This window comes from Myceligenerans pegani (assembly GCF_014892515.1).
GTDB classification, from domain to species: Bacteria; Actinomycetota; Actinomycetes; order Actinomycetales; family Cellulomonadaceae; genus Myceligenerans; species Myceligenerans pegani.
Window position 1 is genome coordinate 271271 of record NZ_JADBGR010000107.1, and the last position, 112169, is coordinate 383439.

The following is a 112169-nucleotide window of genomic DNA, read 5'->3' on the forward strand; positions in this document are numbered from 1 at the left end:
CGGCGAACTCGGCCACCTGATCGGCGGTCCGCCACCGCTCGGCGGGGACGAACGGGTCGATGACGGTCGTCATCCCCAGCGTCGCGGCGGCGTCGAAGATCGCCTCCGGCGCGTCCGCGCCGAGCACGGGCGCGTGGCCCGACGGCGCGGTCACGTCCGCCGCGTCGAACGCGCGCCGGTAGTCCTCGGTGCGCTCGTGGAAGCCGTACGGCTCGACGTGCCGCAGCCCGGTCTCGGCCAGGCGCGCGACGGCGCCGTCCAGGTCCGCGGCGACGGCGTCGCGGACGGAGTAGAGCTGCACAGATGTCGTCGGCATGGAACCCCCTCGTTCGGCATGGACTCGACCCGGCCGCTTCGTCGCGGCCGCATCTTCGCGACGATCGTACCCAAGAATTCTTACAGTGGAAGATTCTGGATGCCGCTGATGTTCCGAGCCGACGGCCGAGCCCGCGCCCGAGCCACCGCCCGAGCGGTTCGAGCGCGCCGGTGACGAGGCGGCTGCCCGCCGTCCGACGACGTCGCGGGCCGCTCCGCCCGCGACTCGACCCAGGCCGCGCCGCTTCCCCAGCGGGCCGTCGCCGCACCCATCACGACACCCAGCGCGAGCCAGAACACGACCGCGATCCGGCCGAGGTTCGCCGGGTTGTCCATCAGGTTCATCGTCAGGAACCCGGCCAGCGAGGCGAGCCCGGCGAACCCGAGCGGAAGGCCGCGCCGCGCGAGCCCGAAGGCCGTGAGGAGGGCGCCGAGGGTGATCACCACCATCGCGGAGAACCCGAGCAGGCCTGTCTCGACCAGCCAGTTCAGCCACAGGTTGTGCACGTGGACGAACTCCACGCTGCCGTCGATGCGGGCGTTGACGACGTCGCCGGCCCGGCCGATCCCGACGCCGAGGGGATGGTCCGCGGAGATCCGGAGGGCCTCGGCCCACGCCTCGTTCCGCACGCCCAGCGATTTCCCGGCCCGCGACATCACGGCGATGGCCCCCAGCGCGAGCACGAGCACGGCGGCGGCGGCCCACCCCGCGATCCGCAGGGCCCCAGGGCTCAGCCGGGTCCGCGCCCATCGCCACGCGAGCACCAGCATCCCGGCGAGGGCCGCGACGTAGGCCGCCCGGGAGAACGTCACCAGGAGCGCCGCGTAGGCCAGGACGGTCGTCGCGACCGCGTAGATGCGCAGGTGCCGGTCGGCGATCATCGTGACCGCCAGCGTGCCGAGCGGCACCAGCAGCAGGAGGAACGCGGCCAGCAGGTTGGGATTGGCGAACGTGCCGGTCGCCCGCACGAGCACCCCGGGCTCGCAGGCGGCGTCGCGCAGCAGGCCGCTGCGGCAGAAGCCCGTCGGGACATTCTCGCTGAACTGGCCGATCGCCACCGCCCCGGCCACCGCCACGGCGACCGCCGCGAGCGTGCCGATGACGCGCACGGCTGTCGGCTCGAGCCGGACCAGGGCCGTGACCAGGAAGTACACCGCGACGAAGGACAGCAGGTGCCGGAACTCCGCGTCCGTGCCCCAGCGCAGCGTCGCCACGAGCCCGGCCAGCAGCAGCGCGGCGATCGGGATGTCGAGCCGCGTGCGGAAGTGGCCCGGCCGCGCCCCCGCCGCGACGGCCGCCACCAGGCCGGTGACGATCACGAGCCGCTGCCAGGTGATCACGCCGAGGAACGGGGTGTCGGGCAGGACGTCAGCGGTCGACTCGAAGAGCAGTGCGGCCACGCACAGCGACAGGACGATCACGGGCGCGCGTGGCCGGGGCTGCCAGGACGGGAGCTCGGCCGTAGCCATGTCCCGATCGTCCCGGGCGAGGTTGTGCACCAGGCGAACCCCGGACGACGGGATCACGACGAGGTGATGAGTGCGCGGTAATTGCCGGCGCGGGATCGCCCGGCGTTCTGGTAGGAATCGCTCATGACTTCTCGGCCACGGATCGGCGTCGTCCTCCCGCGGGACCTGCCTCCCTCGCAGATCGTCCCGTACGCGAAGACCGCGGAGCGGCTGGGCTTCGACGAGCTCTGGGTCGTGGAGGACCTGGGCTTCCGCGGCGGACTCGTGCAGGCCGCCGCCGTGCTGGGCGCGACGGAGCGCCTCCGCGTCGGCGTCGGGATCCTTCCCGCCGCGGTCCGCAACCCCGTGTTCGCCGCGATGGAGATCGCCACCCTGGAGCAGCTTCACCCCGGCCGCACGGACGTCGGGATCGGCCACGGCATGCCCGGCTGGATGCGCCAGGCGGGATGCTGGCCCGACCGGCCCCTCACCTTCCTCACCGAGTACGTCACGACGATCCGGGACCTGCTGAGCGGCGCGGAGTCCGGCGGCCTGCGGCTCGAGCCCTCGGCGGTGCCCGACGTCGTACCGCCGCTCCTGCTCGGGGTCCGCGGCCCGCGGTCGCTGGCCGCCTCCGGCCGGGTCGCCGACGGGACCGTGCTCGCGGAACCCGTCGCGCCCGAGTACGTCGCCGCGGCCCTGGACGCGATCGCGCCGCGCGGCGAGCATCACCTGGTGGCGTACAACATCGGCGCCGTCGACGACGACGAGCAGGCCGCGCTGCGCACCGCCCGCCCCGGGCTCGCGTGGATCGGCGAGCCGGACTGGGCGCCGCACGTGACGCCGCTCGACATCGCCGACGAGTTCGCGGCGCTGCGGGCGGCGAGCGCCACCCGCGAGGAGTTCGCCGAACGCCTGCCCGGCGACTGGGTCGCCCGCCTGGCCCTGGCCGGCACCCCCGCCCAGGTCCGGGAGAGGATCGACGCACTCGGCCGGGCGGGCGTGACCTCCAGCGTCTTCGTCCCGGCGGGCCCCGATCCGCTCGCGGCGCTCACCGGACTGGCGCGGGTGCTGTAGGGCCGGCGCAGCCGGGTCGGGCCCCGGTCCGGTCGGAGTCCGGCCGGTCTGCCTCTCGTTCGGTCAGACTCCGGTCCGGTCGGGCTCCGGCCGGGTTGGGCTCCGGTCCGGTCAGACTCCCGTCTTGGTCCTTGCCCGGTGCCGGCGCACCGCCGCCCGGTTGGCGCAGCGCACGGAGCAGTACTGCTGCCGCCCGTTGCGGGTGACGTCGACGACCACCGCCGTGCACGGATCCCCCGGCACCTTCCCGGCCGCGCACCTGGCGAGGCGGTGCATGCCGCGGGTGGTCAGGTGCAGGGCGGTACCCACGCTGACGACCGCGCGGAGCACCTCGGGCAGGGACTGGTCCCGGTCCCGGTAGTGGAGGTGCCAGCCCTCGCCGTCGTGGTCGGTCAGCCGCGGGTACGCGGTGGCGGCGGCCATCTGGGCGTTCAGGAGCCGCGCGCGTTCCGGTGGGTCGGGGGCGTCGACGACGGCCAGCCACTCGTCGACGACCTCCCGGGTCCGCTCGTGGTCGTCCGGCCGCACCGGGAAGGTCATCGTCATGCCGTGGTCGCGCGTCCGCGCCTCGATGCCGGCGCGGGTGCCGGGCCAGTTGTTGGCGAGCGACGCGGCGAGCAGCACCGCGTACTCGCCGTAAGGGTTGAGATGCATAAGGGCATTACAGCACGGTGGTGCCCATGACGACCCTCGAGGCCCACGACGACCGCCCGCTCCTGACCCGGTCCCACGAACACGCCTGGGTCACCGAGTCGAGCCATCGGACCTCGGAGGGCCTGGTGCGCTACGTGCGCTGTGGCCGGTGCGGCGACCGCCGCGTCGACATCCAGGTCCATCCCCAGCTGCCGCCGGAACCGCTCAGCACGGTCCGGCCGGGCTCCCGGGAGCAGCGGGGAACCATGCGATTCTTTCCGCTGTCGGGCCGATAACGGAAAGAATCGCATGGCCCTCCTGCGCCGGCTTCCGGGAGGGGTCCCGGCGCACCCCGGGCACGCTGCCCTGGTGACCCCGTCGAGCACCCGCCACGCGATCACCGACGCCCTCCAGGGCGTCTCGGGAACCCGCCTGTACCGGAACAACGCCTTTCGGATCACCGGCCTGCCACCGGACGCGTCCACGCGCCAGGTGAACCGGCGTCGCCGGGAGAGCCGCAGCGCGCACGACATCCCGCCGCCGCCCTCCCCCGGCGCGCCCCTCGAACCCTCGACGGACGCCGTGGCCCTCCGGGGCGCGTTCGAGGCGCTCGACAGCCCGGTCGCCCGTTTCGTGCACGAACTCCTGTGGCTCGCACCCCACGGCCAGGACGCCGACACCACGCGCGACGACGCGATCCGCGCGCACTGCGCCGCCGTCGAGGCGACCGACCGCGACGGCGGCGTCGACGACGCGAGCACGTGGCAGCTCTGGGAGCGCGCCCTGCGGCTCTGGCACTCGGCGCTCACCGCACCCGACACCTGGCGCCGGGCGGAGAACCGTGTCCGGGAGATCGACGACCCCCGGCTCTCCGTGGACGCCGTCCCGGAGCTCCGGAAGGCCCTCACCGAGCACATCGCCCGCGTCAGCGTGGCGCTCGCGGCCCGCGCCGCCGACGCCGGGGACGTCGGTTCGGCGGAACGACACCTGAACCTGCTGTCCGCCTCGCCGTTCCCGGCCGCCACGATCGAGCGCGCGGCGCGCGACGTGGCCGGTCCTCACGTGGACCGCGTCCACGAGGTGTGCGAGGAGGCCAGGTCCCGGGACCCCGCCGACGGGATCCGCGCCGCGAGCGACGTCCTGGAGCGGGCAGGACACCCGCTGGAACTCGTCCGCCTCCTGCTCGGCGACGACGATCCCGTCGCCCAGAAGTGCCGGGACGACGTCGCGGGGATCATCAACGCGTCCGTCGTCCAGGCGATGGACGGACCCGGGCGTGGCTCCCCTCGTGAAGGGCTCCGGCTCCTGGAGGCCGCCCGGTCGATCGTCGCCTCGAAGGAGGGCGCCGGCGTCATCGACCGGAACATCGCGGCGCTCCGCCTGGCCGGCAGCGGGAGACTGGCCGGCAGGGGGACGCCGTCGCCGGGCGGCGGGTCCGGTTGCCTGCCCGTCCTGGGCCTCGGCGCCATCGTCGCGGGTATCGTCGCCGCCGGCGTCTCGGGGAACGTTCCTGCTCTCGTCGCTCTCATCGTCGTCGCGATCATCGCTCTCACTGCGGGCTTCGCGTTCTGAACCCTCGGTCGCGAGCTTCGCGCCCCGAACCGGTCAGCCCGCCCCGATCACCAGGGTCACCGTCTGGTTCCGCCGGCGGTTCTCGGCGGTCGTGTTCGGGTGCGGCGGGCCCGCCTCGCCCGCCGTCGCGATCCCGATCGAGCTCAGCGGGAGCCCGCTCTCGTCCGCGACGACGCCCGCCGCCTCCAGGGCACGCGCGAGCCCGACCGCGGCGTTGTCCGCGTACGGCCCGCCGGGGTCCGGCAGCGTGTCGCTCGTGTGACCGACGACGGTGACCTTCAGGCCCTCGGCGTCGTCCAGCAGGGCGGCGACGTCCGCGAGCACCTCGCGGCCCGACTCGGACGTCTCGGCACCGCCCGCGAGGAACAGCGCCTCGGCGGGCACCACGGTGAACGTCCCGCTGCCCGGCCCGGCGACGGTGGTCCACCGGGGGTCGTCGAGCGCGTCGCGAAGCGCCCGCAGCCGGTCGGCGGGATCGGCTTCCGCCGGTTCGGCCGTGGCCGGCGCCCGGTCCGCGTCCAGCTCCGCCCGCAGCTCGCCGATCTCGTCACGGAGCCGGGCGGTCTCGTCGTGCAGCCCGGCGAGCTGCTCACCCGTGGCGGGCGCGCCACCGGCACGCCCCTCGGCCGTGCCGTCGGGTGCGAGCGCCCATCCGGCCGCCGCGCCTCCCCCGGCCAGCAGGAGGGCCGCCACCACGGCCCCGGTGTGCCGGCCCGTCCCCGCACGCTCTCCCGCCCACGTCTCCCGGATACGACGGCGTCCGTCGCGTGCCCCGGCGTGGCCGGGGTCGAGGCGCTCGGCGCTTTCCCAGCACGCGTCGGCCGCGACCAGGTCGCCCTGCTGGGCGTGCACGCGCGCCAGGAGGTCGAGCACCTCGACGTCGTCGCCGCGGGGGCCGCCGAGGAGGTCGAGCACCCGGCGGGCGGCGTCGTACCGCCCGGCCCGCGCGAGGACGGCGGCCTCCGCCGTCGTGCCCCGGACCGCCGTCGTACCCGGAACCGCCGGTGTCCCCGTGCGTTCCGCCGTGCTCATGGGCGGTCCCCGTCCACCGTCGACCCGTGGAACGTCCGACCGGGTCCGGTCCCCGTCCGGTCCCTGCGCCCCACTGGCGCGGCCTGGGCCGCGAACCGGCGCAGCCTCGCGTTGATGCCCTCCAGGCGGCGCAGGTCGTTCGTCGCGATCGCCGCGCGGCCGTCCGCGAGCAGTCGGCGGACCTCGGGGCGCGAGTCGGCACCGAGCAGGCTCTCGTAGTCCGAGAACTCCATCAGCGCCTGGTGCTCCTCCGGGATCGCCCGCAGTGCGATCGACCACGCCTCCTGCGTGCGACGCTCGATGACCGCCTGGTCGCCGTCGGCGATCGCGACCTCCATCTCCGTGCGGACCTTGGACAGTTCGGCCTCCAGTCCGCGTGCGCGGTAGTGGGTCACCGCCTCCTGCGCGGTCGCGACGGCCTGCCGGCCCTCCTCCGCGACCCGGGGCAGGCCCAGGAGCCGTTCTGCCTCGTCGAGCGCGGACTGCGCCTCGAGCAGTGCCGCCTGGCAGGTCGCGACCGCGTCCTGGTCCACCGCGGCCTGGTCCAGCAGCCGGTCGAGGTTCCGGGTGACGCCCTCGGAGTCGAACCGGTCGAGCCGCTCCGTCGCCTCGCGTGCGTCCAGGTCGCGGGCCTGGTCGCGCAGCTCGGCGTAGCGGTGCCCGACGTCCGCGCGCTCGGCCCGCAGGACGTCGATCCCGGGGAGCAGCGGCCGTCTGAGGTCGACCTGGATGCCGAACTCCTCGTCCAGGTACGGGACGTAGGCGGAGGCATCCACGATCTGGAAGCTCTTGGTGACGGTCAGCTCGACCTCCACCTCGGTACCCGCCGGGACGTCGCGGACGACGTCGTCGGGCCGCAGGTCGAGCCGCCCGACCACCTCGTTCCGGTCCGCCCGTGCGTGTTCGCCCGAGAGGACCGGGATCGTGATGCGCCCGGTGCCGGCCGACTTGCTGATCGTCTCCGTGGTCCGCAGGCCGTGTACCCGCCCGGTGGCCGGGAGCGTGGCCCCGCTGGCCACCAGCACCTCCACGGTGTTGTCCGCCAGCCCGACGCCGATCGTGTGCGCCTGGTGCGGCGCGTCCGGGCCCATGCCGCCCGAGCGGTGGTCGTACGTGACGGTGGCGCGGTCCGTCGGAGCCTGGGAACCGACCGGGTCACGGAGCGCGATCTCGAACGTGTGCGCGGTCGTCTCGGGTGCACGCAGCCGCATCCGGAACGTCCCGTCCGGTTCCAGGGCCACCTGCCCGGTGGTCCACGGTGGGTTCGTCGTGATGTTGTGCAGCTCGATCGTCCAGCCCGACCAGTCGGCGACGTCGTCCGACTCCGCCCGGCCGCCGATCAGGGGGTCGTCGTCCAGACCCGCGGGCGTGTGGTCGAGGTTCAGCCGCACGGTGCCGGCCGCGACCGGCTCGCTCCGCCGGATCTCCTCGGGCATGGGCTGCGTCCCGGCGTAGATCGCCGCGCCGCGCGCGACGACGGTGATCGGGTCCTGGCTGCGGTCCACGCGGATCCCGAGGCCGCGGTCGGGATCGGCGAGCATCTCGTGCACCAGCGACACCTGCGAGCTTCCGCCCACGAGCAGCACCCGGTCCACGTCCCGCGGGTCGAGCCCCGCCCCGGACAGCGCCTGGCGGCAGTGCAGCACGGAGGCCTCGACCAGCGGCCGGGCGGCGCGGTCGACGTCGTCGCGGGTCATGGTGTGAACGAGCTCGATCGCCTCGCCGTCGACGACGACGTCCTCCTCGATCACCGTGGACCGCTGGACCGACAGCTCGATCTTCGCCCTCTCCGCCAGGTGCTTGAGTATGGCGAGCGCCCCTCGGGTGCGCGGGTTCTCCGGCGAGACCTCCGACGGCCCGCCGGCGGCCCGGAACGCGGGCAGCAGCACGTCCTCGACAAGGGCCCAGTCGATCCGTTTACCGCCCAGCGAGTTGTCACCGGCGTGGTTGACCACCGTGAACTCGCCGTCCTCGATCTTGACGACGGCCGCGTCGAACGTGCCGCCGCCGAAGTCGTAGACGAGCCAGAATCCCTTGTCCGGCAGGTCGGCGTCCGCCAGGTAGGCCCACGCCGCCGCGGTCGGCTCCTGCAGCAGGGTGGCCGAGCGCAGGCCCGCCAGTTCCGCCGCCTTCATGGTGGCCGCGGTCTGGTCGGCGGTGAAGGCGGCCGGGACGGTGATCACGGCGGTCTCGAGCCGCTCGCCGGTCAGCTCGACGTTGCCCCGCAGCGCCATGAGGACCTGTGCGGACAGCTCCTCCGGCGACATGCTCCTGCCGGCCGCCTCGAAGAGCATGTCCTGGTCCGTACGGCCCATCCGGAGCTTGAACTCCGCGCAGGCGTTGCCCGGGTCGGCGACGACGTGATCGCGCGCACGGCGCCCGACGCGCACGGCGCCCGAGCGGCTCACGGACACGGCGGACGGCGTGAACTCGTCGCCCGTGGAGTTCCGGACGACCTGGGCGCTCCGGCCCCTGGCCACGGCGATGGCGCTGTTGGTGGTTCCCAGGTCGATCCCGAAGTCGATGGTGTCACGCACGATCCTCGTCCTCCTTCTTCCGGTGTTCCGGCCCGCCCGGTGCGGCGGGCTGGGCAACGATCACTTCCGCCTCCTGGATGACCCGCCCGTCACGCCGTACCGTCGGCCGGACCGTCTCGATCACGGTCGGCCCGGCCACGTCCGGGTCCTCCTGGTGGGTCAGCACGTGCACCTGCAGGCCGGCGTCGTACGGCTGCCCCTCGTGGTCGTGGACCTCGATGCCCGCCGAGCCCAGGTGCTCCGCCGCGCCGTTCAGGTGCCGGGCCGCCATGCGGACGGCGCGGTCGGGCCGCTCGGCCGCGCCGGGCCCGGTCGCCTTCCGCCGGGCACGCCACAGGTCGGTCGCGACCCGCGCCACGACGTCGTCCGCCAGGTCCTGGGAGCCGGCGGCCGGCGCTCCCGGTGCCGCGTCGCCGACCGGGACGGACGGCTCCGGGCCGGGCGGCGTTGCCGCGGGCGCTGCCGGCGGCGGCTCCGGCGTCGGGAGCGGGCCGACGTCGGTCGCGACGTCGCGGCTGGACGACGACGGCTCCGGCGTCCCGGCGGGCGGCCGCGGCCGTCCCGCGGTGAGCGGCGGGGCGATCCGGAACTCCGGCGGGAAGCGCCGTTGGCGCGACCACGCGATGGCGGAGTGCAGGCGCCCGGCGTCCGGTGCCGCCGCGCGCGTTGTCGTACGGCTCATGCGGTGTGTCTCCGTTCCGGTGGGGCCTGGTCAGGTGTCGCCCGTCCCGTGGAGCGTTCCCGTTGCCAGGCCGCGAGTTCGGCGCCGAGCTCCGCCGCGTCGCGGAACCGGCGCGCCGGCTCCGGGTCCAGGGCGCGCAGCACGATCCGTTCCAGGCCGTGGTCCACGGCCCGGTTGAAGCGCGCCGGCGCGACCGGCGCGACGCGGCGTGCCGCGCCGAATGTCGTGAGGGCGACGTCCGGGTACGGCAGCACGTCGGTGAGCAGCAGGTATGCGATGACGCCCACGGAGTACACGTCGCCTGCCGTGGACGTGCCCGCCCCGAAACGCAACGCCTCGGGCGGCATGAAGGCGAGCGTCCCGTCCCCCGGCGCCAGTCCGCTCACCGGATCGACGCTCCGCGCCAGGCCGAAGTCACCGATCCGGGCTCGCAGGCCGCGCGGGCCCGTCCCGACGAGGATGTTCCAGGGGGTCAGGTCACGGTGGACGACGGGCGGGTCCTCCTGGTGTGCCACCGCGAGGCCCGCGCAGACCTGGACCAGCACCTCCACGGCGTCGTCCACCGGGACAGGGCCGGCCGTGTACGACTGCCGGAAGTCGTCCAGGTTGCCGCCGGCGACGTACTCCATCGTGAACCAGCCCCGCTCGCCGGATCGCGTCGGCACCGTGCCGGCGTCGAACACGCGCACGACGTTCGGGTGCCCGAGCTGCGACAGGAGTACCGCCTCGCCGAGCAGCCGGCGCGTCTCGTCGAAGGTTCCGACCCGCTTGAAGACCTTCATCGCGAGCCTGCCGAGGATGCGGTGGCGCACCCGGTACACCTCGGAGTAGGCGCCCTGGCCCAGGGGCCGCTCGACCACGCACGCCTCGCCGACCCGCTGTCCCGCACTGAGCAGGTGCACGCCGCGCCTCCCTCCGGTCGCTGCGGCCATGACGGCGCCATCCTCCGACACCCGTTCCGGGACCCCTCCCGGCCGTGGGCCGTGCGGGCGCGCCGGACCGTGCGGGCGCGCCGCCGGCGGGGACGCAGGGCGCAGAGGCGCCGCGAGGTCCTCCTGACGACGCGAGGCATTCCTGAAGACGGGCAGGCTCGGGCGGGCCGGCGTGGCCGGGCGTCGATCGGGCCGGATGGCGGACGAGGTGGACCGCGCCCGTACGACGCCGCGCCGCTGCGAGCGCGGTCGAGCAGCGCCGCGCCAGGAGGCTCAGGACCCAGGTGCCGGGGCGAGGTCGACGACCGTCGCGTCGTAGGCACGCACGAGGTCGTCGGCGCGGACGCTCACCGCGTGATCGGGGCTGCCGGAGCCGAGCGTGATGTCGTGCCCGAGGATGCGCCGGTCCGCCACCACCGGAAAGGCCGTGCTCGCGCCGAGCGGCGTGATGGTCCCCCGGCGGTACCCGGTCGCCAGGTACGCCTCCTCCTCACTGGGCAGGCGCACCCGGTTCACGCCCAGCGCGGCGCGCAGCTTCGGCCAGGAGAACCGCTCCCCCAGCGGCACCAGGACGAAGACGAACCCGTCGCGCCGGTGCAGCACGATCGTCTTCACCGGGACGAGCCCGTCGGTACCGGCGGCGTCGGTGCCGCCCCCATCAGTGCCGGCCGCATCGGTACCGGCCGTGTCGGCGCCCGCCCCATCGGTCCCGCCCCCATTGGTGCCGGCCCTGCCGGTGGCGGCCGTGGCGGGACGCGCCGGGCGGGCGCGCAGGGCCACGTCCAGGCCCCGGGCCGCGGCGTCGGCGAGGGCGCGCTCGGGTGGCGCCGTCGAACTCATCGGCCCAGCCTACGCCGCACGCGGGCGAGCCGCGGCGACGGCCGGCGGCCGGCCCGACACGCCGCGCGCCTCGCGTGAAGCCCCGTCACGTTTCGCCGTCGAGTCTGGAAACGCACGGTTGCCGGGATGACAATGACCCGCATGATCGACCGGCTCGCACTCGCCAACTTCCTGCGCCGGCGCCGCGCCCAGCTGCGGCCGTCCGACGTCGGGCTGCCGCCCGGCACCCGGCGCCGCACCCCCGGCCTGCGGCGGGACGAGGTCGCGCAGCTGGCCGGGATGTCGAACGACTACTACACGAGACTCGAGCAGGCCCGCGGCGCCAACCCCTCCGAGGTGATCGTCGCGTCGCTGGCCCGCACGCTCAGGTGCGACGACGACGCGCGCGACCACCTGTTCCGCCTGGCGGGCTTCGTGCCGCCCGCGCGCCCGAACCGGCGGCGCATCCGCCCCGGCGTGATGAGCCTGGTCGAGCACCTCGGCGACGTACCCGCCTGCATCGCGACCGACCTGCACGAGATCCTGTGGCTGAACGACCTGGCCGAGACCGTGCTCGGCATGGACCTCGACCGGCACACAGGCCTGGCGCGCAACTACACCTGGCGGCTCTTCACGGACGCCACGGTACGCGGGCGCTTCGCGGCGGACGATTGGCCGCGTTTCGCCGCGGTGCAGGTCAGCGACCTGCGGGCGGCCTACGCCCGGAACACCGGCGGCGGTGACACGGCGTACGCCGATCAGCTCGTGGCCGACCTGCTCGCACGGAGCGCCGAGTTCCGCGAGCTGTGGGACCGGCACGAGGTGGCGATCCGCTACACCGAAAGCAAGCGGATGTTCCACCCCGTGGTCGGGGACCTGCCCCTGACCTGCGAGATCATCACACCGGAGCCGGGGCTCAAGGTCATCGCCTATTTCCCCACCGAACGCACGGACGCGCGCGAGAAGCTGGACATCCTGCGTGCCGGCGTCGGCACACGGCACCCGGTCAGCGCCTGACGCGCCGGACCGTCCGACGACGACGCCGGGCCCTCCCGCGGCAGTCTTGCCGTCGACGACGACGTCGGACCCTCCGGCGACGACACAGAGCCCGCTGGCAACGATGCCGGGCGGGATCACCTCAGATCAGTCCCCGCTTCGCCGCGAGCACCCCGGCCTGGAACCGGGTCCGCACGCCGAGCTCGCCGGCCAGTGCGGCGAACTCGTCCTCGACGGTTCCCGGACTGATCCCGAGCGCCCGCCCGATCGCGGCGTCGGTGAGCCCGGCGGCTGCCATCGCGAGGACCCTCCGCCGACGCTCGCCAGTCTGCGGGGCCGGCCGGCTCGGGGCCGGGACGCGGCCCGCGGACGGCACCGCCTCGCTCCACACCCGTTCGAACATCGCGACCAGCGCCTCGACCACCGCCGGGGCGTAGACCACCAGGACGCCGTCGGACCCGTCGGCGGGTCCGCGGGACGCGGGGAGGACCGCGATGCTCCGGTCCACCACCATGAGGCCGACCGGAACCTCCGGCGCCAGCCGCACGCCCGTCTCGCCCGGCGCCAGGCGCAGGCCCGGCGTGCGCGGCGTGCCCGGCGTGTAGGACACGTCCAGCGCGCCCGGCACGCCCGGCACGTACCCCGGACCCGTCGCGGCGACCGCCGGCGTCTCGTGGACCGCGCGCGTCGCGACGGCGACGTCACCCCCGCCGCCCGGGAGCGCGGCGACCGGCGGGAACGAGGGCGTGACCAGGTACAGCAGCTCGCGGGCCGCCGTCACGCGGAACCCGCGGAGCGTGCTGCTCACCGGTTCCTCGCCGGCGACGACGTCGATGAGGTCGCCCTCCCCCGCCTCGACGAACGCGCCCTCGTCCGCGGGCTCCCGGCCCGTCCCGTCGAGGACGTCCACGCGCTCCTCGCGGGCGGCCGGGTCGGTGCGCCGCCGGGCCAGCAGAGCGGTCAGCACCGCGCGCGGGGGAAGCGCCGTCCATCGGCCACCGCGTGCCCCGCCGCCGACGACGCCACCCGCGGCGCGCTCCACGAGCCGGTCCCGCTCCAGGGCGACGAGCGTCTCGCGCACCTCCTCCACGCTCAGCCCCAGGCCCCGTGCCACCACGTCCTCGCGGACCGGGTCGTGACCGATCATGTACCCGAGCACGCGGACGGCCCGGTGGGTGGCGGCCGCCCCCATGGGCTCTCTCACGTCGATGGCCATCGGTTCCTCCTGGCGACACAGCCAGGATCCCCGGGACCTCCCACCACAACCAGGCCCCGCCTGTACCAGGTTGCGGGCGCCGGATCGTGCCGGCCGCCGCGGCCACGCCAGGCCACGCCACGCCACGCCAGGTCAGGTCAGGTCAGGTCAGGCCACCGTGTAGCGCAGGTGCACCACGCCGTTCGGGAAGGTCTCCGTGCGGTCCCACGCGAGGTCCAGCCGCATGCCGTGAGGTAGCGCCGACGTCCCGCCGCCCACTACGACCGGGTACACGAACAGGTGCAGGTCGCTCACGAGCCCGGCCTGCAGCGCCTGGCCCGCGAGCTCGGCCCCGCCCACGGTGACCACGCCGTCGGTGCTCGCGACCAGTTCCCGCACCGCGTCCAGGTCGAACGACCGCTCCAGCGTGGTACGCGGCGTGTCGACGTCGAGCAGCGTCCTGGAGTAGACGATCTTGTCGAAGCCGCGCCACAGCTCGCCGAACTCGCGCTCGACGGGTTCCGCTGGCCTGCCGAAGAACGTGTCGGTGATGTCCTGCCAGACCTTCAGCACCTCGTACATGCGCCGCCCCAGCAGTTCCACGCGCGTCTCCCGCTCGAGCGCGTTGATCGCCGCGTGCACCTGCGGCGTCGGGTCGGTCCAGTCGAAGTTGCCCTCGGCGTCGGCGACGTACCCGTCGAGCGACGTGTTCGCGATATACCTGAGTGTTCCCATACGGGTCCGACGGCGCCGCGCACCGGAACTCATCGGTGCGCGGCGCCGGGGGCACGACTCGGTGGCCGCGCGGCCGATCGGTCAGCGGACGTCGATCGCGTCGATCTCCGCGTACCAGCTCAGGCGGGTCAGCGTCACGGTGTTCCAGCCGCGCTCGAGCCGAACGCGGTGCTCGATCACGTTCCAGTTCCCCCAGCGGGTGTGCGGGTAGACGATCGTGCCCGCGGCCCGGCCGCCGACGGTCACCGCGTGCCGCGCCTCCAGCGGATACCCGCCACGCTCGGAGCCGTTGGCAAATCGCACCCCCAGCACGGCCTCTCGGCGGTGGTCCGACCAGACCCGCACGGACACGGAACTGTCCGGGAAGTCGAGGCCGCCGACCACCTCGCCGCCCGACGCACCCGCGTCCGCGCGGACGACGGCGTGAACCACCTCCCCTTCCTCGGCCTCGTGGCGCACCGCTCCGGTGAGGTCCTCCGCGTGGACCGGGGCCCCGCGATCCGCCCGGCCGGGCGACAGGTGGATCGCGTCGAGCTCGGCGTACCGGGCGTCCCGCGTGAGCAGGATCGTGTTCGTGCCCTTCGCGAGCCGGACGGGGATCTCAGCGAACTGCCAGTTCCCCCACTGGGTGTGCCAGTACCGGACCGTGCCCCGGTCCACGCCGTTGACGGTCAGCGCGTGGGTCGCCGTGGCCGCCCGGCCCTCGGCGTCGAGGGACCCGTTGGCGAACCGGACGCGCAGCGTGTGCGGGCCGGACCTGCGGGCTTCCACGGTGAACCGGACGCTGCTGTCGGGGAGGTCGAGGCCGCCGACCTTCCGCAGGCCGGACGCCGTCGGGTCGGCCGTCGTCGACGCGTTCGTCACGACGGCGTCCTCGGCCTCGTAGCGCACGGCGGCTCCCCCGACGACCGGTACGCCGTCGGTCCCGTAGGCCAGACCCGCCGCGTACATGCCGCGCCTCGTGAAGCCGTCGTCCCAGCCGTGGAAGACGACGGCGGGCCGCCCCTGGTGCGTGGTGACGTCGAGCCCGCCGGGTCCCACGATCTCGCCCGCGAAGTCGTCACTGGTCAGGAGCTCGGCGTCCGAGACGGTGAAGGGGCCGGTGACGCTGTCCGACACCGCCCAGCCGGTGCGGTAGTTGCCGCCGAAGTAGTCGTTCGCCGCGAAGTACAGGTAGAACCTGCCATCGTGCTCGACCATGGCCGGCGCCTCGACCACGGCACCCTGCCACGGGACGTCGTTGCGGAGCAGCTCCACGGGTGGGCCGGTGAGGGTGGTGCCGTCCGCCGACAGCGGCTGGGCGTAGATGATCGCCGGCTGCGCGCAGCAGTTCCCGTCCGACTTCCACAACAGGTACAGCTGGTCCCCGTCACGGACCGTGCCCGCGTCGATCGCGCCGCCCTGGCCGACGGGGCAGACGAGAGGCTCGCCGAGCGCGTCGACGAAGGGGCCGTCGGGCGTCGGGGCGGTGGCCAGGCCGAGGCACTGCCGGCCGGAGGCGGCGTGGCGGGCGGTGTAGTACAGCGCGTACCCGCCGTCGACCGTCGTCACCTCCGGCGCCCAGACGCAGTAGTCCTTGGTGCCGTCAGGCAGTGTCCGGCAGGGGCCGACCCAGTCGCCGGCCGCCTGGCCGATGCCGGGCGCGGCGTCGGGCCGCGGTGTCCAGTGCCGCAGGTCTCGGGAGGTGCGGTGCTGGACCTGGTGCTCGCCGTCGTTGTTCGTGGCGTAGGCGTGGTACACGCCGTCGACGAGCAGGATGTCGGGGTCCGGGAAGTCGTCCTCGACGACGAGACGCGGCGCGTCCGGCGCGACAGGAAGGTCCGGCACGGGCGAGCGGTCGGCGGCCGCCGGGGCGATGGCCACGAGTCCCGCGGTGACCGCGAGGGCGCAGCCCAGACCCGCGGCGCGGGCTCTGCGGGCAGAACGACGGTACATGCTTGCTCCTTTGCAGCGTGTCGATGTCTTCCCCGAGGTGTCGTCCCCGAGGTGTCATCCCTTGAGGCCGGACCGGGACACGCCCTCGATGATGAACCGCTGCAGGAACGAGAACAGCAGCATCACCGGGACCGACGCGATGACCGCTCCGGCCATGAGCACGTCGTAGCGCACCTGGTTGGCGCCCTGGAGGGTGGCGAGACCAGCCGGGAGGGTGCGGGTCTCGGGACTGAACAGCACGTAGACGGGCCACAGGAAGTCGTTCCAGTTCGTGAGGAACGCCAGCAGGGCGAGCGTCGCCATGGCCGGACGCGCCAGCGGGACGACGACCTGGACGAACACCTGGAAGCGGTTCGCGCCGTCGAGCAGGGCGGCCTCCTCGAGCTCACCGGGCAGGTTCACGAAGAACTGCCGCATGAAGAACACCCCGAACGCGCTGGCCGCGGTCGGCACGATGATCGCCGTGAGCGAGTTGAGCCAGCCGAGCTCCGAGACGATGAGGTAGTTCGGGATCACCAGGATCACGCCCGGCACCATGAGCATCGCGATCACGAGCCCGAACACGACCCGCTTGCCGCGGAACTCCATCCGCGCCAGGGGGTACGCGGCCAGGGACGCGGTGGCCACGACGAGCGCGGCGTTGAGGCCGGCCGCGATCAGTGAGTTCGCGAACCAGGTCAGTACCGGGGTGTCCGGGGCGGCGAGCAGGTGCCCGTAGGCCTGGAGCGTGAACGGGTCCGGGATCCAGCTCGGGGTGGTCCCGGCGGCCTCGGCGCGTGTCTTGAACGACGTGACGAGCATATACAGCAGCGGGCTGACGAACACGAGCGCGAGCAGGTACAACGCCAGGTAGCGCAGTGCACGGCGGCGCGCCGGCCGCAGGGTGTCGTCGGCGGCGCCGCCCGGGCCGGCGACCGGCGGGGTCGCGGCGTCCTGGATCGAGGTCATGAGCGCACCTTCTCTCGGGTACGGACGTTGGCTCGGGTACGGACGGCGTCCCGGTCGCGGAAGAGCCAGAAGACCACGCCACTGAGCAGCATGAGGACGAGTGTGAGCACGTAGCTCATCGCCGCGGCGCTGCCCATCTGGAACGAGCTCAGGCCGGTGTCGGCGATCCGCATGATGGCCGTGCGCGTGCTGCGCCCCGGACCGCCCTCGGTCATCAGGTAGGACTGGCCGAACATGTTCGCCGACATGATGATCGTGTTCACGGTGACGAACATCAGCACCGGCCGCAGGCCCGGCAGTGTCACGTTCCAGAAGCGCTGCGCCACCGAGGCGCCGTCGACCTGCGCGGCCTCGTAGAGTTCGGCGGGGATGTCCTGCAGCGCCGCCAGGTAGATGACGGCGTTGAAGCCGAGGGTCCACCACACGGTCACGGCGACCAGCGAGACCCACGCGGCGGGCTGCGAGGTCAGCCATGCCGTCGCGTCCGGCAGGCCGACGAGGCCCAGGTAGTGGTTGACCGGGCCGATGTTGGTGTCGAGCAGGTAGCGCCACAGCACGGAGATGACCGCCACCCCGAGCACGTACGGCGCGAAGTAGACGGCGCGCAGGAAGTTCCGGCCGGGAAACCTGGCGTTCATCATCAGCGCCACCAGCAGCGGTACCACCAGCAGCAGCGGCACGCTCGAGGCCGTGAAGACGCCGGTCGCCCGCATCGACTCCCAGAACGGACCGCCCGACGTCGACGACGGGTCGAGCAGGTCCAGGTAGTTCCGCAGGCCGACGAACGGGTGACTGACGAACGTGTAGTCCCAGTCGTGGAGCGAGATCCACACCCCGAGCCCGGCGGGGAGCAGCACGAACGTACCGAACAGCGCCAGGAACGGGGCCAGGAACAGCCACGGCGTCGCCGGGGCGGGAGCGATCGGGCTGCGCCCGTGCCGCCGCCCGCCGGTGGCCGGAGCGGACGCCCCCGGGGCGGGGGCGTCCACGGCATGGGCAGTCGAGGGGGACATCGTCAGCCGCCGAACCGGGCCAGGTTCTCTTCCATGAGCGACGTCGCACGCCCGCTCTCCTCGGACAGCGCGGCCTCGGGCGACCGCACGCCGAGCACGCCGTCGGCCACCGCGACCTCCAGGGTCTCCGACTGGATGGTGCCCAGGCCCGGCACGGGCGGGAGGAACCGCATCGTGTCGATGGCCTCGGCGATCGGCTCCTGGACCGTGCCGTCCAGCACGCCCGACGTGCGCACCGACTCGCGTGCCGGGATCATCCCCGCCTGTGCCCAGTCGCCGGAGTGCTCGCTCATCCAGGCGATGAACACCTGGGCCGCGGCGACCTTGTCCGCGTCCGGGGACTGCTGGTGCGGGAGGAAGAACTGGTGGGAGCTCGCCCAGACGGCCGGCTCGCCGAGGACGGCGGGCACCGGAGCCGCCGCGTAGGGCAGGCCCGACTCCTCGAGGTCGTTGATCTGCCAGATCCCGTCGAACGTGATCGACGTCTCGCCGTTCTTGAACGCCACGTACTGCGCGTCCTGGGCCACGTCGCCCGGGCTGTAGCCGTCGTCGACGACCGAGCGCATCCATTCCAGGGAGGCCACCCCCTCGGGGGAGTCGAAGGTCGCGGCCGACCCGTCCGCGGCGTACGGCTCACCACCGCCCTGCCACTGCCCGGACAGGAACATCAGGTGTCCGGGCCAGCGCGCCGGCATCCAGAAGGGATGCTCGTACCCGGCCTCCTGCAGTGCGTCGAGCGCCTCGGCGAAGGACTCGGCGTCGGTCGGCGCCTCGGCGATGCCCGCATCCTCGAAGTGCTCGGTGTTGTAGTACATCGCCAGCGAGTGGACGTCCAGGGGGACGCCGTAGCGCGCGCCGTCGTGCTCGATGGCGTCCCAGATGGCGCTGGTGAAGTCGTCCGCGGTCAGGCCGAGGCCGTCGAGAAGCGGGTCGACGGGGTCGATGACGCCGCGCGCCGCGTTCGACGACAGCTGCTCGACGTGCATGACGCCGACGTCGGGCCCTTCGCCGGCCGTCACCGCGGCCGGGAGCTTCTGGTAGAACTCCGCCCACTCGACCGTGTTCGACTCGACGGTGATGTTGTCGTGCTCCTCGTTGAACCGGTCGACGAGGCCCTGCATGAAGGGCCCGTCCCCGCCGGTGAAGCCGTTCCAGTAACTGAGGGTCACGGCCGGGCCGTCATAGGTCGCACTGAACTCCGCGGCTTCCCGCTGGGCGGCGCCGCCGCTCGAGCACGCGGACAGGGCGAGGGCGCCCAGGGCCACGACGGCCGTGCCGGTCAGGGTGCGGGCGGCGCCCCGTCGCGAGAGATGCTTCGTCATCACTGTCGTCCTCCTCATCGAAAACGGATGAGCGTGTTGCTCTCGCCCAGGAATGTACAGCGCTGTAACACTGTTGTCGAGGGCCCGCCCGGAAGGAGGGGCGGCGCACTACGATCGGTGCGACGCGACAGCGCGACGGCGCGACGAGAGTGACGTGGAGGCGGCGATGGCGAGCAATGGCCGAGTACGACTGGTGGACGTCGCGGAGCGCGCCGGCGTCTCGATGAAGACCGTGTCCAACGTCGTCAACGGCTACGCGCACGTGCAGCCGGAGACGCGGGCGCGGGTGCAGCTCGCGATCGACGAGCTCGGCTACCGCCCGAACCTCACCGCGCGCCGGCTCGCCACCGGCAAGACCGGGATGATCGCGCTCGCCATGCCGGAGATCGACCACCCGTACTTCGGTGAGCTGGCGCGACACGTCGCCGAGATCGCCTCGTCCCGGGGGTACCGCGTCATCATCGAGCAGACGCTCGGCGACGAGGCCGCCGAACGCGCGGTGCTGCGCGACCGCGAGGCCGGGCTGGTCGACGGCGTCATCTTCCAGCCGGTGCGGATCGCCACGCTCGAGATCGCGCGGCTCCACCGCGACCTGCCGCTCGTGCTGCTCGGCGAGGTCGAGGCGCCGGTCACCACCGACCACGTCATGATCGACAACGTCAGGGCTGCTGCCGACGTCACCGACCACCTGCTCGCGGGCGGCCGCACGCGGATCGGGTTCCTCGGCATGGTCGAGGGCGACATCACCATGACGAACAACCGTCGCCTGCTCGGGTACCAGGAGGCGCTGATCCGCGCGGGGCTGCCGCTCGACCCCCGGCGGATGCTCACGGTCGGCGGCTTCGCGCCGGAGGACGCCGCCGAGGCGGTGCGGGGCGCCCTCACCGACGGCCCGGAGTTCGACGCGCTGGTCTGCCGCGACGACCGTTTCGCCGCGGGCGCCCTGGCGGCGCTGCGCGAGCACGGCGCCTCCGTGCCGGACGACGTCGCCGTCGTCGGCTGGGACGACTCGGCTCTCGCCGAGTGGACGTGGCCCGCGCTCAGCTCCTTGGCGCCCGACAAGCACGAGCTCGCACGAGTCGCCTTCGACCTGCTCTCCGAGCGGATGAACGGGGTGACCGGGGTCGGGCGGCATCGGATCGTGCCGCACTCCGTGCACGCCCGCGCCTCGGCGCCGCCGGCCTGACCCCTCCCCCGCGCCGGTCGGCACCTCGAGTTGCCGGCGCGGCTTTACAGCGCTGTAGATCTGAGTCATCCTCATGCCATGCGTGAGACCTCGACGATGAGCACCACCGAAGCCGACGGCACCTACCCGCGACCCCAGCTCGTCCGCCCGCGATGGCGAGACCTGTGCGGCGAGTGGGAGTTCGCCCTGGGCGACCCCGACGCCGCCGGCCTCCCGGGCGGCACGTCGCCGAGCTCCGGCCGGAAACCCCTGCCCCTGCGCATCCGGGTGCCCTACCCGCCCGAGTCCGAGTTGTCCGGCGTCGGCGACACCCGTCCCCACGACGTCGTCTGGTACCGGCGCACGGTCACCCGCGCCGACGCCCTCGCCGCGGGTCTGGGCACCCAGGGCGAGGTGCTCATGGTGCGGTTCGGCGCCGTCGACCACGACGCCCAGGTCTGGGCGGACGGCATGCTCCTCGGCACGCACGAGGGCGGGCAGACACCGTTCGCCTTCGAGATCCCCCCCGAGATCGCCGGGCGCGAGGAGTTCACGCTCGTGGTCCGCGCGCAGGACGACCCCCGCGACGTCACCCAGCCCCGCGGCAAGCAGGACTGGCGCGACGAGCCCCACTCGATCTGGTACCACCGCACCACCGGCATCTGGCAGCCCGTGTGGCTCGAGGCGGTCCCCCGCACCGCGCTCGTACGGTGCGACTGGACCTCGGACGTGCCGCGGGCCACCGTGGAGCTGGAGGTCCGCCTGTCCCGCAGGCCGGCCCCGGGAACGCGGGTCGACGTCACCATCACCCACGACGGCGAACCGCTGGCCCAGCAGTCGTTCGACGTCGACGACGGCGAGGTGGCGTCCACGATCCGGCTGCACCGGCAGACCAACGGGCAGGCGTACGAGGAACTGCTGTGGACTCCGGAGCAGCCCACCCTGCTCGGGGCGGAGGTCGTCGTGTCCGACGCCGGAGGCGCCGTCGTCGACCGCGTCTCCTCCTACCTGGGCCTGCGCTCGGTCGGCGAGGCCGGCGGCCGCTTCCTGCTCAACGACCGCCCGTACTACGTGCGCTCGGTGCTCGAGCAGGGCTACTGGCCGCAGTCCCATCTCGCGGCACCGGACACCCAGGCGCTGCGCGAGGAGGTCCAGCTCATCAAGGACCTCGGGTTCAACGCCGCCCGCGTGCACCAGAAGGTCGAGGACCCGCGCTTCCTCTACTGGGCCGACCGACTCGGTCTGCTGGTCTGGGGCGAGTTCGCCGCGCCGTTCGCGTTCAGCCGCCGCGCGATCGAGCGCACCGTGCGCGAGTGGGTGGACGTCGTCGCCCGGGACCGCTCGCACCCGAGCGTCGTGACGTGGGTTCCCGTCAACGAGAGCTGGGGCGTCCAGCAGGTGGCCCACGACCCGGCGCAGCAGCACCTCACCCGGGCGATGTACCACCTGACCAAGGCCATCGACCCGACGCGACCGGTGATCTCCAACGACGGCTGGGAGCACACCCGCTCCGACCTGCTGACCGTGCACGACTACACGACCACCCGGGCGGAGCTCGAGCCGCGCTACGCCACCCCGGAGGCACTCGCGGCGCTGCCTGCGTCGATCGGGCCCGCCGGACGGAGGGTCGCGCTGCTGCCGGCCGAGGTGGCGGACAAGCCGGTCATGGTCACCGAGTTCGGCGGCGTGACCTGGGCGCCGGACTCCGCCATCGATACCTGGGGCTACGCGGTCGCCGATTCCGCCGAGGACTTCGAGCGGCGGATCCGGGACCTGTTCGGCGCCCTGTACGCCGCCCGGGGCCTGGCCGGCATCTGCTACACGCAGCTCACCGACACCCTGCAGGAGGCCAACGGGCTCGTGGACGCCGGTCGCAAGCCGAAGCTGCCCGTGGCGGTCCTGCGGTCCATCGTGCGGGGTGAGTCGTAGCGCGCCCCGTCGGCCGTGCGCGCCGCGGTCGCGGCACTCGCCGTCCCGGTCCGGACCCTGCCGGTCGGACCCGAAGGGGTCGCTAGAGTCCGGGCATGGTCAACGTCAAGGTGTACGGCAACCGGTCCGTCTGGGGAGAGCGGCGAGCCGAGCTCTCCGACGCGGTGCAGCGCGCCCTGGTCGGCGCGTGGGGCATCCCGGAGGACAAGCGGTTCCACCGGTTCCTCCTGCTGGACGACGGCGACCTGGTCGCCCCGCGCTCGGAGGCCTACCTGGTCCTGGAGATCGTCTGCTTCACCGGGCGCAGCCGCGAGGCGAAGCGCGCCCTGATCCGCGCCATGTACGACGACGTCGCCCCCGCGCTGGGCCTGCCGTCGGACGACCTGGAGATCGTCATCCTGGAGAGCCCTCGCGAGAACTGGGGCATCCGCGGCACACCGGCCGACGAACTCGACCTGACGTATCGCGTCGAGGTATGACCCCAGCCCTCCCGCCGACCGGAAGTCCCGGACGGCCTCGTGGTGCGACGGGCTAGGTCCGGTTACGGCGGACCAGGCCGAGGATCAGGCTGATCACGAGAACGATCACACCGATCCAGATCAGGAACTGGCCGATCTCGGTGGCGATCCCCAGGACGACGAGAACCACGCCGATGATGATCAGGATGAGCCAGGACGGCATACCTCACCTCCTCGATCGCGGCGACGCTGGGCGCGTCGCGCTCTCTCTTGACACTCGCACTATTCCCACCCACTCACACCTCCGGGACATCTCGCCCACGTAGGCGTGGTGCCTGACGGACGCTCGACCGCGTCCGCCGGGCGCCGGAGCGCGGCCGCCCGCGCCGTCACCGGGCACCGTCACCGGGCACAGCGGAAACCGATGTGGGTGGTGGCGGTGTCGGGCGTCTGGGGGGAGCGGGCGGCGGGGCGGTAGCGCAGGCAGTACTCGGGGGCGCACAGGTGGGAGCCCCCCTTGAGCACCCGGCGCGACTCGGCCGGCCCGGCGCCGCCGGGGCGTACGCCGTCGTCCTCGCCGGAGGGCCGCGCGGCGCCGTCCGCGCCGGAGGGCCGCGCGCCGGGGTCCGGGCTGCAGCCGCAGGTGCAGGCGTGCTCCATCGCCCCCGCCGCCTCCCGCGCCGGTGACGTGCCCGGCTCCTCGTGCCGGTCCGTCCACGTGCTCGACGTCCACTCCCAGACGTTGCCGGTCATCTCGTGCAGGCCGAAGCCGCCCGGCGGGAACGAGCCCACGGGCGCCGTGCCGGCCCACCCGCCCGAGCCCGCACCGGTGTTGAGGTAGGGGAAGCGCCCCTGCCACGTGTTGGCGCGGGTGCCGTCGTTGGGTTCCTCGCCCCAGGCGAACGTCGCCCCGTCCAGGCCGCCGCGCGCGGCGAACTCCCACTCGGCCTCGGTGGGCAGCCGCAGGCCCGCCCACTGCGCGTACGCGGTGGCGTCCAGGAGCGACACCTGGACCACGGGATGCTCGTCCAGGCCCTCGATCGAGGACCCGGGACCGCGCGGGTGGCGCCAGCTCGCCCCCGGGCCCCACCGCCACCACTGCCGCCAGTCGCCCAGGTCCACCGGACCCGCGGTCGGGGTGAACACCAGCGAGCCGGGCACGAGCGCCGCCGGGTCCGCACCCGGGAAGTCGGCCGGGTCCAGGTCCCGCTCCGCCGTCGTCACATACCCCGTCGCGGCCACGAACGCGGCGAACTGCCGGTTGGTCACCGCGTACCGGCCGATCTCGAACGGCCCGACGGTCACCGGCGTCACCGGCCCCTCCTCCGGGTAGAACGCCTCCGATCCCCTGCGGAACGTCCCGCCCTCGATCCGCACCAGGTCGTCGGCGGGATCCCGCGGCCGGGGGACACGGGGCTCCGCGCTCATGGTTCCGGTTCCCCGGGTGGTGCGGTCGGTCCGGCGCCGAGGCCCGCGGGCAGCGGCTGGCCGGGGTGCGGCCGGTCGCCGACGGCGGCCTGCGCCTCCCACAGCGCGACCTCCAGGCGGGCGCGCACGTCGGCGTAGGCGGGGTCGTGGGCGACGTTGCGCACTTCGTCGGGGTCGGTCCGGAGGTCGTACAGCTCCCACTCCCCCGGGTAGGTGCGGTGGCCCGTGCCGGGGAGCCCGAGTCCGTCGTTGTAGTAGTAGATCAGCTTGTACCGGTCGTCGCGGTACCCGTAGTGGGCGGGCGCCCGGTGGTTGGCGTCGTCGTGTTCCCAGTACCGGTAGTACAGGCCGGGTGCCGGCGGCCGGGGCCCGGCCGGGGTGGCCACGAGGTCGCCCCAGAAGCTGCGGCCCTGCATGTCCGGGTGGGCGTCCACGCCGGCGGCGTCGAGGATGGTGCGGGCGAAGTCCACGTTGGTCACGATGCCGTCGTGCGTGCGCCCGCCCGGTACGCGGGCCGGGTAGCTGAGCACCAGCGGCATCCGGATCGACTCCTCGTACATCAGTCGCTTGTCGAACCAGCCGTGGTCGCCCAGGAAGAATCCCTGGTCCGAGGAGTACATGAGAAGAGTGTCGTCCAGCCGGCCGCGCGCGGCGAGCCAGTCGGTCACGCGGCCGACGTTGTCGTCCACCGACGCCACGCAGCGCAGGTAGTCCTCCATGTACCGCTGGTACTTCCACAACGCGAGCTCGTCGGCGGCCAGCCCCTCGGGCGGGTCGGTCTTGAGGTCCTCGGCGGTCAGGTCGTCGGCGATCCGCATCGCGGCGCGCCGGGCCGACGACGACCGGCCGGCCAGGTCGTCGGTGAACGTGCCCGGTACGGGGACGGGGTCGGTGTACAGGTCCGCGTGCTTCGCGTCCGGCTCCCAGGGGCGGTGGGGCGCCTTGTGGTTGATCAGCAGGCACCAGGGCGCGTCGCCGTCCAGGGAGCCGGCCCAGCGCAGGGCGAGGTCGGTGATGACGTCGGTCGCGTAGCCGCTCTCGGTGCGGGTGCCCGATGGCGAGCGGAACGTGGGGTCGTGGTACTCGCCCTGGTCGATGAGCACGTCCCAGTAGTCGAACCCCTGCGGGTCGTGGCCCTCGCCGTGGCCGAGGTGCCACTTGCCGACGACCGCCGTCCGGTACCCGGACTCCCGCAGCCGGGACACGAACGTCGGCAGGCTCGCGTCCATGGGGGTGGACAGCGTCGTCACGCCGTTCACGTGACTGTACGTACCGGTCAGGATCGAGGCCCGGCTCGGCGTGCACAGCGAGTTGGTGACGTAGCACCGGTCGAAGCGGACGCCGCGCGCGGCGATCTCGTCGATCCGCGGGGTGGTGTTGACGACCGACCCGTAGGCGCCGATCGCGTGGGCGGCGTGGTCGTCGGTGAGGATCAGGACGATGTTCGGGCGGCGGGCGGACGCGGCGCCGGAACCGTCGGAGGCGCCGCTCACGGCGTCGCTCCCGTCCGGTAGGTGGTCTCGTCCAGCCCGGACTGGGTTGGGTCGAAGTCGACCTCCCCCACCTCGTACATCGTCGTCATCCAGTGGTAGAAGTTGTCGCCCCGCTCGCGCAGCACCTGGTACAGGCGGCGCAGCATCCGGCGCCGGACCTCCCCGGTCTCGGGGTGCTCGTAGACGTTCAGCAGCTCGTCCGGGTCGGTGTGCAGGTCGTACAGCTCGTTGGTGGAGTCGGGGTTGACCACGAGCTTGTACCGCTCGTCGCGCAGCATCCGCTGGGGGTACGGGAAGTGGTGTCCGTGGAACTCGCAGACGATGTCGTCCGCCCACGCCACGTCCTGCCCGCGGGCCAGCGGGAGCAGGCTGCGGGAGTCGACGGCGGGCGCCGGGTCGAGGCCGGCCAGCTCGAGGATCGTGGCGGTGCAGTCGAGCAGACTGACGAACTCGGTGCGCACCTGCCCCTCCAGGCCGCCCGGAACCCGCAGGATCCCGGGCGTGCGGTAGATGTCCTCGTACATCGCCGGGCCCTTGTCGTGCAGCCGATGGGCGCCGGTGAACTCGCCGTGGTCGCAGGTGAAGAACACGGCCGTGTCGTCCGTCAGCCCGAGCCGCTCCAGCGCCCGCATGACCCGCCCGATCTGCCGGTCGATGAGCGCGACGTAGCCCCAGTAGACGGCGATGAGCTTGCGCGTCACGTCGAGGGGCATGGTGTCGAACGTCCAGTGGGCGCTGTAGTTGCGCTGCACGGGCGGTTTGCCGGCGAAGGTCTCGGCGATGGAGCGCGGCAGCTGGACGTCGGCGGGGTCGATCAGGTCGAAGTACTCGTCGGGGAGGATGTAGGGCAGGTGCGGGCCGAAGAAGCTGAGCTCGAGGAAGAACGGCCGCTCCCCCGAGCGGTACTCGTCCGCGTACCGCTCGAGGAGTTCGATGGTGCGTGTCGCGAGGTAGTGCTCGAACGTCGCCTCCACCGGCTGGTGGAGCCTGGCGGCGAGCAGGTTGCCCGGCCCGCCGTTCGGGAGCGTGCCGCGGATGCGGTCGCTGATCTCGTACGGCGGCAGGTCGTTCTCGGACAGGTACGTCAGGTAGTCCTTGTTCTCCACCGGGTTGTGCCAGCCGGGCAGGTCCGGCCCGTCGAACCCGAAGTCGGCCGCGGCCTTCTCGGTGCCCGCGTGCCACTTGCCCACGAGGCCGGTGTTGTATCCGGCGCCCCGTAGTGCCTCGACGAACGTGAACGTCCCCTCGGCGACGTCCTCCAGGTACCCGACGTTGCGCTCGTGGTTGGCGAGCACGCGGTGACGGAACGGCGCCTGGCCCGTCAGCAGGCTCGCCCGCGCGGGCGTGCAGATCGCCGTCGGCGTGTACCACCGGTCGAACCGCGTGCCCGTGCGTGCCAGGCCGTCCAGGACGGGCGTGGCCGCGTGCGGGTTCCCGTAGGCCCCGAGCGTGTCCACGCGATGCTGGTCGGTCATCAGGAAGAGGATGTTCCTCGGCCGGTCCGGCCCGTCGCCCGCGGCCCCGGTCACCGCGCCCCCTGCCCCGCGGAGAGGAACTGGTCCGCCGTGTAGAACTCGCCCGGCTCGACCGGGTCGGACAGCTGGCCGGCGTCGACGAAGTAGTCGACCATCCCGGTCAGCCACGTGTCCACGCTGCCGTCCTCGGTGAGTGCGTCGAGCTCCTCCAGCGTGAGCACCTGGACGTTCGCGGCGTCCGCCGCGACGTCGGCCGGGTCGAGGTCGTTGAACTCGGCGGTGAGCTCGATCGTCTCGTCCATGTTCGCGGCGCGGTACGTGATCGCCTCGCGCAGCGCGGCGATCACCCGGTCGACCTTCTCCTGCTCGTTCGCGACGACGTCGTTGCCGGCGACGAACGCCGTCGGGAACGCGATCTCGTCCTCGAAGTCGCTGTTCTCCGCGATCTCCACGAGGTCCGGCACCTGCTCCTTGACCGTCGCGAGCGCCGGATACCACAGGCCCGCGCCGTCGACCTGCCCGGAGGACAGAGCGGCGACGATCGCCGCGGGCTCCATCGGCACGACCTCGATGTCGTCCCGCGTCATGCCCGCGTCCCTCAGCGCGAGAGTGAGGATCATGTCGCCCGAGGTGCCCTCGGGCACGGCGACGGTCTTGCCCCGCAGGTCCTCCATGGCCTCGTTGCCGGGCTGGCCGACGACGCGGTCGGCCTGGCCGAGCGTGTTCATCGCGACGATCTTGGCCTGGCCGGAGGCCGGCAGCCAGAACGCGCCGGGGCCGATGTACCCGAAGTCGAGGTCGCCGGTGCCGAGGGCCTGGATCTGCAACGGGCCGTTGGTGAACGACGACGTCGTGACCTCGACGCCGTGTTTCTCCCACAGGCCCTGGTCCTCGGCGATCGCGAGCAGGCTCGTGCCGTTGAAGTCGGGGATGTAGCCGAAGTCGACGGCGACGGGCCCGTCGTCGCCGGACGCGGCGCCGCTGTCGGTGGAGCAGGCGGCGGTGGCCGCCGCGAGGGAGACGGCGACGACGGCGGCGCCGAGGGAACCGGTGAGACGCATGATCATCCTTCCTGAGCGTTCAGGGCTGGGGTCTGGTGGTAGACGGAGTGCCACACGCGGTTGCGCAGGCGGGCGAACTCGGGGCTGAGCCGCACCTCCTCCGTGCGCGGGTACGGCAGGCCGACGTCGACGACGTCGTAGATGCGGCCCGGACGGGCGGCCATGACCACGACCCGGTTGGCGAGGAACACGGCCTCGTCGACGTCGTGGGTGATGAACATGACGGTGCGCTTCTCGCGGCTCCAGGTCTCCAGGAGCTGTTCCTGGAGAGTGACCCGGGTGAGGGCGTCGAGGGCGCCGAACGGCTCGTCCATGAGCAGGATCGACGGGTCGACGGCGTACGCGCGGGCGATCGCGCAGCGCTGCTTCATACCGCCCGAGAGCATCTTGGGCAGCGCGTCGGCGAACTGGTCCAGGCCGACGAGCCGGATGAAGTGCTCGGCGCGCTCGCGCCGCTCGGCGGCGGGCAGGCCCGCGACCTTGAGCCCGAACTCGACGTTCTTGCGCACGGTGAGCCACGGGAACAGCGCGTACTGCTGGAAGATGACGCCCCGGTCGGGGCCTGGTCCGGCGACGTCCTTGCCGTCCACGAGCGCCCGGCCGGACGTCGGTTCCTCCAGGCCGGCGAGGACGTTCATGAGGGTGGACTTGCCGCAGCCGGAAGGACCGACGACGGTCACGAACTCGTTGTCCGCGATGTCGAGCGAGACCCGGTCGAGGGCGACGAAGTCCTCGCCGCGGAGCGGGAACGTCTTGCTGACCTCCTGGACGGAGATCTTCGCCGTCGCGGCGGGTGCCGGGGTGGGTGTCGTGGTGGTCATCGTCGCTCCTGCCATCCGGTGAGCCTGGACTCCGCGAGGAGCAGCAGCCGGTCCATCACCAGGCCGAGGACGCCGATGAGGATGATGCCGACGAAGATCGTCGCGAGGTCGTAGTAGAGCTGTGCCTGCTGCATGCGGTAGCCGAGACCGACCTGTGCGGCCAGCAGCTCGGCGGCGACGAGCGTCGCCCACGCCGAGCCGAGCCCGACGCGCATGCCGACGAGGATGAACGGCGTCGAGGCGGGGACGACGACGCGGACGAAGATCGTGCCGTCCTTGGCGCCGAGCACGCGGGCGGCGTTGATGAGCGTCCGGTCCACGCTGACGACGCCCTGGTAGGTCGAGATGACGCAGGCCAGGAACGCGGCGAGGAAGATGACGAACACCTTGGGCAGCTCGCCGATGCCCATGAGCACCAGCACGAGTGGCAGCAGCGCCAGCGGCGGGATGGTGCGGAAGAACTGGATCCACGGCTCGAACAGGCCGCGCGCCACGGTGTACCAGCCCATGAGGAACCCGACCGGGATCGCCGCGGCGGAGCCGAGCAGGAATCCCGTCAGGACGCGTCCGAGGCTGGCGAGGACGTCCTGCCGCAGGAGCCCGTCCCGCCCGAGCTGGACCGCCTTCTCGACGACCTCCGGCGGGGTCGGGAACTGGAAGCCGTTCAGGGACAGGATCCACCAGATCGCCACGCCGGCGACGATCGAGCAGGCGTTGAGCACGAGCAGCAGCGTGCGCGCGGGAGGCCTGCGGCGGGTCGGGCGGCCTGGTCCGGGCTGTCCGGCGGCTCCGGTGTCCCGTCCGGATCGGGGCCCCGCGGCGGCCGCCGCCGGGGCGCCCGGCGGCGGCCCGTTTCTCGCGAGGCGGGGTGTCGAGGCGGTCACGGTGCGCTCCTTTGCGGTTCTTCCTCGGCCGTGGTCTCGGGGTACCCGGCGAGGAGGGGTGACTCGTGGAAGGTCGCGGTCAGCGCCCCGAGGGCGCCGTCGCTGTCCCGCAGCCGGCCGGCGCGGACGCGGATCGGCTCGGCCGCGGGGATGGCGTACATCTCGTAGCGGAGGGTGGCGGCGGCCTGCTCGACGACGACGGGCGCCACATGCACGATCTCGCCGCCGACGACGACCTCGTCGGGGTCGAGCGCCATCGCCGCGGCGCCGAGCACCCGGCCGAGCGCCGATCCGGCGTCGCGCAGCACGGCGTCGACGACGGGATCGTGCTTCGCGACGGCGGCGGCGAGGTCGTCGAGCGAGTCGGTGCCGGCGCCCCGGGCGCGGCAGGCCGTGAGGATCGCGGGGACGGAGGCCACGGTCTCCAGGCAGCCGCGCTTGCCGCAGCGGCACTCGGCCCCGGCAGGGTCCGCGGTCACGTGCCCGAGCTCGCCGGCGAACCCACGGGCCCCCGTGACCAGGCGTCCGGCCACCACGAGGCCGCCCCCGACGCCGTCGGACAGCCGCACGTAGACGAGGTCGCTCAGCGGCTCCGGGCGGGAGACGGCCTCCGCGAGCGCCGCGAGCCGGGTGTTGTTGTCGACCATGACGGGCGAGCCGAATCGCTCGGCGAACGCGGCGTCGACGCCGTCGGGCGCGGTGTGCTGCTTCCAGGTGATGTGGGCGCCGCCCGCGCCGGCCCGGGTGTAGGGGCCGGGCACGCCGATGCCGACGGCCTGGAGCGCGCCGAAGTGCAGGCCGTGCTCGCGCGCGAGGCGGTCGACGAGGCCGAGGGCGGCGGCGATGCGGTCGGTCCAGCCGGTGCCGTCGTCGTACCGCTCGACGCCGGAGGCGATGATCTCGTGCGAGGCGTCGGCGACGGCGACCTGGACGCGGCGGTGCCCGAAGTCGACGCCGAGGAACTGGCCGGCCGCGGGGTCGAGCGCGAGCCGCTCGGCCGGGCGGCCGCTGCCGCGGCGCAGCGCCGCGTCCGTGTCGACGACGACGACGGCGCCCCGCTTGACCAGGGTCGCGGTGATCTCCGAGAGGGTGGTCCGGGAGAGTCCGACCCGCTCGGCGAGCTCGGCGCGGCTGAGCGCGCCGAACGCACGAAGGGCGGACAGGACCCGCCCTTCGTGCGTGCGCCGCACCATCGCGTGGACACCGGTCGTCGTCGACATGACGACGACGCTAGGGACGCCGAATTTTTCCGTCAACGGCCCGGCAGAAAGATTCTCTCGTTCTGCCGGAGCCGCGACGGAAAGCGCGTGCACGGCGGGGTCAGGAGCCGCCGCTCGCCGCCGCGTCCGGCTCGGTGCCCGGCCCTGCGCCCGGCTCGGTCTCCGGCCGCTCGACGTAGAGCATGGTCCCGGTCGGCCCCGCCCGTTCGAGGCGGACGATGCCGGGCACGGCGGCGTCGCCGGCGCGCTCGGGCGCCGACCAGTAGCCGTTCGCCGGGTTGCGGAAGAACGTCGCCCACAGGCCGCCGTCCTCGTCCGTGAAGAGATTGTTGTGGCCCGCCCCGACGCCGAGCGTCCAGCGGGCGGAGTACGGCCCCTCGAAGTGGTCGGCGACCGCGACGACGGCGTCGTACTGGTCCTTCGGGCCGGTGCCGGCCAGGTAGGACCAGCTCGGGCCGTCGGGATCCGTCGCGGAGCCGGTCCGGTTCGCCCATGCCGCGTGCATCAGGTAGTACTTCTCCCCCGCCTTCATGACGTAGGCGCCCTCGAGGTAGGGCTCGGGCTCGTATTTTCGCTGCTGGAAGGCCGGCAGGTCCGTGACCGGGACGATGTCCTCCATGTCGTCGCGGAACTTCGCGTACAGGTCGTTGTGCAGTACCAGCCAGGCGTCGTCACCCTCTGTGTAGAGGCTGCCGTCGATGTGGTGGTAGGCGCCCGGCTCGATGAACCCGGGCCCGCCGGTGAACGGGTCGCCGAAGGGCTTGTCGTGGTTGCCCTCGACCAGGCGGTACGGGCCCTCGACGCCGCCGTCGCTCACCAGCATGAACGAGCCGACCTTCCGCGAGTGGTCCCCCATGGTGGCGACGACGTACCACTTTCCTCGGAAGTGGTGGATCTCCGGGGCCCACACGTTCCCGCGCTTGCCGAACCGGCCGTCGTCGTGCCAGTACTCCTGCCAGGGCGCGACCACCGTGCGGCCGGGCCGGTTCTCCCCCGCGAACTCCGGCGACCAGACCTTGCCGCGCGGCTGCCCGGGGCGGATCCCGGTGGTGTCCGCGAGGGTCCAGGGTCCGTCGAGCGATGGTGCCGTCCACACGTAGATGCCGTCGTTCCAGGGGGCGGCCTTGTCGAGTCCGGCGGCGCGAGTGGTTCCCGTCGCCACGTACAGGGACTCCCCGTCGACCTCGAACCGGTTGACGTAGGTGTCGCGCAGCCACACGCGGCCGAGTTCCTCGTCCTGCGGTCGCAGCTCGAGGTCCAGGATCCGCGAGTGGTGCGGTCCGAGCGCGAGCTCGTCGCGGCCGTCGGCCGAGCCGTACGGCATGACGGCGGGCCGGCTGCGGGGATACGCCGCGGGTTCGCCGCCCATGGCGTAGGTGCGCAGGTGGTCGAAGCGGGCGGTCGCTCCGGTGGCGTTCATGGAGACCAGGCCGATGCGCAGGTCGCCGCGTGCCGGGAGGGACCACGTGCCGCCCCACTGCCAGTGCTCGCCGTCGGTGCTGGAGGCCATGCGCACGTCGTGCTCCTCGTTCGCCTCGTCGAGCCGGGAGTACAGACGCAACCACGTCGTGGTCGCCGGGGCCGCCCCGAACATCGGGCCGTTCGCGACGGCGACCGGTGGCGTGGTGGTGGGGCGCTCCGCCTCCTTGCCGAACTCGGTCTGGTGCAGGAACTGGCCCGCCTTGCGGTTGAGCGGCAGGACGGAGTGGGTGAGCTTGAGGTACCGGTCGTCGTGCTCGTACAGCACCAGGCCGGCCTGCTGGGCGGCGCGCGTGCCGTCGAACGTCAGCTTCGTCTCCACGAGGAAGTCCTGGCGGGGCGCGTCGCGCAGCAGCACGGAGGCGGTGTTGTTGCCCGTGTGCAGCTCCGCGGCCTGGGTGGGCCACACGAGTTCGCCGCCCTCCTGGCTCGGCCCGGCGTCGGGCCGGCGGACCCAGGACCAGCCGGAGTCCCCGGCGTCGGCGGCCTCGGTGCCCGGCATGCCCTCGCCGTCGAACTCGTCCGAGTGTGCCGGCAGCAGCTCCCCCGGCTCCGGGTCGGGCACCCGCTCGATGACGGGCCGGGCCGCGGGCGCCGCGCCGATGTTGTCGGCGTCCGCGGCTCCCCGGGCCACGACGCCGACCGCGCCGTCCGGCCTCGCGGAGCGCGGCGCGGTCACGCCGGCCACGGCCAGCGGCGCGATGAGGTCGTCGCCGGAGAGCGTCGCGGTCACCCGCGTGCCCACCCAGTCGATCGTGAGGACCTTCCAGGTGCTCGCGTCGAACGACGACGGCAGCGGCGTGGCGGAGCGCTCGGTGCGCCGGCCGTGCCGTACCTCGACACGCAGGACGCGGGCGTCGTCGTCGACCCACGCCGTGGCGCCGTTCGGGCCGCGCACTCCGGCGCGCAGTCCCACGGCTCCGCCGTCGGCGGGGATCCGTACGTCGGCCCGGACCCGCTGGTCGCCGGAGAGCCGCGCGCGGGAGACGAGCGTGGCGCCGTCGCGCAGCCGGGCGAAGGTTCCGGGGTCGTCCTCCTCGCCCGTCGTGACGGGGCCGTGGCGCCGCCACGCGGCCGTGCCGGAGCTCAGGTCGTCGTCGACGGGCCCTGTCGTGACCGGCGCCGCGTCGGCGGAGAGGCTCGGCCCGGCGCCCGCGTTCACGACCGGCCAGCCGTCGATCCAGTCGAGGCGGTCGATCATCATGGGCCGCTCCGAGAGCCGCAGCTCGCCGGCGCGGGTCCGGATGGGCGGGAAGTCCGGGTCGGCGGTAGAGATGCCGTGGTACACGAGCCAGTCCTGTCCGGACAGGTCGGTCTGCACGGCGTGGTGCCCCACTCCCGTGAACCCGTTCCCGTTCGGAGTGACCACGAATCCGCCCTTGCTCGAGCGGCTCATCAGGTCCACGCCGGCGTCGTCGACGAACGGGCCGAGCGGGCTCGTGCCGCGGCCCGCCTTGACCGAGTAACCGCTGAACGCGCCGTCGCAGCAGCCGGCGTCGGAGTACATCAGGTAGTAGTAGCCGTCGCGGTGCACGACGAACGCGCCCTCCATGCGCCGGCCCTGCGCCACCTGGGTGACGGGACCGGTCAGCGCGGTGCCGTCCGCGGTCAGTGCGGACACGCAGATGACGTCGTAGCTGCCCCAGTAGAGGTAGCGGGTGCCGTCGGTGTCGGTGAACATCGCCTGGTCGATGTTCCCCGTGGGGCAGCCGTCCACGGGCGCGGGCGGGACGAGCAGTTCGTCGTGGTGCGTCCACGGGCCGGTCGGCGTGGGCGCCGTCGCGAGCGCCACGCCGCCGGTCGACAGGCCGTAGGTGAGGTGGTACTCGCCGTCGACGTACCGGATGTCGGGCGCCCAGGCGCGGGAGTTGTCCCGCCACGTCGCGGGGACGGCGTCGGGTTCGATCACGTCCCCGACGTACTCGTACGTGACGAGGTCCGTGGTCCGCAGGATGGGCAGGATGTGCTCCCCGGCCTCGCCGCGGCTGTGGAAGATCGGGTTCTGCGTGCCGTACGCGTACCAGGCGCCGTCCTTGCCGCGGATCATCGCCGGGTCGGGGAAGGTGTCCACGACGCCCTCGGTGACGGGGTTGGTGTGCTCGGGGTCCGGGGTCGCGGGCTCGGAGGCCGGGCCGGCGGCAGCGGACGCCGGCCGCGCCTGGGTGGCGGCGGTGACCGCCGCCGTGGTGCCGGAGGCCTGCGTGGTGGCCGGCACCTCCGTGGTGGCCGGCACCTCCGCGGTGCCGGCGGCCTGGGCGGGCAGCAGGCCCGCTCCCAGGAGCGCGGCCGCCGTCAGGGCGGCTCCCGGCAGTGCTGTTCGTCGCCATCTCATCGATTCAGCCCCTTCGCTGTCGAAGTCGCCGCGCACGCCACGCGGCGGGAGCCGTCCGCCCGTGCACCGCGTCGTCGCGGGGAGCGTCACGGCCCGCCGCCCATCCGACGACGGGCGCATTTTTCCGTCAAGAACCCGGCAGAAAGACGGGCCGACGGCGGTCGCGGATGCCGGGGTTCATCGTCTGATCGCGCGAGCTGCACCGGTAGCGTGAGCGGTATGGACCGATGCGCCGAGTGTGGCTACGACTACGGGTCGACCGGCCGAGCGAACGCCGTCGATGTCGTCCTCGCCGGAGCCGAGTCGGTGGCCGGCGCGCTGGAGGCGGCGGACCGACCGGACGCGCGGCCCGAGCCCCGACGCTGGAGCGCCGTCGAGTACGCCGCGCACGTCCGGGACATGCTCGTGGTCCAGCGCGAGCGGGTCCTCGACGCCCGTCTGCGCGATGCCCCGCACCCGCCGCGCATGGGCCGGGACGAGCGCGTCGAGTGGGGCGAGTACGACGGTCTCGACGTCGCGGACCTCGCGCGTCAGACCCGTGACGCCGCCGCATGGCTGGCACGGACCTTCAGCCTGCTCGACGAGGCGGACTGGTCACGCACGATGTCCTACAACTACCCGGAACCGGCGCTGCGCACCCTCGAGTGGGTCGCCTCGCACACCGTGCACGAACTGGTCCACCACGCCCAGGACATCCGCCGGAACGCCACCGACGTCAGGATGCCGGAGTAGACGATCGCCGAGGGCGGACGTCGAGCAGCCGAGCATCGCGGCGAGCAGGTCGCCGGCCGGAGGGTCCGTGACGCCGTCGTCGAGCGCGCCCTCCAGCGCCAGGCTCGTACAGCCGTGCACGAGCGACCGCACCGCGTAGCGCGGCAGCATCGCGGGGTCGGCCTTGTCGGTGGCCTCCGAGTCCTGGCCGCGCAGGGCGCGGTCCGGCACGCGAAGCGCGCGATGCTTCTGCGCGGCCGGCTCCGGGTCGTCGGCACTGTGCCGGCACCTGTCAGCATGTGTTCGCGGTCCGGACACGTAGCGTTGGTGTGGTGTTGGCGCCGACGTCAGCATCGCGTACCGGCCCGGCCCTATGTTTCGAGCGTGCTGACCCATCCTTCGGGCGTGCTGACCCGAGGCGTCGTCGGAAGCGTGCTGGTCCTGCTCGGAGGATTGGTGGTCTCCGCACTGCCCGACTCCGCGCCGATCCTGGACGGTGGCCCGCTGGCCGCCCTGCGCGCGCACACCGCGGGCCGGATGGTGGGGCTGTGCGTCGTGCTGCTCGGGCTGGGCCTGCTCGCCGCCGGGTGGCTCGCGCTGTGCCGGGCGGTCGCCGGCGCCGAGGGGGCGCAGTGGACGGTGGCCCTGGCGCTGGTCCGGCGGGCCACGGTGCTCTGGTCCCTGCCCCTGCTCGTGGCCCCGCCGCTGTTCTCGCGCGACGGCTGGTCGTACGCCGCGCAGGGGATGCTCGGGCACATCGGGCTGTCGCCGTACGAGTTCGGGCCGGGCGTGCTCGCGGGGCCGATCGAGGAGGCCGTCGACCCCCGCTGGTTGGGGACGCCCGCCCCCTACGGCCCGCTGCCGCTGATCTTCGGGGAGCTCGGGGCGAGCCTGACGGGCAACCCGTGGGTGCTCGTGGTGGGGCACCGGATGGTGGCGCTGATCGGACTCGTGCTGCTGGCCTGGGCCGTGCCGAGGATGGCCCGGTGGACGGGCGTCAACCCGGCCCTGGCCTCCGCCGTCGTCCTCGTCTCGCCGCTGATGATGGCCAACGGCGTCGGCGGGCTGCACAACGACCTGCTGATGGTCGGCCTGATGGCCGCCGCGCTGGTGGCCGCCGTCGAGCACAGCTGGTTCGCCGGGGCCGTGCTCGGCGGACTGGCCGCCGCCGTGAAGCTCCCCGGCGGACTGATCTGCGTGCTGGTCGTGCTGGTGTCGCTCCCCGTCGGCGCGCTGCTCGTCGACCGTCTGCGCCGCCTGGCGCTGGTCGCCGCCGTCTCGATCGGGACGCTGGTCGGGACCGGCGTACTGTGGGGTCTCGGGGTCGGCTGGATCGAGGCGCTGAGCGTCCCGGCCAGCATCGACACGCTGCTCTCGCCGCCGACCCTGCTCGGCCGCGGGCTCGACTGGGTGGCCGGGATTCTCGGGACCGGCCTGGAGCCGGACACGTTCCGGGACCTGATCCGGGCGCTCGCGATGGCCGCCCTGCTCGCGCTCTCCGCGTGGATCGCTCTGCGCCGGCGCACCGGGGACCCTGCGGACGGGGTGCGTGGGGCGGCCCTGCTCGTCGGCGCCTCGCTGCTGCTCAGTCCCGTGGTGCACCTGTGGTACTTCCTCTGGCTGGTGCCGTTCCTCGCGCCGCTCCGGTTGCCGCGCGCTGGCACCATGGCGGTGGTCGCCGTCTCGGTGCTCACCGGGCTGGTCGCACCGCTGGATTCGTCGCTGCACGGCGCCTACCTGGTCATCATGGTGGGAGCGATGTCCGTCGCCGGCCTGATGACTGTGCTGCTGCTGACGCGGCACGGCCGGGAACGCATCCGCAACATCGCCGAGGCCGACCTCGTCACGATCGCATGAGACACGCCCTCGCACGCCTCGTGGCCCGCCCGCGACGCGCCGCGGTCGGCGCGGCGGCCCTCTGCGCGATCCTGCTGTCGCTGACCGTCCTGCTCACGGACCCGCCCTACGTCACCGGCGACGAGCCCCCGCACATGGACTACGCCTACCAGGTGTGGCACGGCGAGCTCCCCGTCTTCGAGGAGGGGCTCGAGTTCCGGCCCGACCGGGCCGTGCTGCCTCCCGTGCAGTGGACCGCCCAGCATCCGCCGCTGTTCTACCTGCTCGTGTCGTGGCTCGTCGGGCCGCTGGTCGACGCCGGCCACCCCGCCGCCGCGGTGTACGCCGCCCGCGCGGTGAACATGCTGCTGGCCGGCGTGTTCGTGCTCGCGTGCTGGTGGAGCGCGAGCCGGATCTGCCGCCCGGGAAGCGTGCTGCCGCAGCTCGTGGCGCTCGTGGCGGGCCTCGCCGCCGCCGTCGCGCACGCCGGAGGGAACGCCTTCAACGACCTGGTCGCCACGCTCTGCGTGACCACGATGTTCGGCGTGGGCGCGACGGCGATCCGCCGCGGACTGGACACGCGGCTCGTCGTGCTCCTGAGCCTGCTGGCGGCGGCCTCCGCGCTGTCCCGGCTGTCCGCCGCGCTCATCGCCGTCGTCATCGGCGCCTTCGCCGTGCTGGCGGGCTCGGTGCGGGCGGCGCAGGGCCGGGGCCGGTGGGGCCCGGTGCTCGGGCTCGCGATCGGCGGCCCGGCGACGGCCCTGGCGGCCGCCGGCTGGTTCTACGCCCGCAACGTGGCGCTCACCGGGAACATCCCCGGCTCGCACTTCGACTGGGCGCTGGCCAACCAGGTCCGCGAGGTGCGGCCCGTGTGGCAGGTCGCGCTCGACCCGGTCACCTGGGCCCGCCTGCCCGACTTCTTCTGGTGGGCCGGCCGCGTCCCCCCGACGACGCCGTACTCCGCGACGACCCTGACGGTGACGGCGATCCTGCTGGTCTGGGCGCCGCTGATCATCGGCCTGCTGGTCCGGGTGCGACGAGGTGGGCCGTGGTGGTCCGGGTGGCGTCCCGCACGGCCCGGGGCGACCGGTCGCGGGACGGCCGGTCGCCGGACGACGCGGGGCGCACGTCCCGGCGCGCCGGACCGGCCCGGCGCCGTCGCTCCGCGAATCGCCGGCGGCGCCCCCGTGGCCGACGACGCACATCCCGCGGACCGGCTGCTGGTCGCCCTCCTGCCCTGGGCGGCCGTCACCACCTCGGTGACCGCGCAGGTGCTGTACACGGCCGCGAGCGGCGGGATGTACCCGCGCTATCTGCTCCCCGTGGCGCTTCCGGTGTTCCTCGCCGTGGCCGCCGGGCTCGCATGGCGGCCACGGCTGCTCGTGCCGCTGTGGGCGGCGGTCGCGATCGGAGACCTCGTCAGCTGGCTTTTCGCGGAACTGACCACCCCGGCGCAGCCTGGCCTCTACGCGGAGCCGACGGCGATCGCGACCGCGGCGGGTGTGCTGGGGGTCTGCGGCACGCTTGCCGCGACCTGGGCCACGATGCGCACGCTCCGCGCCGCGGGGCCGGAGAACCCGGGCAGCGCACCGGCGCCGGTGGGCGCGGGCGTGGGCGTCGGCGCGGGCCGATCACGAGGATCGCTCGAAAATGCGTAACCGATCGGTTACGCTTCGTGGATGCAGGGAGCCAGAGCGATCGCCGACCCGGTGCGCCGGGAGATTCTGGAGTTGCTCCATGCCGCGCCACGGTCGGCGGGCACGATCGCCGAGCACTTCGCGATCAGCCGTCCCGCCGTGAGCAAGCACCTGAGGATCCTCCGGGACTGCGGCGTGATCGAGGCGACCGCTGTCGGCCGGCACCGGGTCTATGCGCTGCGCACCGAACCGCTGAGGGAGGTAGCCGCCTACCTCGACCGCCTGCTCGGGCCCGCGCTGCCGGGGCGGCTCGACGCGCTCGCGACCGAGGTCGCCAGGACCCGACGGGAACGACATGCCGCTCAGGCCGCACCGGGATCCGACCCCAAGGAGAAGACAGCATGACCACCCCCACCCCGAGCGGCCGGCTTGTTCCCGCCGCCGACGGACACGATCTCGCATTCACCCGCACCTTGCCAGGGTCGATCCAGGACGCCTGGGCCGCCGTCACCGAGCCTCAGCGCACCGCGCGCTGGATCGGCCGGTGGGAAGGCACGGGCGCGATCGGTGAGACGGTGAAACTCCAGCTCGGCTTCGAGGAAAGCGCACCCTGGGCGAACGTCAGGATCACCGAATGCGACGCACCCCGGCGGCTGCGAGTCCTGACCATGGACGAGAACGGCTCCTGGGACCTGTCACTCGATCTGACCGGCACCGGGGAACGCACTGAACTGCGCTTCGTCATGCACCGTGTCGACCCGGCCACGATCGGTGAGATCGGGCCCGGCTGGGAGTTCTACCTCGATCAGCTCGTGGCGTCGATCTCGGGCTCGCCACTGCCACGGTTCGACGACTACTTCCCCGCCCAGCGGGAGTACTTCGAAAGGCAAGGCCGCTAGCCCGACGGCATGCGCGTGGTTCGTCCGTCGTCGGGCCGAGCTCGCGCATGCGTGCCGGAGCCGCGCCCACGCACACCGGATCACCGGCTGCCGGCGACTCGGCCGGCTCGTCCCGCGGACGCAGGAAGCCCGGGCGCCTCGGTGGAGGCCAGGAGGGCGAGCCTGGCCGCGTCGCCGGATCCCGCGTCGGGGTGATGGACGACGAGCATCAGGTCCTCGGCCCCGCCGATGCTCAGGCGTTCGCGGTTGAGCGTCAGCTCCCCGACCCGCGGGTGGTCGATCCGGATCGGTGTCCCGCGTTGCCCCCGTACCTCGTGCCGCGCCCAGAGCCCGCGGAAGTACGGGCTGGCCTGCGAGAGCTCGTCGGTGAGCGCGACGAGGCGGGGGTCGTCGACGTCGTTGCCCACGACCTGCCGCAGGTTGGCGACGAAGCACTCCGTGACGCTCTTCCACTCCGGGTACAGGGCCTGCACGGAAGGGTCGAGGAACAGGTCGCGCAGCTGGTTGCCGCCCTTGACGAGGCGGGGGTCAAGGGCGCTCGCGGGCGGGTTCGCGGCCAGGATGTCGAAGTACCGGTTCTCGATGAAGGCGGGCTGGGCGAGTGAGCCCAGCAGCTTGAGCACGCCGGCCGACGGGGTCTCCTCGCGGGACCTGGCTCGGTACCGGCCGGGTACCTCCCCGACGAGCGTCAGCAGGTGGGCGAAGTGGTCGTCGTCGAGCCGCAGGACCCGGGCGATGGACTCGAGCACCTGGACCGAAGGGTTCCGATCGCGCCCGCGTTCCAGCCGGAGGTAGTAGTCGGCACTGATGCCGGCGAGCATCGCGACCTCCTCGCGCCGCAGGCCGGGAACCCGCCGCACGCCCGCGTCGGGGAGGCCGACCTGACGCGGCGTCACCAGCTCGCGTCGTGCGCGCAGGTAGGTGCCCAGCGCATTCGTCGTCCTCCTCATGCGGCCGGCCCCCGGCGTCTCGCCGCCCGTGAAGGGGGTCCTGCCACACCCCGGGCCGGAGGGGGCACTGGGTGCGAAGCGCGTGGGTGCATAGCGTTCCCAACGGCTCGTCCGGGCCGCATATTTCGAGACGAAGGGCAGACGCATGACCGTCACGCTGATCACCGGGGCCACCAAGGGCATCGGCTTCGAGAGTGCCAGGCAGCTTCTCGAGCTCGGCCACACCGTCTACATCGGCGCGCGCGACGCCGAGCGCGGCGAGAAGGCCGCCGCCGGGCTCGGCGCGCGGTTCGTGCGGCTCGATGTGACCGACGACGCGTCGGTGACCGGCGCGCTCGCGACGATCGAGGCGGCCGAGGGCCGCCTCGACGTGCTGGTGAACAACGCCGGCATCCTCGGGAACGAGGCCCTCGACGGACCGACCGCGCTGCGGGTCTTCGACACGAACGCCGTCGGGATCGTGCGTGTCACGGAGGCCGCGCTGCCCCTGCTGCGCACGTCGGCCAACCCCACGGTGGTGACCGTCTCGAGCAGCGCGGGATCCTTCTGGGCCGTCACCAATCCGGACCGGCCCGAGTACCACCTCCCGCTCGCCCTCTACTCCGCGTCCAAGGCGGCGGCCACCATGCTCACGATCCAGTACGCCAAGGCCCACCCCGGCATCAAGTTCAACGCGGTCGAGCCCGGAACGACCGCCACCGACATGACCGCGGCCTTCGGCATCGGGCGCGCCCCCGAGGAGAGCGCCCGGATCGTCGTGCGCCTGGCGACCCTCGACGCGGACGGACCCACGGGGACCTTCCAGGACGAGAACGGTGACCTGGCCTGGTAGGCACGACCGATCTCCGGGCAACCGGGCCGGGGCGGCTCGCAACCGGAGCCGGCCCGGCCCGAGGCAGGCTCAGCCTGCCGTCAGTGCCGCCAGGGCGCGGTCCATCGCGGCGTTGAACTCCTCGGGGGCCAGTGGCAGTCGGGACTTGACGTCCCGGCTCCACTGGTCGGCCAGGACCTCGGCGGCGCCCTTCTCGACGCCGTCGAGCGCGGCGTCGGCCAGGTCCGACGGCGCGAGCTTGTCCACCGCCCACCCGGCGGACATGTCGGTGTCGGCCAGACCCAGGTGGACCGCGGTCACGAGCGTGCCCTGTCCGGCGAGTTCCAGGCGCACACCGTTGGTCATGGCCCACGCGGCGGCCTTGGTCATGTGGTAGGAGTTGGCGCCGTTGACCCCGAACCACGACATGGCCGACAGGACGTTCACGACGGCGCCCCCGCCGTTCGCGGCGAGCGCCGGCGCGAGCTCGCGGATCATGGCCAGGCTGCCGAACATGTTGGTCTCCAGCTCGTGGCGCACGGCCTCGAGCGAGCCGGTGACCAGGCCGGTGCCGGTCTGGATGCCCGCGTTGTTGACCAGCAGCGAGACGTCGGGTGCCGCCTGGGCGGCGGCGCGCACGGACGCGGGGTCGGTGACGTCCAGGGCCAGCGCCTCCACGCCGGGCAGGTCCACGGTCTCGGGACGGCGGGCGGTGGCGTAGACCTTGCTTGCGCCCCGCTCGAGCAGGCGCTGCGCGAAGGCGCGGCCCAGGCCGCGGTTGGCTCCGGTGACGAGGGCGACCGAGTTGGTGATATCCATGTCCGACACGGTAAAACCTGACATTGATGTCAGAGGCAAGAGCCGGCAGCCGAGACCAGCAGTGAGACAGGTCACGGTGGTCCGACGTCCAGCCAGTCGAGGAACGACGCGCGGATCTGCTCGATCACTTCACGCGCGGCCGACCCCGCCGCGGCCGTCGCCGCGAGTTCGACCACGGTCCAGGCCTTGGCGAGGAGAATGTCGTCGACACCCAGGGCATCGTTCCCGTAGGCGGCCACCATCGATGCGGCGGCCTCCCGGTCCGGGAGCCCGGGCAGGACGATCGCGAGATCGATCGCCGGCGAGGCCACGGTGATTCGCTCCCAGTCCACGAGCACCGGGCTGTCATGGTCGTCAAGACGCCAGTTGAGCGGGTTGGGGTCACCCGAGACGACCCGATCCGGGAAGAACAGGTCCTGAGCGCGTTCCGCCAGGTCCGCCAGGCGCCCGGCCGTGGCCTGGTCGGCATCCAGAGCCACGCATGCCGCCGCGGTGAGCGACGGGTCCCACCGGGGCCGGTACCGATCGGACAGATGCTCCACCAGTTCCCGCGGCATGGCATGGAGTCCGCGCAGCATGTCGACCACGCGACCATCCGCTCCCCAGCGTTCCCGTGGGAGCGCCCGCGGCAGGTGCTCCATGACCACCCAGTCGTCGCCTGCCGAATCCCCCGTCGCGTCGACGACGGCGAGTGTGCGCGGAACCCGGACGCCGTGACGGGCCAACGGATCGACCAGCTCGGTGGCGGCGGCGACCTCGACCCGGGTAACCGGACCCTTCACCACGACGGTGCGCCACCGCCCGTGCACGGCCACGACCGTCCGGCCCGACAGGCCGCCCAGCCGCTCGATACCCTCGACACCGCCCGCGTGCCGGGCAACCGCCGTGACGACAGCGGCGGGCAGTTCTGCGGTCGCGCTCATGCTCCTCCTCGATCGGGCCTCACGGCGTCCGCGGCGCATACCGACTCAATGCCGCGACCGGGCGCCCCGACCCGACGAGCTGACACGACACGACAGGCCCCGGACAACTGCCCGGAGGACACCGGTCAGACGATCGACGACCCGCCTTCAACGGGCTTCCCGTTCCGCCGCATCCTTCCAGGCGGTCAACGTGCGGCGCATCATCTCCCCCATCGCACGGGACAGGATCATCCCGACAACGGGCCGCAGCAGCGGCGTCGTCGGCATGAACGAGTAGGCCCAGTGGATGCGCGTCGCGCCGTCGTCGTCGGCGTACGCGAATCGGGCGACCGCGTAGCGGGCAGCAAGGCGCAGGCGCGGGTCGGTGAAGCCCCAGATCATGTACCGGAACTCGTCGGGCGTGTCGTCGAGGACCTCTTCGGCCAGGTAATGGCCGGTCGCCTGCTCGACCCGCCGGCGGTGTCCTGTGCGATCGACGGCCGGGTCGAAGTCGCCCCGGAGGTTCACCGTGCCCACGACGCGGGTGAGGTCGTCTGCGGTCTCGATCATGTCCCCGAGTTCCCTACCAGGGGCGTTCACCCAGGCCAGGAACGTCACGCGGGGGACGTCGACGCGAACGTCGCGGACGACGGACGCGTAGCCCGCCACTGCGGGCTCTGGCCGCGGGCCGGAGTAGTCGGGTGGTGTCGCCATGAGTGCTCCCGTGGTTGACGTTGTCAATCAGAGGCTAGAGACACCGAGTTGACGCCGTCAACCACCCGGGCGGTCGATGCACGCCGCCGGTCCGCGACCGCGACCAGGGTGAGCCCGCGACCAACGTCGGCGCGGACCCTCAGCCGCGCACCGAAGCTTGGAGGTAACCCAGCAGGTCGTCGATGACGCCGTCGGGGTCGGTGTTCCACTTGCCGCCGACGGCGAGGTGCCCGTCCAAGGCGAGCTCGACGGATCCGTGCACCACCGCCTGGAGGAGGCCGGTCAGACGATCGGAGTCGCCCTCCGGCAGCGCGCCGTCGGCCTGGGCCTTCCGCACGGTCCCCGTGAGCGCGACACGCGCGTCGTGCGCAGCCTCCGCCAGGCTTTCGAACGGCGTCGACCACCGGCCGAAGACCAGCCGGAACCGGGCCGGGTGAGCCAGCGCCCACGCGGCGTAGGCGCCCAGCACCTCGCGGAGCACCTCCGCCCCCTGCCTCTCGTCCTTCAGCAGCCCGGTGACGGTGTCAGCCAACCCGGACAGCTCACGCGCGGCGACGTCGGCGAGCAGCGCCTCCTTGCTGGCGAAGTGCTTGTACGGGGCGTTGTGCGAGACGCCCGCGCGCCGGCCCACCTCCCGGAGGGTGACCGCCTCGGGACCGCCGGCGTCGAGCAGGTCCGTGGCGGCGCCGATCAGCAGTTCCCGCGTGGTGGGTGGCACCCACCGACTATAGCCAGCGACGCCGGGCAACCCTGGTTGACACTGTCCACCTGGATCGTTAGGTTGACACTGACAACCTAACGTGGAGAGGCAACCACCATGAGCTTCATCGGCAACGAGTCCGTCCGCGACGGCTCCCCTGCGACCACCTCGGACGGCCTGCTGGCCGGCAAGGTCGCCTTCATCACCGGGGCCGGGCGCGGGATCGGCGCCGCCGCCGCACGCCTGTTCGCGCGGGAGGGCGCCGCCGTCGTCCTGGCCGCCCGGACCGAGAAGCAACTCGAGGAGACCGTCGCCGGGATCCGGGACAACGGCGGAGTCGCCGACCACACCGTCTGCGACCTCGCCGACGGCGACGCCGTGCGCGACGCCGTCGGCCATGTACTCGAACTGCACGGCCGGCTCGACGTCGCGTTCAACAACGGGGCCGCGGTCCAGACGCCGGGCCCGCTCGACGGGATGCCCGAGGACGAGATCGATCACGTCTACTCGGTCAACTTCCGCGGGCAGTGGCTCGCGATCGCCGCGGAGGTCGCCGCGATCCGGGCCACCTCGAAGACCGGCGCCATCGTCAACACGTCGACCGTCGGCAGCTTCCGCGGCAACAGCGTGCTGCCGGCCTACGGCGCGATGAAGAGCGCCCTGAACAGCCTCACCCGGTCGGCCGCCGCCACCTACGGCCCCGAGGGCATCCGGGTCAACGCCATCGCGCCCGGCACCACCCACACCGCGATGATCGAGGCCTGGGAGCAGAACACTCCCGGGATCGTCGACCGCTTCAACGCGATGACACCGCTCGGGCGCGGTGCCCGGCCGGAGGAGATCGCCGAGGCCGCGGCCTGGCTCCTCAGCGACCGCGCGTCGTACGTGACGGGGACGGTGATCCCGGTCGACGGCGGCATGACGGCCTGACTCGAGGGCAACCACGCCGCGAGCGCGCGGGCGGCCCTGAGCAAGGCCGCTAGCGTCCTCGGGGCCGCGTGTCCTTCCCGTCGAGCCAGAGCCGGTCGCTCGCGTCTCGGTGGGCGCCCGTGGAGCCGATGTGCTTGCCGCCGATCCGGTCGCCCTTGGTGATGACGTGCGTGACGGCCATCGCGTGGCCGTGGCCGAGCCCGTAGGCCTCCTTGAGCCACGCGACGACGGGCGTCGCCTTGCTGCCGGGACCGAAGCCCTGCTCGTGGGCGAGGTCGATGAACTGTCGCGGGTTCAACCCCGTCTTGGTCTCGACGTTGTCGAGGTATGCCTGGAAGGACATCAGCGGTTCTCCTGGATCATCGTGGGCGAGGCGTGGATGCACATCATGCGCAGCGTTTCCGTGCCGGTGTTGGTGAAGCCGTGCCAGACGTCCGGCTGGACGACGGCGGTGTCGCCGGCCCGGGCGACGGCCTTCTGGTCGCCGATCGTGATCGTGGCCTCGCCCTCCAGGACGGACCACGTCTCGCTGTACGGGTGGCGGTGCAGCCCGGGGCCCTGGCCCGGGTCGTTGGTGACGAGGAAGAACGAGACGCCCGAGCCGTGGTCACGGCCCTCGTAGCGCAGGGTGCGCGAGCCGGGAATGCGGATCGTCTCGGCGGGTACCACGGTCATGTCTACTCCTTGCAGGGTCCGGAGGGTCTCGGGCCGGCCTCGCGGCCGGCATGCCCCCAGCTTCGTCGCGGCCGCACCGGCGCACTACGGTTTCGACGTGCATCGAAACGTGGTCGAGTTCCGCCTCGCACCCGACGACATCTCCGCCATCCGATTCGGCGTCTCACCCGGCCATGAGCTCGCCCACGCCGTGCGGGTGCTCGGGCAGCCGCACTACCACCCGCTCCAGTGGGGGTGGCTGCGCCGGGCGCGCGGCCAGGTCCCGGCGCGAGCCTTCGACCTGCTGCGCCTCCTTGTCGGCCCCGACGGGTACATGCCCGACTTCCTCACCTCGACCCCCGGCTGGGACCTCACGCCCGAGGATGAGCTGGCGCGCCTGCGCGACGCCGACCTGGTTCCGCTCCGGGTCGACCTGCTCAAGCGCGTGGACCGCACGAGCGGGACCGAGCAACGGCTGCTGCGCGCCCTGGCAGACGACCCGGAGCACGCCCGGTCCACCGCCGCCGACGCCTGGGAGAAGTGCTGGGACGCCCTGCTCGCCCCGTACTGGCCGCAGCTCGAGCGCATCCTGCGGGCCGACGTCGCCGTCCGCACGCGGCGAGCGACGACGGACGGGCTCGCGGCGATGGTCGGCACCCTGCACGAGGCCGTCAGCTGGGCCCCGCACGCGGTGCGCGTCCGCCTGCGCCTGCACGGCGAGATCCTCGACTGCGCGGGCAGCGGGCTCGTGCTCGTGCCGTCCGTGATGGCGCCCCGTTGCGCCGTCGTCACCGAACCACCCGCACAGCCCACCCTCTTCTACCCGGCGCTCGGCGTCTCCGAACGCTGGGCCGACGACCGCCCGCCCGCCGCCGACGCGCTCGCCGGCCTGCTCGGCGCGGGACGGGCGAGCGTGCTGCTCGCCGTGGGAGCGCCGCTGTCCACCAGCGAGGTCGCGACCGCCTGCGGGCTCGCCGTCTCGACCGCCTCGCACCACCTGTCGCTGCTGAGCGCCGCCCGCCTGGTCGACGCCCGGCGCGACGGCGCGCGGGTGCTGCACGTGCGCACGCCGCTCGGGGAGGCACTGGCCGGGATGTGATCGCGCTGGTCCGTCATTCCTCGAACCAGTCGGCCCGGTAGCGGTCGCGGAACGCGGCGGCGGCCTCGGCAGATCGCGCGGAGAACATGACGGTCCCCGCCTCCAGCAGGACGACGTCGTCCGCCAGCAGCCATCGGGCCGCGGCCGACTCGTCCAGCGGCTGCGACAGACTCAGCGGGGTTCCTCTGCCGATCAGGTCGTCGAGTTCGGAGCGTCATCCATATCGTCGCGACGGAGACGTCGCGCCACAGCGACTCGAACACCAGCCAGTGCACGACCGCGTCGGTGAACGATGTCGCCCAGGGCTCCCACCACTGCTCGGACGGCTCGAACCGCGGCGCTGCTGCGCGAGCTGGTCGGCCCGTCCGGATCGGTGGTTGCCGTCGACATCGACGACCCGTCCACGCGCGACGCGCCGGCCCTGCCCGCCGTCGTTCTCGCGGTGGTCGCGGACGCGAACCCGCCGACGGCGCTCTGCCGATAGGCTCGCCACGTGGGGCGATGTCAGGAAGGGACGTGATGTCGGAAGCTTTCTGGCCGTCGGTGGAGATCGCGGCGGCGATCGTCGTCGTCAGCGTTCCGGTCATGTGGCTGGTCGCGATACTCGCCGCGAAGGTGCTGCGCTGGCCCTCACGGAAGACCGTCGAACGCTGGGAGCGCCGCGCGCAGCGGAACCCGAACGCGGACGGGCCGATGACGCCCATGCTCTTCACGGTCCTGGTCCTGGGGCTCGCCCTCCCACTCAACGTCGGCGTCGTGCTGCTCCCGCACTTCTCGGAGACCGACGGTCCGACGCCGGTCGCGGGCGTCCTGGCGGGGACCACCGTCGTGCTCGCCCTGTCGATCCCGACCGGACTCTGGTGGCGCCGCTCCCGCCCCCGAGAGCGGACGACCGTCCGTCCCGCCCGGCCCGCGCCACCCCCTGGCACGCCGGTCTGGACCGGTGACCGGGACGGGTACCGGATCGAGGTGCGCGCGAAACGGCTGTCCATGGCCGGACTCACGTGGCTCGTTCTTCTCGGCGTCGTGATCGGTGCGGCCATCCTGGTGACGCCGCTCATCGCGCTGCAGGCGGAGACCGGGATCGCGCTGGGCCGTCGCGAGATCGTGCTGGTGGGCCTGCTGGTCGGGATCCCGTTCGCGGGGGCCTTCCTCTTCGCCCTGCGCCGCAACATCGCCACCTACCGCGTGGAGATCTCCTCCCGAGGGGTGCGGGTTGCGTCGGACCGGGAGTCCTTCGAGTGGACGTGGACACAGGTCGACCGGCTCACCCTCCGCACGGACAGCGACTACGCCCGCGTCGGTGTCAGGTCCCGGCTCCGTGGCGACCTCACGCTGATGATCGGGGTCATGAATCGTGGGCGAGGCACGGCGGAGCTGCCCTACCGCCTGCGCGCGCTCGTTGTCGACCAGGGCTTCACCGAACGGCACCCGCCGGCCAACGCCCCCGGCCTCCACCGCTTCACCTCCGCCGACGGCTGAGCCCAGACGCGATTGCTTCGCGGATCCGCCGGTGCCGGTCGCAAGCGGATTCGCGCGGTCGACCGAGACGCCGTCGGTCGTCGTGGGAGCTCATGAGCGCCGGGCGCGCATGTGCCAGAGCAGCCAGATGAAGTAGGGCGTGCCGATCGCGGCGGTCACCAGTCCGGCGGGGAGCTGGTCCGGTGCCAGGACCACTCGTCCGACGATGTCGGCGGTGACGACGAGGAGCGCGCCGAGCAGCGCGGCCAGCGGGAGCAGGAGTGCGTGGCGCTTGCCCACGACCAGGCGGGCGGCGTGGGGCGCGACCAGCCCGACGAACGCGATCACTCCGACGCCGGCCGTGGCGGCCGCGGTCAGCAGCACGGCCAGGAACAGCGCGCCACGGCGCAGTCCCGGCACGTTCACCCCGAGGGATCGTGGTGTGGTCTCGTCGAGCTGGACGAGATCGAGTTCCCGGTGCCAGGCGGACAGGGTCACGGCGCACACGGCCAGCACCACGAGAGTCGGGACGAGTGAGCCGAAGGTGGCTCCGTAGGTGGAACCGCCCAGCCAGGTGACCGCGGCGTTCTGGTTCCACGGATCGGTCCGCACGAGCAGGAGCGTGGTCAGGGCGCTGGCAGCGGCCCCGATCCCCACGCCCACGAGGACCAGCCGGCCCTGGTCGGCACCGCCGCGCGCGCCCAGGACGAACAGGGCGATGGTGGCCATGGACGCCCCAGCCAGCGCGCCGCCGAGGGTCGTGGCGAAACCGACGCTCGCCCCGGCCACGATCGTGACCACGGCGCCCAGCCCGGCCGAGGCGGAGATGCCCAGGATGCCGGGATCGGCCAACGGGTTCCTGGTGACGGCCTGGACCAGGGCACCGGCCAGGGCAAGCGCCGCACCGGCCGTGAGCGCCGCGGCCATGCGCGGGACACGGGTCTCGAGGATCACCTCGATCCGGACCGAGGCGGCACCACGCAGCCAGTTGGCCACGTCCCCGAGCAGCACGGTGGAGTCCCCGAGCAGGATGCCCGCCGTGCCCGCGCCCACCAGCAGCACGAGCGTCCCCAGCACCAGGAGCCACGGGGCACGGCGGCCGATCGTCGTCCCGCTGCGCAACGACGCGAGCGCCTCCCCGGCCAGGCCGGTGCGCATCCGCTGGGCCAGCGCCACCATGAAGACGGCGCCGAGGATCGTGGTGGCCACTCCGGTGGGGAGGGTGACGCCCTGCACGGCACCGAACATCTCGCGCACCGCGACGTCCGCCGTCAGGACGAGGGCGATCCCGGCGACGGCGCTGACCGGGATCAGTACCCGGTGCCTGCGCAGTGGCGGGATCGCCCGCGCGAGCAGGCGCATGAGGACGGGTGCGCACAGGCCGACGAAGCCGATCGGGCCGGCGAGGGTGACGGCCGACGTGGCCAGCAGCACCGCCAGGGCGACGAGTGCGATGCGGGTGCGGCCGACGGCGATGCCGAGGGAACGGGCCGCGTCGTCGCCGAGCTGCAGGAGGTCCAGGCGGCGGCCCAGCAGCACCACGGCGAGTATGCCGGCGACCACGACCGGGGCGAGCGCCGTGACTGCCGCCGCGCCGTTCTGCGCCAGGGATCCGGCGCCCCAGGCGAACATGCCCTGCGTCTGCCACGGGAACAGGACCAGGAGCACCGAGGTGACGGCGGACAACCCCAGGGTCAGTGCGGAGCCGGCCAGCACCAGCCGGATCGCGGAGACCTGGGTACCGGCGGAGACCGCGATCACGAGGGACGCGGCGGCAAGACCGCCGGCGAACGCGACGGTGGCGCTGCCGAACAGCCCGAGCGGGATGCCGGTGACGGCCAGGATCGTCAGGGCGAGGTAGGCGCCCGCGTTGACGGCGGTGGTGTCCGGCGACGCGAGCGGGTTGCGGGCGACGCCCTGCATGGTGGCGCCGGCTGCGCCGAGCGCCGATCCCACCACCAGGGCCGCCAGCAGACGGGGCAGCCGGGACTGGGCGAGGACGGCGCCGTCGGTCCCGGCCGCCTGGCCGGTGAGCACCTGCCAGAGGCCCGCCAGGTCGAGATCGGCGGTGCCCTGGGTCAGATGGACGACGACGGCGCCGGCCAGCCACGCGAGTACGGCCAGGATCGCTCCGGCCGCCGCCCACCGGGATCGCGTCGTCGTGGGCGCGGGTCCTGGACGGGTGGGGACGGCACGGGGGCCCGTGGTGCGCCCGGGTGAGGGCTCGCCGACCGGTCGCGTGAGCTGCTGGGTGACGCCGTCGCTCATGTCAGGCTCCGAGCGCGCGGACCAGGTCGTCCGACCAGGCCGCCATGGACGCCGGCCCGCCGTACGCCCAGATGCCGACGGCGACCTCGTGCACCTGTCCGGCCTGGACGAACGGCAGCTCCTCCCAGAGCGGATTGCCCGCCATGGAGGTCTCCACCGGGTCGTCCTCGCCGTCGTTGCCCCAGTACAGGAACTGCGTGTCGTCCGGGAGCTCGGTCAGGCCCTCGAGGTCGATGTTGGACAGGCCGTAACCGTCGTCGCCCGGATCCTCCCAGGCGGAGGCGAGACCGAGTTCGAGGGCGACGGCCTGCACGCTGGAGCGCGGGCCGTGCATCCGGATGCTCAAGGTGGAGCCCTCGGCATAGGGAGAGGTCAGCACCACCGGCGTTCCGGTCAGGCCCGCCTCGTCGATCGCGGCGGCGTTCTCGGCGAGGGTGGCGTCGAAGTCGGCGAGCTCCTGCTCGGCCTCGGCCTCCTTGCCCAGGAGGGTCGCGACCGTCTCGAAGGAGGAGCGCATGGTGCCCAGCGGATCCGCGCCGTCGGCGCTCTGCAGCAGCACGACGGGTGCGATCCGCTCGATCTGCTCGATCGCGTCCTCCGGGATCGAGGTGGGGCTACCGATGATCAGGTCCGGTTCCAGCTCGGCGATCGCCTCGATGCTGGGCTCTCGGCGGGTGCCGACGTCCCGGGGCTCGTTGCGCAGCGGCTCGCTGGTGCCGACCCAGCTGGTGTAGCCCTCGACGTCGGAGAGGCCGACGAGGTCGACGCCCAGGGTGGTGACCATCTCGGCCTGGTTCCATTCGAGGGCGACGACGTCCTCCGCCGGCGCCTCGAGCGTGACCTCCTCGCCGGCCGCGTCGGTGACGGTGACCGGCCCGGCCGCGGAGCCTGCGGTCTGCGTGTCTCCCCCGGTCGAGTCGGTCGCCGGATCGGTGGTGCCGCACGCGGCAAGGGCGGCCGCGGCCAGGAAGGCGGTCGCGGCAAGGACAGGGGTTCGTCCCATGGGAGGGATCCTTTCTCTGGGTGGTGGCGGGGTCGGGTCAGGCGGGGCGTGCCGCTTCGACCGATCTCGCCGGACGCCGCAGCAGCTGCCGCGGCACGTGCACGTGCAGCACGCCGGTGTCCGAGTGCTCGACCACGATGTCGATCTCGAAGACGTCGCTCAGGAGATCGCCGTCCAGTGCCTGGGCCGGCGGGCCGTCGGCCACGACGCGCCCGCCGCTGAGCACCACCACCCGGTCGGCGAGCGCCGCGGCCTGGTTGAGGTCGTGCAGCACCGCGCCGACGGCTATGCCGTGGTCGTCGGCGAGCTCGCGGATCAGCTCCAGGACCTCGACCTGGTAGCGCAGGTCGAGGTGGTTGGTGGGCTCGTCGAGCAGCAGCACGTCGGTGTGCTGGGCGAGCGCACTGGCGATCCAGACGCGCTGCAGCTGCCCGCCGGACAACTCGTCGATCATGTCCCCGGAACGGTCCAGCAAGCGGGTCAGCCGCAACGCGTGCTCGATCCGTGCGGCTCCGTCGGGGTCGCTGCCCCGCCAGCGCGACCTGTGCGGGTGGCGGCCGAACTCGACGGCGTCGCGCACGGTGATGCCCACGGGGGTGGGCCGGCTCTGGGCGAGCATGGCGACTTCCCGGGCGAACTCGCGTGAGGACAGCGCCGCCGCGTCGCGGCCGTCGCGCAGGGCGACGGTGCCGGTCCGGATCCGCTGCAGACGCGCTACCCCTCGCAGCAGCGTGGACTTGCCGGACCCGTTCGGGCCCACCAGGGCGGTGACCCGACCGGGGGTGAGCACCAACTCGGCGTCACGGACGACGTCGTCGTTGCCGTAGCTGATCGACACCTGCCGGGCGTGCAGCCAGGGCTCCGTACTCGCGCTCATCACACTCCGAAGTTGCTTAGGTTTCCCTTACCTAAGCAAGGTGATCCTCATTTCGGCAAGATCGTCCATCTGCTGATACGTGCCGACAGCCGAGCACGGGCCCAGGCCTTCAGCGGAGCGGGGGGTCGTGCCCTGCAGAGACGTCGAGCGGGCCCGGACGACGGTGCGTGGCGACGGGGCTGTGCCGTGCCAGACTGGGCGCGGTCATACGGGCGTATCAGCATTCGAGGAGGTCGATCGACGGTGACCGCTCCGCCCGATCACCCCGCGTCCTGCACCTGCCCGTCCTGCTGGGCCGATCGCGCCGAGTACCGACGCCACACCGCACACGGTCTGGCCATCGTCCTCGGCGTGGTCGGCGGTCTCACCCTGCTCGTCGTGTGGTTCGGCCTCGGTCGGCAATCCGGCGAGATCTTCTGGGTCGTGTTCGCGTTCGCCACGATCATCGGCGCCGTCCTGCGCTGGCCCCACCACGTCGAGCGAAGCAATCCGAACGCCCACCCGCGTCGGGTCGGAGCAGTCGGCGCTCGCGTGGCGGTCGGCATCGACATCGGGCTCAACGCCGCGGTCGGGGTCCTTCTGCTGCTCGCTGCCACCCGGGTCGGCCCGGGCCAGGCGATCGCCTCGGTACTGCACACGATTGATTCGGTATCCGAGCAGGCTGACCTGCTCGGAATGCGCATCGAGGCCGCGCTGGGCCTGTTCGTGACCGTCCTGTGGCTGACCGGGCTGGGCCTGACGGGTGTGATCGGGTCACTGATCGTTGCCTGGCGGGCTGTCGCAGGTCGGGGTCGGCGACGATACGGCGAGGACTGGAAGGGATGGCGGTACGGGCTCGGCGGCCTGGCGTTGCTCGCGCTGGCGTACCTCCTGCTGTCGTACGCCGTCGACACCAACTGGCTGGGCGACGCCTTCCCGTAGAGGGTGGCTCCGGGCCGGCGGACGGCTACTCGGTGGTGGTCGCCGAGCCGGCCGTGCCCTGGCCGGAGAGTCCCGCCTCGTGGGCGAGGATGGCCGCCTGCACGCGGTTGCGGACGCCGAGCTTGTCGAGGGCGGAGCTCACGTAGGCCTTCACCGTGCCCTCCACGAGGTGCAGGCGGGCGCCGATCTCCGCGTTGGGCAGTCCTTCGCCGAGGAGGGCGAGCACGTCACGTTCTCGCGGGCTGAGCGAGCTGACACGATCACGCGCGGCTGCCCGACGGGGCGCATGCATGCGCCTGGCCTGTTCGATCACCTGCCGGGCGATCCGTGGTGAGAGCCACGCGCCGCCGTCGGCCGCCGCGCGGACCGCGGCGATCAGCTCGTAGGGGTCGCCCGACTTGAGCAGGAAGCCTGCCACGCCGGCGTCGAGTGCCGCGCTGACGTACTCGTCCTCGCCGAACGTGGTGAGCATGAGGACACGGACGTGCGGAACGACCAGCCGCAACTCGCGGGCAGCGGCCAGGCCGTCCAGCACCGGCATCCGGATGTCGAGGAGTGCGACGTCGGGCCGGTGCACGCGGGCCAGCTCCACGGCTCGGCGCCCGTCGTCGGCCTCGGCGATCACCTCGAGGCCGGCGTCGGCCGCGAGGATGGCTCGCACCCCGGCCCGGATCATCGCCTCGTCGTCGGCGAGCAGCACGCGGATCACCGTCCGACGGTAACCCTGGCGCGCGTCCGCGGCCGGACGCGGCATCGCCTCAGACGTCCCGCGCGCGCAGCACCCAGACGCCGGCCGCGACCGCTGTCGCCGCCCAGGCGCACAGCGCCCAGCCGTCCGCGAGGTCGCCTTGCACGAACCGCCAGCCGATCGGTGACGGCGTCCAGGTGCCGACCGTGTCGAGCCAGGCCAGGCCGGTCTTCTCGGATGCCAGGCGGAGCAGTTCGGGAACCAGGAGGAGCAGCACGAGGGTGATCGACAGCGCCCCCGCCGTACGTCGCACCAGCGTCCCCAGGCCGAGGCAGAAGACGGCCAGCAGGGCCAGGAAGGCTCCCATCCGCAGTACGGCCCCGGCCTCGGCGCGGCCGAGCTGGCCGAACTCGTCGAACCTGGCGGCCGCCACGAGCAGGCTCCCGGCCGAAGCAAGCACGCCGGTCACGTACGCGGTCACGCCGACGACAAGGGCCTTGCTCGCCAGGACCCGGGTGCGCGACGGCGTGCAGGCCAGAGTCACCGTGATGCTGCGGGACGCGAACTCGCCGGTGATCGCCACCATGCCGAACCCGGCCAGGACGTACTGCACGAAGTAGCTGACCCCGCTCATGGCGGGGGCCAGAGCCTGGACGGAGGTGGGGTCGCCGTTGTCGGACTCCAGGAGCGCGAGCAGGAGCATGAGGGTTGCGGCGCCGCCGAGGAACCACCATGTCGAGCGGAGGGTGCGCAGCTTGATCCACTCCGTGGCGACGGCGGCCCTCATCGTGCGCCCCCGGCCGGCGTCGCGGCCTCGTACTCGATCGACTCGGCCGTCAGGTTCATGTACGACTCCTCGAGGGTTCGCCCGGCAGGCGCGAGCCCGTGCAGCGGGAGGCCGAGGCGGTGGGCGAGCGCGCCCACCTCCTCGGGTGTGCGGCCGGAGACGGTCAGTTCGGTGGTGCTCGTGGCGCCGTCGCCCGTCCAGCGTGCGGTGCCCGGCGCCTCGGCCTCGACCGCCGCGGCCAGCGGGCCCAGGTCCGGGCCGCGCACGACGGTCCCGCCGGCGGTGAGCAGGGCAGACATTGGCTCGTCGGCCACCAGTCGGCCCCTGCCGAGAACGATCAGTCGGTCGGCGGTCTGCTCCATCTCGCTCATGAGGTGCGAGGAGACGAACACCGTCCGGCCCTCGGCCGCCAGGCCGCGCAGCAGCGTACGGATCCACCGCACGCCGTCGGGGTCGAGGCCGTTGACGGGCTCGTCGAGCATCAGCACCCGAGGGTCGCCCAGGAGCGCCCCGGCGATCCCCAGGCGCTGGCTCATCCCGAGCGAGTAGGTGCCCGCGCGGCGCCGGGCGGCCGCCGTCATCCCCGTCAGCTCCAGGACTTCCGCCACCCGGCGTGCCGGGAGATCCTGGCTGCGCGCCATGGCGCGCAGGTGGTCGCGTCCGGTCCGCCCCGGGTGCACGGCCTTGGCGTCCAGCAGCGCGCCGATCGTGCGGAGCGGCCGCCGCAGGTCGGCGTAGCGGCGCCCGCCGATCGTCGCGGTGCCCGACGTCGGCGCGTCCAGCCCCAGGATCAGGCGCATCGTGGTGGACTTGCCCGCTCCGTTCGGCCCCAGGAAGCCCGTCACGGTCCCGGGTTCCAGGGTGAGGGACAGCTCGTCGACGGCGGTCTTGTCCCCGTAGCGCTTGGTCAGGTTTCTCAGCTCGATCACGACCACGACGCTACGGGCGCCCCCTCCTCCCCCACAGTGGACCGACGTCAGGTCCCGCTACCGACTTTCGGCATGACTTGCGCCCCGGTGCCACCTCGACGACCGCGCGTCCGGGCCGCCGTCGTACGGTGACGAGGTGAGCGAGCAGAGGCCGAACGGACGCGTGCCTCGGCACGTCCTTGCCGACGTGCTGTTGTGGGTGGTTCTGGCCGCACCCACGGTCGCGTGGGGCGAGGTACCGCCGCATGCGACGTGGACGGAGGCGGACCTACGGCTCCTCGCGCCGCCGACACTCGCGGTCGCCGTGCTCGTCGCGCGCCGGTGGCCCGCGACCGCGCTGCTCGCGCCGGTCGTGCTCAACCTGGTCGCGATCGGGTCGATGTACGGCGAACAACTCCTGGTTGCCCAGGTCGTGCTCGCCTTCCTGCTGGGCCGGCGCACGACGGGCGGCAACGCACTGGCTCGCCTGGGGGTCGTCCTGGCCGTGATCGCCGCCGTCTTCGCTCTGGTCACCGCCGTGGGAGAGGCGGAGCCCGACTGGCTCGAGCTGGCCTCCTCCACCCTGCTCCAGATCGTCGTGCCGTGGACGGCGGGCCGTGTCGTCGAGCGGCAGGAGGCACTCGTGCGGGCGGGCTGGGAACTGGCAAGCCGGCTCGAACAAGAACGCGAGCGTGCCGTCGCGGCCGAACGGGCACGGGAGCGGGCACGGATCGCGCGAGACATGCACGACTCGCTCGGCCACGAACTCAGCCTCCTCGCCGTCCAGGCCGCGGCGCTCCAGGTCGCCGCGGGCGCCGACACCGCCACGCACGACGCCGCCGCCACCCTGCGGGCCACCGCCGCCGACGCCACCGAACGCCTACGGCAGATCGTCGGCGTGCTGCGCGAGGAGAACGAGCCACAGCCCGTCAGCCCTGCGACCCTCGACCTCCGGGCAGATCTCGCGGCACTCGTGGAACGGGCTCGCGCCTCGGGCCTCGACGCCGCATTCCAGGGAACCGTTCCCGGCGGCCGCACGGCCCACGGCGGCACGACAGATCAGACGACCGCCGCGGCGGGAGAGCCCACTGCGGCGAGGGCCGACATACCGTCCGAGGCTGCCCGGGCTGCGCACCGGGTCGTCCAGGAGGCTCTCACGAACGCCGCCCGGCACGCGCCGGGAAGCCCGGTGCGGGTCATGTTGGCGGCCGACGGTGACGAGCTGCTCGTCCGGGTGCGCAACCCCACACCACCCCGCACACCTGCGGCACCGGCCGAGCCCGCGTCCGGTGGTTACGGACTCGTCGGACTCGACGAGCGGGTCAGACTCGCGGGAGGGAACCTCACGGTGGACGACGGCGACCCGTTCGTCGTCACGGCCCGCCTGCCGTTGGCGCCCCGGACACCCCCGACGATCGGAAACGCGGACGGCCCGAGCGACGACGGACCAGCCCGGCCGACCACCCCCGCCGCCACGCCACCAGTCGTCGACCACGCGCGCCGGACGCTGCGCCGCGACATGGTGGACGTGCTGTGGGTGCCGCTGACCGGCGTCGTCGCGGTCCTCACCGCCTATGTGCTCAGCGGCGGAGCCTGAGGCGGACCTGGCAGGAACGGGAGACGTCCAGGAGAGAGTCGCGGTCGTCTGCCGCAGGTCACGCGTCGCGGCGCCGGCCTCTCCGGCCGGAATCGGCGGAGAGGGCATGGTAGCCACGTGCCGAGGCGATGTCCGTCGCCTCGCGAAGGTACGTCCGACGACGTTCCTCGACCGGGTCGGCCTCGGAGAGCCCGAAGAGGGCACGGCAGAGGAGGTACGGGTACTCCTGGCGTCGGGCGAGGTCCGCCGCGTGGTGGAACCGCTCCGCGGCATCGGCGAACCGTCCGTCTGCCAGCAGCGCCTCGCCCAGCGTCGCGGCCGTCTTTGCCTGTTGCTGCCAGTCGCGCAGGATGACCGCGATGTCCTGCGCCTGACGCGCGGCGCTCACGGCCCCCGAGTGGTCGCCTTGCTGCCGATGCAAGAGGCTCCATTCGTCGAGCGTCGAGAGTTCGCCGCGCAGGTCGCCTCGCGCGCGATACCCGGCAAGGACGTCGGCCAGGTGAGATCCTGCTTCGACCGTTCTGCCCTGCAGACGGAGCGCACTTGCCAGGTTCCCACGGTTGGCCAGCATCGAAGCTTCGCGCCCGGCGGCGCGGTTGATGACGAGGGCATCCTCGAGATGCTTCTGCGCGATCTCCGGCCTGCCGAGGTGGAGTTCGAGGAAGCCGAGGCTGTTGAGCGCGACCGCCCGCATGTCTCCGCGCTCGTCGTCACTGAGGTCCAGGGCACGGAGAAACCACCTCCCCGCTTCGGTGAGCTCTCCCAGCACCAGAGACAACCATCCGACATGGTGTGACAGATAGGCCGAAGCGGTCCGCCAACCGCACTCGGCGGCGAGCTGCTCGGCCTGGACGCAGAGATCGAGCGCTGCACGGTCGCGGCCGAGCGCGGCGAGCGCTTGTTCCTTGTTCATCAGCATCGCGGTCCGGGCCCGTGCGTCACCAGAGGCGTTCGCCGCCCGGAGCCCGGCATCGGCGCATCTGAGCCATCCGTCGGCGTTCCGGCGGATCAGGAAGTAACCGCGCATCTGATCGGCTGCGACCCAGGCCGAGGCCCGCAGTTCCGTCTCATCCGCGAGTCGTTCGACCAGCGCGACGAGGGACTGGGCCTCGAAGTCGAGCCATTTGAGCGCTTCGCCGAGGTCGGCGAAGCGCCGGTGCGGGTCGGGATGGGTCTGCAGCCGCAGCAGTTCCGGGTAGGCGAGCTCCACGGCCGCGGTCACGCCGTCGATGTACCACGACCGCAGCCGCGCGGCTGCCGCGGGCGCCTCGGGATCGCCGACGGCGAGCTCGGTGGCATAGAGCCGAAGAAGATCGTGGAAGCGATACCGGTCCGGTCCGTCCTGGGACAACATGCTGGCTTCGATGAGCTCCTCGATGACGAGATCGGCGGCTCCTGGCTCGAGGTCGAGCAGAACCGCCGAGGCCGCGAGGCCGAACGGCGGCACCGGATGCAGGGCGTTGAGCCGGAACGCACGCTTGGCCGAGTCGGAGAGGTTCTCGTAGCTGAGCAGGAAGCTGGCTCGGATGCTCGCGTCACCTGCTCGCAGTTGGGCGAGACGGTCCCGTTCGTCGGAAAGGCGATCTGCGAGGTCCTCGATTCGCAGGCTCGGCCGGGCCGCCAGCCGGGCCGACGCGATCCGCAGGGCCAGCGGCAGGCGGCCACAGGATTGCGCGAGGCGCCGGGTCGCTGCCAGCTCGTCGGGCGTCGTCTCCTCCGGAGCACGCCCGGACGTTTCGGCGATCAGCGCGCATGCCGCGCTGTCGGACAGGAGACCCAGATCGATCGTGACGGCGTTCGGGACCGCCTGGAGCTGGTGCCGGCTGGTGACGAGCACGTCGCACGCGCCCGCTCCGGGGACGAGGTCGCGGATCTGGCGCGCGTCACGGGCGTTGTCGAGGAGGATGAGCAGCCTGCGGTCGGCGAGCTCGCTGCGGAACTGCGCGGCGAGCTCGTCGACATCCGTACCGATGTCGCGTGACGGGATACCGAGGGCGACGAGGAACCGGGTAAGGACCTCGCGTGGCGTCGGGACCGGGACCGGCTCCGACGCCGCGGGCCCGGGGCCGTCGCCCCGGAGGTCGGCGTACAGCGTCCCGTCGGGGTACGCCGCGCGCAGCCGGTGGCCGGCCGTCAGCGCCAGCGCGGTCTTCCCGACTCCGGCCGGACCGCTGATGATCACGGCCCTCGAGGTGGGATGGCCGGGACCGCGGGACCGTTCGAGTGCGAGCGTCACCGCATCCACCTCGTCCTGGCGGCCGACGAACGTCGTCGGCGGTGCGGGGAGCTGCTGGACGGCGCGGACCGGGCGCGGCGGTGGTCCGTGCTCCTGCCGCAGCGCCTTGAGGTGCACGCTCCTGAGCAGTTCGCTCGGCTCGATGCCGAGCATCTCGTCCAGGGTGGTCCGCACGCGCTCGAAGACCGCCAGCGCTTCCGCCTGACGCCCGCTCGCGGCGAGCGTGGCGATCAGCTCGGCCTGAAGCGGCTCGTCGAGACATGACGCGGCGGCGTGGTCCCGCAGACGGGCCAGCGCCGCCTCGGGTTGCGCGGTCTCGCGGGCGACAGCCGCCCAGGCCCGGAGCGCGGCGGCGTATTCCTCGACGACGGCGGCATGGACGGGGTCCGAGCGCAGCTCGTCGATGTCGGTCTCGCCGCGCCAGACATCGACCGCCGCGGCCAGGCGGTCGAACCGCTCACCGGCGGGCTGGCCCGCGGCGTCGGCCACCAGCTCACGGAACCGCAGGAGATCGAGAGTCTCGGCGTCGGCCGACAGCCGATAGCCCGACGCGACGGGTTCGATGCGCACCGCGCCGCGCCCGAACAGCGGCCGGATCCGGGCGATGTGGGCGCTCAGCAACCGCCCGGAGTCCCGCGGTTCGCCGTCGGGCCACAGCAGCGCGGCCAGGTCCTCGCGCCGCACCACCTCGCCGGGATCGAGGGCGAGCCTGGCGAGCAGCAACCGCCGCTTGGCGGAGTGAACCATCACCTGCTCGTCGCCAGTCGTCACCCGCAGCGGGCCGAGGACGCTGATGCGGGCAGGCCCGCTTCGTCGCACGTCGACGGCGTTCCTCAGGTGTCCGCCCGCGGCGGCTTCCTGGATCGAGGCCGTTTCCGCACCGTCGAGATCCAGCGCCGTGGCGATGGCGAGAAGCGACTCCCGCCGCGGCCGTCTGGTCCGACCTTGTTCGAGGTCTCGGATCGCCGCGGTGCTCAGCCCGGCCAGCTGCGCGAGCTCGCGCTGGGTGAGACCGATACGTTGCCGGCCGCGACGAATGAGCTCACCGGCGCGGACGGATTCTCCCGCGACGCCGTTCCCGGCCGGGCCGACCAGATCCCCCACGCCCGCGGGACGCGCTCGCCCGAGTTCACGTCCGCCGCCTGTGCCCACGATCGAGCAGTTTATCGGCGGGGCGCCCCGCCGCGGCCNNNGGCGGCCGCCCAGGGGGACGGCCGCCAGGTCCGCGGAGCGTCGTCAGCGCGTGCAGGTCAGGGGAACGGCCGTACGACCTTGTCCATCCGCGACGAGCTCGGGAAAACGCCCACGGATTCGATCCGCAGAGGCTTTGACGCCCGGTCGGTGTGGATCATCCGTCCGGCGCCGAGGTAGATCGCCACGTGGCTCACCCCCTCTGTACGCGGGTTGAGGTCCCAGAACACCAGGTCACCGCGACGCCTGTCCTTGAAGTCGATCTTGTGGGGAAGATCGCTGTCGCTGTACTGCGTATAGGAAGCGGTGTGGCCTTCTGCGTCCGGGCCGGCGGTCCAGCCGTAGGCCAACCCGCCGGCGCGGATCCCTTGCAGGCTGAGTCCGGAGCAATCGAACCAGGTCGGACCGTGATAGCCCAATTTGTAGGGCTTACCGAGTTGCTCCTTCGCGTACTCGATCATCGCCTCCACGCCGTGGATGGCCGGGCTCAGGCCGACCCGCCACAGGTGGTCACCGGCGGCGTTCGAGAGGAGCACGTTGCCGCTGTTGGTCACCTCGAGGGTGGTCGCGGACGACGCCCATTTCGTCGTCCCACTCGCCCACATCACATCGCCGTCGGCCTGGCGAAGCACGACGTTGCCGGCATCGGTGATCTGGGCCTTGACCGATCCGGAGCCGTCCATCTCGGGGCTCCAGATGATGCCTTCGCTCGCACCGCGCAGCACCAGGTTGCCGTTCTCCTGCATCGTCAGGTTGTACCGGCCGTTCGGAGAGACCAGCTTCTCGTTGGTGTCCAGCGAGCCTCCGATCGAGATCTTCGCGGGCCAGGCGGCAGCGGGCGGTGCCGCGACCACCAGGATGCCGGCAACCAGCGCGAGGGCGGCCAGGAAGCTCCAGGCGACCCGGAAGGTTCTGCCGCCGGCAGAGCGGACGTCAGTCGTCATGATCGTGCTCCTTCGCAGAGATGTGGTGGCCCGGGGCGGAGCACCCCGGTCCGCTCCGAAGGTAGGAAGCGGGCGACGCGGCACGACTCCCGCACACCGCCCGTACCTGAGGCATCGCCCGTACCCGCCCCGGACCGGGTACGGAGCGTGCCGGGTACGGGTGACCGCAACTCATTCCCACGGCAGGCAACTCATTCCCAGAGCAGGTCGACCAGGGCCATCCGCCCGCCGTCGGTCCACGCGTTCGCGAGCACGCAGGCACCGGCCTGCGCGCAGTCCACCGCCGCACCCGCCCGCGGCATCTCGCGCCGCACGCGCAGCGTGGCGGTCACCGAACCGTCTCCGTCGGCGATCAGCCGGACGCCGTCGTCGTAGAGGCACTCCGCCGCCACGACCCCGCGAGCATCGGTCGGGCACTGCACGATCCGTACCTCCGCTCCCGGCTCGTACCCTGTGCCGTTCACGGTGACGCTGCCGTCGGCGGTGTCGAGATCCAGCTCGGACAGCTCGAGCGCCGGCGCCTCCGGTATCGACGCCCCGGCCGGCAGCCGAGCCTGCGCCGCGGCGACGACACGGTCGGTCAGGTCCGCGACCGCCAGTGTGCACGGCTCCCCGGCGCAGTCCACCTCGGCCACCGCGCCGACGTGGACGAAGCCCTTCACTGGACGCGTCGTCTCGATCCGACCGTCGTCGTCGGCCATGACCTGCTCCATGGTCGACATGTCGCACCGGTCGAGCGCGCTCGCGCCCGCTGAGGTGCCACCCGTGCACTGCACCAGGTACTGCCCGCCGCCCTCGTCGTACCCGGTGCCGTGCACGATCCACGCACCGCCGGCACCCTCCACCGTCAGGCTCGGCCCGCCGTGCGACGACAGCGCGCTCTCGGCGGACCGCTGCGGCTCCGGCGGAAACGCCGTCGTGCAGGCCGCGAGGGCCAGCACGACGGCGCCGAGGAGCAGGCGCCTCACGGGTAACCCAGGTAGACGTCGACACCCAGCCCGATCAGGCCGCTCCAGGCCGCCCGGTTCCGCATCCAGTCCACGCCGCGTTGCCACACGTGGAACTCCTGCTCGAGATAGCACGCCACGGCGTTGGTCTGGTTCAGCTCACCGAGGTCGGTCCGGTACACGAGCCTGTCGTTGTCACCCGGGCTGCTGGCTCCCACGCGCGACACGAGGTCCGCCGCACACTCCCGTCCCGCGGCCGACACGTACAGCCCGTGCGTGCCGTACTTCGAAGGCGCCGGGTCCGGATCACACGACACGTTGAGCGCGTTGGAGTGGAGCGGGATGTGCAGGTCCGCGCCCACCCTGTTCGAGTTGGCGATGTTCTCGCGGGTCAGGCCGTTGCCACGGACCACCCGGTAGCCCCGCCTGGTCAGGTTCAGGTGGTCGGGGTCGTCACCGATCGCCGCGGAGACCGCCAAGGCGTAGGAGTTCGCGTTCTCGCTGAACCCGTCGCACCCGGTGTTGGTGACGCACGTGTCGCCGCCGCGGTCGTGGCACGCCTGCGACAGGTAGATCACCTTGCCGTTCCAGGCGCCGTCGGGCACATAGGTCACGTCCGCGGACGCGGACGGCGCCACCGCGAGGAGACCGGCCCCGGTCAGGAGAAACGCGGTCACGACGGACAGGACACGTCGGAGTGTCGCGTTCATGGTGATCACCTCAGTCCAGCTCGATCGGCAGGGTGGTGGCGACGCACATGTCGCCGCCCGACGCGTACGCGAAGGCGAGGCAGTCGCCGTCCAGCGTGAAGGTCACCGAGTCGACGGCGCCGTTGCTGTGCGCCGTGAACAGCAGCGCCTGCCACACGTCGCTCGGATGCGCCGCACCGTCGGCGAGCGCATCGTCGAACCCGGTTGCCACGTCGACCGTCGCCGCACCGGCGACCAGCCGCACCTTCGCGGGCGCCAGGTCGGCGTCCGGCAGCAACGCGGAAAGCGTGTCGTCGACCGCCGTCGCCAGCGTGTCGGACGGCTCCCCCGCGCTCGGCTCGCCGGTCCGACGCTCCCCCGTCGCCAGGTCACAGCCCAGGTCAGGCGTCGTGGAACCGTCCGTGGAGCGGGAGCCCTGCGGGATGTCGGGACAGACGGGAGCCGCTCCGGCGACGCCCGGTGCTCCTGGGTTCCCGACTGCCTCGTCGGCCGCCCGGCGCTCGGCACCCGGCTCCACTTCGAACCCGCCGACGACGATGGTCCAGCCGTCCATGACGTCCGCCGACTCCTCGAGCCACTCGTTCGCGACTCGCGGGTCCTTGGAGACGTCCACCCGCGCGACCCTGGTGGACTCGGAGAACTCGGTGACGATCGGGCTGGCGAGGAAAGCCAGGCGTGCCTGGTGCTGCGCGTCCGACCCGCGGTCCTGGCCGACGGCGCCGTGAGCGCCGAGCGGTACGAGCGCGGCACCCATGGCCACCGCGGCGGTCACCACCGCCGCCCATCTACGGCGGTGCGTCGCCCGACGCACCGCCGGTCTCGATTCGCTCATGAGATGCCCTCTCCATCGTTCAGGCGTGATGGACGAGTCAGACGGACATCGGTCGTCATGATGTTGTCCCTTCGCAGAGGTGGTCGGCCCGAGGCGGAGCGCCTGGGTCCGATCCGAAGGTAGGAGGCGTGCGAGGCGGCGCGACTCCCGCACCATGCCCGTACCGAGGCCATCGCCCGTACGGGCTCATGCAGCTGAGCACCGGACGGACCCGCCGGCCACGGCTGGCTTCCCCGGACGTTCCACGCGGGCGCCGGGTCTCCATCACGATCAGCGCGGTCGCAAGGACCCACCGATGAGTTCGACCGGCGCCCCGCGTCAGCCAGAGCACAACGACTCCTCGGAAGGACAACCGCAATGACCGAGCTGAACGCCGAGCACGCCCGGCGGACGATCGTCGAGCACACCCGACGCCTGTCCGAATCCGCCGCCGCGGCCGGACCCGACGCCGTCGTGCCGACAACCCCCGAGTGGACCGTCACCGACCTGGTCGCGCACGTGGGCCAGACCCAGCACTGGACCGCGGAGATCATCGAGCGGCGCATCACCGACCCCGCACACCTGCCCACGCAGATGGCCGAGCTCCCCGCCGATCCCGGCGAATGGGAGGCGTGGTTGACGCGATCCGCGCAGCGCGTCGCGAGCGCGTTCTCCGACGACGCACTCGACGCCCAGGTGTTCAACGCCGCGGGCGACGAGCGGCCCGGCACGCGGTTCTGGCTGTCCAACATCCTCAACGAGACGGTCGTCCACGGCTTCGACGCCGCCAGCACGGCAGGTCGAGGCGTCGACGTCGACGCCGACGTCGCGGGCGCGCTCATCAGCCACCACCTCGCGATGCTCACGTCCCCCACGTGGGAGAGGCTGCGGTCCGAGTCCGCCCACGCCATCCGGGGCACCGGGCAGGCCCTGCAGTGGCAGGCCACCGACACCACGCACGACACGGGCGCCTGGTTCGTCGAGCGGCTGCCCGACGGCGCCAGGTGGCGGCCCGGAACCGGGCGAGCCGACGTGACGGTGACCGGCCCGGCAGGGCCGCTGCTGCTGACCCTGACCCGCCGTCTCCCCCTCGCCGATGGTGGATCCACCGGCGTGCACATCGACGGCGACGCCGTCCTCGCCCGGCACTGGCTCGACAACACGGCCCACATCGCCGACTGAGGAGGAGTTCAGAGATGACGAAGCCGTTCCGATTCGGGGTCGTGGCCCCGGTCTTGACCGACCTGCCCACGTGGCGGGACCAGGTGCGCCGGATCGCCGGCAGCGGCTACTCGACGCTGCTCATGCCCGACGTCCCGCGGTGGCAGCCGGCGCCCGCGCCGGCGCTCGCCCTCGCGGCCGCGCAGGCGGACCTGCGCGTCGGCACCTGGGTGTACGCCTCGCCGTTGCGCCCGGCCTGGACGATCGCGTGGGAGGCGCACTCGCTGTCGGTGCTCACCGAGGGTCGTTTCGAGATGGGCATCGGCACCGGCCGCCCGGGGATCGAGGAGGAACTCCGCGACCTCGCGATGCCGGTCACCCCGCCGCGAGAGCGACTCGCCGAGGTGCGGCGGGCCGTGACGATGCTACGAGACCTGGACGGCCCCGACCTGCGCACGCCGGTCGTCATGGCCGTGCGCGGGCCGAGGGCCCGGGCGCTGGCCGCCGAGGTCGCCGACACGGTCACGATCGCCGCGATGCCGGGCGACACCCGCGCCGAGGTGACGGAACGGGTGCGAGAGTTCCACGGCGGGCGGGACGTCGAGCTCGCGCTCCACGTGCCCGTCGTCGGCGACGACGTCGCGCCGTTCATGGCGCCGCCGGACCTCGACCCGGCCGCGCTGCGCGAGGCGGACTCGCTGGCGATCCTCCCCGACGACCCGTCGGCGGCCGCCGACGAGATCCAGCGACGCCGGGAGGAGATCGGCTACTCGTACTTCGTCTTCGGCGCCGGGGCCGCCGACCGACTCGCCCCGCTCGTCGCCGACCTTTCCGGGCGATAGCGCAGTTCGGACCACCCGGTCCGGCCGTCGCCCGGCCGCGGCCGCGTCACGTACGGGACGTGGAACGCCGCACGTCACTCCGCGGGTCCGATCCGGAGGACGGCAGCGGTGTCGCGGATCTCGACGACCTTCAGGCTCATGGCGTCGTTGATGGTCGCGGCGGGCCCCCTGCCGCAGCTGAGCCGGACACCACCGCCACCGTTCGTGGACACACCGCCACCCCCGGAGCAACCCGAGACGCTGTAACCCGACCCCGTCACCGGTGCGGCCAGTTCCACCGCTCCGCCTGCGATCGCCGTCACCTCGATCGGCCCGAGGCCGTACGGCTCCGGCACGGTGACGACGTCCCCCACGGCGACCTCGATCTCACAGGCACCGTCGGCGCACGGCCCGGTCGGTGAGGGAGACGGGGCGGCCGTTTCCGTGGGGGCCGGACTGGGATCGGGACCGGGGCGGTCCGACGACGTCCCGGACGCGGGCCCGCTGGGCTCGCTCTCGGCAGGCGACCCACCCGATGGCTGCGAGGAACACGACGTGAGAGCTGCGAGCACGACAGCCACGACGACGGTGACGACGGCAGACGACGACCTACGCATCATGACCGCCATCGAACCCCACCATGACCGGGACCCCTCCCGCTCGCGTCGACACAGCGTCCGGCACACCAGAGTCTCGGCAGGAACGGTGCGCCCGCGACCACCTTGCGCCTGGACCTGCTGCCGCCCCGCCGCTCATGCTGGTGTTCGACGGCGCCAGTGCCCGCGCGGGAACCGGTACACGACCGTGCCCGCCGAGCTCGCGGCGGCCTTCCGCCCGGGCGACCAGCTCCACGTCGTGCAGTCGACCGGGGCACTGCTGCACGTGCCGGGACCGGTGCAGGCCGCCGTGACCGCCCAGGTCGACGCCGCCGTCGACGCCTTCGCCCAGCTCCGGACACGCCCGCCCGCCGCGATCAGCCACTTCTGGACCGCGTTCGCCGACGCCCTGTCCGACGACGACGCGTGCACCACATCGAGGCCGCCAACGCCGACGACGTGCGCCGCGCCCAGCAGGCCGGACGCTCGACGACCCGCCTCCGCGTCTCGGACCGGATGCGCCAGGACATGATCGCCGACCTACCGGAACTGGGCCTGTCCAACTGGGAGAACGGGCGCCTGCTCGGCCGGGCCGGCGTGCTCACCGGCTCCGACCTCACCACCCGCCGCATGTACACCCACCAACGCCGACCAGCACCGCTGACCCACCCGCCCGCGGCCGATCAGGCCTTCGGCACCCGCTAGGCGGGTCGTCACGCCGACCCGCCTACGATCTCGACGCGTCCTGGCCGGTGAGGGCCCAGCTCGCCAACAGGCTCAGGGCGCGCGCGGACGGTGAGCCGGGCTCGGCCGAGTAGGCGTAGAGCGTCGTATCGGCGTCGCCCGGGAGGGTCAGGGTCTCGTACTCGACGGTCAGGTCGCCGACCTCCGGGTGGCGCAGCCGCTTGGACCCGTGGGTGCGCTGGTTGACGCGGTGCTCGTCCCACCACGTGACGAACTCGGCGCTGGACTCGCGGAGCTGGGCGATCAGCTCGGCCGTGGCCCGGTCGGCCGGGTCGTTGCCCGCCTCGAGGCGGAGGTTCTCCACGGCGGTCCGGGCCTGTTCCTCCCAGTCGACGAACAGCGACCGTGCCTCGCCGTCCAGCAGCATCCACCGCGCGTAGTTGCGCTCCCGGGCGGGGAACCGCTCGAAATCCGTGAACAGGGCCTTGGCCATCCGGTTCTGTGCCAGCACGTCCGCGCGGCGTCCCAGGACGAGAACCGGCACGTCACCGAGGGCGTCCAGCAGCTGGTACAGCCCGGGGCGGACCCGCTGGACCGGGCGCGAGCGCAGGCGGGGAGGCGTCGCGTCCAGGCCGATCAGAGCGGCGAGATGGGCTCGTCCCGCCTCGTCCAGGCCCAGTGCGCGTCCGATGGCGTCCGCCACGGACGGCGACGGCACGATGCGCCGACCCTGCTCCAGGCGCGCGTAGTAGTCGGTCGAGACTCCGGCGAGGAACGCGACCTCCTCACGCCGCAGGCCCGGAACCCGCCGCACGCGGCCATCGGCGGGCAGCCCTGCCCGAGACGGGTCGCACTGGCCGCGCGCCCGGCGCAGGAAGTCCGCCAGTTCCGTGTTCCTCTCCGCCATACACCCATTCTCGCCGGATACCAGGGGTCGCCTACCGCACCGGGTAGACCTCTGCGTCCTAGGTTGCTCGTCCCAGGACGAGGAGGGAGGGCTATGACGCTTTCCGGCAGGGCGGAGCGCAGAAGGCTTGAGGTGTCGGCGGGCGCTGCCGACACGACCTTCCCGAGGAGATGCGATCATGACCTACCCCACCGACCGTCCCGCCACCTGGTTCGTCACCGGAGCCTCCCGTGGCCTCGGACTGGAGCTCGTCCAGCAGCTGCTCCGGCGCGGCGACAACGTCGCGGCCACCACGCGCTCCACGGAGCGCCTGACCGCCGCGCTGCACGAGACCGACACCTTGCGGCTGCTGCCCCTCCAGGTCGACCTCGCCGACCAGGCCCAGGTCGACCGGGCGGTGGCGACCACCAGGGAACGCTTCGGCGACCTCGACGTCGTCGTGAACAACGCCGGCTACGGATACCTCGGCGCCGTCGAGGAGGTCCCGGACGCCGACGCGCGCGCCATGTTCGACGTCCAGGTCTTCGGCGTCTGGAACGTGCTGCGCGCCGTGCTGCCGGGCTTCCGCGAGAGGCGTGCCGGGCACGTCATCAACGTGTCCTCGATCGTCGGGCTGCTTCCCTTCCCTGGCTGGAGCCTGTACGCGGCCGGCAAGTTCGCCCTGGAGGCGATCAGCGAGTCGCTGGCCGCCGAGGTCGCCGACCACGGCATCAAGGTCAACCTGATCGAGCCCGGCTACATGCGCACCGACTTCCTGCGGCCCGTGTCCCTCGGCCTTCCGACCTCGACCAGCGACGCCTACCCGGCGATCCGCGAGATGGTCGACCAGCACCTGCGGATGCCCGGCTCCCAGCTCGGCGACCCGGCGAAGGCCGCCGACGCGATCATCACCGTCGCGACCACGGGCGACGCACCGCTCCACCAGCTGCTCGGCTCCGACTCGCTGTCCCTGGCGGCCACGCGCATCCAGGCTCTCACGGACGACGTCGAAGCCTCTCGCGCCCTCGCCACGACCACCGACATCCCCGCCGCCGGGCCCACCGGCGCCTGAACCGCACCGGGCCGCGAGGTCCCGCCGGGGGCGACAGGCGCTTCGCGGGACCTCGCGGCCCGGCGACAGCTGTGGATCGCGTCCAGCCGCAGTACCCGTCCGCGCACGGGTCTTTGCATCGAGCAAACGATAACCGTTATCGTTCCTGATCATGGGGACGGGGATGCGTGCCGAGGCGAGAGTCGTACGAGCGCCGGGCAGGAACCACGAAGGAGGTACGGATGGATCCCGCTGAGTTCTGGTCCACCGGCGACTACGCCGTCGTCGGCGATCTGTGGGCGCAACCCGGCCGCGATCTCGCCGCAACGCTGCCCGTCCAGGGGCGCGACGTCGTCGATCTGGCCACGGGCACCGGCATCACCGCGATCGCCGCCGCCCTGCACGGGGCGCGATCGGTGGTGGGCGTGGACGTGACCCCCGGCCTGCTGCGGGAGGCCGCGCGCCGCGCCGACGCCGCCGGGGCCGACGTCACCTGGCTGACCGCCGACTTCACCACCGTGCCCCTGCCCGACCACTCCGCCGACCTGGTGACCTCCACCTTCGGCATCGTGTTCGCCGCCGACCCCGCCGCCGCCCTGGCCGAGGCGCGACGCCTGACCCGGCCCGGTGGCCGGATCGTCTTCACCAGCTGGTCCACCGACGGCCTCTTCGGCCGCGTCCGCCGGACCCTGGCACCGTTCTTCCCCGGCGCGCCCGAGCCATGGCACGAGCGCCCGGACGGCATCCGCACCGTCGCGGGCGCGGACGCGCAGGTGAGCGAGGAATCGTTCGACATGACCGTCGAGTCACCCGAACGATTCGTGACACTGCTCGAACAGCACAGCGCGCCGATCATCCTCGGCGCCGCGAGCCTGGGCGGCACCTGGCCCGAGGCCCGCGAGCAGCTCGTGGCCACGGTGCGCGACGCCGCCGGGCAGGCCGGCGAGCCGACCGACGGCGGCATCCGGCTCCCGGTCGGCTACCTGCGCACCACCCTCAGGTACTGAGGCGCCGGTACCGCTGCAGGCGGGCGAAGCCCCTGGCGTCGGGACGGAGGGCGGGCTCCAGGGCCTGCTCCAGGCCGCGCCGCACAGCGCCCGTGTCCAGCCGCATCCCGATCGCGACCAGCTCTCCGCCGTCGTCGGGCGGGCGTACCGAGGCCACGTGCACCGACCGCCCCACGACGTTGACCAGGTAGCCGCGCACGGTCCGGCCCGTGTGCACGGACACCCGGCCCTTGATCCGGTAGGCACCCGACGGCGGGTCCTCCAGCACGTCGACCAGCCGGGACGGGCTGATCGACGCGGTCGCGCGCACGCTCACGGCGTCGGCGTGCTGGTGGTCGTGCGCGTGCTCGTCACGGAGCAGCGCGGCGATCGGCAGCTGGTCCTGCGGGTCCTGCCGCGAGGCGGCGTCGTACACGAGCGCCGGGTCCAGTCGGCCGCGGGACGTCGCCACGACGTGCGCCCGGGGGTTGACCTCCCGGACCCGGGCCGCGACGCGCGCCACGACCCGCTCCCGGTCGCCCGGCGCCGGCAGGTCGGTCTTGTTGACCACGACCAGCGAGGTCGCCCGGTACCGGGCCGGCGGCATCCCGCCCGTGTCGACCGTGCGGAAGTGCTCCACCGCGTCGACGACGTCGACCACTCCCCCGGGACGTACCCGCTCCGCCCCGCTGAACCGGATCATGCGCGCGAGTGCGACCGGGTCGGCCACGCCACTGGCCTCCACGATCACGACGTCGAGCGCCAGGCGCGGGCTGGTCAGCCGCTCCAGCGCGTCGTCGAGCTCGCTCGTGTCGGACAGGTGGCACAGGCAGCCCCCGGAGATCGACACCGGCTCGTCGACCTGTCCGGTCACGAGTCCGGCGTCCACGTTGATCTCCCCGAAGTCGTTCACCACCACCCCGACCCGCGCACCCGGCTGCCGCAACAGATGGTTCAGCACCGTCGTCTTCCCGGCACCGAGATGGCCGGCCAGCACGACCACCGGAACCCGGCTCCGCCTCACCGCAGGAGCCTCCAGGACTTCTCGAACTCCCGCTCTCGCTGCCGCCTGGACCGTCGCTCGGCGTCACGCCGTCGAGCGACCTCGCGATCAGCGGGCCGGCGGGCCGGCGGTCGATCGCCGAACAGGCCGCCGATCACGCGCACGACAACCGCCCGGACCTCGGTCCATGCCTGTGCCCAGGTCTCCGTCGATGTCTCGATACCCCGGACAGGAGCAACGACGACGCTGACCATGACCGTTCCTCCCCTCTCCATGCGTCTTCAGGTCGTGTCTCTCGCATCGCCGCCGCTGTCCGCCGTGCAGTCGGCGCAGCGCCCGAAGACCTCCAGCAGGTGCCGCACGAGCGTGAACCCGTTCTCCGTGGCCGCGGCGCGCAGCCATGCCTCGTCGGGCGGATCGAGTTCGACCGCCTTCCCGCAGACCTCGCACACCAGGTGGTGGTGATGTCGGCCGGTCTCGCACGCGCGGTAGTACTGCGCGCTGTGCACGAGGATCGTGTCCGCGCGGCCGAGGTCGGTGAGCGCGGACAGATGCCGGTAGACGGTGGAGAGCCCCACCGGCGTGCCCTCGTCGTGGAGCCGGCGGTGAAGCTGCTGGGCCGTGACGAAGCCGTCGGAGCGCTGCAGAGCGCGCTGCACCGTCGACCGCTGCAGCGTGCCGCGCGTGACGCTCTTCTGCTGAGGCACTCCGCCACCTCCTCCTCGGCGCACCGGCCACGACCCTCGTCGCCCGGCCGGCGGATGCGCCGGCCTCAGCGGGCGGCGACGGGCGAGCAGCAGTCCGGCTCCGGTTCGTCGTGTCGGCTCGATCGACTTATTGTGAATGATTCTCAGCCTCATCTAAGCCCTCGAGGCGGAGCATGTCAACGGGTGACGACACGCGGTCGCAGGTGGCGTGGGGTCGCGCCGCAGGGCCGACCACCCGGGCACGGCGCGGGCCGGCGCCGCCCGACGACGGGCGCGGCCACGATGAGCCGCGCCCGCTGCCCGGATCGGGTCGCCTCAGCCCTCGAGCAGTTGCTCGCTCAGGGTCCAGAGTCGCCGGGCGGACTCCGGGTCGATCGCGTGGGGCGCGACGTCGGTGGGCGGCGGACCATCGAACTCGGTGGTCGGGGGCGTGTCGTCGACCGGGGAGATGTCGTTGTCCTTGAGGTAGACGCCCCCGATGCCGGCGAGCAGCGGGCTCGTGGCCGCGAGGACCGCGGTGGCGGCCCCCTGCGCCGGGGTCTTGAGCCCTTGCTCGGGGGCGATGACCGGGTTGCCGGCGTCGTCGAACAGGCCCTGTGCCCGCAGCATCGCCATCCAGTCCTCCGGCTGCTCCGGCGCCTCGCCCGCGCCGCGCGCCGGCCCCAGGTTCGTGGTGGCGATGATGCCGGGGTGGACGACGTAGCCGCGGATCCCGTCGCCGGACCAGCGACGGTCGAGTTCGACCGTGAACAGCACGTTGGCGGTCTTGGACTGGCCGTAGGCGAGGTGCCCGTCGTAGTCGGTGCGCTCGAAGTTCGGGTCGTCCCAGCGGATGTCGGCCAGCCGGTGCGCGCCGGAGGTCATCGTCACGACCCGTGCGCCGCCCGCCGCGCGCAGGGCGGGCAGCAGGCCGTTGGTGAGCTGGAAGTGGCCGAGGTGGTTGGCCGCGAAGTGGTACTCGTACCCGCGGGCGTCCCGCGCCAGCGGGCCGCCCATGACCCCGGCGTTGTTGATCAGGATGTGCAGCGGGCGCCCGGAATCGCGGTAGCGGGCCGCGAAGGCGTCGATCGAGGCGGGGTCGACCAGGTCGAGCCGGCCGGTCTCGACGCGTTCGATGCCCTCGACGGCGGCCGCAGCCCGGTCCGGGTTCCTGGCGGCGATCATGACCGACGCCCCGGCCCGGCTGAGTCCGCGGGTCATCTCGCGGCCGAGGCCGGTGTGGCCGCCGGTGATGATCACGTTGGTGCCCGTCAGGTCGATACCGGCCAGGACGTCGTCGACGGTGGAGGCGGCGGTGAAGCCGGTGCCGATGGGCTTCTGCTTGCTCGTCGTGTCTGTCATGGGAACCAGCGTGCCGCTGGACGATCAGACGTTGAATAGCTGTCAGTCTGGATTTCTTGCGCGAGAGTACGGGAACCGCCGCGGACCTGTCGACCGCCGGCATCGGAACGGTCACCCGCGAAGAGAGGGTGCGGGCACCGCGGCCCTTCTCGCGCGGTACGCGGCCGGCCCGATACCGCGGCCGCGTCAGGCGATCGCGTCCATGGCGCGGTCCAGGATCACGGAGAGCTTCACGCCGGGTCGCTCGCCCGTGGTCCACGCCGTGAGTGCCGCGTGCACGCATGCGAGCGACGCGCCGACCAGAGCGTCGACCCGAGGGTCGGCACGGTCGTCCGGATCGGCCCCCAGCCTGCGCGATACCTCTGCCCGCAGCAGTTCGTGCCAGCGCGCGTTCTTCTCCTGGTGCCGGGCGAGCAGCGCAGGAGTGGTCACGACCAGGCGCGTCAGGAGCCGGACGCGTTCGTCGTCCGCCTCGTACTTCTCGATCAGCGGATCCAGCGCGCGCCGCATCGCCGTCCACGGCGTCTCGCTGTCAGGCCGGGCGACCAACGCCTCGCGCAGATCCTCTCCGGCATCCAGCGTCAGCCCGAAGAGCGCGTCCTCCTTGGACGGGAAGTACCTGAAGAAGGTGCTGCGGGAGATCTCGGCGGCAGCGCAGATGTCCTCGACCGTCGTCCGCTCGTAGCCCCGCTCCAGCATCAGATCCCCCGCGATCGCGGCCACCTCGGCCCGCATCGCCTGCCGCGCGCGGGCTCGGGCGCCGCTCCTGATTCTGCTCGGACTCACCTCGACGTGGGGACTCACACCGACATGGTACTACCGATCAAATCTGGTACTGTGTCTCATGTTTGGAACCCAATCCTCCAGGAGCCCGGCATGTCCAAGAAGATGACCATCGTGATCACCGGAGCCAGCGACGGCATCGGCGCCGCGGCGACACGCAGACTGCACGCCGACGGGCACACCGTCGTCGCGGTCGGGCGCTCAGCCGACAAGACCCGCGCGATCGGTCGGGAGCTCGGGATCCAGACCCACGTCGCGGACTTCACCCGCCTGCACGAGGTCGAGCGTCTTGCCGCCGAGCTCGCCGCGGCGCATCCGCGCATCGACGTCCTCGTGAACAACGCCGGCGGCGTCTTCGGCGCGCGCACCGTCACCGGCGACGGGTTCGAGAAGACGTTCCAGGTCAACGTCCTCGCGCCGGTCCTGCTGACCCGCCTGCTCCTGGACACGCTGGTCACCTCGCGCGCATCGGTGGTGCAGACCTCGAGCACGGTGCGGTTCGCCGGCACGATCGACCTGGACGATCTCGGGCACGAACGCAACTACGAGCCGGCGCGCGCCTACAGCGCCGCGAAGCTCGAGAACATCCTCTTCACCACGGAGCTCCACCGCCGCTACCACGCGGCGGGCATCAGCGCGGCCTCCTTCTACCCTGGCAACGTCTCGACGAACTTCGCGTCGGAGACCACCAACCCCATCATGCGTGCGGTTCGCTTCCTCGACACCCGTACGCCGTTCGGTTCGCTCCTGCTCTCCACTCCCGCCGAAGGAGCCGACCAGATCGTCTGGCTCGCCACGGGCACCCCGGGCATCGACTGGCACTCAGGGAGCTACTACTACAAGCGCCGAGCCAGCACTCCCCGCAACGCCCAGGCGCGCGACGCCGACTTCGCCCGCCGGTTCTGGGAACGCACCGAGTCCCTGCTCGCCGGGCACCTCACCAACCGCACATAGGACCGGAGCCGAGCCCGCGCCCGGGGCAACGGTCCGGCACGGGACAGGGCGACGGCGCCAGGGCAGAGCCCTGCCCGATGCCTTGGCCAGATTCAGGCGATTCTGGCCTGGATCGCCATTGTGTGTGCCATGAGGCGACAGCAAGGATGGGAGCACCCGCCCGCCGAAAGGAAAGCTTCCATGCCTCAGCTCCGCGCCCAGTTCGTGCTCTTCGACGGGTTCGACCCGCTCGACGTCGTCGCCCCGTTCGAGGCGCTGACCGCCGGCAGCGACCTCCTCGGCGGAGAGCTCGCGGTAGAACTCGTCAGCGCGAGCGGTCCCGGCCTCGTGCGATCAGGCACGCCTCAGCTGTCCCTCACGGCCGTCGCGGCACTCGACCCCGACGCGCCCGGCTACGTGCTCGTGCCCGGAGCAGTCGGGCCTGTCGACGGCGATCCGGAGGCCGGTGACGAGACCATCCCCGTCCTGCTGGGCCGGTTCGCGTCGAGCGGCGCGATGCCGCTCGTGCGCCGCGCCCTCGGCAACTCCGACGTCACCGTCGCGGCCTACTGCGGTGGCTCGCTCGCGCTCGCGATGGCCGGCCTCCTCGAGGGCCGAACGGCCACCACGCACGCGCTCGGTATCGACATGCTCGGCGCCGCCGGCGTGAACGCCGTGCGGGCACGTGTGGTCGACGACGGCGACCTCATCAGCGGCGGCGGTGTCACCTCCGGCTTGGACGTCGCGCTCTACCTGCTCGAGCGCGATTTCGGCTCGCACACCGCACACGCGGTCGAGGAACTGTTCGAGTACGAGCGCCGCGGGATCACCTGGAAGAGCGAGCGCCCGCTCGCAGCGTGATCGCTCCCGGGGCGAGCTCACCCGGCGGGCCCGACCGGCCTCTGGCAACCGTCTGCCATTCGGGGCGATCGCCCGGTGGCGCGGCGGCCAGGAAGCCGCAGGTCGGGGGCCGCTGTGCCGTACTATCGGGGAAATCATGAGGTGGGCCCTCCGGCGCAGGAGGTGTGCATCCGCTTGCCTCCACGGGGCAAGCGGGCAGAGGGTCACGACGGACGCAACAGAGGAATGGCCGCGATGCACGACGACGAGACCTCGACCGGCGAGTCCCCCACGGGACGGCGACCGACGATCTACGACATCGCCGAACGCCTGGAGCTGAGTCCGTCGACCGTTTCGCGGGCTCTGCACAAGCCGGGGCGGATCAACGCCACGACGGTCGAGAAGATCCGCGCCGTGGCGGACGAGCTCGGCTATCGGGTCAACCCGATGGCCCGCGCGCTGCCGACCGGGATGTCCGGGACCTTCGCCGTCGTCCTGCCGGACATCACCAATCCCGTGCACTTCGAGCTGATCCGGGGCGCCGAACAGGTCGCCCGCTCGCACGGCGCCACGCTCGTGGTCTCGGAGTCCGAGGGCTCCCCCGCCCTGGAGCGGGAGACGATCGAGACGCTCCAGCAGTCGGTCGACGGGCTGCTCGTCGTCGCGTCCCGGCTCGACGCCGCGCAGTTGCGGAAGCTGGCGGCGATCAAGCCGATCGTCGCCGCGAACCACTCCGCACGCGACCTGCCGTCCGTCACCCCCGACCTGCGCGGAGGCCTCACCGCCGCGCTCGATCACCTGCACGAGCTCGGTCACCGGTCCGTGGCCTACCTCGGGGTCACCGGCCTCGCCATCAACCGCGCCCGGTGGGACATCCTCCTCGACCTCGCCACCGAGGGCTCGATGTCCGTCGTCGAGATCGGGATCGAGGAGCCGACCGTCGACGGCGGGTCCTCCGCCCTGCGGCGCATCCGGGCGAGCGGGGTCACGGCGGTCCTCGCCTACAACGACCTCGTGGCCCACGGCGTCCTGCGCGCGGCCCGTGCGGCCGGCATCGACGTCCCGACGGCGTTCAGCGTCGTCGGCTTCGACGACATCTTCAGCGCCGAGCTCACCGTGCCGGCCCTGACGACGCTGCGGTCGCCGTTGCGCGACATCGGCACGAAGGCGATGGCCCTGCTCGCCGATCCCGGGACGAACCGCAGCCCGTCCCACGTCGTCCTCCCGATCGAGCTCGTCACGCGCGAGTCCACCGCCCCTCCCCCGCCCCGGTAGCGCCGTAGTCACAGGCATAGTCACAAAAGTGCACATGCAGTACCGTCTCGGCATGAATCAGATCGAGCAGAACGGGCGGCAGCTGCTCGAGAAATGGGACCACTTCCGAGCGACCTCAGGCGCCTCGGAGGGCGATGACCGGTTCAGGCACTTTCTCATGGAGTACATTCCGGCGGAGCAGGCGAGGCTCGGCGAGCCGCTGGAGGATCGCCTGCACGCGCACGCCGCGTCGACGATCGCCGTCGTCGATCTCTGCGAAGCGCTGGGACGGAATCACGACGCGCTGACGGTCACCGAGTGGGCAGCGCGAGAGCATGTTCCCCGGGGCGGGGACGTCGCCGTGCGCACCGTGTGGGCCTGTACGGACGCGTGCCGGGTCGCGAGCTCGCACGCCGACCTGTTTCAGCGCTCGACCGACCTGCTCGAGTGGATCGCGAGGGCCCTACCGCGAGGTGAGCGCGGGGAAGCCGCGATCGCCGCCTCGAGGACGCTGCTGGTCCTGGCGTCGATCTACCAGACGACGACGGACCGTGCGAACCACTCCGAACAGTCCAGGAAGATGGAGAAGATCCTCGGCCGCATCATCACGACCTGGCCGGACAGCGAGGATCCGGCGGTCCGGTTCCACGTCCACAGCGCGCGCCTGAATCGCGCGCTCGTCCGGATCGAGCTGGCCGACGAATCAGGGGCGCGACAAGACCTCGTCCGTCTCGCGTCGATCACGCAGCCGGAGAGAGACATGGCCGGCGTCGGCGAGTTCGTCGACGTGGCCGAGCATGCGATCCCGATACTCGACACGTTCGGGAAGTATCCCGACCCGGAATTCAATCTCCGTTACCTGAAGGCACAGCGGCGACGCGACCTGCGGGAGCTTCGCCTCCGCACCTTCGCCCGCAACAATCCGGCCAGATACGCGCGCCTCGCGTCCGACGCCCACCGGCGCACGGTCCGCCTGCTCACCCGGCTCCTCGTCACCGGCCTGCCCGTGGTCCTGCTGCTGCGCAACTTCGAGATGGTCGAGTCCTCGCACATCGGCGAGGTCCTGTTCTCCGACGGCGGCTACCGGAAAGAGCACGTCCGGAGGATCTCGGCGACGAAGGGCGCGTCCACGATCGACCGGCTGAGCACGGCGGTGGACCTCGTCAGCGTGTCGAACGCCGCGGCGGGGGAACTCGAGCTGGACGCCGTGGGGCTGGACTTCGGACGGCCCGCGCTACGCCGGCCCCTGTACCTGTCGAACGACGACTGGCTCTCGAGTGTCGCCGAACTCGTCGCGGTAGCGGACGTGATCCTGATGTGGACCTCCGAGAAGTCCCCCGGCGTCGTGCAGGAACTGGAGCTCGTCCAGCGCCTGGGGCGCGCGGGAGACTCGTACGCCCTGCTCGAACCACAGGTGGACGACCCGGTCTACCCGGCACTCACCAAGCAGCCCCGCAAGGACACCGCACCGTTGACCGCCTCGGACCCGTTGCTCGCCGGGTATCGCGACGTGGTGGAGCTCGGCACCGATCGGCCGACCGCCGACGCCGGCCCGGCGGCCGCCGAGCGGCTGGCCGATGAGGTCCTGAGCCGCGTCCAGGAGCTCGGTCGGCGCGAGCGGACCGAACGGATCAGGACCCTTGCCGCGCGCGCCGGTCACGTCTGGTCGTAGCCGTCCGCGAGTCCGCCCGGCGAGAGCGCGAGGAGCTGCGCGAACGCGTTCCCGGTTCACCCGACCCGGGAGACAACCTCCCTTGCGTGCGACCCGTCATAGGTGGCATGAGCAATCATGCATCCGTCCATCCGGTCATCCTCGGTGGCGACGCCGGCGCCTACAGCCTCGCCCGCGCCTTCCACGAGGGCTACGGCGTCAGGTCCACCGTGGTGTCCATCCGCGCGACCCCTAACGTCGCGCACTCCCACATCGTCCGGAACGTCGTCGAACCGCGCCTCGACGATCCCGAGGTCATGGTCGAGCTGATCCGCCGGGCCGCCGCGGCGAGCCCGGGCCCGGTCATCGCGCTCACCTGCGTGGACTGGTACGTGCGGGCGCTCGCGGAGCACCGCGAGCGGCTGGCGGACGTCGCGGTGGTCCCCTACCCGTCGGTCGATCTGCTCGACAGGGTGATGGACAAGCGGCGGTTCTCCGAGCTGTGTCATCGGATCGGCGTCCCGCATCCGCGCACGGAGGTGCGCGACGGCGGAGGTCCGGTCGGCGACCTCGACCTGAGCTATCCGGTGATCGCCAAGCCCGGCGACAACACGGCCTGGCACCGGGTCTCCTTCCCGGGCAAGGCAAAGGTGCACCTGGTGCGCGACCGCGCCGAGCTGGCCGCCCTCCTGAAGGCGGCCGGGGAGGCGGGCTACCGGCGGCCGATGATCATCCAGGAGTACGTCCCCGGCGACGACTCACAGATGCGGATCATGACCACCTACTCCGATCGAGCGGGCGCGGTGCGCATGGCGTGGGGTGGCCGCGTGCTGCTCGAGGAGCACACGCCCGGCACGCTCGGGAACCCGGCGGCGATCCTCACCGGCAGGCTCCCGCAGGTCGAGGCGGACGCCCGCCGGCTCGTGGAGCACCTGGGCTGGACAGGATTCGCGAACTTCGACGTGAAGGTGGACCCGCGGACCGGGGTCGGGCACTTCTTCGAGCTGAACCCGCGCACGGGGCGGTCCAACTACTACCTGACCGCGAGCGGACTGAACCCCGCCGCCTACTGGATGGGCGACCATCTCACGGGGCACTGGCCGCACGCCCCGGAGCCGGTGGAGGTGCTGTACCGGATCGTCCCGGGCTTCCTCCTGGACCGGTACGTGCGCGACGAGTCGGTGCGTGCCGCCGTGCGCCGCGCCCGCGTCGTGCACCCGCTGAAGTACGGGCGCGACCTGTCGCCGCGCCGCGACGCCTGGGTACGTCTCGCGGAGCTGAACCAGGTGCGCAAGTTCTCGCGGTACCACCCGCCGCAGGACGCGCGCGGGATGTCGGGGCCGTCCAGGGTCGGTGCGCCCCCGTCGCCCGCGGAGCGCGAGGTTGCCTGACGCCGGCGCTCCGGGGGCGGGGACCGCCGGAACGCTCGTCGGCGTGCTGGGCGGGGTCGGGCCGCTCGCGACGGTCCGGTTCATGGAGCGCGTCGTCCGCCTGACCGACGCGGCGCGTGACCAGGACCACGTCGACATGGTGGTGCTGCAGCACGCGGCCGTCCCGGACCGGACGGCGTTCGTGCTGGGGCGTTCCACCGACGACCCCGGGCCCGTGCTCGCCGCCGACGCGCGGCGGCTCGCCGCGGCGGGGGCCGGCTTCCTCGTGCTGCCGTGCAACACGGCACACGCGTTCGCCGGCGCGATCGCCGCGGCCACGCCGGTCCCGCTGCTGTCCGCGGTGGACGTGACGGTGTCCGCGGTGCTGTCGCGCGGCACCTGGACCGGGGGCCGCGACACGACGCGGCCGGGGGCGGTCGGCCTCCTCGCGACGGAGGGGACGATCGAGTCGGGCGTCTACCGGGGTGCCTTCGGCGCGCGCGGCGTCGCGACCCTGGTGCCGGACGCCGCCGGCCAGGCGACGGTGACGTCCCTCGTCTACGACGGCGTGAAGGCGGGCCGTGGCGGTGACCTGAGCGGGCTGGAGAGCGTCGTCGCCGACCTGCGGTCACGTGGGGCCGGGGCGATCGTGCTGGGGTGCACCGAGCTGTCGGTCGCGGCGGAGGCGACGCCCCCGGACCTCCTGCCCGACGTCGTGCTCGTGGACGCCCTCGACGAACTGGCCCGGGCGACGGTGCCCCGCGCGGGACGCCGGCTGCGCGCATCGACCCGGACGCGGTGAGGCCGGGACCGCGGCAGCGAGCGGGAGCCGTCGAGATAAGGAAGACAAAGCGGACAGATAGAATTCACCCGACAGTCGGTCCGCCGTCGGGCCCACGTCGGCTGGGCGGGCGAGGATTCCCCGGCAGTCCCCAACCGAGAGGGAGGCCAGCGTGCCCGAGAAGAACAGCATCATGTCCCGCCTTGTCAGGATGCTCGTCGTCCTGGCCGCCACGGCCGGCTTCGTCACCGGCGGCGTGTCCGTCGCCCCCGCGGCGGAGGCGGACGTCTACAACTCCTGCACGCACCACGGTTGTGCGGAGGCGTACTCGTCGAACTCGATCTGGAGTTCCAAGGGCTACCCGAGCACGCGCGGCTGGTACAGCTGGCCGAACGGTCAGTGCAACTTCGCGGGCGGCACGCACCACAACCGCGAGGGTCAGCTCCCGGCCGGCCACTCCTACCTCGAGTTCGACGTCACGCCGCGCGCCTGCGGCGCCGCGCGGCAGTCCTACCGGCTCGTCCTGGACCGCACCACCGGCGTGGTCTACTTCTCCCCCAACCACTACGGCGACTTCTACCGGATGTGACGCGGCCCGTGCGCTGCGACGGCCCGGTCGGAGGTCGGCCGCAGCGCACGGGACCGGCCCTGAGCGGGATGGATAGCCTCGGACCATGACCGACGACCTGCCCGTGCTCGTCATCGACGGAACACGGTTCACCGACCTCGACGGCTTCGCCCGCGAGTTCTCCCGGCTGCTGAGCGGGTACACCTGGCGAGGGAACCTCGACGCCCTCGACGACGTGCTCCGCGGCGGGTACGGCACCCCTGCGGGCGGCTGGGTGCTGAGGTGGGTCGCCTCCGAGACGTCCCGCGTGGCCCTCGGTCACCCCGAGACGGCCCGACGGCTGGAGCGGCTCCTGCCCCGCGTCGATCCGTCGAACCGCGCGACCTTCGAGGCGAGGCTCGAGGAGGCGCGGCGCGGCGCGGGCCCGACGCTGTTCGACGAGATCGTCGCCGTCATCCGCGACCACGGACCCGGCGGCCGGGAGTCCGCGGACGGGATCGTGCTCGAGCTCAGGTGAGGCTCGGCCCTCCTCGCCGACATGGAGCCCGGCGGCGCCCGGGACCGCCCGTCCGTCGTCGCCGCCGCGCCCCACCACCCGCCGTGGGTGAACTGGCCGAATACGCCCGCGATTCTCCGGACGGACGGCGACGACCCCGCTAGTGTCTCTCCGCGGGGCGACGGCGCCCCAGGGGTCACCTGCCATGGCTGCCCGCCCTCCGGGCACGACGGCCGCGGCGCGTCCGCATCGGAGGGTCATCATCCGTACAGCACCGTTCCCGCGCGCCGGCGCCGGCGTCGTCCTCGCCCTGGCGGCCGTCCTGCTCCCGACGCCGGCGGCCGCCGCGCCGTCCGCCCCCGTCGACCTCGCCGCGGTCGCCGATGCCGAGCGGCCCGCCCCGGGCGAGCCCGCCTCCCTCACGGCCACCGTCACCAACGCGAGCAGCGTCACCTGTTCCCTCGCCACCATCCCCGACGGCAGCCTGCACATCACGGGTGTCACGCGGGACGGCGAGCCGCTGCAGCCCGAGATCACGCACGCCTACTACGGCGCCGGGATCGACCAGGAGGCCCAGGCAAGCCTCTCCCCCGCCGAGCCGGGCGACGCCGTCGACATCACCCTCACCCCGCACGACCTGGGCGACGGAGCCCCCCTGCACGTGCTGCGCGACACCGAGGCACTCCCCGCCGGGGACGCGATCGTCGCGCTCTGGCCCCTCGACGCGCCCGGGCACTACGAGGTCACCCTGCGCTACGAGGCGCTGCTGGTGGACTCCGACCCACCGGTGTGCGCGGGCTCCAGCGGCGCCGTCACCACGACGTTCACGCTCGGCGATGCACCGGACGCATCGGACGCACCCGAGGATCCGGCCGCTGCGAACCCGCTCTGGATCGCCCTCGGGGCGGCCGTGCTGGTGGCCCTCGCCCTGGCCGGATGGCTCCTCGCCCGTGGCCGTCGGCGTCGCAGCGGCCCGGCGGCGATGGCGCTCGCGGTGGTGCTCGCCGCGGGGTCCGCCGTCGTCGCGCAGCCGAGCCCCGTCGAGGCCCGCACGCTCGTCAACGAGACGGGCGAGACCGGCTTCGGCGACTCCTTCGACGCGTGCCTCGCGGAACTGTCCGACCCGGCGCGGAGCACGCCGGAGGCGCGGCGTGTGGTCGACCGGGTACGCGACACCGGCACTCCGCTGGTCATCGTCCAGCCCGGGGACAGCTCTCAGACCTTCGGCACGCCGGACATCGGCGGGCCGGGGCAGTCCCGCGGCAGGTCGACCGTGGTATGGGACACGACGCCGGACACCGCGCACGGCCCGGGCATCGCGAGTGACCCCTGCTCGACGCTGCTCCACGAGCTCTGGCACGCCATGCGGATCGGCGAGGGTACGGCCAGGAGCGACTGGTTCTGCGGTGACACGGGCATCCGGACGGAAGAGGTCATGGCCACCTTCGTGGAGAACGCGGTCCGCGTGGCCCGAGGCCTCGCTCCGCGCACCCACTACAGCGGTCATCGCCTGCCCGCCTCGCTCGACGAGTGCGGGCCCGAGCCGCCCCGGGGCGAGGAGCCCGCCGGTGGCGGCGTCTTCCACTGCGGCGAGGTGCCCGAGGTGGCCTGCGCGGAGTCGACCGGCGACCCGCACCTGACCACGTGGGACGGCGTGCGGTTCAGCCCGCAGGCGGTCGGCGAACTCGTGCTCGTGCAGGACTCGCCGAACGCCGGCTCCGGCTCCGGCTCCGGCTCCGGCTCCGGCTCCGCGATGACCGTCCAGGCGCGGCAGTCCCCGCTCGGTCGCTCGCGCACCGTGTCGGTCAACACCGCCGTGGCGATCCAGGTGGGAGCGGACCGGGTCACCCTCACGCTCGAGGACGCGAACGTCGTCGCGCGGGTGGACGGCGAGGTGCGGGCCATGGAGCGCGGCGAGCACCTCCTTCCCGGCGGTGGCACGCTGTGGCGGGGCCGCTCGTCGCGCGCCTGGGCACCCGACAGCTATCGCGTGGCGTGGCCGGACGGATCGGCGGTCCAGGCCGACCCGATCGGCCCGTACGGCCTGCGCCTGTACCTGCGGCTCGCCGAGGAGCGGCGCGACCGGGTGCGTGGGCTGCTCGGCGACGCGGACGGCAGCGACACCGGCGACCTGGTCACCCGCGCCGGCGCGACGGTCGCCGAGCCACTGACCCGCGCGTCCCTGTACGACGAGCTCGTGGACAGCTGGCGGGTCGGCGCGGAGGAGTCGCTGTTCGACTACGGCCCCGGCGAGGACACCGGGACCTTCACGGACCGCTCGTTCCCCGACGAGGTCGTCACCGCGGCGGACCTGGACGACGCGGCACGCGACCGTGCCGAGCTCACCTGCCGGCTGGCCGGGGTGGTCGCCGGCCCGGTGCTCGACGCCTGCGTGCTCGACGTCGCCGCGAGCGGGCAGACGGCGTTCGCGCTGGCCGCCGGCGAGTCGCAGCGCGACGCCGACGGGCGGGCGTTCGGGGCGGGGCCGCCCGGGCCGGAGTTCCGCACCATCCGTGACGCGACGACCGTGCCGCTGGCCGGCGACGCGGTGACCGTGGACCTGGCGTCGCCCGGCGCGGTCGCCACGGTGACCTTCCGCGCGAACGCCGACCAGGTGGTGTTCGTCGAGCTCAGCGGGAGCACCCTGCCGGCGGGATGTGGCGCGGTACGCCTGCTCGACCCCGCCTCCAGGACGCTCCGGACCGGCTGCCTCGACGACGGTGGCGGCGTGATCGACCGTACCGTGCTCGCCGCGGGAGGCACCCACGCCGTCGTGGTCGACCCGAGCGGCGACCGCACCGGCCGCGTCACCCTCCGGGTCGTGTTCCCCGTCGACGACGAGCGGCCCGCGACGATCGGCGGCGAGCCCGTGGACGTCGTGGCCGGGCAGCCGGGGGCGCAGGCGCGGGTCATGTTCGAGGGGACCGCGGGCCGGCGCGTCGCGGTCGAGATCGCCGCGCCCGACGACGGCGTGCCGCTGCTGAGCGGCTGCGGGCAGGTGCGGCTGATCGGACCCGGTGACACGCCGGTCCGTGCGGCGTGCCTCACGGGCGGCGCCGGCACGATCGGCGAAGTGACCCTCCCGGCCGACGGCCGTTACTCGGTGCTGGTGGACCCGTCGGGCAGTGACGTCGGCGCGGCCACGATCCGCGTCGTCGAGCCCGGCTGAGTTCTCGTACCTGGGGTGAGAACGGAGCGCCCGCCCCGGCTCACCGCCGGGGCGGGCGCTCCGCTTCGGGTTCTGTCAGGGACACTTTCGGGTTCTGTCAGGGACACTGGAGGACAGCAATGTCTGCCGGAACGAGGAGTCCTAGGTGCCCCAGGGAACTGTCCGATGGTTCGACGCCGACCGAGGGTTCGGCTTCATCGACCTCGGGAACGATGGCGAGGACCTGTTCGTGCATGCGTCCGAGATCGTCGGCGACGACGGACCGAAGCTGCTCCGCGAGGGGCAGGCGGTCGAGTTCGAGGTGGGCGAGGGTGAGCGTGGCCCGCAGGCGCGCCGTGTCCGTGTCACGGGCGACCGGGCCGCCGACGTGCCCGTGGGCGTGCTCGGCACCGTCATCTGGTACGAGCCGGCCAAGGGATACGGCTTCGTCATGCCCGACGACGGCCGCGCCGAGATCTTCGTGCACAGCTCGGCCGTCGTCACCGGCGGTGTGATCTCGGAGGGGCAGCGGGTGGCGTTCCTCGTCGTCGACGGGGAGAGGGGACCCCAGGCGGACCACCTGCTGCCACTCGGGGCGGAGGCCGCACGATCGGCCTCCGACGGCGCGGACGGCACGGTGTCCTGGTACGACGACGCCAAGGGCTTCGGGTTCATCGCTCCCGACTCGGGTGGCGAGGACGTCTTCGTCCACGTCAGTGCGCTCGGCCCGGGTCTGGCCGAGCTCTCCGAGGGAGCACGCGTGACGTACGACGTCGTCGAGGGCGACAAGGGGCCGAATGCCCGCAACGTGCAGCTCGTGCGGGGCTCCGGGAGTGCGCGCGCGGCCACGGACCGCGGTCGGTCGAGCCGTCCCGCGGCATCGGGCGGGCCTGTGCGCGGAGGCGAGGGCACCGTCGCGCGCTACGACGCGGAACGCGGTTTCGGCTTCATCACCCCCGATGCCGGGGGGCCGGACCTGTTCGTGCACGTGTCGGTCGTGCGGGACGCCGAGGTCCTGGAGGAGGGTGATCGGGTCCGCTTCAAGGTGCGCCAGAGTGACCGGGGACCGCAGGCCGACCGTGTCGAACGGGCGTGAGCCGTGGTGGTTCACGCTTGCTGTCCGGTCGCCAGGGTCGCCGACGGTACGGTGCGGGGCCAGGTCCAGGCGTACCGCACGATGAGGGCGAGAAGGATCAGTTCCAGTACGACGCCGAGGCCGTAGAAGTACAGCCAGGACTCGCCCACCGCGTTGAATGCCGTGACGGGTACGAAGAGCGAGGCCACGACGAGGTTCGTGACGCGGTTCGCCCGGGCGGGCAGCGTCGTCGACAGCACGACCATGAGGCTCGGGATGGCCATGAGGGTCAGCGCCGTGGTCGAGAAGGTCTGGGAGAGGTCGAACTCGAAGACCTTGCCGTCGAGGATCTCTTCGACCACGCCGGGCGTGAAGAAGTTGAGAATGTCCACGTAGACGTACAGGAACATGACGCTTGTCCACGTTGCGGCGAGCTTGGCTCTCACCGAGATCGGCTGCTCTTCCGGTGTGGTGGTGGGTTGACGTGTTCTCATGCTGGGCTCCGTTGTCGTGGTAGGGATCGATGCGTCCACGATCGCTGAGCCCGGCGGCGGGCAGATCCGCCCGGAGGCCGGAGTCGCCCGGCCGATGGCATGATCTCTCTCTCGTTCTTTCGGTGGGTACGCCGCGGCCCGCCGATCTCTAGGCTGGAGCCGTGGTCACCGTCCTGCGCTCCATCTGGCATGAGTCGCGGCCTGCTGACGTCCCACCCATCGGTCGTCTCGACTGGCTGCTGGTGGGCGTGTTTGCCGCCGCCACCTTGGTCGAGGGCATCGTCCGGCCGGGTTTGGCCTGGCGACCCCTTGTGACGGTGCTCGCCCTGATGCTGATGCCGGCTCTGCTCTGGCGGCGTGGCCGCCCGCTGATCGCCGCCCTGGTCGGGTGGGGCGTCGCCGGGCTGCTCTCGGTCCTCCAGCTGGCTGCGCACGCCGGGGACGTCGGCCTCTACTCCATGATGGCTGTCCTGATCCTGCCCTACTCCCTGGTGCGGTGGGGCTCGGGCCGGGAGATCGTCCTGGGGACGGCGTTCGTGACGGTCGTCGTCGCTCTCGGGATGTACGCCTCCGCCGGGGGCTGGGCCGACGTCTTCGGCGGGAGCGTCCTCCTGCTGTCGCTCGTCGCCCTCGCGGCGGTGTTCCGCAACCGCGCGGACGTCTGGCATCGCCGGCACCGCGAGATCCGCAACCAGGAGCGGGTGGCGCTGGCGCGCGAGCTGCACGACACCGTGGCCCATCATGTCTCGGCCATCGCGGTGCAGGCGCAGGCCGGTGGCGTGGTCGCCGGCATCCAGCCGGAGAAGGCTGCCGAGGTCCTGGCCACGATCGAGTCCGAGGCGTCGCGAACCCTGGCGGAGATGAGATCCATGGTGCGGGTGCTGCGTGAGAAGGAAGCCGTCGCCTACTCACCGCAGCCGGGTGTCGCGGACCTGCCTGCCCTGGCGCGTGCCGACGCGACGCCCGCCGTCGAGGTCTCGCTGGACGGTTCGTTGGCCCCGCTGGCAGGACCCGTGGACGCCGCGCTCTACCGGCTCGCGCAGGAGGCTCTCACCAACGCCGTACGGCACGCCCGGAACGCGACCCGCGTAGGGATCGACGTACGCCGGGAGGGCAAGGCCGTCAGACTGCGTGTCAGCGACGACGGACAGACCGAGCCGGGGCCGGCCCCGGAGCCTGGGTTCGGCCTGCTGGGCATGTCCGAACGCGCCCAGCTCCTCGGCGGATCGCTCTCCGCGGGGCCGGGGCCCAGGGGTGGCTGGGTGGTCGAGGCCGTGCTGCCGGTCGAGGCGTCGGCATGAGCATCCGTGTCGTCGTGGCCGACGACCAGGACCTGGTCCGGACCGGGCTGGTGATGATCCTCGGCGCGCAGCCCGACCTCGAGGTCGTGGGGGAGGCGGCAGACGGGCTCGCAGCGCTCGACCTGGCCACCCGGCTGCGTCCCGATGTCCTCCTCGTCGACATCCGGATGCCCGGGCTCGACGGCGTCGAGGTGACGCGGCGCCTGGCCGGGCCGGACGTGACGGACCCGATGGCGGTCGTCGTGATCACCACCTTCGACCTCGATGAGTACGTCCTCGGCGCCCTCCGCGCCGGCGCCCGCGGCTTCCTGCTCAAGAACGCCGGGCCGGAGCTCCTCGTGCAGGCCATCCACGCGGCGGCCAACGGGGACGCGCTGATCGCCCCTGACGTGACCCGCCGGCTGCTGGCGACCTTCGCCGGCCAGGCGCCGGTGGTACCGGTCCAGCCCACCGACCCCCTCACCGAGCGCGAGGAGGAGGTGCTCGCGCTGGTCGCACGGGGCCGGACCAACGCCGAGATCGCCACCGAACTCTTCGTCGCCCTGAGCACGGTCAAGACCCACGTCGCGTCGTTGATGACCAAGCTCGGCGCCCGCAACCGCGTCGAGATCGCGGTGTGGGCATACGACACCAGACGCGCACGAGCCGAGTAGCGGGTACTGATCGCAATGTAGGCCCGTGGGACCATCTGGCCTGCTCCAGACGGCGCTGCCGCCCTCCCATCCGACGTGCCTGGGTCACGACCGCTCGGTGGCCGCGTCGTGCGCCTTGTGCTCCCGCGGTGTGTCCAGCCCGGTCACGATGAGCCCCAGCGCCGAGCCGAAGTCGTCGGTGGCCGGCCGGCGCGGCCCGGCCGCGTCTTCCGGTGTGAGCGTGTTCGGTGCGCCAAGGACGCCCAGGGTCTCGGCCTGCATGCGCTGCTGCTCGTGGAAGGTGTAGCCGACCACGAAGTGCGTGATGGCCTCCGCTGCCGTGGTGGCGAGCGATTCCGGTCTTCCCAGCCGGCGAGCGGTCGCCGCGAGCGCGGCGTGGAGTGGCGGAGCGACCAGGCCGAGCGCGAGGGAGCTGGACACCAGTTCCGCTCCGTCGCGGTAGGCCAGGAGGCGGTCACGCAGTTGCGTGCCGAGGGTGGATGCCTCGGTCTGCAGCGATGGTGCGTTCGATCCCGTTGCCGCGATCGGGGCGAGGATCCGGCCGCTCACGGCCGCCAGGAGCGCCTGCTTGCTGTCGAAGTGCCAGTAGAGCGCGCTGGGCTGCACCCCCAGGACGTCGGCGAGGCGGCGCATCGTCAGCCCGGGCAGGCCCTGGTCGTCCAGGAGACCGAGGGCGGCGTCGACGACGTCGTCGCGGGAGTGGCGCGGCCGCGTGGCGCGCGGGTTTGCCGACCGGTCGTCCATGTCGCTAGCCTACCCGAACATCGTTCACCTGAACGGTGTTCAGGTGAACGATGTTCGGGTAGGTGGGAGGTAGCTGTGAGTGACCGACGTGGAGCTGATCGGCTGCGGCTGGATGCGACGGACATGGCACGGGTGGGCGTGTTCGCCGGGATCACGGCCGCGCTGGGGCTGCCGGGTGGATTCACGGTGCTCGGCGGTGTGCCGATCACCGCGCAGACGCTCGGGGTGATGCTGGCGGGCGCGATCCTCGGGCCGCGGCTCGGCGCGCTCTCGATGACGGTGTTCATGGGTCTGGTCGCCGCGGGGCTGCCCCTGCTCGCGGGCGGGCGTGGAGGGGCCGCGGTGTTCGTCGGCCCGTCGGGCGGCTATGCCATCGGCTGGATCGCCGGCGCTTTCGTGATCGGGGCGATCGTGCACGCGGGCGGCCGCAAGCCGGTCTGGTGGCGGACGCTGCTCGGAATGCTGGTGGGCGGCATCGTGGTGGTCTATGCGTTCGGCATCCCGGTGCAGAGCGCGGTCACCCACCTGCCGCTCGGCCAGACGGTGCTGGCAAGCCTGGTGTTCGTCCCCGGGGATCTCGTCAAGGCCGTCGTCGCCGTCCTGGTGGTGGGCACCCTCGTCCGTGCCTATCCGCGCGCGTTCCGGCGTGAGTGGGTTTCCGGACGCTTGCCTGCCGCGGAGACGGGTGGGGCGCACCGTTGACGCGGATCATTCCGCTGCGCGCTCCGGCCGGGGAACTTCTGGGCCGCATCCGCCGGGTCCGGGAGGCAGGCGACGTGCCGCTGGTCGGTGACGAGCGCCTGCCCGAGGCCCAGTGGGCCGCCGTCCGCGACCTCGTCGACGGTGCGGCCGTGCCCCCGGGGACGGCGTGGGCAACCCTGACCTCGGGAAGCAGCGGGACGCCGCGCGTGGTCCTGCGGACGGCCGAGTCCTGGAGCTCGTCCTGGTCCGAGGTCTCGGCGCTGTTGGGGGCGTCCGACGAGGACCGGGTTCTCTGCCCGGCGCCGCCGTCGTCGTCGTTGACGCTGTTCTCCCTGGCCCATGCGCTCGAAGGTGGCGGCCCTCGGCCCGTGCTCGGCCGGAGCGCGGCCGGCGCCACGTGCTTCCACGGGACGCCGCAGGGGCTGCGGGAACTGCTTGCCGCGGACGGGCCGCCGACCGTGCGTACGGCGCTTGTCGGGGGTTCTCACCTGGACCCCGCCCTGCGCGCTGCCGCGGAGGCGCGCGGGATCCGGGTCGTCGCGTACTACGGGGCCGCCGAGCTGTCGTTCGTCGCCCTCGACGACGGCAGCGGCCTGAGGCCGTTCCCCGGGGTCCACGTCGAGATCCGCTCCGGGCAGCTGTGGGTGCGCTCGCCGTACACCGCTCTGGGCTACCTCGGGCGGCCCGGGCCGCTGCGCGTCGACGGGGACTGGGCCACGGTCGGCGACCTCGCCGAGATCACGGGCGGCGCGTTGCGGCTGCGCGGCCGCGCGGACGGCGCCATCGTCACCGCCTCCGCGACGGTGATCCCCGAAGAGGTCGAGGTGGCCCTGCGCACCGTGCCGGAGGTCGGCGACGCCGTCGTGTTCGGCCTTCCCGCACGCGTCGTAGGCGAGCTCGTCGCCGCGCTGATCGAACCGGTCGACACCGGTGTCGACGTCGCGACGCTGCGCCGGGCCGCGGCCGCTCTCCTCGCGCCCGCGAGCCGTCCCCGGGTCTGGTTCACCGGGCAGATACCCCGCACCCCGGCCGGCAAGCCCGCGCGGGCGGAGACACTGCGCCGGGCACGTTCCGGGGAGGTGGCCCGTCTTGGCAGATGACGCCGTCATCATCGCCGCCCGCCGGACACCGATCGCCACCCGCGGCCGCGGGCTCTCCGGCCTGCGGCTCGAGGATCTCGCCGCACCCGCGATCAGGGCCGCGCTCGAGGACGCCGCCACCGCTGCGGGGTGCGACATCCGACCCGCCGACGTCGTACTCGGCAACTGCATGGGGCCCGGCGGGAACCCCGCCCGCGTGTCCGCCCTGGCCGCCGGGCTCGGCGTCGAGATGCCCGGTGCGACCGTGGACCGCCAGTGCGGCAGTGGCCTCGCGGCCGTCATCGACGCCTGCGCCGCCATCCGGTCCGGGGATGCCCGCCCGCGCGTGGCCGGCGGCGTGGAGAGCGCCTCCACCGCCCCCGTCCGCTCGCTGGACGGCGTGCCGTACAGCCGCGCGCCCTTCGTGCCGGCAGGCTGGCCCGATCCGGACATGCTCCAGGCCGCCGACGATCTCGCCCGCGCCCGCGGGATCGGCCGTGACCGACAGGAGGCCCACGCGCTCCGCAGCCACCAGCGGGCACGCGCCGCGCGGGACGCGGGACGCCTCACCGGCGAGATCGTCCGCGTGGCGGGGCGGGTGGCCGACGAGATCGTCGGCCACGCGGAGGCCCTGCTTCCCCGCCTCGCGCCTCTCGTGCCGGGCGGCACCGTGACGGCCGGAACGGCGACGCGGATCAGCGACGGCGCCGCGGCCGTCGTCGTCGTACCCCGACAGGGCTCGGGCGGCACGGCCGGGCTCCTCCTGCGGGGGTCCGCGATCGTCGGCTGCGACCCCCGGCTGCCCGGCATCGGCGCGGCGCCGGCCACGCTCGCGGCGCTCGAGAACGCGGAGGCGACCGTGCCGCAGATCGCCGCGTTCGAGATCGTCGAGGCGTTCGCGGCGCAATCGCTCGCGGTGCTCGACCTGCTTGGCATCGCCGACGACGACCCGCGCGTCTGCGCCGACGGCGGCTCGCTCGCCCTCGGCCACCCCTGGGGCGCCAGCGGCGCGGTGAGCGTGGTCCGGCTCTTCAGCCGCTTGATCCACGACGGTGCACCCCCGGGGACCCTCGGCGTGGCCGCGGCCTCCGTCGGGGGCGGCATGGGCGTGGCCGTCGTCGTGGAGGTGGTCCGATGAACACCATCGAACTGAAGAACGTGAGCGTGCGGCTGGGCGAGGTGGACGCGCTGCGGGAGGCCTCCGTGGCGCTGGACGGACGGACCATCGCGGTCATCGGCGACAACGGATCCGGGAAGTCGACGCTCGCGCGCGTCGTCGGCGGGCTTGTCCCGGCCAGGGCCGGCGAGGTCCGGGTGCTCGGGCTCGATCCGGTCCGTCAGGCGGCCGAACTCCGTCGCCGCGTCGCGTTCGTGTTCAGCAACCCCGACGCCCAGATCATCATGCCGACCGTCGCGGAGGACGTGGCGTTCTCGCTGCGCGACCGCGGGATGAGCCGCCGGGAGCGCTCCGAGCGGGTCGCGGCAGCGCTCGACCGCTTCGGGCTCACCGAACTCGCCGCCCGCAGCTCGCACGACCTGTCCGGAGGGCAGAAGCAACTCCTCGCGCTCTGCGGCGCGCTCGTCCGGGAGCCGGAGCTCGTCATCGCCGACGAGCCCACCGCCTTCCTGGACGCCCGGAACGCCCGCCGCATCACCGCCCATCTCTTCGACGGCGGCCCCCACCGCCTGCTCCTGGTCACCCACGACCTCTCCCTCGCGCGGCGCTGCGAATGCGCCGTGCTCGTCGCCGGAGGCCGCGTCGTCCTCGCGGGAGACCCGGGCCTCGTCATTGCCGCCCACGAGAAGAGCCTCGATGATCACCCTCTACCGCCCCGGGGATAGCCTCTGGCACCGGCTGCCCACGGGTCGGAAGGCGGCCCTGCTGGCGGCCCTCGTGCTCGGGATCTCGCTGGTACCGGTCAGCTGGGCCTGGTGGGGTGCCCTGATCCCGGCCGCCGTCTGCCTGGGCTGCTACGCGGTCCCGGGAATCGGCGTGACACGGCTCCTGGCACAGGCCTGGGCGGCGCGCTGGATCATCCTCGTCACCCTCGCCGGCCAGCTGCTGTTCCTGGGGCCACAGCCCGCCGTCGTGAACACCGCCCGCGTGGTCGCGATCATCGCCGTCGCCACGCTGCTCGCGCTCACCACCCAGGTCACCGAGTTGCTCGACGCGATCGAACGCGGACTGGCCCCCCTCGCCCGGCTCGGCGTGGATCCACGCCGAGCCGGGCTGCTGCTGACCGTCACGCTGACCACACTGCCGGTCCTCGCCCGTGCCGCCGGCCACGTCCGGGAGGCGCAGCGCGCCCGCGGGGCCCGTCCCCGCCTGCGGCTGTTCGTCGTGCCGTTCCTCGTCGTCGCGCTGAAGCACGCCGACGAGCTCGGCGAGGCGCTCACGGCGCGGGGCGTGCGATGACGCCGCGCGTACACGGCCCGACCGTCGACGAGCACACCCGCTGCATCCACTACCGGACGGCGCTCGACATCATCGCGATCCGCTTCGCCTGCTGCGGCCGCTACTACCCGTGCCACCTCTGCCACGAACAGACCGCCGCGCACCCCGCACGCCCCTGGCCCGCAGGGTCCGGCGACGTACGCGCCGTCCTGTGCGGACAGTGCTGGAGCGAACTGACGATCGCGGACTACATCGCGGCAAGCGCATGCCCCCGGTGCGACGCCGGCTTCAACCCGCGCTGCGCGCTGCACCACCCGCTGTACTTCGGGTGAGGGGAGGCCGCCGGCCCTTGTCGCGGAGCACCTCGGCACGCTCGTCGCCGCCCTCCCCTCGGCCGGCAGCTACTCGAACCGGACCCGCGCGGTGTCCCGGGCGATCTCCTCGTGGCGGTCGACCTGCCGGACCACGATGGTCTTCGGGCCGGGGGCGTCGTAGTCGGCCGTGTCGAAGTGGAAGGACCAGTCCGCGAAGCCGGTGGCGGGCTGCCAGGCGTTCTCGTCGGCGGGGGCGTTGCGGTTGACGATCTGCCATTGCACCTCGGCGTCGGGCTCGACGGTGAACCGGCTGGCCGAGACCTCCGACGCCGTCTGGTCGACCTGCGCCCGGGCGTAGAGGACGTGTTCGCCGATGGGCAGTTGGCCGACGTCGACACTCCACGTGCCGGTGTCCTCGTCGAGCACCGCGGTCAGCGGGTCCGCGAAGGCGTCGTCGTCCACCGACACGAGGACCCGTCGCGTGACGGGGTGGTCTCCGGCTTCCGACGACGCGCCGGGGTCGGGGAACGCGTACGAGCCGCCCGCGGTGACGGGCTCGGACTCAGCAACCTGCGAGCCGTCGGCCGGGGAGGTGATGCTCGCGCCGAACTCGAACCCGGTGGGCGGAAGGTCGGCGGGCGCGATGGTGATCATCGACGCGTGCGCGCCCTCGTACCCGAATGCCCACGACCGTGCCCCGAGAAGCTGCACCTGGAAGGTGATCTGCTCGCCGGAGAATGCCGGACGGGACGTCTCGAACGAGAACTCGTACTTCGTCCAGCACGACTCGCCCAGCACCGCACAGGCGGCGCCGCCGGGTCCGCTTCCCTGGACCGGTAGGAGCTGGCCCTCGCCTCGGCCCAGCTCACGGTCGGTCGCCATGAGCACGCCGGTGGGGCGAACGATCATGGGCGTCTCCCCCGCGACGTACAGTTCGACGTCCACCACCGACCCCGCGGGCAGCGGCACCTCGAGCGGGGCCTCGGAGGGGAAGATGCCCAGCGGCCGGTACGCCGCGGCCACGCTCGTGACGCGGGACTCGAAGCACGGCTCCAGATCGCCGCCGCTGTCCTCGCCGTCCAGGTAGGTCTCGTTGATCGACGCGCCGCAGCCGGTGACGCCGGGCTCGGCCGAGACCCTGCGATGCAGATACCGGGTGACCCGGTCAGCGCCAGGCGCCCCGAGTTGCTCGCTCTCCGGCTCGCCGGTCTCGGCCACCGTGCGCAGGACGTCCAGGGTTCCGGAGACGGTGGTCAGGTCGAACGCCGTGAGGTCGAGGTCGATGTTGCCGCTCTCGTTCTCGGGCGTGCCGTCGCCGTCGCGGTCGTAGCCGCCCCACAGGCTGTCCCGCACGATGCGGTCCAGGGCGAAGAACTCGTCCTCGAACGGCCGTTCCGGCAGTAGCGCCGCACCCAGCAGGACGTCCACGGCTCGCTTCGCGGAGTTCGGCGTCGCCGCACCGTAGCCCTCGAAGAGCACGTTCGACTCGCCGGCGTAGGGCGCGGTCAGCGGATAGGGATACGGCGAGGTGCTGTTCTCCTGGTTCAGCGGGACCGCGGTCTTCAGGACGGCCTCGCGCAACTCCGCTCGGGTCAGTTCGCCGTCGGCCAGGTAGACACTGTCGTCGAGGGCGATGCCCGAGGCGACCACCTGGCCGGACCTCTGTCCGGCCGCGCCGTCGCCGACGGCCGCTCTGGCCTGCGTCAGTACAGTACCGAAGACGCCGGCGGTGTACGGCGTGGCCGCGGAGGTGCCGCCGAAAGCGCACTGGCCAACCGTTCCGGTGCGGCACGCCGAGGGCAGGTTGCCGTCGCCCCAGGCCGAGACGTGCACCGGGATGCCGTCGCCGACGACGGCACGCTGGTTGTCCCGCCGGATGGCGCCGACGGTGATGTTCCAGTCCGGACCTGTCTGATCCGAGTGCCAGGTGCTGACCGGCACGTCGAAGGCGTTGCCCACGCCGTTCCCGGCGGCGAACAGCACGGTCTGCCCCCGCTCGACCGCCTCCTTGGTCACCTCTTCGCCGCTGACGACGGGACCGACCGGGGCACCGCCGACATAGCCGAACGAGTGCGACGTGATGTCCACCCACGGGTAGCCGGTGGCCACGGTCTCGTCCAGGCCTTCGACGACCACCAGCAGGCAGGTCGGGCAATAGCCGTACCGGTTACCCGCCGACACCGACGCCGATCCCGAGCCATGGCCGTTGTCGTCCAGGATCGGGTGCGGGTCGTCGGCGGACGTGGCTCCGGTGGAACCGCCGGCGTCGATGGCGCCGACGATCTTCGTGCCGGGAATCCAGTAGAGGGTCGCCGGGTCGATGGTCTCGTTGCCCGCCCACAACGACTCGTCGGCACTCGGCAGGTATCCCTGGCCCAGCGTGACTGGGAGCGCCGCGGTGTCCTGCGGATAGCCCGGGATGTACTCCGAGGGATGGCGGGTGAAGTTGTCTGTCAGTGCCAGGACGGCAGGGTCCGGGTACGCGCCGGCGGAGAACTCTTCGTGGTACGGGTTGATCCCCGTGTCGGCGATGCCGATCACCGTGACGGGAACCGTCTGCGTGGCGATCACCTCGGGTGCGGCGACCAGGATGCTCGTGGTCTGCCGCCGTTCCAGTCCGGCGGAGTCGGTGGCCTTGAGCGTTGCCAGGTACCGCCCTTCGGGCAGGTTCACCGTCGGGGCCGGTCCTTCGGCGTCGTCGAAGATCCCGTCGCCATCGAGGTCCCATCCGACGGTCACGGGACCGGTCCCGCCGGTCACCGTTCCGGCGAGCACCTGGTCCGCGCCGAGCGCGAAGGCGTAGGGGCCGCCCGCCGCCACGACGGGCCGCGGGTCGGTCTGCTGGACACCGGTCACGACGGACGTGACCGTGTCGGTGGCCGTCAGCCAGCGGTCGACGCGCAGCGTCCACTCACCCGCGGCCGGCCCGTCCACACCCGTCGCCTCGGAGGTCTGCGGGGTCCCGGCCGCCGACCGGGCCGCCTCCTCGCCGCTGGGGTCGATGAGGTACAGGTCGTAGTCGTTGAGCTCGTTGGTCCACGTCAGGCTCGCGTCGATGCGCGCGGTTCCCGGGACGACGTCGAACCTGTACTCCAGCGGGGCGACGCCCGTCGCGCCCGGTGTCGTGTCGGCGGCCGTCTCGTCCAGCAGGCGGGCCTCGACACCTTCGTCGACGACCACCTTGACGACGCCGGTACTCGTCGCCCCCGACCGGTCGGTGACCTCAAGTGACACGCCGTACGTGCCGGGCTCGAGTCCGGTGCTGTCGAAGGTCGGGGTCGCGGAATCCGCCCGGGTCAGCGTTCCGTCCGCGGCCGACCACGAGAACTCGTACGGAGCCGCGCCACCGAAGGCGGCACCGAGCAGGGTGGCCGAACCACCAACAGGGACGAATCCGCTGTCACCGGCGTCCGCCACCAAAGGAGCTGCCGAATCTGCCGGTCCCCCGGTGCTCGCCGTTCCGGTGACCGGCACCTCGCCTGCCACCCGGTCGCTGACCCGGCCGTCGGTCACGGTCTGCCCGCCGACCGACTCGATCCTCACCTCCGCGGAAGAATCCGCCGCCGCACCGGGCAGCGCGGCACCGAACAGCACCACCGCCGCGATCGATGCACCCACCAGAAAAGTTCTACGCATGGTCATCTTGTTCCCCCCTTGCGTCCTGCGTCCGTCCGCGTCATTGCGGTCCCCGACCAGGAACTGCTCAAGAATCGCCTTCTTCGCCGATTCCCGTCGTTGGCTCACCTTCCATCTCGGACGTTTCAGCACTCAAGAGGTGGGCACTGAACCGATACACATCCGTTATGTCTGCGTGTGCGCGTCCGCGCCCCGAGCCCCAGCCCACCGTCTATCGACCCCGCGCCCGCAGGTGCCCGAGCAGCCAGACGAAGTAGGACGCGCCGCTCGCGACGGCCACCAGTTCGGCGGGAAGCTGGTTGATGCCGAGGCCGGGCCCGACACCCGCACGACCGGGTCCATGAGGCCTTGCGGGTTCGCGCCGGTGGCTGGCCACGCAAACCTGTGTAGGGTCACACGCGATCTGTGCCGAGTGAGATCTGTGCCGAGTGACATGAGCGCGAGACCGACGCGAACCACGGCTTCGGGCTCCGCCCCGAGCGGCTGCCCGCCTGGGCCCAGCTCGTTGGCGATCTGAGGGCTCGCCGGGGCGTGAGACAACGGGGGCCGCTCATCGTGGGTCGTTCGTCCCGGTGCGGGTGTTGCGCTCGACCTGGCGTCCGCGGGTCAGCCCCACGTCCAGTGCGTCTTCGATCCAGGCGGCGATCTGCCCGGCGATCCCGGCGGCGGCCGCATCATCGATGGCCTGGCGCACGCGCGGGTCGAGGTGAGCGGGCATGTGCGCCAGCCCGAGCACGTCGGCGAGCGTGGCATGCAGGAGCGCGAACTGTGCTCCCTGGTCGGCTGCGCCCGGCCTGGTGAGCCTCGCGGTAGGGGAGACGTCGTAGGTATTCATCAGCCTCGATTCCATCCTTCGTGGCACCGATGGCCCCGCGCCCGAGGTCGGGCCCATCCGCACCGGGCCCGCTGTCGATGCCATTGCATCGAGTGTGCCGCAGGTTTCCCCGTCCAGCCCATGCCCCGCTGTGGTATCGCAGGCGTCACGCTCGACACGCCACGAAGCCTTTCGCCCTGGGCTCTGGGCTGGAGCGGTCCCGGGCTCCGGGCGGGATCGTAGGCTCAAAGTCATGGACCCCGTCATCCAGACGTTCAGCGCGGGCCGGCGACTGGCACTACGCCCTTCTCAAGCAGAAGACCTGGTCCAACGGTTACGGGCGCGGATGGTCAGCGAAACCTACACCTGGCAGGAATCGACCCAGGTCCCCGTCGCACCCGGCCCCTCCCCCAGCGGACCTACTCTGGCCGATGTTCTGGACGCCGAGGTTCGCCGACTCGTCGTGACCGCCCCGGTCGGCGGTCTGGTCCTCGTGGAGTCCTCCGGGCAGGCTCCCTTCGACGCGACGACGTGCGCCGAGCTGTCGCGGGAGGCGCCCGTGTACGACCTCGGCGCCGATATCTGGATCCCGTTCGGCCTGGGGATCTCCATGAAAATGCTGGCCGACTGCCTGGAACAGCCATGCCGCGTCTACGACCTCGGGCCCGCAAGAGAATGAGTGACGTCGGTCCCGTGGACCGCACGCGCATGGCGAGAGTGACTCCGAACCAGCCGCAGCTTGCCCGCCCGCGAACACCAGGGGCACCACAGCCCGCAGGCTCGTCCCGGGCCGCCGTTCAGATCTCTCGTAGTCGCCGCGCACGACGTTCCTCGATGCCACCGCGCCAGCCCGCGAGGGGAACAGTGATGTCCGACCGTGGGCTGCCCGGAACCCGGCGACCGGCAGCCCAGCGTTCCCTGGCAGGGATGAACCGGTCCCACATCGGGTCCAGAACGGTGCTGGGCAGCACTCCCAGCTCGGCCAGTCCGATGAGAATGCCGTACCGCTGATACTTGTCCGTGCCGGGAACGATCTTCGCGCGCGCGATCACCTTCTCCAGCTCACTGGGACGTGTTCCCGCAGGCTGAGCGGCGATGATGTCCAGCAGCGCGGCCAAGCGTTCCCTGTCATCGCCCACAGGATGCGGCAGCCCTTGCCCGGCCGCAGCCTCCAGGTCCGGCAGATACTGCTGAGGCAGCTCGTTCCACGCCCAACCCAGCGCAAGCCGCAACAGAGCCTCGGTGACATCGACCTCATGGACACCACCGTCCGTGGTGGCCAGACCGCAGTCCGGCAGTCCGTCGGGTTCCCTGACCGCGGTCCTGAGGTGCCGCGCCCACGCGTAAGAGATGACGGTCTGGCGCCCACGAGGCGCGCTACCCAACCCCGCCACGAACGCCGCCAGCACGGCGTTCTCATCGAGCGCATCCGCCGCAGCGACACAACGGTCCAGGACATCCAACGGGGTCCACCGCTCCACCGCCCCGACAGGCCAGCCCAGACGCTCCGCCTCAGCAACGTCCTCCGGATCCTGTGACCGGGAGGCGCCCACGACCGTACCGGTACGCGTGAACCTGTATCCATAACAGCGCATCAACGGCCCGAGCTCCGGCTCGGTGGGGATGCGACGAGGCGCAACAGTCATCGCCGCACGGTACCGCGTAGCAGCCCCTGTTCTCCCCGCCAGACACCAGCGCTCCACCCGGTCGAACTCGGTCGTCGTCTCGCAGGCACCAAGGTGTTACTGCAGGCCACCCCGCGTCCAGCAAGGTCAAGGGACCAGGCTGGAACCCGGGTCACACTCACACGTTGAGCTGTGCGAACCGGTCCTGACCTGCCGAGTCGTTCCGCCGCGTGGGGCGTTGGGACTTCAGTGGGACTTGGGACCGGCCGCTATCTCGAAGTCGCCGGCCGGGCCGGTGACGTGGCGAGGCGCCTGTGGGCTGCTCGCCGGTGCGCTCGGCGATCGCCGCGCACTTCAAGAGTACGGCGCCGGCCATGGTTGCTGGGTACCGTTTCCTGTGTGGCGGGCAAGGACAGGGACGAGCTCTTGCGGGAGTTCGAGGCGGCGATCAAGGGCATGGGGCTGGACGAGTTGCGGGGACTGACACACGATCTGCTGTCCGGGGACCTGCTCGACCTCGCGGGCGGCTCTGGGCAGGCCTTGCGCCGCGGGCGTCGCTGCGCAGGCCGCCGCGCGAGGACGTGGTCGTGTACCAGGTCCGTGCCGACCTGCAGGACACGAAGCCTCCGATCTGGCGGCGCCTGGAGCTGCGTTCGGACCTGACCCTGGAGGTGGTGCACCAGGTGCTGCAGGACGCGTTCGGGTGGACCGACTCCCACCTGCACCGGTTCGCTCTCGGCGGCGGGGCGTGGGACCGGGACGCGGAGCTGTTCCTGTGCCCGTACGACGTCGCCGACCCCGACAACGACGAGGACGGCACCCCGGAACAGGAGGTACGCCTGGACGAGGTGCTCACGGAGGCCGCGGACCGGCTCTCCTACGTGTACGACTACGGCGACAACTGGGCGGTGACCCTGCGCCTGGAGAAGGTGCTCGACCACCGCCCCGACTCCCCCGCCGCGGCCTGCAGGGGCGGGCGGATGGCCGCCCCGCCGGACGACTCACGCGGCGAGTACCTGCACGGCGGACTCGCCGCCGTCGTCGACGATCCGGAGCACTTCGAGGCCGCGGAGGTCAACGAGGCCCTGGGCAGGCCGTGGTTCACGCTCACCGCACGCGGGTTCCATCCCCGGCTGCTCAAACTCGCGAACACCCTGTCCTTCCGGGACGACGACGCCGGCCTGGGTGAACGACTCGCCTCGCTCCCCGAACTCGTCGTGCCCGACGACGAAAAACTGGCCCGGTCGCTCGGCGCGTACCTGTGGTTCCTGGACGCCGCGGCCGAAGACGGCATTCCCCTGACTGCCGCGGGGTGGATGCGCCCCGCCGTCGTCAAGCAGGCCGCCCGGCAGATACCGCAGATGGCCGGATGGATCGGCAAGGCCAACCGTGAGGACCTCACCCACCCCGTGATGGCCTTCCGCGAGAGCCTGATCCGGCAGCTCAGGCTACTGCGCAAGTACAAGGGCGCGCTGCGCCTCACCAAGGCCGGGGCCGCCGTCCGCGGCAAGCCCGCCGCCCTATTCGACCACCTCGCAGCCCGACTCGCGCCCGGGACCGGCGCGGGCGTGTTCGCTGTGGAGGCGAATCTGCTCGTGCTTGCCCACGCCGCGATCTCGCCCGGCTCGGACCTGCCGCTGGACCGGATCGCGGCCGATCTGGCCTACATGGGCTACGAGCACTCCGACGGCAGCCCGCTGCGCGGGTACCAGTTCCGCCACTACGACAACACCGCCATCACGGTCCTGGCCAACGTCGATCAGCCACCGGCCGGGCGGCGAGAACGGGAACGGATCAGCCCCGTCGCAGCTACGCTTGCGCACGCGGCGCTCCTGCAGCACACCAGGTGAGGGCTCCTTGGCGCCTCACCCGAAGCTGTTCCAGCTTCGGCCCCATAGTTCGAGCTCGACAATCCGCGCAGCCCACTCCTCAACCGGAGGCACCGTCAGGGAGCGTTCGAGCGCCTCTTACAGGTCGAACGACTTGGTTCCGACGACCTCGAAATCGGCCCACGTGATCGGGCTCGGCTGCCGTTCGCGGTTGAGATCCTTCGTGGAAGCGATGTCGTGTCGGAACTCCATGAACTCCGAGAGCACCTGCTGTGCGCGTTCGGCACTGAACCCCTCGGCAGCGGGAGCTGCCTGCTCCCAGTCGGGCCAGCGCAGCTGGATCGCGTCGTCTTCCCAGAAGCAGCTCCCGCAGATCTCGTACGAGCCGGGTGGCTCGTCAAACACCAAGTGCCCGCAGCACGGGCGCGGGAACCGGTCGCTCACCGGTACTCCGCGGTGACCTCGATCAACCCGACGATGTTCGCGTTCAGCTCCTCCAAGTCCTCGGCCGGGATCCAGTACTCCAGGATCGTCGCGCCACCCACCTGCTGGACCGCATACCCGTCCAGGAAGCTCTTGGCGACGTCGAACCGCGTCACAAAGCCCGCGCCGGAGTGCTTCACGTTCCAGTCCCGGGCGATCCGGGTGGCGTAGTCCTCGTTCAGCACCGGATAGAAGATCGGCTGGTCCGCCAGCCGGGGCGGCCACGCCCGCCACCCTGACGCCTCCACCAGCGCCAGCTCCTTCGGCCCGGTCGGCCGCCACAACGTCACCGTCTCCATGCGCGCATCCTGACAGTGCGCCTCCCCGTTCGTCACGGCCAATCCGGGCGATCGACACCCTGCTGGGCTACACCGCGGGTCAGGTGGCGGCTGAGGCGACCGAACTCATGTCGGGTACGAGCCAGGTGTGGTCATCACGGACTCGCAGGGTGAACTCATGGATCGTCCGGCCGGTGTGGGTGCGCAGCGTGGCTATAAACGTCTGATTGGCGAGTGAATGTACGCCGGTCTGGCGAGGGGTCGTGGTTCGGCGAAGGAGATGTACGCGAGAGTCGCGAGGGGTCGCCTGCGGGTGCACGATGGGTGACGCGGGGGCGTGTGTCGGCGAACGGCGGAATGAGCCATGGCCACGCGTTCTCGGGTGGAGCTGTATGCGGCGATCCGGCGTGAGTATCGCGCCGGGGAGTCGAAGAGCTCTTTGCAGCGCAAGTATCACGTGGCGTTCGAGACGGTGCAGGCCGCGCTGGACTCGGCCTGGCCCGCGCAGCGGAAGAAGCCCCGGCCTCGTGAGTCGCGGCTGGACCCGTTCAAGAACCTGGTCGATGAGTGGTTGCGGGCGGACCTGCAGGCACCGCGTAAGCAGCGGCATACCGCCCGGCGGGTCTTCGACCGGCTGCGGGACGAGCACGACGCGGACGTGACCTACCGGATCGTTCGGGAGTACGTGGCCCATCGGCGTGGCGAGATCAGGGTCGAGGCCGGCCTGGACCCGCCCGAGTCGTTCATCCCGCAGACCCACCTGCCGGGTGTGGAGGCGGAGGTCGACTTCGGCGACGTCACGATCGAGCTGGCCGGCAAGCCCGTGATCTGCTCGATCTTCTCCTTCCGCCTGTCGTTCTCCGGCAAGGCGGTCCACCGCGTGTTCGCCTCGGCGGGCTCGGAGGCGTTCCTGGAGGGGCACGTCCATGCCTTCAGGGTGCTGGGCGGGTTGCCGACCGGCAAGGTCCGCTACGACAACCTCAAGGCCGCGGTCGCGCAGGTGCTGGGGTTCTCCCGGGCGCGCAAGGAGACCGATCGGTGGACAGCCTTCCGGTCCGCCTATGGTCTGGACGCGTTCTGCTGCCAGCCCGGGATCAAGGGCGCGCACGAGAAGGGCGGGGTCGAGGGGCAGATCGGCTGGTTCCGCCATAACCACATGGTCCCGGTCCCGCAGGTGGCCACGCTGGGACAGCTGAACGAGATGATCGATCAGTGGGACGCCGACGACGAGCGTCGCCGCATCCAGGGCAGGCCCGCACGATCGGGGAGCTGTTCGCCATCTTGCTGGCGCCGCTGCCGGAGGACGAGTTCGAGACCGGGCGGTGGTTCGACCAGCGGGTGGATCGATACTCCCAGATCACCGTGCGCACCAACCGGTACTCCGTGCCGACCAGGTTCATCGGCCGGAAGGTCTCGATCCTGCTGCGCGCCTCGGACCTGACCGTCTACGACGGGCACACCGTGATCGCCGAGCACGAACGCCTCTCGGGAAAGGTCGACTCGCGCCTGGACCTGGACCACTACCTCGAGGCGCTGGTCCGTAAGCCGGGCGCGCTGCCCGGCGCGACGGCGCTGGCGCAGGCCCGGGCGGCCGGGAAGTTCACGCCGGTGCACGACGCCTGGTGGGACGCGGCGCGCAAGGCGCACGGCGACAAGACGGGGACCCGGGCGCTGATCGACGTGCTGCTGCTGCACCGGCACATGGCCCACGAGCACGTCGTCGCGGGGCTGGCCGCGGCGCTGAGCGTCGGGGCGCTGACCGCCGACGCCGTCGCGCTGGAAGCCCGCAAGGCAGCCGACGAGTCGCCCGCCGGGCAGGCCCGACCGGGGCCGAGCGTCGTCGAGCTGCGCCGGCAGGTGGCGAACGTGACCTCGCTGACCGCCCACCGGCTGCGCACCGGGCAGCTGCCCGCCGACACCCGCCCGCTGCCGGACCTGACCAAGTACGACGCCCTGCTGCCCAGCCGGCGGCGACCCACCAGCCCCACCGACCAGCAGACCGGCCAGCAGGCTGGCCGGGAGCAGGCCCGCCCGATGACGTGAGGAGACCATGATGAGCACCCAGGCCCCACCCGGGGCCGGACCCCAGAACGAGAAGAAGGCGCCGCGGCGGCGGGGCATGACCGACCAGGCCGCCGACGCCGCGATCGACCAGGCCTGCCGGATGCTGCGGCTGCCCACGATCCGCACTCACTTCGAGGCGAACGCCGACGCCGCCGCCCGCGAGCAGATAACCTACCGCGGGTTCCTGGCCGAGCTGCTGCTGGCCGAGTGCGACGACCGCGCCCGCAGACGCTCCGAGCGCCGGATCAAGGCCGCCGCCTTCCCCCGGCTCAAGTCCCTGCGCGAGTTCGACTTCGACGCCAACCCGAACGTCGACCCCGCCGTGGTGAACACGCTGGCGACCTGCGACTGGATCAAGCGCGGCGAACCCCTGTGCCTGATCGGGGACTCCGGGACCGGCAAGTCCCACTTGCTCATCGCGCTGGGGACAGAGGCCGCGATGAACGGGTTTCGGGTCAAGTACACCCTGGCCACGCGCCTGGCGAACGAGCTGGCCGAGGCCGCCGACGAGATGACCCTGACCAAGACCATCGCCCGCTACGGATGGGTCGACCTGCTCTGTATTGATGAGCTCGGCTATATGGAGCTGGACCGCCGCGGCGCCGAGCTCCTCTTCCAGGTCCTGACCGAACTCGAGGAGAAAGCCTCGGTCGCGATCGCGTCCAGCGAGTCCTTCGCCGGCTGGACCAAGACCTTCACCGACCCCCGGCTCTGCGCCGCGATCGTGGACCGGCTGACGTTCAACGGCGCGATCATCGAGACCGGCACCGACTCCTACCGCCTCGCGCACTCCCGCGACCAGCGCGGCAAGGAGCCCGCCACGGACACCTGATGGGCTCGCTCTCGCCGGTGCCCGAGCGCTGGAACGCCGACCAGCGCGCCGCGGCCGATTACTACACCGGCTGGTGGGACGAGGACGGCCGACTCGCGCCCTGGCCCGAGGACTTCTTCCTGCCCGACGGCACGATCAACCCGCACTGGCAGCCCAGCCCCGCCGACGCCGTCAGCGACGAAGACCCCGACCCCGACGACCCACCGTTCTGACCTCTCCCGGAAGCCGCAGGAAGAGGGATTCCGCCGCTTCCTGCCAGCCCGTGACGACACGGACGGAGTCCAGGCTGGCCGCAGGCCACCCGCAGGGGCCTAAGGGCCTTGACGCCGTCCGGGACGGAACCGTCATCGACCCACCACGGCGGAATCCCGGACCCCAAGACCGCTCCTGGAACTCAGCTCCACGATCGGCCGCCAGGACCTGCTCACCGCTCCTCAAACAGGGCTCCAAACGTTCCCCGTTCTGACCTCCGTAGCAAGGGGTACCTACTCAAGCGACGCAGAACTCGTTGCCCTCGGGGTCGAGCATGACGACGTGGCCCAGAACTGAACCCCGTTCGTCGGTGTAATCCTCCTCGCGCACCGTGGTCGCCCCCGCGCCCTCGAGCTCGGCGACCTTCGCACGGATCAGGTCGGCCCGCTGAAGCCAGTCCCACGGCGGTTCGCCGGCAACACGGATGTCGATGTGAAAGCGGTTCTTGGACGTCTTCGGCTCCGGAACTCGCAAGAAGCCGATCGCCGGGCCGACTCCATCCGGATCGACCAACGAGGCGCCATCGGGATCGTCGTAGCCCGGCTCTGGGACATACCCCAGCGCCAGCGCCCAGAACTCAGCAAGCCGTTGTGGGTCGCCAGCATCCGCCCCAATGGTCCAGTGCACAGCCATCACCCGATCGTAGGCCAGGCCTTCTCTGAATCGCTGCTGACTCACCTACGCCCGGCGCTGGCCTCAGGCTGCCCGCAGGGGCCGAAGGGCCTTGACGCCGTCCGGGACGGAACCATCATCGGCCTACCACGGCGGAATCCCGGACCCCCGCGGACCCCTCGTGAAACTCACGTACATCCAGCACCGTCCACCGCCCCAACCACTCGTCAAACAGCCGTACATTCACTCCTCGTTCTCACGTTCATAGCCAGCAGCGTCAGGCTGGTGAGCGCGGTGGGGTCGACCGGGGTCCACGTCTCGGGGGTATCAGCCAGGTCTGCGCGCTCGACCGGTACAGCACGCGCTGCGGCGATCGCGCCCGCAAGGAGATGGGAGCCCTCGACGTCCAGCCGGCCGAACAGGCCGCCAGAGGGTGCGATCCCGGTCACGATGAACCGGGCCACTGGCTGGCCGTTGTCGTGGAGTGTCCACTCGTTCACAACTGGTTCGCGGGTCTCACGCGTCCCCAGCCCTTCACGCAGTGCCTCGACCGTCGCCTCCACGCCCTGGTACTGCGGCCAGGGGAAGTACTCCCCCCATGCTCCGAACACCTGGCCATCGGCCGGGACCAAGGCCGCGAACCGGCCACCCGGCATAGAGCTGGCCATCGCGACGAGGCGAGCCTCAGGATCCCGGATCGGCCTCGTCCGCAGGTGCAGGACCGAATGGCTGAACACCGGGAACAACCCACCCACCAGCAGGTCCTCCCGCAACCGTGCCACGAGTTCGACAGCCCACATCTCATGGCAGCGCGCGGCCACGGCGAGCCGGTCCCACAGGTGCTCGCGCCACACCTCCGCCGGAGCATCCCGATCCGGTTGGAGCAGTGTGGTCTTCTCCACGACGATCGTGTCCGGCATCGTCATGGCCTGCCACCGCTCCAGATCCGGCTCGGTGCCCGTGAGCTCGGCGGCCAGGAGCGTCCAGGCGGTCCCATGACCGACCAGGACCACATCCCTGCCCGAGTGCTCCGCCATGATCCGTCCCACGGCCGCCACCACCCGCGACCGTGTCTGCGCGATCGACTCCCACCCTGACCGGGCCACCGGATACGGTTCCGCGAAGGTATGCCGGACGACGTCGGTGAAGTCCGGCAGCCAGGTCGTCCCGCCGCGGTCGTGTTCCCGCAGGTCTGCCACGACCGGCACCTCGCGACCTGCGAGCAGGAACGCGGTACGGGCTGCCTTCGGCTCGGGCGAGGCGAACCAGACCGCGTCCTGCGGCCACGGCGCCCGCGCCGCGAGATCCATCACCTCGCGCTCGTGGTCGGGATCCAGGAGCCACGTCGAGGCCGGAACCGCCGGGTCAAGGAGCGGCCGCCCGTGACGGACCAGGTAAAGAACCACCGGCGCCAGCCTAGAACGCCCTCAGCAGGTCGAATGAACCAGCGCGGCGACCATGCAGGTCGCGGCAAGCTCGTTGTAGAGGGCGACGGCATCCTCGGTGGGCGCCACGTGCACCTCCATGCCGAGCGACTCCGCATAGCGGACGGAGTCCACGCCGACTCCCAGGCGTGACTCCATGCCTCGGGACAGAACGAGCACCTCGATGCGGGCGAGACCCGATTCGGAACTGGTCGCGGCGACCGCCTGGTCGACGTCGGACCGCTGGATACCCGGGCAGTGTCGTGTGCCCGTCACTGTCCAGTCCCACACGACGGCACCACCTGGATACAGGATGACGTCCTTGAACCGCCCTACGCCCTGGACATCGACCACTCCCCAAGCCAGGTGCGTGACTTTCGGCGAAGGCTGGCCGCTCGTGTTGCGGTCGTTCATGACAACTCGATGACCAAGCACGTCGTCGGCATCCCAGCGGGCTTCAAAAGGCACGAGCATGTCCGTCACACGCGGAGGGTACCCGACCCGGTGTGGCAGGATCGCGGGCGTGTATGAGGGCGCGCTGGAGATCCATCTGACCGTTGATTCGTGGGCCGGTGATCGTCTGGACGGGTTCGCGGGTGAGCGTGGGATCAAGGTGAGCCGGATCGAGCTGGATCACGGCAAGTTCCGCTCCCAGCCGATGTTGACGGTCGAGTTGACGGGGTCGCTGGAGGACGCCGAGCAGCGCGTTGCGCAGCTGCGTCGGGAACTGTCCGCTGCACGGCTGCAGGCGGTGCGGGTCAAGGTGGAGACCGCGCCGTGGAACCGCGACGTGCCGGTCACCGACACACAGGCGCGCGAGGACCTGTACTTCGAGCACCACGTCAAGGTCCGCCTCCCAGCCGGAGACGTCGCACGCCTCCTGGAGATCACGGCGCTGGCTCGAGAGCACGATGCACGCGTCTCTCGCAACGCGCGGCGCGCGCTGGGGGACGGGTGGGAGGAGCGGTTCGTGACGCAGCGGTGCTTCGGCGTGGGGCGCCAGACGTCACGCCCGAGGCTGGACGCGTTGGTTTCAGCGCTCGGCGAGGGCGGGTTCGAGGTGCTGGAGGTCGAGGAGGAGTACGTCGTGGTCGACGACAACCTCGGCTTGGATGCTGGCTGGATGGACCGGCCGGCGAAGAACGCCGGCCCGAGCTACAGCGACCTGATCGACGCGCGCGTCGCACAGCAGCTGTCATACCAGCGCGACGGATTCCCGGACACGTTCATGCCGCTGGTGCCCTCGGCCGGGGTGAGGCAGCACGCCGTGTTCGAACCGGCCTTGAAGCAGTTCACCAACGCCTTCAAGACAGGGCAACCCGCCTTCGCTGACCCGCTCCGCGCCGAGCAGTGGGCCCAGGCCCGCGCGGCCGTCCGGAACCATGTGCTCGACGTCATCGCCCGCTCGCCGTGGGCCTCGAACCTGGTCCTGCGGGGCAGCGCGACACTGCACGCCTGGCTGGGAGACACGGCGCGCGAGCCCGGTGACCTCGACTTCGTGGTCACGCCGCACACGACCGGCGCGAACAGCCCACAGACATTGGAGATGCTGGACGGCCTGCGGGCCGCCCTGGCTGCCGACCCGGGCCCAGGCGTGCGCGTGGCCGATGCGACCGGTGAGGACATCTGGACCTACGAGCGCGCCGAAGGACGCCGCCTCGTGATCCCCTACGACATGACGACCGGCGGCGAATGGCCGGCCACGACCATCCAGCTGGACTTCGCCTTCCAGGAACCCCTCATCGATGACCCGGTATCGGTGTCGTTAACACCGTCCGGACCGCCGATGCTGGCCGCTTCTGCCGAGCTCCAGCTCGCCTGGAAGATCCAATGGCTGGCCACCGACATGTGGCCCCAGGGCAAGGACCTGTACGACGCCGTCCGGCTCACCGAGGTCGCCCACCTGCGCTGGTCACTGCTCCGGCAGGTCCTGGACGCCGCCGACGACGCTGGGGCTGCCGGCTTCGACGCCGCCGACGCCCTGGGGCTCGAGGTGGACTGGGACAACTTCCTGGCCGACCACCCCTGGATCAACGGAGACCAACGCGAGTGGGTCGAACGACTCGCCACCTACCTCGCCCGCATCCAGAACGACGACCGATAGCGACCAGTGCAGGCACAGGCCGCGACAGATAGCAGTTCCCGGTCGACACCCGACCAACGCGGCACGACTATGAGGAGGAGTGCCAATGACCACGACCAACGGCTGGGCATGCGCCACCTGCGGCACGACCCACGGCGGGCTCGCGATGGTGTTCGGCCCCCCCGCACCCAGCCCGTGGATCTCGGCCACCGACGCCGAACGCGCCGCCGGAGAACTCAACGCCGACACGTGCATCCTGCACGCCGCCGACGGGACGACGCACCGCTTCGTGCGCGGTCACATCGAGATCCCCGTCCACGACTCGCCCGACGGGCCTTTCTGCTGGTCGGTGTGGGTCTCCCTGAGCGAAGAGAACATGCTCAAACAGGCCGAACACTGGGACGACCCCGACCGCGCCGGCCTGGAGCCCATGTTCGCCTGGCTCAGCACCCACCTGCCCTACGAACCCGCCACCGCGCCCTTGCCCGCACGACTGCACACCCGCGAGCCCGGCCTCACCCCCTGGATCGAGCTCGACCCCGACCTCGACCACCCCCTCGCCCACGAATACCGCCACGGCATCACCATGCACCGGGTCGCCGAACTCAACCAACTACTCCTCCATGGCTGACGTCCCGGGCGACGCGCTACCGGCCGATCCCGCACCGAGCAGCCAACCGGACCTCGGGCCGCAGGCCACCGCGTTCCGGCAGGCGGCCGAGGCGTACTGTACGGCCATCGAGAACATCGCCACCACCGACCCGCAAGACGCTGGTGCGGCTGCGATCCCAACTCGCCGCTCTGATCGCCGCAGCCCTGGCACTGCCGGAGTCGGAACCCGCGACGACCGCGGTCCCGCCAGGCATCGGCCACGACACCTGGTCAGCACGATTCGCCGCGATCGATACCGCGCTCGGCTCCGCGGCTGCCTACTGGACAGCGAGCCTCTCGCCCCAGGACATCGAACCCGAGGTGGTCCCGCTCCCACTGGCTGACGACCTGGCCGACATCTGGCGCGACCTGCGCCCCACCCTCGACCAACTCGCCTCGGGAGCCGAAGCTGCGGACGTCGTGTGGCAATGGCGATTTACCTTCGACGCACACTGGGGACTGCACGCCGTCGAAGCCCTCCGGGCCCTGCACATCACCGTCGCAACAGCGTGACCCTGCCCTGTTCGACGGGGAGGTCCTGCACGGCAACGCAGGTGTACCAGGGCCCGAGCCACCCGGCTGCCTAGCGCCCTGCCGTCCGGGCCATCAGTCGCATGCGCACCCCGGCACGAAAGCGCCGGGAGCCGCCGGACGCGGCCAGTAGTTGGGATGCTTCCTCGTCGGTCAGCTCGACACGGCCCACCAGAGCCAGGCCAGCCGCGTACGGGCGCTGGCCATTCGCCAGGAGGCGCAGGATCCGGTCCAGGACGGCGAGCAGCACCTGACGGTCGGCTCGTGGGCTGGCGGCGATGCGGGCCAGC

109 protein-coding genes and 1 pseudogene (2 of these 110 running past the window's edge) are annotated in these 112169 nt (G+C 72.3%); 50 read left to right on the top strand and 60 right to left on the bottom strand.

Annotation, left to right across the window (positions count from 1 at the left end; genetic code table 11):
* Window positions 1-316, bottom strand: partial view of a sugar phosphate isomerase/epimerase family protein gene (locus tag IIE03_RS22040; RefSeq protein WP_192864910.1) — the beginning only. 422 nt of this gene lie to the left of the window's left edge; only the first 316 of its 738 coding nucleotides appear in the window; it begins with the start codon at window positions 314-316; its stop codon lies off the left edge, out of view.
* An 80-nt stretch (window positions 317-396) separates the two neighbouring features.
* Complete coding sequence (locus IIE03_RS22045) at window positions 397-1785, bottom strand: O-antigen ligase family protein (protein ID WP_192864911.1); 1389 nt, start codon at window positions 1783-1785, stop codon at window positions 397-399.
* Between the two features lie 123 nt (window positions 1786-1908).
* On the opposite strand from IIE03_RS22045, the gene IIE03_RS22050 reads away from it, so the two are divergent.
* Entirely contained in the window at window positions 1909-2841 is a 933-nt protein-coding gene (locus IIE03_RS22050; RefSeq protein ID WP_192864912.1) for an LLM class flavin-dependent oxidoreductase, read from the top strand.
* Between the two features lie 111 nt (window positions 2842-2952).
* Here IIE03_RS22050 and IIE03_RS22055 read toward each other — a convergent pair whose 3' ends face one another.
* Window positions 2953-3495: a CGNR zinc finger domain-containing protein gene (locus tag IIE03_RS22055; RefSeq protein WP_192864913.1), complete on the bottom strand. Its 543-nt coding sequence runs from the start codon at window positions 3493-3495 to the stop codon at window positions 2953-2955.
* Window positions 3496-3521: 26 nt separating this feature from the next.
* On the opposite strand from IIE03_RS22055, the gene IIE03_RS22060 reads away from it, so the two are divergent.
* Together IIE03_RS22060 and IIE03_RS22065 are read left to right on the top strand one after the other, a co-directional pair.
* Window positions 3522-3770, top strand: coding sequence for a hypothetical protein (locus IIE03_RS22060; protein ID WP_192864914.1), 249 nt, complete (start codon window positions 3522-3524; stop codon window positions 3768-3770).
* Window positions 3771-3843: 73 nt separating this feature from the next.
* Window positions 3844-5046 (top strand): hypothetical protein, encoded by a 1203-nt coding sequence (locus IIE03_RS22065; protein WP_192864915.1) that lies wholly within the window; start codon window positions 3844-3846, stop codon window positions 5044-5046.
* 33 nt (window positions 5047-5079) lie between these two features.
* On the opposite strand, the gene IIE03_RS22070 is transcribed toward IIE03_RS22065, so the two are convergent.
* The 5 genes from IIE03_RS22070 to IIE03_RS22090 form a co-directional block, all read right to left on the bottom strand.
* Window positions 5080-6078 (bottom strand): OmpA family protein, encoded by a 999-nt coding sequence (locus tag IIE03_RS22070; protein ID WP_192864916.1) that lies wholly within the window; start codon window positions 6076-6078, stop codon window positions 5080-5082.
* Window positions 6075-8615 carry an Hsp70 family protein gene (locus IIE03_RS22075; RefSeq protein ID WP_192864917.1) on the bottom strand — a complete coding sequence of 847 codons (2541 nt, stop codon included), beginning with the start codon at window positions 8613-8615 and terminating at the stop codon, window positions 6075-6077. Before IIE03_RS22075 ends, IIE03_RS22070 begins: the two co-directional genes overlap by 4 nt.
* Window positions 8608-9297: a nucleotide exchange factor GrpE gene (locus IIE03_RS22080; protein ID WP_192864918.1), complete on the bottom strand. Its 690-nt coding sequence runs from the start codon at window positions 9295-9297 to the stop codon at window positions 8608-8610. The genes IIE03_RS22075 and IIE03_RS22080 overlap by 8 nt, the downstream gene beginning before the upstream one ends.
* The gene (locus IIE03_RS22085; RefSeq protein WP_225998143.1) at window positions 9294-10229 is read right to left on the bottom strand and encodes a serine/threonine-protein kinase; all 936 of its coding nucleotides are present in this window, start codon (window positions 10227-10229) and stop codon (window positions 9294-9296) included. Before IIE03_RS22085 ends, IIE03_RS22080 begins: the two co-directional genes overlap by 4 nt.
* Window positions 10230-10502: 273 nt before the next feature.
* Window positions 10503-11069 carry an aminoacyl-tRNA deacylase gene (locus IIE03_RS22090; protein ID WP_192864919.1) on the bottom strand — a complete coding sequence of 189 codons (567 nt, stop codon included), beginning with the start codon at window positions 11067-11069 and terminating at the stop codon, window positions 10503-10505.
* 126 nt (window positions 11070-11195) lie between these two features.
* Between IIE03_RS22090 and IIE03_RS22095 the strand changes: the two genes are divergently transcribed.
* Window positions 11196-12065 (top strand): helix-turn-helix transcriptional regulator, encoded by an 870-nt coding sequence (locus IIE03_RS22095; RefSeq protein WP_225998144.1) that lies wholly within the window; start codon window positions 11196-11198, stop codon window positions 12063-12065.
* A gap of 121 nt (window positions 12066-12186) precedes the next feature.
* Here the strand turns inward: IIE03_RS22095 and IIE03_RS22100 are convergent, their stop codons facing one another.
* The 6 genes from IIE03_RS22100 to IIE03_RS22125 form a co-directional block, all read right to left on the bottom strand.
* The gene (locus tag IIE03_RS22100) at window positions 12187-13260 is read right to left on the bottom strand and encodes a helix-turn-helix transcriptional regulator (RefSeq protein ID WP_192864920.1); all 1074 of its coding nucleotides are present in this window, start codon (window positions 13258-13260) and stop codon (window positions 12187-12189) included.
* 147 nt (window positions 13261-13407) lie between these two features.
* Window positions 13408-13974: a dihydrofolate reductase family protein gene (locus IIE03_RS22105; RefSeq protein WP_192864921.1), complete on the bottom strand. Its 567-nt coding sequence runs from the start codon at window positions 13972-13974 to the stop codon at window positions 13408-13410.
* An 81-nt stretch (window positions 13975-14055) separates the two neighbouring features.
* Entirely contained in the window at window positions 14056-15909 is a 1854-nt protein-coding gene (locus tag IIE03_RS22110; protein WP_192864922.1) for a family 43 glycosylhydrolase, read from the bottom strand.
* Window positions 15910-15963: 54 nt separating this feature from the next.
* Window positions 15964-16857 (bottom strand): carbohydrate ABC transporter permease, encoded by an 894-nt coding sequence (locus tag IIE03_RS22115; protein WP_192864923.1) that lies wholly within the window; start codon window positions 16855-16857, stop codon window positions 15964-15966.
* A complete protein-coding gene (locus IIE03_RS22120) occupies window positions 16854-17870 on the bottom strand; it encodes a carbohydrate ABC transporter permease (protein WP_192864924.1) in 1017 nt (338 codons plus the stop codon). Before IIE03_RS22120 ends, IIE03_RS22115 begins: the two co-directional genes overlap by 4 nt.
* Window positions 17871-17872: 2 nt before the next feature.
* Complete coding sequence (locus tag IIE03_RS22125; RefSeq protein ID WP_192864925.1) at window positions 17873-19192, bottom strand: ABC transporter substrate-binding protein; 1320 nt, start codon at window positions 19190-19192, stop codon at window positions 17873-17875.
* Window positions 19193-19358: 166 nt separating this feature from the next.
* Between IIE03_RS22125 and IIE03_RS22130 the strand changes: the two genes are divergently transcribed.
* From IIE03_RS22130 to IIE03_RS22140, 3 genes are all read left to right on the top strand, one after another.
* Window positions 19359-20378: a LacI family DNA-binding transcriptional regulator gene (locus tag IIE03_RS22130; protein WP_192864926.1), complete on the top strand. Its 1020-nt coding sequence runs from the start codon at window positions 19359-19361 to the stop codon at window positions 20376-20378.
* 78 nt (window positions 20379-20456) lie between these two features.
* A complete protein-coding gene (locus IIE03_RS22135; RefSeq protein WP_192864927.1) occupies window positions 20457-22286 on the top strand; it encodes a glycoside hydrolase family 2 protein in 1830 nt (609 codons plus the stop codon).
* Between the two features lie 95 nt (window positions 22287-22381).
* Entirely contained in the window at window positions 22382-22765 is a 384-nt protein-coding gene (locus IIE03_RS22140; RefSeq protein WP_192864928.1) for a tautomerase family protein, read from the top strand.
* 52 nt (window positions 22766-22817) lie between these two features.
* Here the strand turns inward: IIE03_RS22140 and IIE03_RS22145 are convergent, their stop codons facing one another.
* The 9 genes from IIE03_RS22145 to IIE03_RS22185 all read right to left on the bottom strand — a co-directional run bounded on the left by IIE03_RS22145 (window position 22818) and on the right by IIE03_RS22185 (window position 34937).
* On the bottom strand, window positions 22818-22967 hold the full coding sequence (locus tag IIE03_RS22145) for a hypothetical protein (RefSeq protein WP_192864929.1): 150 nt from the start codon (window positions 22965-22967) through the stop codon (window positions 22818-22820).
* Window positions 22968-23146: 179 nt separating this feature from the next.
* Window positions 23147-24172, bottom strand: coding sequence for a formylglycine-generating enzyme family protein (locus IIE03_RS22150; RefSeq protein ID WP_192864930.1), 1026 nt, complete (start codon window positions 24170-24172; stop codon window positions 23147-23149).
* Window positions 24169-25665 carry a sulfatase family protein gene (locus IIE03_RS22155; protein WP_192864931.1) on the bottom strand — a complete coding sequence of 499 codons (1497 nt, stop codon included), beginning with the start codon at window positions 25663-25665 and terminating at the stop codon, window positions 24169-24171. Before IIE03_RS22155 ends, IIE03_RS22150 begins: the two co-directional genes overlap by 4 nt.
* Window positions 25662-27194, bottom strand: a complete 1533-nt coding sequence (locus IIE03_RS22160) for a sulfatase-like hydrolase/transferase (protein WP_318843121.1) — start codon at window positions 27192-27194, stop codon at window positions 25662-25664. The genes IIE03_RS22155 and IIE03_RS22160 overlap by 4 nt, the downstream gene beginning before the upstream one ends.
* Window positions 27191-28201, bottom strand: a complete 1011-nt coding sequence (locus IIE03_RS22165) for an aliphatic sulfonate ABC transporter substrate-binding protein (protein ID WP_192864933.1) — start codon at window positions 28199-28201, stop codon at window positions 27191-27193. The genes IIE03_RS22160 and IIE03_RS22165 overlap by 4 nt, the downstream gene beginning before the upstream one ends.
* Before the next feature lie 2 nt (window positions 28202-28203).
* Window positions 28204-29022: an ABC transporter ATP-binding protein gene (locus tag IIE03_RS22170; protein WP_192864934.1), complete on the bottom strand. Its 819-nt coding sequence runs from the start codon at window positions 29020-29022 to the stop codon at window positions 28204-28206.
* Window positions 29019-29906, bottom strand: coding sequence for an ABC transporter permease (locus tag IIE03_RS22175; RefSeq protein ID WP_192864935.1), 888 nt, complete (start codon window positions 29904-29906; stop codon window positions 29019-29021). The genes IIE03_RS22170 and IIE03_RS22175 overlap by 4 nt, the downstream gene beginning before the upstream one ends.
* The gene (locus tag IIE03_RS22180) at window positions 29903-31126 is read right to left on the bottom strand and encodes an ROK family transcriptional regulator (RefSeq protein WP_192864936.1); all 1224 of its coding nucleotides are present in this window, start codon (window positions 31124-31126) and stop codon (window positions 29903-29905) included. Before IIE03_RS22180 ends, IIE03_RS22175 begins: the two co-directional genes overlap by 4 nt.
* A gap of 100 nt (window positions 31127-31226) precedes the next feature.
* Window positions 31227-34937 carry a family 43 glycosylhydrolase gene (locus IIE03_RS22185; RefSeq protein WP_225998145.1) on the bottom strand — a complete coding sequence of 1237 codons (3711 nt, stop codon included), beginning with the start codon at window positions 34935-34937 and terminating at the stop codon, window positions 31227-31229.
* A gap of 219 nt (window positions 34938-35156) precedes the next feature.
* Between IIE03_RS22185 and IIE03_RS22190 the strand changes: the two genes are divergently transcribed.
* The 5 genes from IIE03_RS22190 (at window position 35157) to IIE03_RS22210 (ending at window position 40020) form a co-directional block, all read left to right on the top strand.
* Window positions 35157-35669, top strand: a complete 513-nt coding sequence (locus IIE03_RS22190; protein WP_192864937.1) for a DinB family protein — start codon at window positions 35157-35159, stop codon at window positions 35667-35669.
* 363 nt (window positions 35670-36032) lie between these two features.
* On the top strand, window positions 36033-37505 hold the full coding sequence (mptB, locus tag IIE03_RS22195) for a polyprenol phosphomannose-dependent alpha 1,6 mannosyltransferase MptB (protein WP_192864938.1): 1473 nt from the start codon (window positions 36033-36035) through the stop codon (window positions 37503-37505).
* Window positions 37502-39142, top strand: coding sequence for a hypothetical protein (locus IIE03_RS22200; RefSeq protein WP_192864939.1), 1641 nt, complete (start codon window positions 37502-37504; stop codon window positions 39140-39142). The genes mptB and IIE03_RS22200 overlap by 4 nt, the downstream gene beginning before the upstream one ends.
* A gap of 21 nt (window positions 39143-39163) precedes the next feature.
* Entirely contained in the window at window positions 39164-39526 is a 363-nt protein-coding gene (locus tag IIE03_RS22205; protein ID WP_192864940.1) for a metalloregulator ArsR/SmtB family transcription factor, read from the top strand.
* Window positions 39523-40020, top strand: a complete 498-nt coding sequence (locus IIE03_RS22210) for an SRPBCC family protein (RefSeq protein WP_192864941.1) — start codon at window positions 39523-39525, stop codon at window positions 40018-40020. The genes IIE03_RS22205 and IIE03_RS22210 overlap by 4 nt, the downstream gene beginning before the upstream one ends.
* 80 nt (window positions 40021-40100) lie before the next feature.
* Here IIE03_RS22210 and IIE03_RS22215 read toward each other — a convergent pair whose 3' ends face one another.
* Window positions 40101-40970 (bottom strand): helix-turn-helix domain-containing protein, encoded by an 870-nt coding sequence (locus tag IIE03_RS22215; RefSeq protein ID WP_192864942.1) that lies wholly within the window; start codon window positions 40968-40970, stop codon window positions 40101-40103.
* Window positions 40971-41115: 145 nt separating this feature from the next.
* Here IIE03_RS22215 and IIE03_RS22220 point away from each other — a divergent pair, with 145 nt between their 5' ends.
* Window positions 41116-41802 carry an SDR family NAD(P)-dependent oxidoreductase gene (locus tag IIE03_RS22220; RefSeq protein ID WP_192864943.1) on the top strand — a complete coding sequence of 229 codons (687 nt, stop codon included), beginning with the start codon at window positions 41116-41118 and terminating at the stop codon, window positions 41800-41802.
* A 69-nt stretch (window positions 41803-41871) separates the two neighbouring features.
* On the opposite strand, the gene IIE03_RS22225 is transcribed toward IIE03_RS22220, so the two are convergent.
* The 4 genes from IIE03_RS22225 to IIE03_RS22240 all read right to left on the bottom strand — a co-directional run bounded on the left by IIE03_RS22225 (window position 41872) and on the right by IIE03_RS22240 (window position 44934).
* Complete coding sequence (locus tag IIE03_RS22225) at window positions 41872-42600, bottom strand: SDR family oxidoreductase (RefSeq protein WP_192864944.1); 729 nt, start codon at window positions 42598-42600, stop codon at window positions 41872-41874.
* A gap of 71 nt (window positions 42601-42671) precedes the next feature.
* Window positions 42672-43523: a phosphotransferase family protein gene (locus IIE03_RS22230; RefSeq protein WP_192864945.1), complete on the bottom strand. Its 852-nt coding sequence runs from the start codon at window positions 43521-43523 to the stop codon at window positions 42672-42674.
* Window positions 43524-43670: 147 nt separating this feature from the next.
* Entirely contained in the window at window positions 43671-44216 is a 546-nt protein-coding gene (locus IIE03_RS22235; protein WP_192864946.1) for an SRPBCC family protein, read from the bottom strand.
* A 139-nt stretch (window positions 44217-44355) separates the two neighbouring features.
* Entirely contained in the window at window positions 44356-44934 is a 579-nt protein-coding gene (locus IIE03_RS22240; RefSeq protein ID WP_192864947.1) for a TetR/AcrR family transcriptional regulator, read from the bottom strand.
* A gap of 99 nt (window positions 44935-45033) precedes the next feature.
* Here IIE03_RS22240 and IIE03_RS22245 point away from each other — a divergent pair, with 99 nt between their 5' ends.
* Entirely contained in the window at window positions 45034-45846 is an 813-nt protein-coding gene (locus tag IIE03_RS22245) for an SDR family NAD(P)-dependent oxidoreductase (RefSeq protein ID WP_192864948.1), read from the top strand.
* A 49-nt stretch (window positions 45847-45895) separates the two neighbouring features.
* On the opposite strand, the gene IIE03_RS22250 is transcribed toward IIE03_RS22245, so the two are convergent.
* Together IIE03_RS22250 and IIE03_RS22255 are read right to left on the bottom strand one after the other, a co-directional pair.
* Window positions 45896-46189 (bottom strand): DUF4287 domain-containing protein, encoded by a 294-nt coding sequence (locus IIE03_RS22250; RefSeq protein ID WP_192864949.1) that lies wholly within the window; start codon window positions 46187-46189, stop codon window positions 45896-45898.
* A complete protein-coding gene (locus IIE03_RS22255; RefSeq protein WP_192864950.1) occupies window positions 46189-46521 on the bottom strand; it encodes a cupin domain-containing protein in 333 nt (110 codons plus the stop codon). The genes IIE03_RS22250 and IIE03_RS22255 overlap by 1 nt, the downstream gene beginning before the upstream one ends.
* Before the next feature lie 97 nt (window positions 46522-46618).
* Between IIE03_RS22255 and IIE03_RS22260 the strand changes: the two genes are divergently transcribed.
* The 3 genes from IIE03_RS22260 (at window position 46619) to IIE03_RS22270 (ending at window position 49081) form a co-directional block, all read left to right on the top strand.
* Window positions 46619-47599 carry a DUF5937 family protein gene (locus IIE03_RS22260; protein ID WP_318843122.1) on the top strand — a complete coding sequence of 327 codons (981 nt, stop codon included), beginning with the start codon at window positions 46619-46621 and terminating at the stop codon, window positions 47597-47599.
* Window positions 47600-47891: 292 nt separating this feature from the next.
* Window positions 47892-48083 carry a hypothetical protein gene (locus IIE03_RS22265; RefSeq protein ID WP_192864952.1) on the top strand — a complete coding sequence of 64 codons (192 nt, stop codon included), beginning with the start codon at window positions 47892-47894 and terminating at the stop codon, window positions 48081-48083.
* A gap of 35 nt (window positions 48084-48118) precedes the next feature.
* Entirely contained in the window at window positions 48119-49081 is a 963-nt protein-coding gene (locus IIE03_RS22270) for a hypothetical protein (RefSeq protein ID WP_192864953.1), read from the top strand.
* Window positions 49082-49171: 90 nt separating this feature from the next.
* Here IIE03_RS22270 and IIE03_RS22275 read toward each other — a convergent pair whose 3' ends face one another.
* Genes IIE03_RS22275 through IIE03_RS22285 form a run of 3 tightly spaced genes read right to left on the bottom strand, consistent with a single transcriptional unit; the run spans window position 49172 to window position 53208 of the window.
* On the bottom strand, window positions 49172-51328 hold the full coding sequence (locus IIE03_RS22275; protein ID WP_192864954.1) for an iron ABC transporter permease: 2157 nt from the start codon (window positions 51326-51328) through the stop codon (window positions 49172-49174).
* Window position 51329: 1 nt separating this feature from the next.
* Entirely contained in the window at window positions 51330-52331 is a 1002-nt protein-coding gene (locus tag IIE03_RS22280) for an ABC transporter substrate-binding protein (RefSeq protein WP_192864955.1), read from the bottom strand.
* Between the two features lie 37 nt (window positions 52332-52368).
* Window positions 52369-53208, bottom strand: coding sequence for an ABC transporter ATP-binding protein (locus tag IIE03_RS22285; protein ID WP_192864956.1), 840 nt, complete (start codon window positions 53206-53208; stop codon window positions 52369-52371).
* Between the two features lie 243 nt (window positions 53209-53451).
* On the opposite strand from IIE03_RS22285, the gene IIE03_RS22290 reads away from it, so the two are divergent.
* Entirely contained in the window at window positions 53452-54129 is a 678-nt protein-coding gene (locus IIE03_RS22290) for a hypothetical protein (protein WP_192864957.1), read from the top strand.
* A 25-nt stretch (window positions 54130-54154) separates the two neighbouring features.
* Here the strand turns inward: IIE03_RS22290 and IIE03_RS22295 are convergent, their stop codons facing one another.
* From IIE03_RS22295 to IIE03_RS22305, 3 genes are read right to left on the bottom strand one after another with little or no spacing between them, the layout of a single operon-like run.
* A complete protein-coding gene (locus IIE03_RS22295; RefSeq protein ID WP_192864958.1) occupies window positions 54155-54838 on the bottom strand; it encodes a response regulator in 684 nt (227 codons plus the stop codon).
* A 49-nt stretch (window positions 54839-54887) separates the two neighbouring features.
* Complete coding sequence (locus tag IIE03_RS22300; protein ID WP_192864959.1) at window positions 54888-55604, bottom strand: hypothetical protein; 717 nt, start codon at window positions 55602-55604, stop codon at window positions 54888-54890.
* Complete coding sequence (locus IIE03_RS22305; protein ID WP_192864960.1) at window positions 55601-56533, bottom strand: ABC transporter ATP-binding protein; 933 nt, start codon at window positions 56531-56533, stop codon at window positions 55601-55603. Before IIE03_RS22305 ends, IIE03_RS22300 begins: the two co-directional genes overlap by 4 nt.
* A gap of 136 nt (window positions 56534-56669) precedes the next feature.
* Between IIE03_RS22305 and IIE03_RS22310 the strand changes: the two genes are divergently transcribed.
* Window positions 56670-58109, top strand: a complete 1440-nt coding sequence (locus IIE03_RS22310; RefSeq protein WP_192864961.1) for a sensor histidine kinase — start codon at window positions 56670-56672, stop codon at window positions 58107-58109.
* A 58-nt stretch (window positions 58110-58167) separates the two neighbouring features.
* On the opposite strand, the gene IIE03_RS22315 is transcribed toward IIE03_RS22310, so the two are convergent.
* The 5 genes from IIE03_RS22315 to IIE03_RS22335 all read right to left on the bottom strand — a co-directional run bounded on the left by IIE03_RS22315 (window position 58168) and on the right by IIE03_RS22335 (window position 64969).
* Entirely contained in the window at window positions 58168-61497 is a 3330-nt protein-coding gene (locus IIE03_RS22315; protein ID WP_192864962.1) for a BTAD domain-containing putative transcriptional regulator, read from the bottom strand.
* Window positions 61498-61595: 98 nt separating this feature from the next.
* Window positions 61596-62480: an NlpC/P60 family protein gene (locus IIE03_RS22320; protein ID WP_192864963.1), complete on the bottom strand. Its 885-nt coding sequence runs from the start codon at window positions 62478-62480 to the stop codon at window positions 61596-61598.
* A gap of 191 nt (window positions 62481-62671) precedes the next feature.
* Entirely contained in the window at window positions 62672-63448 is a 777-nt protein-coding gene (locus IIE03_RS22325; RefSeq protein WP_192864964.1) for a neocarzinostatin apoprotein domain-containing protein, read from the bottom strand.
* Window positions 63445-64137 (bottom strand): hypothetical protein, encoded by a 693-nt coding sequence (locus tag IIE03_RS22330; protein WP_192864965.1) that lies wholly within the window; start codon window positions 64135-64137, stop codon window positions 63445-63447. Before IIE03_RS22330 ends, IIE03_RS22325 begins: the two co-directional genes overlap by 4 nt.
* A gap of 10 nt (window positions 64138-64147) precedes the next feature.
* Window positions 64148-64969 (bottom strand): GerMN domain-containing protein, encoded by an 822-nt coding sequence (locus IIE03_RS22335; protein WP_192864966.1) that lies wholly within the window; start codon window positions 64967-64969, stop codon window positions 64148-64150.
* Window positions 64970-65326: 357 nt separating this feature from the next.
* Between IIE03_RS22335 and IIE03_RS22340 the strand changes: the two genes are divergently transcribed.
* Both IIE03_RS22340 and IIE03_RS22345 read left to right on the top strand, forming a co-directional pair.
* A complete protein-coding gene (locus IIE03_RS22340) occupies window positions 65327-66130 on the top strand; it encodes a maleylpyruvate isomerase family mycothiol-dependent enzyme (protein WP_192864967.1) in 804 nt (267 codons plus the stop codon).
* A 14-nt stretch (window positions 66131-66144) separates the two neighbouring features.
* A complete protein-coding gene (locus IIE03_RS22345; protein ID WP_192864968.1) occupies window positions 66145-66951 on the top strand; it encodes an LLM class flavin-dependent oxidoreductase in 807 nt (268 codons plus the stop codon).
* Window positions 66952-67025: 74 nt separating this feature from the next.
* On the opposite strand, the gene IIE03_RS22350 is transcribed toward IIE03_RS22345, so the two are convergent.
* Window positions 67026-67304: a hypothetical protein gene (locus IIE03_RS22350; RefSeq protein ID WP_192864969.1), complete on the bottom strand. Its 279-nt coding sequence runs from the start codon at window positions 67302-67304 to the stop codon at window positions 67026-67028.
* Between the two features lie 378 nt (window positions 67305-67682).
* Window positions 67683-67958, bottom strand: coding sequence for a hypothetical protein (locus IIE03_RS22355; protein WP_192864970.1), 276 nt, complete (start codon window positions 67956-67958; stop codon window positions 67683-67685).
* Here IIE03_RS22355 and IIE03_RS22360 point away from each other — a divergent pair.
* Window positions 67953-68231: a hypothetical protein gene (locus IIE03_RS22360; protein WP_192864971.1), complete on the top strand. Its 279-nt coding sequence runs from the start codon at window positions 67953-67955 to the stop codon at window positions 68229-68231. The two genes, IIE03_RS22355 and IIE03_RS22360, sit on opposite strands and share 6 nt — an antisense overlap.
* A gap of 22 nt (window positions 68232-68253) precedes the next feature.
* Here the strand turns inward: IIE03_RS22360 and IIE03_RS22365 are convergent, their stop codons facing one another.
* Complete coding sequence (locus IIE03_RS22365) at window positions 68254-69117, bottom strand: helix-turn-helix transcriptional regulator (protein WP_192864972.1); 864 nt, start codon at window positions 69115-69117, stop codon at window positions 68254-68256.
* A gap of 178 nt (window positions 69118-69295) precedes the next feature.
* Here IIE03_RS22365 and IIE03_RS22370 point away from each other — a divergent pair, with 178 nt between their 5' ends.
* Together IIE03_RS22370 and IIE03_RS22375 are read left to right on the top strand one after the other, a co-directional pair.
* Window positions 69296-70168, top strand: coding sequence for an SDR family NAD(P)-dependent oxidoreductase (locus tag IIE03_RS22370; protein ID WP_192864973.1), 873 nt, complete (start codon window positions 69296-69298; stop codon window positions 70166-70168).
* A gap of 221 nt (window positions 70169-70389) precedes the next feature.
* Window positions 70390-71154, top strand: a complete 765-nt coding sequence (locus IIE03_RS22375) for a class I SAM-dependent methyltransferase (RefSeq protein WP_192864974.1) — start codon at window positions 70390-70392, stop codon at window positions 71152-71154.
* On the opposite strand, the gene IIE03_RS22380 is transcribed toward IIE03_RS22375, so the two are convergent.
* The 5 genes from IIE03_RS22380 to IIE03_RS22400 form a co-directional block, all read right to left on the bottom strand.
* A complete protein-coding gene (locus IIE03_RS22380; protein ID WP_318843123.1) occupies window positions 71144-72157 on the bottom strand; it encodes a CobW family GTP-binding protein in 1014 nt (337 codons plus the stop codon). The two genes, IIE03_RS22375 and IIE03_RS22380, sit on opposite strands and share 11 nt — an antisense overlap.
* The gene (locus IIE03_RS22385) at window positions 72154-72390 is read right to left on the bottom strand and encodes a hypothetical protein (RefSeq protein WP_192864975.1); all 237 of its coding nucleotides are present in this window, start codon (window positions 72388-72390) and stop codon (window positions 72154-72156) included. Before IIE03_RS22385 ends, IIE03_RS22380 begins: the two co-directional genes overlap by 4 nt.
* A gap of 27 nt (window positions 72391-72417) precedes the next feature.
* Window positions 72418-72843: a Fur family transcriptional regulator gene (locus IIE03_RS22390; RefSeq protein WP_318843124.1), complete on the bottom strand. Its 426-nt coding sequence runs from the start codon at window positions 72841-72843 to the stop codon at window positions 72418-72420.
* A 315-nt stretch (window positions 72844-73158) separates the two neighbouring features.
* Window positions 73159-74184, bottom strand: a complete 1026-nt coding sequence (locus IIE03_RS22395) for an SDR family NAD(P)-dependent oxidoreductase (RefSeq protein ID WP_192864977.1) — start codon at window positions 74182-74184, stop codon at window positions 73159-73161.
* Between the two features lie 186 nt (window positions 74185-74370).
* Window positions 74371-74988 carry a TetR family transcriptional regulator gene (locus tag IIE03_RS22400; protein ID WP_318843125.1) on the bottom strand — a complete coding sequence of 206 codons (618 nt, stop codon included), beginning with the start codon at window positions 74986-74988 and terminating at the stop codon, window positions 74371-74373.
* A gap of 72 nt (window positions 74989-75060) precedes the next feature.
* Between IIE03_RS22400 and IIE03_RS22405 the strand changes: the two genes are divergently transcribed.
* The 10 genes from IIE03_RS22405 to IIE03_RS26940 all read left to right on the top strand — a co-directional run bounded on the left by IIE03_RS22405 (window position 75061) and on the right by IIE03_RS26940 (window position 87104).
* Window positions 75061-75921: an SDR family NAD(P)-dependent oxidoreductase gene (locus IIE03_RS22405; RefSeq protein ID WP_192864978.1), complete on the top strand. Its 861-nt coding sequence runs from the start codon at window positions 75061-75063 to the stop codon at window positions 75919-75921.
* Between the two features lie 180 nt (window positions 75922-76101).
* Window positions 76102-76761 carry a DJ-1/PfpI family protein gene (locus IIE03_RS22410; RefSeq protein ID WP_192864979.1) on the top strand — a complete coding sequence of 220 codons (660 nt, stop codon included), beginning with the start codon at window positions 76102-76104 and terminating at the stop codon, window positions 76759-76761.
* Between the two features lie 234 nt (window positions 76762-76995).
* Window positions 76996-78015, top strand: a complete 1020-nt coding sequence (locus tag IIE03_RS22415) for a LacI family DNA-binding transcriptional regulator (protein ID WP_192864980.1) — start codon at window positions 76996-76998, stop codon at window positions 78013-78015.
* 52 nt (window positions 78016-78067) lie between these two features.
* On the top strand, window positions 78068-79666 hold the full coding sequence (locus tag IIE03_RS22420) for a hypothetical protein (protein ID WP_192864981.1): 1599 nt from the start codon (window positions 78068-78070) through the stop codon (window positions 79664-79666).
* 107 nt (window positions 79667-79773) lie between these two features.
* Window positions 79774-81036 (top strand): carboxylate--amine ligase, encoded by a 1263-nt coding sequence (locus IIE03_RS22425; protein WP_192864982.1) that lies wholly within the window; start codon window positions 79774-79776, stop codon window positions 81034-81036.
* Complete coding sequence (cuyB, locus tag IIE03_RS22430) at window positions 81029-81817, top strand: cysteate racemase (protein ID WP_192864983.1); 789 nt, start codon at window positions 81029-81031, stop codon at window positions 81815-81817. The genes IIE03_RS22425 and cuyB overlap by 8 nt, the downstream gene beginning before the upstream one ends.
* Window positions 81818-81968: 151 nt before the next feature.
* Window positions 81969-82385, top strand: coding sequence for a ribonuclease domain-containing protein (locus IIE03_RS22435; RefSeq protein WP_318843126.1), 417 nt, complete (start codon window positions 81969-81971; stop codon window positions 82383-82385).
* 85 nt (window positions 82386-82470) lie between these two features.
* Window positions 82471-82881, top strand: coding sequence for a barstar family protein (locus tag IIE03_RS22440; RefSeq protein ID WP_192864984.1), 411 nt, complete (start codon window positions 82471-82473; stop codon window positions 82879-82881).
* 184 nt (window positions 82882-83065) lie between these two features.
* Window positions 83066-86029 (top strand): VWD domain-containing protein, encoded by a 2964-nt coding sequence (locus IIE03_RS22445; protein ID WP_192864985.1) that lies wholly within the window; start codon window positions 83066-83068, stop codon window positions 86027-86029.
* 145 nt (window positions 86030-86174) lie between these two features.
* Window positions 86175-87104: a cold-shock protein gene (locus tag IIE03_RS26940; RefSeq protein ID WP_192864986.1), complete on the top strand. Its 930-nt coding sequence runs from the start codon at window positions 86175-86177 to the stop codon at window positions 87102-87104.
* An 11-nt stretch (window positions 87105-87115) separates the two neighbouring features.
* On the opposite strand, the gene IIE03_RS22455 is transcribed toward IIE03_RS26940, so the two are convergent.
* The gene (locus IIE03_RS22455) at window positions 87116-87577 is read right to left on the bottom strand and encodes a DUF6326 family protein (protein ID WP_192864987.1); all 462 of its coding nucleotides are present in this window, start codon (window positions 87575-87577) and stop codon (window positions 87116-87118) included.
* Window positions 87578-87738: 161 nt separating this feature from the next.
* Here IIE03_RS22455 and IIE03_RS22460 point away from each other — a divergent pair, with 161 nt between their 5' ends.
* Window positions 87739-88878: a sensor histidine kinase gene (locus IIE03_RS22460; protein WP_192864988.1), complete on the top strand. Its 1140-nt coding sequence runs from the start codon at window positions 87739-87741 to the stop codon at window positions 88876-88878.
* A complete protein-coding gene (locus tag IIE03_RS22465) occupies window positions 88875-89531 on the top strand; it encodes a response regulator (protein WP_192864989.1) in 657 nt (218 codons plus the stop codon). Before IIE03_RS22460 ends, IIE03_RS22465 begins: the two co-directional genes overlap by 4 nt.
* Window positions 89532-89615: 84 nt before the next feature.
* On the opposite strand, the gene IIE03_RS22470 is transcribed toward IIE03_RS22465, so the two are convergent.
* On the bottom strand, window positions 89616-90275 hold the full coding sequence (locus IIE03_RS22470; RefSeq protein WP_192864990.1) for a TetR family transcriptional regulator: 660 nt from the start codon (window positions 90273-90275) through the stop codon (window positions 89616-89618).
* A gap of 123 nt (window positions 90276-90398) precedes the next feature.
* On the opposite strand from IIE03_RS22470, the gene IIE03_RS22475 reads away from it, so the two are divergent.
* From IIE03_RS22475 to IIE03_RS22500, 6 genes are read left to right on the top strand one after another with little or no spacing between them, the layout of a single operon-like run.
* A complete protein-coding gene (locus IIE03_RS22475) occupies window positions 90399-90977 on the top strand; it encodes a biotin transporter BioY (protein WP_192865083.1) in 579 nt (192 codons plus the stop codon).
* The gene (locus IIE03_RS22480; RefSeq protein ID WP_225998147.1) at window positions 90974-92077 is read left to right on the top strand and encodes an AMP-binding protein; all 1104 of its coding nucleotides are present in this window, start codon (window positions 90974-90976) and stop codon (window positions 92075-92077) included. Before IIE03_RS22475 ends, IIE03_RS22480 begins: the two co-directional genes overlap by 4 nt.
* Entirely contained in the window at window positions 92067-93194 is a 1128-nt protein-coding gene (locus tag IIE03_RS22485; protein WP_192864991.1) for a thiolase family protein, read from the top strand. Before IIE03_RS22480 ends, IIE03_RS22485 begins: the two co-directional genes overlap by 11 nt.
* Complete coding sequence (locus tag IIE03_RS22490; protein WP_192864992.1) at window positions 93191-93898, top strand: energy-coupling factor ABC transporter ATP-binding protein; 708 nt, start codon at window positions 93191-93193, stop codon at window positions 93896-93898. Before IIE03_RS22485 ends, IIE03_RS22490 begins: the two co-directional genes overlap by 4 nt.
* A complete protein-coding gene (locus IIE03_RS22495) occupies window positions 93870-94472 on the top strand; it encodes an energy-coupling factor transporter transmembrane component T family protein (RefSeq protein ID WP_192864993.1) in 603 nt (200 codons plus the stop codon). Before IIE03_RS22490 ends, IIE03_RS22495 begins: the two co-directional genes overlap by 29 nt.
* Window positions 94469-94783, top strand: coding sequence for a CHY zinc finger protein (locus IIE03_RS22500; protein WP_192864994.1), 315 nt, complete (start codon window positions 94469-94471; stop codon window positions 94781-94783). Before IIE03_RS22495 ends, IIE03_RS22500 begins: the two co-directional genes overlap by 4 nt.
* 69 nt (window positions 94784-94852) lie before the next feature.
* Here IIE03_RS22500 and IIE03_RS22505 read toward each other — a convergent pair whose 3' ends face one another.
* Together IIE03_RS22505 and IIE03_RS22510 are read right to left on the bottom strand one after the other, a co-directional pair.
* On the bottom strand, window positions 94853-98401 hold the full coding sequence (locus tag IIE03_RS22505; RefSeq protein WP_192864995.1) for a S8 family serine peptidase: 3549 nt from the start codon (window positions 98399-98401) through the stop codon (window positions 94853-94855).
* A gap of 550 nt (window positions 98402-98951) precedes the next feature.
* The gene (locus tag IIE03_RS22510; protein WP_192864996.1) at window positions 98952-99236 is read right to left on the bottom strand and encodes a hypothetical protein; all 285 of its coding nucleotides are present in this window, start codon (window positions 99234-99236) and stop codon (window positions 98952-98954) included.
* Window positions 99237-99468: 232 nt separating this feature from the next.
* Between IIE03_RS22510 and IIE03_RS22515 the strand changes: the two genes are divergently transcribed.
* Entirely contained in the window at window positions 99469-99894 is a 426-nt protein-coding gene (locus IIE03_RS22515; protein ID WP_192864997.1) for a hypothetical protein, read from the top strand.
* Between the two features lie 118 nt (window positions 99895-100012).
* Here the strand turns inward: IIE03_RS22515 and IIE03_RS22520 are convergent, their stop codons facing one another.
* The gene (locus IIE03_RS22520) at window positions 100013-100861 is read right to left on the bottom strand and encodes a hypothetical protein (protein WP_192864998.1); all 849 of its coding nucleotides are present in this window, start codon (window positions 100859-100861) and stop codon (window positions 100013-100015) included.
* A gap of 566 nt (window positions 100862-101427) precedes the next feature.
* Here IIE03_RS22520 and IIE03_RS22525 point away from each other — a divergent pair.
* Window positions 101428-102690, top strand: coding sequence for a plasmid pRiA4b ORF-3 family protein (locus tag IIE03_RS22525; RefSeq protein WP_318843127.1), 1263 nt, complete (start codon window positions 101428-101430; stop codon window positions 102688-102690).
* 117 nt (window positions 102691-102807) lie between these two features.
* On the opposite strand, the gene IIE03_RS22530 is transcribed toward IIE03_RS22525, so the two are convergent.
* Together IIE03_RS22530 and IIE03_RS22535 are read right to left on the bottom strand one after the other, a co-directional pair.
* The gene (locus IIE03_RS22530; RefSeq protein WP_192865000.1) at window positions 102808-103113 is read right to left on the bottom strand and encodes a CPCC family cysteine-rich protein; all 306 of its coding nucleotides are present in this window, start codon (window positions 103111-103113) and stop codon (window positions 102808-102810) included.
* Window positions 103110-103451, bottom strand: a complete 342-nt coding sequence (locus IIE03_RS22535; RefSeq protein ID WP_192865001.1) for a hypothetical protein — start codon at window positions 103449-103451, stop codon at window positions 103110-103112. The genes IIE03_RS22530 and IIE03_RS22535 overlap by 4 nt, the downstream gene beginning before the upstream one ends.
* A 343-nt stretch (window positions 103452-103794) precedes the next feature.
* On the opposite strand from IIE03_RS22535, the pseudogene istA reads away from it, so the two are divergent.
* The 3 genes and pseudogenes from istA (at window position 103795) to IIE03_RS22550 (ending at window position 106538) form a co-directional block, all read left to right on the top strand.
* Window positions 103795-105473 (top strand): annotated as a pseudogene (istA, locus tag IIE03_RS22540) (IS21 family transposase).
* Between the two features lie 7 nt (window positions 105474-105480).
* Window positions 105481-106326, top strand: a complete 846-nt coding sequence (gene istB, locus IIE03_RS22545) for an IS21-like element helper ATPase IstB (protein WP_318843128.1) — start codon at window positions 105481-105483, stop codon at window positions 106324-106326.
* Window positions 106326-106538, top strand: coding sequence for a hypothetical protein (locus tag IIE03_RS22550; RefSeq protein WP_192865003.1), 213 nt, complete (start codon window positions 106326-106328; stop codon window positions 106536-106538). Before istB ends, IIE03_RS22550 begins: the two co-directional genes overlap by 1 nt.
* 277 nt (window positions 106539-106815) lie before the next feature.
* Here the strand turns inward: IIE03_RS22550 and IIE03_RS22555 are convergent, their stop codons facing one another.
* The 3 genes from IIE03_RS22555 to IIE03_RS22565 all read right to left on the bottom strand — a co-directional run bounded on the left by IIE03_RS22555 (window position 106816) and on the right by IIE03_RS22565 (window position 109088).
* Window positions 106816-107211 (bottom strand): VOC family protein, encoded by a 396-nt coding sequence (locus IIE03_RS22555; RefSeq protein WP_192865004.1) that lies wholly within the window; start codon window positions 107209-107211, stop codon window positions 106816-106818.
* A gap of 206 nt (window positions 107212-107417) precedes the next feature.
* Entirely contained in the window at window positions 107418-108596 is a 1179-nt protein-coding gene (locus tag IIE03_RS22560; protein ID WP_192865005.1) for a histidine phosphatase family protein, read from the bottom strand.
* A gap of 21 nt (window positions 108597-108617) precedes the next feature.
* Window positions 108618-109088 carry an MTH938/NDUFAF3 family protein gene (locus IIE03_RS22565; protein ID WP_225998207.1) on the bottom strand — a complete coding sequence of 157 codons (471 nt, stop codon included), beginning with the start codon at window positions 109086-109088 and terminating at the stop codon, window positions 108618-108620.
* Window positions 109089-109137: 49 nt separating this feature from the next.
* Between IIE03_RS22565 and IIE03_RS26945 the strand changes: the two genes are divergently transcribed.
* The 3 genes from IIE03_RS26945 (at window position 109138) to IIE03_RS22580 (ending at window position 111861) form a co-directional block, all read left to right on the top strand.
* Complete coding sequence (locus IIE03_RS26945; protein WP_192865006.1) at window positions 109138-110718, top strand: nucleotidyl transferase AbiEii/AbiGii toxin family protein; 1581 nt, start codon at window positions 109138-109140, stop codon at window positions 110716-110718.
* 85 nt (window positions 110719-110803) lie between these two features.
* Entirely contained in the window at window positions 110804-111328 is a 525-nt protein-coding gene (locus IIE03_RS22575) for a DUF2199 domain-containing protein (protein WP_192865007.1), read from the top strand.
* Between the two features lie 143 nt (window positions 111329-111471).
* Entirely contained in the window at window positions 111472-111861 is a 390-nt protein-coding gene (locus IIE03_RS22580; RefSeq protein ID WP_192865008.1) for a DUF5063 domain-containing protein, read from the top strand.
* Between the two features lie 70 nt (window positions 111862-111931).
* On the opposite strand, the gene IIE03_RS22585 is transcribed toward IIE03_RS22580, so the two are convergent.
* A protein-coding gene (locus IIE03_RS22585) for a hypothetical protein (protein WP_192865009.1) crosses the window boundary here: on the bottom strand, window positions 111932-112169 show its 3' portion. Its footprint extends 200 nt past the window's final position; 238 of the gene's 438 nt are visible here — the last part of the coding sequence; its start codon lies off the right edge, out of view; it ends in the stop codon at window positions 111932-111934.

What these genes read in the sequence shown, in the direction of transcription:
- IIE03_RS22330 (WP_192864965.1), bottom strand. Translation starts at nt 64,137, where the DNA reads ATGAACGCGACACTCCGACGTGTCCTGTCCGTCGTGACCGCGTTTCTC.
- IIE03_RS22320 (WP_192864963.1), bottom strand. Translation starts at nt 62,480, where the DNA reads ATGACGACTGACGTCCGCTCTGCCGGCGGCAGAACCTTCCGGGTCGCC.
- IIE03_RS22265 (WP_192864952.1), top strand. Translation starts at nt 47,892, where the DNA reads ATGTCGCCCAGGGCTCCCACCACTGCTCGGACGGCTCGAACCGCGGCG.
- IIE03_RS22420 (WP_192864981.1), top strand. Translation starts at nt 78,068, where the DNA reads ATGAATCAGATCGAGCAGAACGGGCGGCAGCTGCTCGAGAAATGGGAC.
- IIE03_RS22085 (WP_225998143.1), bottom strand. Translation starts at nt 10,229, where the DNA reads ATGGCCGCAGCGACCGGAGGGAGGCGCGGCGTGCACCTGCTCAGTGCG.
- IIE03_RS22090 (WP_192864919.1), bottom strand. Translation starts at nt 11,069, where the DNA reads ATGAGTTCGACGGCGCCACCCGAGCGCGCCCTCGCCGACGCCGCGGCC.
- IIE03_RS22110 (WP_192864922.1), bottom strand. Translation starts at nt 15,909, where the DNA reads ATGTACCGTCGTTCTGCCCGCAGAGCCCGCGCCGCGGGTCTGGGCTGC.
- IIE03_RS22375 (WP_192864974.1), top strand. Translation starts at nt 70,390, where the DNA reads ATGGATCCCGCTGAGTTCTGGTCCACCGGCGACTACGCCGTCGTCGGC.
- IIE03_RS22520 (WP_192864998.1), bottom strand. Translation starts at nt 100,861, where the DNA reads ATGACTGTTGCGCCTCGTCGCATCCCCACCGAGCCGGAGCTCGGGCCG.
- IIE03_RS22070 (WP_192864916.1), bottom strand. Translation starts at nt 6,078, where the DNA reads ATGAGCACGGCGGAACGCACGGGGACACCGGCGGTTCCGGGTACGACG.
- IIE03_RS22245 (WP_192864948.1), top strand. Translation starts at nt 45,034, where the DNA reads ATGAGCTTCATCGGCAACGAGTCCGTCCGCGACGGCTCCCCTGCGACC.
- IIE03_RS22170 (WP_192864934.1), bottom strand. Translation starts at nt 29,022, where the DNA reads ATGACCACCACGACACCCACCCCGGCACCCGCCGCGACGGCGAAGATC.
- IIE03_RS22210 (WP_192864941.1), top strand. Translation starts at nt 39,523, where the DNA reads ATGACCACCCCCACCCCGAGCGGCCGGCTTGTTCCCGCCGCCGACGGA.
- IIE03_RS22235 (WP_192864946.1), bottom strand. Translation starts at nt 44,216, where the DNA reads ATGGCGACACCACCCGACTACTCCGGCCCGCGGCCAGAGCCCGCAGTG.
- IIE03_RS22185 (WP_225998145.1), bottom strand. Translation starts at nt 34,937, where the DNA reads ATGAGATGGCGACGAACAGCACTGCCGGGAGCCGCCCTGACGGCGGCC.
- IIE03_RS22440 (WP_192864984.1), top strand. Translation starts at nt 82,471, where the DNA reads ATGACCGACGACCTGCCCGTGCTCGTCATCGACGGAACACGGTTCACC.
- IIE03_RS22275 (WP_192864954.1), bottom strand. Translation starts at nt 51,328, where the DNA reads ATGAGCGACGGCGTCACCCAGCAGCTCACGCGACCGGTCGGCGAGCCC.
- IIE03_RS22365 (WP_192864972.1), bottom strand. Translation starts at nt 69,117, where the DNA reads ATGGCGGAGAGGAACACGGAACTGGCGGACTTCCTGCGCCGGGCGCGC.
- IIE03_RS22335 (WP_192864966.1), bottom strand. Translation starts at nt 64,969, where the DNA reads ATGAGCGAATCGAGACCGGCGGTGCGTCGGGCGACGCACCGCCGTAGA.
- IIE03_RS22060 (WP_192864914.1), top strand. Translation starts at nt 3,522, where the DNA reads ATGACGACCCTCGAGGCCCACGACGACCGCCCGCTCCTGACCCGGTCC.
- IIE03_RS22250 (WP_192864949.1), bottom strand. Translation starts at nt 46,189, where the DNA reads ATGTCCTTCCAGGCATACCTCGACAACGTCGAGACCAAGACGGGGTTG.
- IIE03_RS22370 (WP_192864973.1), top strand. Translation starts at nt 69,296, where the DNA reads ATGACCTACCCCACCGACCGTCCCGCCACCTGGTTCGTCACCGGAGCC.
- IIE03_RS22575 (WP_192865007.1), top strand. Translation starts at nt 110,804, where the DNA reads ATGACCACGACCAACGGCTGGGCATGCGCCACCTGCGGCACGACCCAC.
- IIE03_RS22115 (WP_192864923.1), bottom strand. Translation starts at nt 16,857, where the DNA reads ATGACCTCGATCCAGGACGCCGCGACCCCGCCGGTCGCCGGCCCGGGC.
- IIE03_RS22055 (WP_192864913.1), bottom strand. Translation starts at nt 3,495, where the DNA reads ATGCATCTCAACCCTTACGGCGAGTACGCGGTGCTGCTCGCCGCGTCG.
- IIE03_RS22565 (WP_225998207.1), bottom strand. Translation starts at nt 109,088, where the DNA reads ATGCTCGTGCCTTTTGAAGCCCGCTGGGATGCCGACGACGTGCTTGGT.
- IIE03_RS22120 (WP_192864924.1), bottom strand. Translation starts at nt 17,870, where the DNA reads ATGTCCCCCTCGACTGCCCATGCCGTGGACGCCCCCGCCCCGGGGGCG.
- IIE03_RS22105 (WP_192864921.1), bottom strand. Translation starts at nt 13,974, where the DNA reads ATGGGAACACTCAGGTATATCGCGAACACGTCGCTCGACGGGTACGTC.
- IIE03_RS22230 (WP_192864945.1), bottom strand. Translation starts at nt 43,523, where the DNA reads ATGAGCGCGACCGCAGAACTGCCCGCCGCTGTCGTCACGGCGGTTGCC.
- IIE03_RS22340 (WP_192864967.1), top strand. Translation starts at nt 65,327, where the DNA reads ATGACCGAGCTGAACGCCGAGCACGCCCGGCGGACGATCGTCGAGCAC.
- IIE03_RS22080 (WP_192864918.1), bottom strand. Translation starts at nt 9,297, where the DNA reads ATGAGCCGTACGACAACGCGCGCGGCGGCACCGGACGCCGGGCGCCTG.
- IIE03_RS22535 (WP_192865001.1), bottom strand. Translation starts at nt 103,451, where the DNA reads ATGGAGACGGTGACGTTGTGGCGGCCGACCGGGCCGAAGGAGCTGGCG.
- IIE03_RS22300 (WP_192864959.1), bottom strand. Translation starts at nt 55,604, where the DNA reads ATGAGGGCCGCCGTCGCCACGGAGTGGATCAAGCTGCGCACCCTCCGC.
- IIE03_RS22555 (WP_192865004.1), bottom strand. Translation starts at nt 107,211, where the DNA reads ATGGCTGTGCACTGGACCATTGGGGCGGATGCTGGCGACCCACAACGG.
- IIE03_RS22425 (WP_192864982.1), top strand. Translation starts at nt 79,774, where the DNA reads ATGAGCAATCATGCATCCGTCCATCCGGTCATCCTCGGTGGCGACGCC.
- IIE03_RS22135 (WP_192864927.1), top strand. Translation starts at nt 20,457, where the DNA reads ATGCGTGAGACCTCGACGATGAGCACCACCGAAGCCGACGGCACCTAC.
- IIE03_RS22510 (WP_192864996.1), bottom strand. Translation starts at nt 99,236, where the DNA reads ATGAATACCTACGACGTCTCCCCTACCGCGAGGCTCACCAGGCCGGGC.
- IIE03_RS22145 (WP_192864929.1), bottom strand. Translation starts at nt 22,967, where the DNA reads ATGCCGTCCTGGCTCATCCTGATCATCATCGGCGTGGTTCTCGTCGTC.
- IIE03_RS22455 (WP_192864987.1), bottom strand. Translation starts at nt 87,577, where the DNA reads ATGAGAACACGTCAACCCACCACCACACCGGAAGAGCAGCCGATCTCG.
- IIE03_RS22095 (WP_225998144.1), top strand. Translation starts at nt 11,196, where the DNA reads ATGACAATGACCCGCATGATCGACCGGCTCGCACTCGCCAACTTCCTG.
- IIE03_RS22445 (WP_192864985.1), top strand. Translation starts at nt 83,066, where the DNA reads ATGGCTGCCCGCCCTCCGGGCACGACGGCCGCGGCGCGTCCGCATCGG.
- IIE03_RS22475 (WP_192865083.1), top strand. Translation starts at nt 90,399, where the DNA reads ATGGCACGGGTGGGCGTGTTCGCCGGGATCACGGCCGCGCTGGGGCTG.
- IIE03_RS22415 (WP_192864980.1), top strand. Translation starts at nt 76,996, where the DNA reads ATGCACGACGACGAGACCTCGACCGGCGAGTCCCCCACGGGACGGCGA.
- IIE03_RS22280 (WP_192864955.1), bottom strand. Translation starts at nt 52,331, where the DNA reads ATGGGACGAACCCCTGTCCTTGCCGCGACCGCCTTCCTGGCCGCGGCC.
- istB (WP_318843128.1), top strand. Translation starts at nt 105,481, where the DNA reads ATGATGAGCACCCAGGCCCCACCCGGGGCCGGACCCCAGAACGAGAAG.
- IIE03_RS22140 (WP_192864928.1), top strand. Translation starts at nt 22,382, where the DNA reads ATGGTCAACGTCAAGGTGTACGGCAACCGGTCCGTCTGGGGAGAGCGG.
- IIE03_RS22505 (WP_192864995.1), bottom strand. Translation starts at nt 98,401, where the DNA reads ATGCGTAGAACTTTTCTGGTGGGTGCATCGATCGCGGCGGTGGTGCTG.
- IIE03_RS22395 (WP_192864977.1), bottom strand. Translation starts at nt 74,184, where the DNA reads ATGACAGACACGACGAGCAAGCAGAAGCCCATCGGCACCGGCTTCACC.
- IIE03_RS22180 (WP_192864936.1), bottom strand. Translation starts at nt 31,126, where the DNA reads ATGTCGACGACGACCGGTGTCCACGCGATGGTGCGGCGCACGCACGAA.
- IIE03_RS22225 (WP_192864944.1), bottom strand. Translation starts at nt 42,600, where the DNA reads ATGGATATCACCAACTCGGTCGCCCTCGTCACCGGAGCCAACCGCGGC.
- IIE03_RS22130 (WP_192864926.1), top strand. Translation starts at nt 19,359, where the DNA reads ATGGCGAGCAATGGCCGAGTACGACTGGTGGACGTCGCGGAGCGCGCC.
- IIE03_RS22165 (WP_192864933.1), bottom strand. Translation starts at nt 28,201, where the DNA reads ATGCGTCTCACCGGTTCCCTCGGCGCCGCCGTCGTCGCCGTCTCCCTC.
- IIE03_RS22490 (WP_192864992.1), top strand. Translation starts at nt 93,191, where the DNA reads ATGAACACCATCGAACTGAAGAACGTGAGCGTGCGGCTGGGCGAGGTG.
- IIE03_RS22410 (WP_192864979.1), top strand. Translation starts at nt 76,102, where the DNA reads ATGCCTCAGCTCCGCGCCCAGTTCGTGCTCTTCGACGGGTTCGACCCG.
- IIE03_RS22385 (WP_192864975.1), bottom strand. Translation starts at nt 72,390, where the DNA reads ATGGTCAGCGTCGTCGTTGCTCCTGTCCGGGGTATCGAGACATCGACG.
- IIE03_RS22200 (WP_192864939.1), top strand. Translation starts at nt 37,502, where the DNA reads ATGAGACACGCCCTCGCACGCCTCGTGGCCCGCCCGCGACGCGCCGCG.
- IIE03_RS22345 (WP_192864968.1), top strand. Translation starts at nt 66,145, where the DNA reads ATGACGAAGCCGTTCCGATTCGGGGTCGTGGCCCCGGTCTTGACCGAC.
- IIE03_RS22125 (WP_192864925.1), bottom strand. Translation starts at nt 19,192, where the DNA reads ATGACGAAGCATCTCTCGCGACGGGGCGCCGCCCGCACCCTGACCGGC.
- IIE03_RS22285 (WP_192864956.1), bottom strand. Translation starts at nt 53,208, where the DNA reads ATGAGCGCGAGTACGGAGCCCTGGCTGCACGCCCGGCAGGTGTCGATC.
- IIE03_RS22500 (WP_192864994.1), top strand. Translation starts at nt 94,469, where the DNA reads ATGACGCCGCGCGTACACGGCCCGACCGTCGACGAGCACACCCGCTGC.
- IIE03_RS22215 (WP_192864942.1), bottom strand. Translation starts at nt 40,970, where the DNA reads ATGAGGAGGACGACGAATGCGCTGGGCACCTACCTGCGCGCACGACGC.
- IIE03_RS22470 (WP_192864990.1), bottom strand. Translation starts at nt 90,275, where the DNA reads ATGGACGACCGGTCGGCAAACCCGCGCGCCACGCGGCCGCGCCACTCC.
- IIE03_RS22465 (WP_192864989.1), top strand. Translation starts at nt 88,875, where the DNA reads ATGAGCATCCGTGTCGTCGTGGCCGACGACCAGGACCTGGTCCGGACC.
- IIE03_RS22190 (WP_192864937.1), top strand. Translation starts at nt 35,157, where the DNA reads ATGGACCGATGCGCCGAGTGTGGCTACGACTACGGGTCGACCGGCCGA.
- IIE03_RS22255 (WP_192864950.1), bottom strand. Translation starts at nt 46,521, where the DNA reads ATGACCGTGGTACCCGCCGAGACGATCCGCATTCCCGGCTCGCGCACC.
- IIE03_RS22150 (WP_192864930.1), bottom strand. Translation starts at nt 24,172, where the DNA reads ATGAGCGCGGAGCCCCGTGTCCCCCGGCCGCGGGATCCCGCCGACGAC.
- IIE03_RS22100 (WP_192864920.1), bottom strand. Translation starts at nt 13,260, where the DNA reads ATGGCCATCGACGTGAGAGAGCCCATGGGGGCGGCCGCCACCCACCGG.
- IIE03_RS22515 (WP_192864997.1), top strand. Translation starts at nt 99,469, where the DNA reads ATGGACCCCGTCATCCAGACGTTCAGCGCGGGCCGGCGACTGGCACTA.
- IIE03_RS22495 (WP_192864993.1), top strand. Translation starts at nt 93,870, where the DNA reads ATGATCACCCTCTACCGCCCCGGGGATAGCCTCTGGCACCGGCTGCCC.
- IIE03_RS22405 (WP_192864978.1), top strand. Translation starts at nt 75,061, where the DNA reads ATGTCCAAGAAGATGACCATCGTGATCACCGGAGCCAGCGACGGCATC.
- IIE03_RS22205 (WP_192864940.1), top strand. Translation starts at nt 39,164, where the DNA reads ATGCAGGGAGCCAGAGCGATCGCCGACCCGGTGCGCCGGGAGATTCTG.
- IIE03_RS22050 (WP_192864912.1), top strand. Translation starts at nt 1,909, where the DNA reads ATGACTTCTCGGCCACGGATCGGCGTCGTCCTCCCGCGGGACCTGCCT.
- IIE03_RS22045 (WP_192864911.1), bottom strand. Translation starts at nt 1,785, where the DNA reads ATGGCTACGGCCGAGCTCCCGTCCTGGCAGCCCCGGCCACGCGCGCCC.
- IIE03_RS22220 (WP_192864943.1), top strand. Translation starts at nt 41,116, where the DNA reads ATGACCGTCACGCTGATCACCGGGGCCACCAAGGGCATCGGCTTCGAG.
- IIE03_RS22550 (WP_192865003.1), top strand. Translation starts at nt 106,326, where the DNA reads ATGGGCTCGCTCTCGCCGGTGCCCGAGCGCTGGAACGCCGACCAGCGC.
- IIE03_RS22270 (WP_192864953.1), top strand. Translation starts at nt 48,119, where the DNA reads ATGTCGGAAGCTTTCTGGCCGTCGGTGGAGATCGCGGCGGCGATCGTC.